Genomic DNA, 104,912 nt, shown 5'->3' with positions numbered 1-104,912 from the left:
GCCCACCACGGTCGCGTCGCCATTGGTTGTGCCGGTCGCGCCGAAGACGGCGGCCCAGACATTGTAGCTCGGCTCGATCCGCAGCGTCGGCGCGGGGACCGGGCCCCTGCGGCTGGGCAGATCGGCGGTGAAGTCGCTCGCGCCGCCGCCCAGCATGCGGCCATCGCGGCCGATCGCGTAGGGGTCGAGCATCACGCGCAGGAACTGGTCAGAGGCGCGATAGCCGATCGCGCTCGTGGCGGTGTGGATCTCGCCCGAGAGGGTGTTGACTGCTGCCGCCAGCGCCGCGCGGGTCGGCTGGTTGTAGACGGCAAAGAGCGAGGACACATTGGCGCCGCCCGCGACCGCGCGATCGAGGCCATAGGCGACTGCGGTGATGTTGCGCGTCTGCGTCAACCCGAAGACGGGAGCGGTTGCCGTGACAACGGGTGTGACCGGTGCTGCGGGCGTGGCCGGGGTCGGCGTGGGCGCAACCACCAGCGGGGCCGCCGTCAGCGTCACCTGGACGTTGTTGGCGCCATAGGCGACGGCCGAGGTGACGCCGACGCCGAAGCTGCCGGTGGTGTTGACCGTGGCGAAGGTCCCGGTGCGTGCGCCTGTCGCGGTCAGGATCGTGTAGGGCGTGGCGAAGCTGTAGGTTCCACCTGCCGCGACGAGTTGCAGCGTGCCGTTGAGCGCCGCCGTGCCGGTGACGTTGATGCGGTCCGAGGTCGCGCCCTCGATCTCGATCACGGTGGTCGAGGATGCGCCGAGGATCAGGCCGCCATTGATGTTGAGCGTGCCGACCGAATTGCCCGGCGAGATCGTGCCGTTGACGGTCAGCGTCGGCGTCGCGCCGTTGCCGCCGATCGTCGCCCCGGCCGCGATGGTGAGGCTGCTCGACGAGGCGATGGTGGCGCCGGTCGTGCCGTCCGCGCCGACGACGAGCTTGCCGGCATTGACGACGGTCGCGCCGGTATAGGTGTTGGCGCCGTTGAGCACGAGCGTGCCCGTGCCGGTCTTGGTCAGGCCGTAGGGCGTCTGTTCGATGCCGACGGCTGCTCCCGAGATCACGCCGTTGAGCGTCAGCGTATTGGCGCCGGTGTCGAAGACGGCGTTGGCGGTGCCGAAGCCCGCGCTGGCATTGAACCGGATCGCGTTGGCGAGCGTCACATTGCCCAGCGCCTGCAGCGTCGTCGCCGTTGCGACGTTGATCTGCCCCGTCCCGACCGCCGTGTTGCTGCCGACGCCGAGCGTGCCGGCATTCAGCCCAAACCCGCCGGCGAAGCTGTTGGCGCCGCTGAGGTTCAGCGTGCCGCCATTGTTCTTGTCGAGCCGGCCGACGCCCGAGATCGCCCCGGTCAGCGACAGCGTGTTGTTGTTGGTGACGACGCTGACGCTGCCGTCGAGGATGACCGCGTTGGCAACCGAGACATTGCTGGGCGAGGCGATCAGCGAGGTGTTGCCGGCCATCCTGAGCGTGCCGGTGCCGAGCGCCGACGCGTTGCCGATCTGCAGCCCACCAGCGAGAACCGACAGCCCGCCCGCGCCCGTGCCGGCCCCGTTCAGAACCAGCGTGCCTGCCCCAGACTTGCTCAGCAGACCGGTGAAGGTCACGCCGGTCGTCAACGTCAACGACGCGACGTTGGCGATCTCGCCGCCCGAGGCAGTGACGCTGACCGGACGGGCGAAGGTCTCGGCCGCCACGCTGGTGACGTTCAGCCTGCCGCCATCGAGAACCACGCCGTTCGTCGCGGAATCGTCGCCGAGATTCTGCGACGCCGTGACGCCCATCCCCCCGCCGACCGACAATGTGCCCGCGCTGATCGTCGTCAGGCCCGAATAGCTGCTCCCGCCGAGCAGCGCCACAGTGCCTATACCAAGCTTCGTCAACGAGCCGGTGCCCGAAATAGCGTTGGAAACGTTCAGCGTGGCGCCTGCGCCGCGGTTGAATGCGAGCACACCGTTGTCGACGACGTTGCCCGTGCCGAGCGTCCCGGTCGTCCCGCCATTGCCGATTTGCAGCGTGCCGGCGGAAATCGTCGTCGTATCTGAATAGGTGTTGGCGCCGAGCAGCGCCACGGTGCCGGCGCCGAGCTTCGTCAGCGAGCCGGTCCCGGAAATGACGTTGAGAACGTTCAGCGTGGCGCCTGCGCCGCGGTTGAATGCGAGCACGCCGTTGTTGACGACGTTGCCCGTGCCGAGCGTCCCGGTGATCCCGCCATTGTCGATCTGCAGCGTACCGGCGGAAATCGTCGTCGTGCCCGTGTAGGCGTTGGCGCCCGTTAGGGTCAGCGTTCCCGCGCCGACTTTCTCGATCGAGATCGATCCGGCTGCCTGGGAGAAGGTGCCGCCAAAAGTCGTGCTGGTGCCGAGCGTGCCGATGATGAGCGTCGCCGGGGCGCCGTTGTTATTCGACACCGCGCCTGTGGTGCTTGACAACGAGCCGATCGTGACCGTCGATGCCGCACCAACCAGCGCCAGGAGTCCTCCGGCGCCGAGTTCATAGGCCGAATCGCCGCCGATGGAGCCACTTCTGAGCTGGATGGTGCCGCCAGCGGTAAGATCGTAGGTGACCAGGGCGCCGGTCGGCCCGTTCAGGAAGATGGTCTGGCCGCCTGCTCCCGTCCTGATGGTCTGGTTCGCGCCGGACGAGTTGACGACGCCTGCGGCATTGTTGACCGTCAGATCATCCCCCAGCGTGATGGTGAAACCGGCCGCTCCGGCGAGAAAGTCGATCTCGCCGATCTGCGTGTTTGCGCTCGTCGACACGCTGATCACCGCGCCATTTGGGAGAAACTGCGCCACGTCGCCGCCAGCGGGAACGCCTGCGGGATTCCAGTTCCCAGCCGTATTCCAGTCGGGCGTCGCTCCTGTCCATGTGCTCTGCGCCGAAGCCGGCGCGGCTCCCGTCAATAGCATCGCCGCCAGCACGCCCCCGACGAGAGCGGTTTTCTGCAACAGCGCCGAGCGGCTATTGCGGGCGGTGAAACGAAACGCGGTGGACATAGGCCATTCCCCAGCTTCGAGCCGATCGTCGCACCGCGCGGGATAGCGGCGTGGTCTGATCGGCTCGTCCGATTCCGGAGCTGGAGCGCGCATTGCGCGGACTGCCGCCGTATCGTCGGTTCCAAGTTTTTCTTGGCTGGTTCCGACGCGCGTCAGAATCCCCCCAGCTCACGCTAGGGAAACAGCATGTGCGCGATTTTGAAAGTAACTTTGCGTTGTTTGTTTACAGCTGGTTAACGATGCCCAACATTGTTGCATAATGGCTACATTTTGATCGGCTCGCACGCCACGAGGCCCTGCATCGGGTGCAAAGCATCGCATTGGCTGCCGCCACGGCTGGGCGGAGCGAAATCCCGTCGGCTCATTGACATCACCCCTACCCAGTTCTTAGCTCCGATAGATGGCCGATCACTGGCCATGGCTAACAAGGGGAAGCACTCCATGAGCTTGCGAATCTCCGGCAAGAACATCGATGTCGGCGAGGCCCTGCGCGGGCAGGCCGAGGCCCGCGTCGCCGCCGCGCTCAGCAAATATTACGAGGGCGGCTATCAGGGGCACGTCACCGTCGGAAAGGACGGCACCGCCTTCAAGACCGACGGCGTGCTGCATCTCTCCTCGGGCATCACGCTCGAGGCTTCGGGCACGGCGCACGACGCCTATGCCAGCCTCGACAAGATGGCCGAGCGCATCGAGAAGCGGCTTCGCCGCTACAAGCGCCGGCTCAAGGATCGCTCGGCCTCGAGCAATGGTCGCGACGGCGGCATCGAAATCCCCAGCTATGTGATTGCGGCCCCGGACGACGAAATCGAGGATATCGAAGCCGGTTCCGAGGGCGACAATCCGGTGATCGTCGCCGAATCGACCAAATCCCTGCATGTTCTGACCGTCGTCGATGCCGTCGCCGAACTCGACATGACCGGCGCGCCGGTCGTGATCTTCCGCCATGCTGGCAATGGCCGCATGAACGTCGTATACCGCCGCCGCGACGGCAATATCGGGTGGATCGATCCACCGGCGTCGCTTTCGTAAAGGCCGGCGCGAGACAGCCCCGGCTGTCAAGACTGACCTGTGCAGGAGGGCCATGAGCCCGGCATGGGACATGCATGGACTGGCTTATGACGCTGATCGATCTCCTGACCCCCGCTGCGGTGATTTCGCCGCTGCGGGCCAACGGCAAGAAGCAGGCGCTGCAGGAGTTGGCCCAGCACGCGGCCCGCATCACCAACCTGCCGGAGCGCGAACTGTTCGAGGCGCTGCTGCAGCGCGAGCGGCTCGGCTCGACCGGCATCGGCGACGGTATCGCCATACCGCATGGCCGAATGCCCGGCATCGACCGGCTCGTCGGTCTCTTCGCCCGCGCCGAGAAGCCGATCGATTTCGACGCGCTCGACGGCCAGCCGGTCGACATCATCTTCGTCCTGATCGCGCCCGAGGGCGCCGGCGCGGACCATCTGAAAGCGCTGGCCCGCGTCGCCCGCGTGCTGCGCAACCACGCCGTGCTCGAACAGGTCCGCATGGCCCGCGACCCCGCCGCGATCTACGCGATCCTGGCAGAATCGGCCGCGAAGGCGGCGTAGCCCTCGGCTAGAAGCCTGGAAGCGTTCAAGGCTGGGCTTGGACTGCGTTCGCCGAGCCGCTATGACGCCGGGCAGATTTTGTGTCGCGCGGAACGAATTCTCAAGCGACGCGCCAAACGCCCGGAGCGCCGCCCATGGCCTATACCCACGTCGATCTCTTTCCGCTCGGTGAGGATGCAACGCCCTACCGCAAGCTCGGCACGGAGGGCGTCAGCGTCGAGAAACTCGGCGACCGCGAGGTTCTGACCGTTTCGCGCGAGGCGATCAGGCGGCTCAGCGAACAGGCCTTCATCGACATCAACCATCTGCTGCGGCCGGGCCATCTCGCCCAGCTTTCAAAAATCCTCGACGACCCTGAGGCGACCTCGAACGACAAGTTCGTCGCCTACGACCTGCTCAAGAATGCCAATATCTCCGCCGGCGGCGTGCTGCCGATGTGCCAGGACACCGGCACGGCGATCATCATGGGCAAGAAGGGCCGCAAGGTCTGGACCGATGGCGATGACGAGGCGGCGCTGGGTGAGGGCGTCGCCGACGCCTATTTCAAGCGCAACCTGCGCTACTCGCAGGTCGCCCCGCTTTCGATGTTCGAGGAGAAGAATACCGCGACCAACCTGCCGGCCCAGATCGACATCTATGCCGAAGGCGAGGACGCCTACAAATTCCTCTTCGTCGCCAAGGGCGGCGGCTCGGCCAACAAGACCTTCCTGTTCCAGGCGACGCCCTCCCTCCTGACCAAGGACCGCATGATCGCCTTCCTGAAGGAGAAGATCCTGACGCTCGGCACCGCCGCCTGCCCGCCTTATCACCTCGCCATCGTCATCGGCGGCACCTCCGCAGAGCTGAACCTCAAGACCGTGAAGCTGGCCTCGACCAAATATCTCGACGCGCTGCCGACCAAGGGCTCGCCCTCCGGCCATGCCTTCCGCGATATCGAGATGGAGGAGGAGATCCACAAACTGACGCAGTCGCTGGGCGTCGGTGCGCAGTTCGGCGGCAAGTATTTCTGCCATGACGTGCGCGTCATCCGCCTGCCGCGCCATGGCGCCTCCCTGCCGATCGGGCTCGGCGTCTCCTGCTCGGCCGACCGTCAGGCCAGGGGCAAGATCACCAAGGACGGCATCTGGCTGGAGGCGCTTGAGACCGACCCGTCGAAATACCTGCCGGAGGTCGAGGACGCCTCGCTTGGCGGCGACGTCGTCGAGGTCGACCTGAACCAGCCGATGAGCGGGATCCTCGCGAAGCTGTCGCAATATCCGGTCAAGACGCGGTTGTCGCTGACCGGCACCATCATCGTCGCGCGCGATTCCGCCCATGCCAAGATCCGCGAGCGGCTCGAGACCGGGCAGGGCATGCCCGATTATTTCAAGAACCACCCGGTCTACTACGCCGGCCCGGCCAAGACGCCTGAGGGCATGGCCTCGGGCTCGTTTGGACCCACGACCGCTGGCCGCATGGACTCATTCGTCGACCAGTTCCAGTCCTTTGGCGGCTCGATGGTGATGCTCGCCAAGGGCAACCGCTCGGCGGCGGTGCGCGAGGCCTGCAAGACGCATGGCGGCTTCTATCTCGGCTCGATCGGCGGTCCGGCCGCGCGGCTGGCGCAGGACTGCATCACCAGGGTCGAGGTCCTCGAATATCCCGAACTCGGCATGGAAGCAGTCTGGCGCATCGAGGTCGTGGATTTCCCCGCCTTCATCGTCATCGACGACAAGGGCAACGACTTCTTCAAGGAGCTGAATCTCGGATGAGGGTCGCGCTTGCCGTGATCGGTGTCGCATGCCTGGCTGCGATGCCCGTCTTCGCCCAGGTGAGGCCCGCGACATGCTCGCGCGACCTGTTCCAGAACGAGGCCGGCCTGCGCCAGCAGCAGACGCGGCTGACGGCCGTAGCCACAGCCGACCAGCCGACTCAATGTCGCGCGTTTCGCGAGCACGTCGCCTTTCTGCAGAAATCCCGCGCCGTTTTCGCGACCTGCCAGAGCGGGCGCGAACGCGAGGAGAACGTCGGCCTGATGGACGCTTCGCTTGCCGACTACCGCGTGCTGCTGGCCGATCGTTGCGGCAAGCGCTGATTTTCGAGACGAGCCCCGAAAGGCGAGAAACGATGACCGACCAGCCTGAATCGCCCCTTGGCATCGCCGTCGTGCCGGTGACGCCATTCCAGCAGAACTGCTCGATCGTCTGGTGCACCAGGACGATGCAGGCCGCGATCGTCGATCCCGGCGGCGATGTTCCCCAGATCCAGCGGGCGCTGGCCGAGCTCTCGGTCGAGCCGGTCGCGATCTGGCTGACCCATGGCCATATCGACCATGCCGGCGGCGCGGCCGACCTCGCCGATGCTCTGTCCGTGCCCGTCATCGGCCCCCATGAGGCCGACAAATTCCTGCTCGATGAACTGCCGACCTCTGGCCTGCGCTTCGATATGCGCGGCATCCGGGCCGTGACCCCGACGCGCTGGCTCGTCGAGGGCGACGAGGTCAGGATCGGCGATGTCGCCTTCTCGGTGCTGCACGTTCCCGGTCATACGCCGGGCCACGTCACCTTCTTTCAGGACGGGGTCCGTTTCCTGCTGGCGGGCGACACGGTCTTCGCCGGCTCGGTCGGCCGGACAGACTTCCCCTATGGCGACCACGCCACGCTGATCTTAGGCATCAAGAGCAAGCTTCTGCCACTCGGCGACGATGTCCAGTTCCTGCCCGGCCATGRCCCGGCGAGCACGCTCGGCGCGGAACGGGCGAGCAATGAGTTCCTGCAGGACTGAACGCAAAAACGAAAAGACCCGCAGCGGAGATCCGCTACGGGCCCTGGAAGAACCAACGGCCATGTACCTGAACGGGCGCGCGTACATCCGGCGTCACACGTTCGGCTCATGGCCGTCTTCAGCGGCGCTGGAGGACAGTGGAACGCCCTCGACATCGCCGTGATCCCGATATGGGGGATCATTGCGGCGTTTTCAAGGGCGCTTTGTCTCAGGCGTCAAGAACGCCGAGCAGGAAGTCGCTCTTGCCGACCTGGATGCCGTTCTCGCGCAGGATCGCATAGGCGGTCGTGGCGTGGAAATAGAAGTTCGGCACGGCAAACTGCGTGAGATACTTCTCGCCCTTCATCGTGACGGTGGCCGAGGGGCCGCGCGGGAAGGTCACATCCTTGCCCAGGCCGGTATCGAGCGCCGCTTCATCGACGCTTGCGACGAAGGCCAGCGTCTTGGCGATGCGCGCCTTCAGTTCGTCGAAGCTTTTCTCTTCGTCGGGCATCTTCGGGTTCTCGGCCCCGCTGACGCGCGCAGCTGCGTTCTTGGCGAAATCGCAGGTCAGCTGGACCTGTCGCGTGAAGGGCAGCATGTCCGGCGCGAGCCGCGAGCCTAGCAGCACCTCGGGAGCGATCTTGCGCTCCGTGGCCTGGGTCACGGTCTTGTCGATGATGGCGTCGAGCGCCTTGAGCGTCTGGTTGAAGCCGGCGAAAGCGGCGGACTGGACTGAAAGCGGCATGGGCGAAATCCTCGGAAACGAAAACGGGCCCGGCTGGGCCCGTCGCGTCGTCGATATAGTTGCTGCGCGGCGTTTTACAGCAGCGCGCAGCAAGCAATCGTCGCGGTTTCGTCAGTCCTTGGCACGCTCCACATAGGCGCCGGTCTCGGTCATCACGACGATACGCACGCCCGGCCCGATATGCGGCGGCACCGAGGTGCGCACGCCGTTGACCAGGATCGCGGGCTTGTAGGACGACGAGGCGGTCTGGCCCTTGGTCACCGGCTCGGTCTCGGCGACCTCGACGACGACACGCTGCGGCAGTTCGATCGAAACGGCCCTCTCCTCGAACACCGACAGCGTCACCTTCATGCCCTCCTGGAGATAGGGCGCCATGTCGCCGACGACGTCGCCATCGACATTGATCTGGTCGAAGGTCTCGGGGTTCATGAAAACGTACTGCTCGCCGTCCTGATAGAGATAGGTGTAGTCGCGGTCCTCGACATAGGCGCGCTCGACCTGCTCGGTCGTCTTGTAGCGCTGCGTCATCTTGGTGCCGTCATGGATACGGCGCATGTCGATCTGCGTCGTCGGCGTGCCCTTGCCGGGAAAGAAGCTCTCGGCCGAGAGGACCGAGCAGAGATGCCCGTCGAGATCGAGCACGTTGCCCTTGCGGACGGAGGAGGCGATGACCTTGACCACGTGGTGCTTCCTTGACCTGAACGCGGCAGTGCCGCGCGAATTCGTTGCCGCGCAACTACCGCATCGGGGTCGAAAACGGAAGCGGTCTCGGCAAGGCATCCTTTGCAGCGCTTGACATTGGGGGTTTGTAGATACAATTAAAACGTGAAGCTCAGTTTTGATCCGGCAAAGAACGAGCGCAATATCCGCGAGCGCGGGCTGCCTTTCACGCTTGTCGACGATTTTGCCTGGGAAACGGCGCAGACGAACGAGGACAAGCGCTTCGCTTATCCGGAACGCCGCTTCATCTCGTCAGGGTTGATCGGAGGCCGCATGTTCGTGGTCTGCTTCACGCCCACGCAAGATGGCATCCGCGTCATCAGCTTTCGCAAGGCCAATGCAAGGGAGATTGCGAAATATGAGCAAGCATCAGGCTAAGGCTGAGATCGACCTTCCGCCGCTCACGGATGCCGAGGGCGAGGTTCGCGAGCTCACGAAGGCGGATTTTGCCCTGATGCGTCCTGCTTACGAGGTGCTGCCGCCGGAACTCGTCGCGATGATGCGCGAGCATCGTCGCCGCCGCGGCGAACGCGGACCACAGCATGCGCCGACCAAGAAGCTCGTCAGCCTGCGGCTCGACCAAGATGTGCTGGAGCGGGCAAAAGCTGGCGGGCCGGGCTGGCAGACGCGGATCAACGATATTTTGCGCGATGCGCTGTTGAAGCAGGCAGGCTGAAGACGCCATTCATGGCAAATTATGCCCCGCCCTTCTGGCGGCCCGACATCCATGCTGATCGCCGGCCGGCGCTGCTGGCACGCGGGCGGATCAAGGCGGCGCTGCGCCGCTGGCTGGAGGAGCGCGACTTCGTCGAGGTCGAGGCGGCGATCCTGCAGGTGTCGCCCGGCAACGAGACCCATCTGCACGGCTTTGCGACCACGCTGATCGATGATGCCGGGGCGCGCCACCCCTACTACCTGCATACATCGCCGGAATTCGCCGCCAAGAAGCTGCTGGCGGCGGGCGAACCGCGCATCTTCGATTTCGCCCGCGTCTTCCGCAACAGGGAGCGCACGGCGCTGCACCACCCCGAATTCACGATGCTGGAGTGGTATCGCGCCGGCGAGGACTACGAGACGCTGATGAGCGACTGCGCTGCGCTGCTGGCCGAGGCGGCTCAGGCCGCTGGCGCCAAGATGCTGCGTTGGCGCGAGGTCGAGGCCGATCCTTTCGCGGAGCCCGAGCGCCTGACGCTGCAGGAGGCCTTCGCGCGCCATGCCGGCATCGACCTGTTGCGGACGGTGACGGCGGACCACGACGTCGACAGGGACGGTCTCGCCGCCGATGCGACGGAAGCCGGCATCCGCGTCGCCGCCGACGACACATGGTCCGATATCTTCAGCCGCATCCTGTCGGAGAAGGTCGAGCCCCGTCTCGGCATCGGCCGCGCCACAATCCTATGCGAATATCCGATATCCGAAGCGGCGCTGGCGCGGCCCAAGCCCGGCGACCCGCGCGTCGCCGAGCGTTTCGAGCTTTATGCCTGCGGCGTCGAACTCGCCAACGCCTTTGGCGAACTGACCGACCCGGCCGAGCAGCGCCGGCGCTTCGAGGCCGATATGGAAGAGAAACAGCGGATCTATGGCGAGCGCTATCCGGTCGATGAGGATTTCCTCGCCGCTCTCGCACAGATGCCGGCAGCTTCTGGCATAGCGCTCGGCTTCGACCGGCTGGTGATGCTCTGCACCCATGCGCGCGCGATCGAGGACGTGCTCTGGACGCCGGTCGCGCAACCGGGCAGGGGAGGGGCATGACGATCCACCAGCCTCTGCGCAGCATTGACGCGCTGCTCGAACGCGGCCTCGTCGCGCCGGAGCGGCGTGCCGAACTCGACGCCGTGGTCGCGCGCTACGCTGTCTCGGTGACGCCGGCGATGGCGGCGCTGATCGACGCAGGCGATCCCGCCGACCCGATCGCCAGGCAATTCATCCCCGGCCCCGACGAACTCGTCACGCTGCCGCAGGAACTTGCCGACCCGATCGGCGACGAGGCGCATTCGCCGGTCGAGGGTCTGGTGCATCGCTATCCAGACCGGGCGCTGCTCAAGCTCGTCCATGCCTGCCCGGTCTATTGCCGTTTCTGCTTTCGCCGCGAGATGGTAGGCCCCGGAGGCGATGCGCTGATCGGCGAAAAGCTCGACGCCGCGCTGGCCTATCTCGCCTCCCGTCCCGAGATCTGGGAGGTGATCATGACCGGCGGCGATCCGTTGATCCTCTCGGCCCGTCGGATCGGCGAGATCGCCAGGCGTCTGGCCGCGATCACCCATATCAAGGTTTCGCGCTGGCATACGCGCGTGCCGATGGTCCAGCCCGAGCGCATCACCGCGGACTATGCCCGCGCGCTGCGAGTGCCCGGCAAGGCGAGCTATATCGCGATCCACGCCAACCATCCGCGCGAATTCACGCCCGCCGCCTGCACCGCGCTGGCCCGTCTCGCCGACGCCGGCCATGTCCTGATCAGCCAGAGCGTATTGCTCAGGGGTGTGAACGCCGATGTCGAGACGCTCTCGGGCTTGATGCGCGCTTTCGTGGAGAACCGGGTCAAGCCCTACTACCTGCATCACCCGGACCTTGCGCCAGGCACCTCGCATTTCCGGCTCTCGCTGGAGGAGGGGCAGGCCCTCGTCAAACGCCTGCGTGGCCATCTTTCAGGCCTCTGCCAGCCGACCTATATCCTCGACATCCCCGGCGGTGCGGGCAAGATTCCGGTCGGCCCCGCCTTCCTGTCGGGTTGCGAGACACCTGTCGCGGAGGCGCAAGCCGAGGATCGCCATGGCGGTTTGCATCGCTATCCGCCGACCTGACGCACCATCGCCGCTCACAGCTCTTGAAGGACAAAGATCATGCAAGAGAAGATGCCCATCGCGATCGTCTCCGACGTCGTCTGCCCTTGGTGCTTCGTCGGCAAGGCCAGGCTGGAGAAGGCGCTTGCCGCCCACGGCCTGACCGATCGCGTCGCCATCACCTGGCTGCCCTATGAGCTGAACCCGGACATGCCGGACGCCGGCATGGACCGCACCGCCTATCTCGACCAAAAATTCGGTCCGGGAAAGCGCAAGGAAATCGAGCTCAGGCTGTCTGAAGCCGCGCTTGAGAGCGGCATCACCTTCAACTGGGCCAAGGTCAAGAAAAGCGTCAACACGCGCATGGCGCATATGCTGGTCGCCGCCGCCTCGACCGTGCAGCAGGGCAGCGAGATGAAGGCCGCGCTGTTCAGGGCCTATTTCCAGGAAGGCCGTGACATCGGCGACATCGAGACGCTGGTCGAGATCGCGGTTGAGCAGGGTTTCGAGGCTCAGGCAGCGCGGGACGAACTGTCCAATAATGAGTTGCGCGAGACTGTGATCGGCCTGGAAGATCATGCCCGCAAGGTCGGCGTCACCGGCGTGCCGTTCTTCATCATCGACGGCAAGCTCGCGGTTTCCGGAGCGCAGACCGGTGATGTCTGGGCCGAGGTCTTTCGGAAGGTGATGAGCGAGGCGGCCTGAGCGCCCGGCCATGGCGACCATCCGCTATCTCAGCCACCCGCAGGTTGCGATCGATGCCGCCGTGCCGGTGCCCGATTGGGGGCTTTCGGAACTCGGCAGGGAACGGACAGAGGCTTTTGCCAGCGCGTCGCTGCTTTTGGCCACCCGTCGCATCGTGTCATCGGCCGAGCGCAAGGCGATCGAGACCGCGCAGATCATCGCCGCCGCACTGGGCGTTTCCGTCTGCATGCGCGAGACCATGCACGAGAACGACCGCTCGGCCACGGGCTATCTGCCGCCGCCCGAATTCGAGGCGATGGCAGACGCCTTCTTCGCCTCGCCGCAGCAGAGCATTCGCGGCTGGGAGCGCGCGGCCGATGCGCAGGGGCGGATCATCAGCGAGGTCGAGGCCGTGCTGGCCGAACCGGCCGAGGGCGACGTGCTTCTCGTCGGCCATGGCGGCGTCGGCACGTTGCTGCTCTGCCATCTCCTGCACGAGCCCATAGCCCGCAGGAGCGACCAGCCGGGCGGCGGCGGCAATCTCTTCGCATTCGACGCCGCGACCCGAATCGTGCACCACGGCTGGCGCTCGATGGAGGAGGTCGCCGGCCGATGACGCAAAAGAAGATCAATGACCTGCGCGACCGCATGATCGTCGCTCTCGACGTGCCCACGATCTGGGACGCTTATCGCATCGTCTCGCAACTCGGCGACGAGGCGACGTTCTACAAGATCGGCTATGCGCTCGCCTTCGCCGGCGGCCTGCAACTGACCCAGCAGCTGGTCGCGGAGGGCAAGAAGGTCTTCCTCGATCTCAAGCTCCACGACATCGGCAACACCGTGACCGAGGGCGTTTCCTCACTCAGCAATCTCGGCGTCGATCTCCTGACCGTGCACGCCTATCCGCAGACCATGCGCGGCGCGGTCGAAGGCAAGGGCGATGCGTCGCTAAAGCTGCTCGCCGTCACCGCACTGACCTCCTATGATGACGGCGACCTGCGCGACGCCGGCTACGGCCTGGCCGTGCGTGACCTCGTGCGCCTGCGCGCCGAGCAGGCCCGCACCACCGGCATCGACGGCATCGTCTGCTCGGCCGCTGAGACAGAGATCGTCCGCGACGTGGTCGGCAGCAACATGCTGATCGTGACCCCGGGCATCCGGCCTGCCGGCAGCGCCGTGGGCGACCAGAAGCGTACGCTGACGCCCGGCGAGGCCATTCGCGCCGGTGTTGACCATCTCGTGATCGGGCGCCCCATCATCCGCGCAGCCGATCCGCGTGGAGCGGCGGCTGCGATCATGGACGAGATCGCGGCGGCGACGTAGTCTCCCGGTCCAATCCTTAATCCAGCAAACGGATCGAAGACCATGCCCAAGGGATATGTGATCGCCCGCGCCAAGGTGACAAACGCGACGCAATGGGCGGCTTATGCCGCCGCGACCGCCGAGGCGATGAAGATCCATGGCGGCACGCCGATCGTGCGCGGCGGCCAGATGACAGTGGCCGAGGGCGAGGGCCGCGCCCGCAACATCGTCATCGAATTCGCTGATTTCGCCTCGGCCAAGGCCTATGCGGCCTCTCCCGAATACGCTGCCGCGCGCAAGCTGCGAGAGGGCGCCGGCGAGATCGACATCGTCGTGGTCGAGGGGGTCTGACGCCATGGCCAAGGGATACTGGATCGCCCGCGTCGATGTGGAAAATCAGGGCGAGTACGACACTTATCGCTCGCTGAACGCCGTCGCTTTCGCCAAATATGGCGGCAGGTTCATCGTTCGAGGCGGGGAGTACAAGCTGGCGCGCGGGGACGGGCGCAAGCACAACGTCGTCGTCGAATTCAAGGACGAGGCGACGGCGAGGGCCTGCTACGAGTCGCCGGAATACCAGGCGGCTGTGAAGCATCTCGCCAATGTCGGCCCGGTCGATCTCGTCATCATCGGCGGTTACGATGGCGCACAGCCCGGCGACTGATCTGGCGCAGGGGCCGCTGACCGCCATCGGCGTCATCAGCGGCACCTCGATGGATGGCATCGACGTGTCGATCGTCACCAGCGACGGGCGCGACACGCCGCGCTTCGGCGCAGGCGCGTCCTATCCCTATCGCGCCGGAACGCGTCGTGACCTGCAGGCGCTGGTGGCGCAGGCCGAGCGGGCGCTGACGGAGCCGTTGCTCGAACTGGAAGCGGCTGTCACCGCCGACCATCTTGCGGCTATCGAGCGCTTCATCGCCGACCATGCCATCGATAGGGCTGCAATCGACCTCGTCGGCCTGCATGGCCAGACGGTCTACCACCGCCCGGAACGGCGCTTTACCCGCCAGCTGATCGACGGGCCGGCGGTGGCGGAGGCGCTCGGCATTCCGACCGTCGACCGCTTCCGCTATGCCGATGTCGCGGCCGGCGGTGAGGGCGCGCCCTTCGCGCCGCTCTATCATCGTGCGCTCGCGCAGGCGCTGCCGCAGCCGGTGATGGTGCTCAACCTCGGCGGCGTCGGCAATGTCACCTTCATCGACGGCGACACCGTGATCGCCTTCGACACCGGGCCGGCCAGCGCGATCCTCGACGATTTCGTGCTGAAGCGGCAGGGCCGGACCTATGACGCCGATGGCGCGCTCGCCGCCAGCGGCCATGTTCGCGACGATCTGGTTGCGGCGTTCATGGACAACCCGTTCTTCGACCGCGCGGCGCCGAAATCGCTCGACCGCAATGATTTTCACCGGCGGGCCCAGGTCGTCGAACCGCTCTCGGATGCGGACGGGGCGGCGACGCTCGCGGCCTTCACCGTCGAGAGTGTCGTGGCGAGCCTGCGCCATGTCCCGCGCGCGCCCGCACGCTGGCTCGTCGGTGGCGGCGGGCGGCTCAACCGGCATTTCATGGAGCGGCTCGGTAAGCGCCTCGGCGTGCCCGTCGAACCGGTCGAGGCGGCGGGCTGGGACGGCGATGCGCTGGAGGCGCAGACCTTCGCCTATCTGGCGATCCGCTCGGTGAGGGGCCTGCCGCTGAGTGAGCCGGGCACGACCGGCGTGCCGCAGCCGCTGACCGGCGGCCGGCTGAACCGGCCGGCGCGGTAGCGCCGCCCCAACTTTGCGTCACACCTATCGCTTGCCGCTTTTTGATGGACCTGCGCCGTCATTCCGGACAAGCGGCGCAGCCGCGCTGATCCGGAATCCATCGTAGGGCGCGGTGCTCCATGATGGATTCCGGGTCTGCGCTTCGCTTCGCCCGGAATGACGGCAGAGTGTCCGAGTAAAATCAGAAAGGCTTCAGAACGCGACCTTGTCCGCGCCTTTGAGCTCCAGCACCTCGCGAGCATAGGCTGGGGTCGCGACCTCGAGGCCGAGCCCCTCGATGATCATCCGCGCCGCCTTGACCTGATCGGCATTGGACTTCGCCATCTGGCCCGGTCCGAGCCAGAGCGAATCCTCCAGCCCGACGCGCAGATTGCCGCCCATCGACACGGCCATCGCCGCGATCGGCAGCTGGTGCCGGCCCGCGCCCAGCACCGACCACTGGTATGCGTCGCCGAAGAGCCGGTCCGCCGTGCGCTTCATGTGGATGACGTCCTCGGGATGAGGACCGATGCCTCCGAGAATCCCGAAGACCGACTGGACGAAGAAGGGTGGCTTCACCAGCCCTTTGTCGACGAAATGGGCGAGCGTATAGAGGTGGCCGATATCGTAGCATTCGATCTCGAAGCGCGTGCCGTTCTCCGCGCAGGTCGTCAGGATGTTCTCGATGTCCTGGAAGGTGTTCTTGAAAATCCGGTCCTTCGAACCCGCCAGATAGGGCTCTTCCCAGTCGTGCTTGAAGTCCTTGAAGCGGGTCAGCATCGGGTAGAGCCCGAAATTCATAGAGCCCATGTTGAGCGAGGCGACCTCGGGCTTGAAATGCGTGCAGGGCTGCAGCCGTTCCTCGATGCCCATGGTCGGCGCGCCGCCGGTGGTGATGTTGATGACGGCGTCGCAGCGCTGCTTGATCACCTTCAGAAAGGGCTCGAAGGCGGCCGGCGATTGATCGGGCTTGCCGGTGACCGGATCGCGCGCATGGACATGGACCAGCGCCGCGCCGGCTTCGGCCGCGCCGACCGCCGCATCGATGATCTCCTGCGCCGTCACCGGCAGATAGGGCGACATCGAGGGCGTGTGGATCGCGCCGGTGACGGCGCAGGTGATGATGACTTTGCGGTTCTTCGCCATGGTCCTCGTCCTCGTCGTGTCCGGAATGGTCGGACCATTCCTCTGTTCTAGCCGATCGAGCGCCTGAAGGCGTCCCGGTATTTCCGCACAGGCGTCAGGCGGGCTTGCGCCCGGCGGCGCGCTTGTGCGCCTGTAGTGCCGCCAGTCGCGTGTCGCGCCAGTCACTGAGGCGCTTCACCCGTTCGGCCGATTGCGTGCCCGGCCATTCGCTCATCACGGTCGCGACCGTCTTCTCGCCGAACGGGTCGCCGCCGACGCCCTCCGACGCCATGCGATCGAGCGAGGGGCCATAGCGGGCGCAGTAATCGGGAATGCCGCCGGGCGCATTGAGCTCGATTGTCTCGAACGGCCCCATGAAGGACCAGCGCAGGCCAAGCCCGTCGCGAATGGTCTTGTCGACGTCCTCGGCGCTGGCGACGCCTTCGCCGACGAGCCGGAACGCCTCGGCCAGCAACACGGCCTGAAGCCGGTTGAGCACGAAGCCGGCTTTCTCCTTGCGCAGCGTGATCGGCACCTGGCCGGCCTGCTCGTAGATCGCCTTGGCGCGTTCGACGACAGCCGGATCGGTCCACGGCGCAGGCGCAAGCTCGACGATCGGCACGAGATGGGGCGGATTGACCGGATGGGCGACGAGGCAGCGAGCGCGTCCCTTCAGGGTCTCGCTGAAGACCGACGCCATGATGAAGGATGTCGAGGACGCGAGGATCGTGGCTGGCGCGGCGAGTTCGTCCATCTGCGCGAACAGTTTCTGCTTAGCCTCGACGGTTTCCGGCCCATTCTCCTGAACGAGGTCGGCGCCTTTCAGCGCGTCGGCAAGGCCGGCGGCGACGCGGATGCGGGCGAGCGAACCCTTGGGATCGTCGACGAGGCTATGCCCGGCCAGTTCTTCGAGATTGGTCCCGATATGGACCCGTGCCGCTTCCGCCGCGCCGGGCGCAACGTCATGCAGCGCAACGTCGCAGCCATGGCTCGCGAAGACGGTGGCCCAGGCGCGGCCGATCAGGCCCGAGCCGACGATGGCGATTGTGGTCACGGATGCTCCTCGTTCGTTCTTGTCTTCAAAGCCACAGCACCTGCCGCCTCAGCGCCAGATCCCGGCTCAGAGCGCGCGAGGGGCCGGTATGGACGACAGCGCCGCGCTCCAGCACGACGGTGCGGTCCGACAGCGCCAGCGCGAGATCGAGATGGTGGTCGACGATCACGATCGCGATCTCCTGCCTAAGCTTGTCGAAGGCCTCGAACAGCTCCTCCACCACCGCCGGAGCCAGCCCCTCGAAGGGCTCGTCGAGCAGCAGCACGCGAGTGTCGCCCGAGAGCGCGCGCGCCACCGCCACCATCTGCTGTTCGCCGCCGGAAAGGTAGTCGGCCGGCGAATGCCAGCGTTGCCTGATGCGCGGGAAGAACGAGAAGATCTTTTCATCCTCCCAGCGCGTGCCGTTCCCGGTCATGCGCTTGAGCCGACCGAGCTCCATATTGTCTTTGACGCTCATGCCGGCGAAGAGCCCGCGTCCCTGCGGCACATAGGCGATGCCGGCGCGCGCGATCGCGGCGGGCGGCTGCTTTGCGATATCGGACCCTGCCAGCGTGATCGTGCCGGTGGCTGGCGGCGCGATGCCGGTGATGGTCTTGAGCAGGGTCGATTTGCCGGCCCCGTTGCGGCCGAGCAGTGCGACGATCTCGTTCTCGTGCACGTCGAGCGCGACCTGCCTGAGAATGTGGCTCTTGCCGTAGAACGTATCGACGCCGGAAAGCCCGAGCAGAACCTTATCCCCGGCGGCGCTTTCTCGCTGCTTTTCCGCCAGCGCATGCGCGCCAGAGCCGATATAGACCTCCTGCACGCGCGGCGACGAACGCGCGTCCTCGACCGTGCCGTCGACCAGCACCGCGCCCTCGTTCATCACCGTGACATGGTCGGCGATGGCGAAGACGCGGTCGATGTCGTGCTCCACCAGCAGCACCGGCAGATCGGTCGAGATCGATTTGATCAGGTTGCCGACGCGCTCGCGCTCAGCCGCTGCCAGTCCCGCCAGGGGCTCGTCGAGCAGCAACACGCGCGGCTTCGTCGCGAGCGCGAGGCTCATGTCGAGCAGGCGCTGTCCGCCATAGCTCAACGAGCCGGCCTCGGCGCTCTCGATGCCGCGCAGGCCCATCGTGTCGATCACGGCACTCGTCTGCGCATTGACCTCGGCAAGCGAGCCGGACGCGCGCCAGAGGTTGAAGCGCTCGGGCGCGCGCGCCTGCACGGCCAGGCGGACATTTTCCTCGACCGAGAGCGTCGGGAACAGGTTGGTGATCTGGAACGCGCGCCCGATGCCGGCCTGCGTGATCGCCTCCGGGGACAGGCCGCCGATCTGCCGATCGCGCAGGTGGACGGTGCCGCGATCGGGCGGGAACAGGCCGGAGATCAAATTGAAGGCCGTGGTCTTGCCGGCGCCGTTGGGCCCGATCAGCGCATGCAGGCGGCGGTCGCGCATCTGCAAGTCGACGCCCTCGACCGCCCTGATCCCGCCAAAACTCTTGGCGAGCCCGGTCGCGGTCAGGATGACGCCGTCGCCAGCGTCGGCGGGCTTCATGAAGTCCGGCAGCGTCACCGCGCCTGCCTTGCGTTCCGACATGGCGGCGGCGCCCGCGACTTGCTTGCGGAAGGGCCGCAGCAATCGCTCGGCCACGCCGACGAGCCCCGTCGGCGAGAACACGATGAAGCCGACGAAGAGCAGGCCGAACCAGAACAGCCAGTTCGGCGTCAGGCTTGAGAGGTAGTCGCGGAAAATCACGAAGAAGAGCGCGCCGAGCGCCGGCCCCAGAAAAGAGCGCATGCCGCCGATCACCACCATCGCTAGCAAGTCGCCGGAAAAGGCGACCGAGATCGGGTCGGCCGACGTCATGCGGTTGTTGAACAGCAGGAGCGAGCCGGCGAGCCCGGTCAGCCCCGCCGACAGCGTGAAGGCGACGAGCTTGTAGCGGTCAGTCGCATAGCCGAGGAAGCGGGCGCGCTGCTCGTTCTCGCGTATCGCGACCAATACGGTGCCGACCGGCGAGCGATGGAAGCGCCAGAGGCCGTACACCACGGCCATGCCGATCGTGGCGACCAGGACGTAGAAGGGCAATGCGACCTCGAAATCGATGCCGAGGAACAGCGGCCGCTTGATGCCGCCCAGCCCGTCCTCGCCGCCGGTCACGGCCGTCCAGCGGAAAGCCACGGAATAGGTCATCGCCGCCAGCGCCAGCGTCAGCAGCGAGAAATAAACGCCCTTGCGGCGCAGGATCAACGCTCCGAAAACAAAGGCGATCAGCGCGACGAAGGCGATCGACAGCAGGATCGGCAGCGCGAATTGGCCCGGCAGCCAGTTGCGCTGGATCAGCCCGGCCGCATAGGCCGCGAGCCCGAACCAGGCGCCATGGCCGAAGGAGACCAGCCCGGTCGTGCCGACCAGAATGTTCAGCGCCATGCAGGCGATGGCGAAGACGACGATCTCGGTCGCCGAGGTCGTGCCGAGCCCGATGACGTGCATCAGGAAGGGCAGGGCGACGAGGCCGGCGGCAGCGATGAGGAGTGGCGCGTGGTCGCGCAGGCTGGGGTTCATCGCGATCACTCGAACCGCTGGATGCGTTCGCCGAACAGCCCGCGCGGACGGAACAGCAGCACGAGCAGCATCATCAGGTAGATCACCGCCGTCGACCACTGCGTATAGCCGAGCCCGATCGTGATGCCCTTGACCACGCCGACCATGAGCGCGGCGACGACGACGCCCCAGAACGAGCCGAGCCCGCCGATGACGACGACCACGAAGGCCGGCGTGATGATCTCCTGCCCCATGGCGGGATGGATCGAATAGATCGGCGCAAGCAGCACGCCGGCGAGGCCCGCGAGCCCGATGCCGATGCCGGCGACCGCGACCATATAGGGCTGCAGGGAGATGCCGAGCGCGCCGACCATGTCGGGGTTCTGTACGCCGGCGCGCACGACGCGGCCGAAGGCGGTGCGCTGGAGCAGGAACCAGAGGCCGAGCACGCACAGGGCCGCGATGCCGAGCAGCATAGCGCGATAACGCGAATAGATGAAATCGCCGATGAAGATCTGGCCGCGCAGTTCGGGCGGAATCGAGAAGGAGAGCGGTGGCGCGCCAAAGATCATGCGCAGGGACTGCTCGGCCACCATGGCGAGCCCGAAGGTCAGCAGCAGCGAGAGGATCGGGTCGGAGCGGTAGAAGCGCTGGAACAGGCCGCGCTCGACGACGATGCCGATCAGCGCGACCAGCACCGGCGAGGCGATGATCGTGCCGCCAAAGCCGATATGGGGCGCGAGCACGATCGTGAGATAGGCCCCGATCGCGTAGAAGGCTCCGTGCGCCAGGTTGACGATGCCGCCGAGCGAGAAGATCAGCGACAGGCCGAGCGCGATCAGGAGGTAATAAACCCCGTCGAGCAGCCCGTTCAGAACCTGCTGGATGAAGAGAGTGAGCAAGGGTGGGCTTTCGACTGGTCAATCTGGTGGGGAACGCGCCGTCATCCCGGACGCAGCGAAGCGGAGATCCGGGATCCATCCTAGAGCGCGGCGATGCCTTACGATGGATCCCGGATCGGCGCGGCTGCGCCGCTTGTCCGGGATGACGGCGCGGGTTTGATCAGCAAATAAATCGTCAGCTCATCTTGCAGACGGCCTCGTCGCCCTGCGTGGCGATGACCTCGAGATCCTCGCTCGGGCCCGGCACCGGGGGCGACGAGGTGAAGAGGTCCCACTGGTTCTTGACCTGCGCCGCCGGCAGGGCGGTGATGGTGTACATCTCGCTGATCATCTGGTGGTCGGAGGCGCGGAAATAGCCCGGACGCGGTTTCATCACATCGAACTTCGCGCCCTTCTCCCAATATTCGATGATCTTGGCGGTATCGGTCGATTTAAGCTCGTTCATCGACTGGGCCATGATCTTCATCGCGACATAGTCGCCCCAGGCCTGGTTCTCCGGAGGCTTGCCGTATTTCTTGGTGAAGGCGGCGACGAAGGTCTTGGTCGCGGGCGTGTCGATCAGGTGGTGCCAGACGCAGGGCCAGATGCCGCCGAAATTATCCTTGCCGGCGGCCCAGGCCAGCGCCGTGTCGAAGCCGAAGCCCGCGACCGGGAAGGTCAGGCCGAACTCGGAATATTGCTTGAGGAAGTTGGTGATCTGGTTGCCGGCGAGGTTCGAGATCACGAGGTCGGGCTTGGCGGCGCGGATTTCCAGCAGCAGCGCGGAGAAGTCGGTCGCGTCGGTCGGCACCAGCTTGTCGGCCGCGAACTGCCCGCCATTGGCCTCCATGAAGCGCTTGGCGACCTTGCTGAGATCGTGGCCGAAGGCGTAGTCGGCCGTCAGCGAGAACCATTTCTTGCCCTTGACCAGCCCCTGCGCCATCAGCGAGCGGCCTGCGCTCTTCACATACATCGAGTTCTGGTGCTCGACATGGAACATGTAGCGGTTGCAGCTCTCGCCACGCAGCGCGTCGGAATTGCCGCCGGTGTTGACGAACAGCATCTTGTTGCGCGCCGCGACCTGCGAGATCGTCAGGCAGGAGGCCGACGAGATCTCGCCGATGATGCAGGCGACCTTGTCGCGCTCGAACATGCGCTCGGCCTTGGTCGAGGCGGTCTGCGGATTGACCGAGTCCTCCTTCAACGCCTCGAGCTTGCGGCCCATGACGCCGCCTGCGGCATTGATTTCCTCGACTGCGAGATCGACCGCCATCACGGCGTATTCGCCGAGCGGACCGAGGAAGCCGGTGCGTGGCGTCAGATGCCCGTAGCGCAGCGTGTCGGAGGTCTGGGCCAGGATGACCGAAGGGCTGGCGATCAGCCCCGTGGCGGCCCCTGCGCCGATGCCCGCCAGCGCCTGACGGCGAGAGACGCGGAATTTCGATGGCTGCTCAGTCATGACGTTCCTCCCAGAACGGTTCCGCGCCTTGCGCTGGATGATGATTGTGTTTCTTGATTTCGCGGTCTTGGGGCCGCTTGTCGTGATCTGTGATCACAGTTAGGTTGGCAGACATGATCGGCCGTGTCCAGCCCTTGCCCAAACCTGTGTCCAAGCCCTTGTCGGTGATCGCCGCCCGGCCTCTCGTCGCATTGCCGGAGACCGACGTTTCGGCGCTGGACGAGATCGGCGCACTCCAGCGCGAGACCCTGGGAGATCGCGTCACCGGGGAATTGCGGGCGCTTCTGGTCGCGGGCCGGCTGGCGCCGGGCGAAAAGCTGTCGCTGCGCCGTGTCGCCGAGGCGCTCGGCGTCTCGATGATGCCGGTGCGCGAGGCGATCAGCCGGCTCGCAGCTGATCGGGCGCTCGAGGTGCTGCCCGGCCGGGCGGTGCGCGTGCCGGTGCTGACGCTCGACCAGTTCCGCGAACTGACGCGGCTGCGGCTCGTCGTCGAGGGCTTCGCGGCCGAGGAGGCGACGCGCAAGGCGACGCCGGAGCAGATCGCGGCTGTTGCGGCCCATGAGGCGGCCTTTCGCCGCGCGGCAAGCGCCGATCCGCCGGACACGGCGGGCGCCGTCGCGGCCAATCGCGATCTGCATTTTTCGCTTTATGAGGCGGCGGGCATGCCGAGCCTCGTCGAAATGATCGAGCGACTCTGGCTCAAGGCCGGGCCGGTGCTCAATCTCGACATGCGCCATGAGCCGCGCCGGCTTAAGGGCGGCAGCGCCATGCAGGAGCACGAGAAGCTGCTGGCGGCGTTGCAAATATCCGATGCAGGCGCGGCGCGTGCGGCGCTGGAGGCGGATATCGCGGCTGCCGCGGCGCATATCGAGCAGACCGGACAGTTGCAGCGAGGAAACGAGCCGTCATCTTCGGGATGAGGGCTGAACGGATTGGAGTGAGCTCATGGATTTGCAGATCAAGGGCCTGCGCGTGCTGGTCACCGCCGGAGCGAACGGCATCGGGCGGGCAACGGCGCGCGCCTTCGCGGCGGAGGGGGCCAGCGTCCATATCTGCGATGTCGACAGGGCGGCTTTGGCCGAGATGGCGCAGAGCGATCCTGCGATCACGCAATCGGTCTGCGACGTCTCCGACCGCGCCGCTGTCGCCGAGTTGATCGGGGATACCGTCGCGGTGCTGGGCGGGCTCGATTGCCTCGTCAACAATGCCGGCATCGCCGGTCCCACCGGCCGCGTCGACGAGATAGACCCTGCCGATTGGGACACGTGCGTCGCCATCGACCTGACCGGCCAGTTCAACTGCACGCGGCTCGCCGTCCAGCACCTCAAGCAGTCGGCCAACGCCTCGATCGTCAATCTGTCGAGCCAGGCCGGAAAGCACGGCTTTCCGCTGCGCTCGCCCTATGCGGCGGCAAAATGGGGCGTGATCGGCTTCACCAAGGCGCTTTCGGCGGAACTCGGCGAATTCGGCATTCGCGCCAACGCGATCTGCCCCGGACTGGTCGAGGGGCCGCGCATCCAGAGCGTCATCGCCAACAAGGCGCGCAGCATGAACGTCTCGCATGAGGACATGACCGCGCGATTGTTCTCGGGCGTCTCGATCAAACAGTTTGTCGATCCAGCCGACATCGCCCGCCAGATCGTCTTCCTCGCCTCGCCATTCGGCAAGACGATTTCGGGTCAGGAAATCTCGGTTTGCGGCGATACGCGCATGCTGAGCTAACCCCGGGCGGCGCGCGCCTCCCTGATCGCGCGCCAGACCCGCTGCGGCGTCGCGGGCATGTCGAGATGGGTGACGCCGAGCGGGCGCAGTGCGTCGAGGATCGCGTTCATCACCGTCTGCGGCGCACCGATGCAGCCGGCCTGGCCTGAACCTTTCGCGCCGAGCGGATTGGCCCTGGTCGGGACCTCGACCATGGTCAGCTCGAAAAACGGAATGTCGTCGGCGCGCGGCATTGCGTAATCCATGAAGGTCGCGCTCAGGAGCTGCCCGGAATCGGGATCGTAGACCGCCTCCTCCAGAAGCGCCTGCCCGATGCCTTGCGCCAGCCCGCCATGGACCTGGCTTTCGGTGAGCAGCGGGTTCACCAGCCGCCCGTAGTCGTCGATCGCGATATAGCGTTCGAGCGAGACAGCGCCCGTCTCCGGATCGATCTCGACCTCGGCGACCTGCGCGCCATTGGGAAAGGTGATGGCGTCGCAGACATTGTCGCCATGGCCGCCGAGCGGCGCGCCCGTGCTCTCCTGAACATGCCGTGCGACGGCCATCAGCGCGACCTCCCGCACCAGCCCGTCTGAGCTGGCGGCGGCGCGAAAACAGCCATCGCCGAAATGCAGTTCCTCAGCCGAGACCTGCAGCAGTTGCGCTGCCACCGGCTTGGCCCGCGCGATCAGGTCGTCGCAGGCCATCACCAGCGCCGCACCACCCAGATGCAGCGAGCGCGCCCCGCCATGGCCGCCGCCGCGCGGCACGCGTTCGGTGTCGCCCTGAACGAGCGTAAAGGTCTCGACCGGCAGGCCAAGCTGCTTTGCCGCGACCTGCGCGAAGCTCGTCTCATGCCCTTGGCCATTGGACTGCGTGCCCACCGCCATGTCGATCGTCCCGTCCGGGCGCACCGAGAGCCAGGCTTCCTCATTGGGCTGTCCGCGCGAGGTTTCGAGGAAACAGCCGATGCCGAAGCCGCGCAGCTTGCCTGCCTTCTTCGACGCTCTCTTGCGCGCCGCGAAGCCGGCGCGATCGGCGGCGAGCAGCACCTGGTCGAGATTCTCTGTGAACTCACCGCAATCGATCACGGTGCCGAAGGCGCTGCGATGGGGGAAGTTCCTGATGAAGTTGCGCCGGCGCAGTTCGGCAGGATCGAGCCTGAGCTGATGCGCAGCCTTCTCGATCAGCCGTTCCAGCAGATAGTTCGCCTCGGGCTTGCCGGCCCCGCGATAGGCGTCGATCGGGGCGGTGTTGGTGAAGACGCCGCGCACGTTCATGGTCATGGCGGGGATGTCGTAGAGACCGCCCATCGCGGCCGAGGGCGCGTTGGTCGAGCTGCCCGGTCCCAGCGATGAGACATAGGCGCCGAGATTGCCGATCGTCTCGACCGCCAGCGCCAGGAAGCGCCCGCGCCTGTCGAGCGCCAGCCGCGCCGTCGTGAAATTGTCGCGGCCATGCACGCCGCTGGTGAATTCGTCGATGCGTTCGGCGACCCAGCGCACCGGCGCGCCGAGCTTGCGCGCCGCCCACAGCACCAGAGCCTGTTCGGGATAGGTCACGTTCTTCATGCCAAAGCCGCCGCCGACATCGGGGCAGGAGACCTGGATGCGGTCGGGGGCTAAGCCGAAGACGCCCTCCGCCAGTTCGCGCCGGATGGCGTGGACCGAGGCGCCGCTGATCGCCAGCCGATAGACGCCAGTCTTGCGGTCGAAACCGCCGAGCGCCATGCGCGGCTCCAGCGCTGCGGCGACGATGCGGTTGTTGACGAGGTCGCAGGTCACGACATGAGCGGCCTTGGCAAAGGCTTTCGCCACGGCCTCCGTATCGCCGCGCTGGAACCGGTAGGCGAGGTTGCCCGGCGCTTCCGGCCAGATTTGCGGCGCGTCGGGTTCCGGCGCACTGCGCAGGTCAGTCACGGCCGGCAGGATGTCGTAATCGACGGCAATCTGCTCGCAGGCGTCGCGGGCGACTTCGCGGCTGTCGGCGACGACCAGCGCCACGGCATCGCCGACATGGCGGACAAACCCGCGCGCCAGAGGAAAACGCGGCGGCACGATTAGCGGTTCGACGGTCTTGACCGCGATGTAGCAGGGCAGAGGCCCGAGTCCGTCGAGATCGTCGGCCGTGTAGATGCCGCGCACCCCCTTGATGCCGGCGGCTGAGGAACTGTCGATCGACAGGATGGCGGCATGGGCATGGGGCGAGCGCAGCACGGCGGCGAAGAGTTCGCCGGCGACAGGCGTATCGTCGAGATAGTCGCCGGCTCCCGTCAGGAAACGCTGGTCTTCCCGTCGCCGCAGCGAGCGTGGGTCGTCGGGAGCGGCGACCGGGGTTGAGGTCTCCGAGGCGGTCATGCCTTCGTCCATGGCTGGTCGTTCTCGCCTCGTCGCCAGTCGTCAGCGGTCGCGCGTGCAACTGCTTTGCCGCTCCCTGATAGCGCCGAAAGGCGCGCATGACTCACGCAAACATGACTCACGCAAACATGACTCATGCAATCATGGCTCATGCAATCGGCTGGCGCCTTACGCTTGCCGGCGAACGTTCCAGAACACCGGCGTCGGCCAGCCGACGAAGTCGGTGAGGTTGGAGCGCACCGCCGTGGCGAGGAAATACTGGCCGAAAGGAATGAACGGCACGGTCTCGAAGGCGCGGGCCTGGATCTTTCGGGCGATCTGCTTTTGCGCGGCGAGATCGGGCGTATCGAGCCAGGAATCGCGCAGCTTTTCCATCTCCGGGTCGGTCGGCCAGCCGAACCAGCCCTGCTTGCCGGTGCCGCGCAGCGGCAGGTGCACGGCCGGATCCATGACCGACAGGCCCGTATAGGAGGTGCAGAACATCGACCAGCCGCCCTTCTCGACCGGCTCCTGGCTCGAGCGGCGCTGGATCACCGTGCCCCAGTCGGTGGTGACCAGATCGACATTGATACCGATCTTTTGCATCAGCGAGGCCATCACCGGCGGAAACGCGCCGAGCACCGCCTGGTCGCTCGGCGACATCAGCACGACGCGCTCGCCCTTGTAGCCGCTTTCGGAGACCAGCTTCTTCGCCAGCGCGACATCGCCCTTGAACACATCCATGCCTTCGTCATTGGCCATCGGCAGTCCGGCGGTGAAGACGCCGACGCCGGTCTTGTAGAGGTCGGGCTCCGAGCTGAAGGCGGCTTGCATGAACTCCTTCTGGTCGATGCCGGCGAGCAGCGCGCGCAGCAGCCTGGGATTGTCGAAGGGCGGATGCAGATGGTTGATCGCCGCCATGCCGATCGCGCCGATCTTGTCGTTGAGCTGAACCCGCGTCGCGGCGTTCTTGCGGAAGATCGGCAGCAGGTCGGGCAGCGGGTTCTCGACCCAATCGACCTCGCCCGCCTGCAGCGCGGTTCCGGCGGTCGAACCATCGGGCATGACAATCCATTCGACCCGGTCGAAATGGGCGACCTTGCCGCCCGCGAGCAGGCTGGAGGGTTCGTTGCGCGGAACATAGCGCTCGTTGCGGGCATAGGCTGCGCGTGCGCCAGGCTGCCATTCGTCGCGCAGGAAGCGGAACGGGCCGGAGCCGACATATTCCGAGATCTGCTTGAAAGCGTCGGTCTTCGCGATCCGCTCGGGCATGATGAAGCAGTAGTCGGCCAGCGCCGTCAGCATCAGCGCGAAGGGCTTCTTCAACCTGATCTGGAAGGTCTTGTCGTCGATCGTGCTGAGTTCGGCGCCGTTCGTCATCATGATCTGGCCGAGCGGGCGGCGCTTGGCCCAGCGCGTGATCGAGGTCACGAAATCGATCGAACGGACCGGCTCGCCGTCATGCCAGAGCAGGCCCTCGCGCTGGGTGAAGCGCCAGGTCAGCCTGTCGTCCGACAGAGTATGGCCGGCGATCATCTGTGGCTTGGGCTGATAGCCGCTATCGAGCGCGTATGGCGTATCCCAGACCAGGAAGCCGTGATTGTAGGCGACGGTGGCCGTGGTCCAGACCGGGTCGGGATTGGCGAGATCGGCCTGCGGCACGAATTTCAGCGTCCTTTCGCGGCTTTGCGAGAAGGCTGGGCGGGCGATGGTCGCGGCGGCGGCGGCGGCAAGGAAGTCACGGCGTCTCATGGTCAGGCCTCCCTGGAACGAAGTGGTTGGGGGTGAAGCGGATAAAGGGTCGGCGGAGCCAGGCGGAACGGGAAGCTTGCAATGTCGAGGGCGGCGGGGCCGGGCGCGTCGATGTCGATCATCACCGGGCAGATCGCGCTGAAGGCGGCGCGGAAATGGTTCTTCGCCTTGATGCAGAGGATATCGACCTTCGTCATGTCGACCCCGTGCAGCGTCAGGAAGGCCGGATCATTTGTGGAGCCGCAGGCAGTGGTGACGATGATACTGATCGTTCCCACGCCGATGACCGCGGTTCGCCCCAGCGACATCGGCAGGCCGCGCATCATCGGGCCGACATTGACGTACTGGCCGTCGGTGAGTTTGAGTACCGTTCCCTTGAAGGGTACGGGCGAGCCAAAGTCGCCGCTGATCCGGCCGCCGAGCGTGCCGTCGATCGCAACTCCTTCGCCGACCGCCCAGCAGCGCTCGACAAGCTCGGGATCGCTGAAAAAGGAGAACACCACCGGCACGGAGGGCTTGGCGGCAAACAGCGCCCGCAGCATCTCCGGCGTGTCGGCGATGCCGCCGGAAGCCGGATTGTCGCCGGAATCGATCACAGCGACGGGGCGGGCCGAACTCTTGAGCGCGATCGCGATACCCTCGGTCGCGCTGGGCAGGTCGATGAAGAAGCGGTCGAGCCGCTGCCGTGTCTCCTCGACGAGGCGTTCGGCGGCCGCGCGGGCCAGCTCCGGATCATTGTCCGTGAAGACCAGCGCGCCGGCGCCGGCGACCACCGTGTCGCCATAGGAGAAGCCGCCGAAGGGCGAGGCGTCGAGAATGCGCGGATCGAATTCGAGCCCGCGCGCGAAGGCCTCGAGTTCCGCCATCGGCCCCTCCGCCGTGCGCATGTTGATGCTGGGCAGGATCGCGTCGAGCTTGGCGATGTGGCCGACGGGGCGGACCTGCCCCTTCACGGTGCGGTCGAGCACGTCGAGCACGCGTTCGGCGGTCTCCTTCATGTCGGTGTGCGGGTGCTCCTTGAAGCCTGCGGCGAAAGTCACGAGATCGGCCATGCGCGGATCGAGATTGGCGTGCAGATCGAGACTGATGCCGAAGGGCATATCGGGGCCGATGGCCTCGCGCACGCGCCGGACGATCTCGTAATCGGCAAGGTCGAGCCCATCGACCAGCATCGCGCCATGCAGCGAGATGAAGACGGCGTCCCATTCGCCGCCGGCAAGGTCCGTGACGATCTCATTGACGATCGCCTCATAGGCGTCGCGCGTCACCGGGCCGGCAGGCGTTGCGCCAGCCATGCGCAGGAAGGTGCCGCGCCAGTGCGGATTGGCGTCGAGGAAGGCGACCGCGCCGCCGCCCTCGGTCGCCGTACCGCGATAGACGGCTTCCGCCTCCTGGCCCTGATACCATTCGCGTTTGAAGTCTTTCAGCCCGGTCGGCACCGGCGAGAACGAATTGCCTTCATGCGAGAAGCGGGCGATGGCGAGGCGGGGCATGGTTCCGTGTCCCCTCAATGCGCGAGCGCGGCATCGACCGCATCGCCCAGAATCTCGACGATCCTGTCGATCTGCTCGCTGGTGACGATGTAGGGGGGCGCCAGCAAAACATGGTCGCCGCTGACGCCGTCGATCGTGCCGCCCGACGGATAACAGGCAAGGCCGATCTCGAAGGCGGCGCGCATCACCCGCTGGTTCAGTTTGAGCGCCGGGTCGAAGGGCTCTTTCGTCGAGCGGTCGGCGACCAGTTCGATGGCATGGAACAGGCCGCGCCCCCTGATATCGCCGACATGGGGATGGTTGCCGAACCGGGCGCGCAGGCGCTCGTCGAGGCGCACGCCCATCGTCTGGACGGACCGGAGCAGGCCTTCAGCCGCAATCGTCTGCTGCACCGCAAGCGCCGCCGCGCAGGCGACAGGGTGGTTCATATAGGTGTGGCCATGCAGCAGCGAGCGACTGCCCGCCGCAATGGCCTCGACGATCTTGCCGCCGATCAGCACGCCCGCGATCGGCTGGTAGCCGCCGCCGAGGCCTTTTGCGACGATCTCGATGTCGGGGCTCGCGCCCTCCGTCTCCCAGGCATGGGTCACGCCGGTGCGGCCCATACCGCACATCACCTCGTCGAGGATCAGCAGCGCGCCGTGCCGGTCGCAGATCTCGCGCACCAGGCGCAGATAACCCTCGGGCGGAGGCGCCGCGCCAGCCGTCGCGCCGATCACCGTCTCGGCGATGAAGCCCGCCACCGTGCCGGGACCGAGACGCCTGAACTCGCTTTCCAGCTCGTCCCCGAGATGCGTGACAAAATCGGCTTCGCTCATTCCTGTCGGGCGTCGATAGCTGATCGGCGCCGAGACATGGCTGAATGCGTCGGCCAGGAGCGGAGCATAGGGTGCGCGTCGTGCCATGTTGCCGCCCGCCGCCAGCGCGCCCAGCGTGTTGCCGTGATAGCTCTGGCGTCTCGCGATGAACCGCGTGCGCCGGGGCTGCCCGATCTCGATGAAATACTGCCGCGCCAGTTTCAGCGCGGCCTCGCAGGCTTCCGAGCCGCTTGACAGGAAGTAGGCATGCGTCAGCCCGCCCGGGGCATGGCCGACGAGGCAGGTCGCGAGATCCTCGGCCGGGCGAGAACTGAACGCGCCGCAATGGGCATAGGCGAGATCGGCGACCTGTTTCTGGATCGCCTTGACGACACCCGGATGGCCATGGCCGAGGCAGGAGACGGCCGCGCCGCCGGCTGCGTCGATGATCTCGCGGCCATCCTCCGTGCGGATCAGGATGCCCGCGCCGACGACGGCGAGCGGCGGGATGTTATCGAGCGAGCGGTGCAGCAGATGCGTCATCGCTGGCTCCGTGCGGGGCTGAGATAGGCGGTATGCGCCTCGATCCGGGCCTCCGTCCGCCGCAACTGCTCCTTGCCGTCGCTGCCTGCACGCAGATAAAGCGTCGCGGCCAAGGCCTGCACCACGCCGGTACAGGCCGACAGGGACGGGAAGAAGCCGGGCGAGTCGCTGCCGAAGGTCAGCACGACGGCTGCGCCTTCTGCGATGGGCGCTGCCGGCGTATCGACGACCGCGACCACCTTCGCGCCGATATCGGCGGCGGCATGCGCGCAGAGCAGCCCGTCGCGCGAATAGGGGTCGAAGCCGAAGAGCAGCAGCGCGTCGTCGCCGCGCAATCCGCCGAGTTCGACATCGAGCACGCCGCCCATGCCGCCGATTAGCGCAACCTCGGTCCGGAACAGGCGGTAGAGATAGTGAAACAGCATTGCCGGCGCGTGGCAGCTGCGGAAGCCCGCGACCAGCACGCGCGGCGCGCCTTCGAGGACGGCGGCGGCCCGGGCGATGCCGGCGGGGTCGATCTCGCCGAGAGCGCGCTGATCGGCCTCGATCATGCCAGCAACGAGGCGGTTCTCGCCACCTTCGGGCATGGCGCGCGCCGAGAACGGGCCGCGATGGGAGGCTGTAAGCCCCTCGCGCGTTTCCTCGACCAGCAGCGCCTTGAGTTCGTCCCAGCCGGACATGCCCAGCGATTGCGCCAGCCGCGTGAAGGTCACGGGTGCGAGGCCCGAACTGCGTGCGAGTCCGCGCATCGGCGTCGTCGCGGCGTCGAAAGCCCGGCCGATCACGAAACGCGCCGCATCGGCCTGCTGCGGCGGCAGGTGGCGCAGGGCTTCGTTCAGGCGCGTCAGCGTGGCGGAGCTCAAGTTACGATCGTTCCGTTGCGGTCCATGGGTGGAACATCCGTTTCGCGCGGGGCAATGTCAAGGCGGTCCGCTCCGTGCTGGCTGCCGCCGAAATCGACGGAGACGATGGCCGCCGTCGGGCACATCGCCTTGACGCTTCACGACGGCAAACGATATCGAGATTTATGGGCGATCATCCAAAAGGCCACGACATCCACACCCATCATGTCGATATCGCCAATCGGCTTAAGCGGGCGGAAGGTCATCTKAAGAGCGTCATCCAGATGATCGAGGATGGTCGCGGCTGCGTCGACATCGCTCAGCAGCTCGCCGCGGTCGAAAAGGCCATCACCCAGGCCAAGCGCACCCTGATCCAGGATCATATCGATCATTGCATCGAGGATGCGCTCGGCGCGTTGACGCGCGAACAGCGTCAGCCGATCGACGAATTCAAGCTGATCACCAAATATCTCTGAGCCGACGCTGCACGCACGGTCTCCGGAACATTTGGTTCCGCGTAAAATCAGCGGGCGCTTGGGGTATAGCCGGCAAGCGTGATGAGTTCGCTTGCCCGGGCAAGGCCGACGCCCTCGACCGAAACGAGATGGGTCGCCGGATCGGCCTGGACCTTCGCACTGGGAACCGCGCTCTCGATGGCGTTCCTGATCGTGCTCGCGCAATGGCCGCAGCTCATGTCCTCGACACGCAGTGTAACGCCGGCGCTGGCGGAGGCTTTGGTTTTCTCGGACTGGGGCATCGCGAATTTTCCTCGAGCGACTGGATATGCCCCCACCCTGCGGCCTTGCCACATGGCAAGGTCAAGCCCGATCTTCGCGGCTTGCGACGGGGGAGGCGGATGACCAGATACGGCGCTTGACATTCCCACGATGGGAAGCCTTACAGACGAGACCGTTCGTCCAACCGAGGTGGCCCCGATGACGGTACTCACGCAATCCCGGCAGATCCCTACTCCGCCGCCCGTCGCGCCGGGCCGGACGCTGGTGCTGGCGGTCGACGGCATGAGCTGCGCCTCCTGTGTCGGGCGCGTCGAGAAGGCGATCCGCGCGGTGCCGGGCATCGCCGATGTGGCGGTGAATCTCGCGACCGGGCGCGCCACTATCGATCTCGGCAGTGGTACTGCCGGCGAGGTGCTGAGCGCCGTCGAGAAGGCCGGCTACCCCGCGCAGGATTCCGAGGCTGATCTGTCGATCGAAGGCATGAGCTGCGCCTCCTGCGTCGGCCGCGTCGAGCGCGCATTGAAGGCCGTTCCGGGCGTGCTCGATGCGAGCGTCAACCTCGCCACCAGCCGCGCCCATCTGCGCTATGCCGGCGGCGAGGAGGTGCTGGGCGCCGCCGCTGCCGCCGCAACCAAGGCCGGCTACGAGACCCGGCCGATCGTCGACGAAGCCGGCCAGGTCGATCGCGAAGCCGCCGCCCGCGAGGCGGAAATCCGCCATCTCGGCCGCGCGCTGACCGTCGCGGCCATTGCGACGCTGCCGATCGTGGTCATGGAGATGGGCATCCATCTCTCCGAAAATCTGCACCATGTCCTTGCCGGCAGGATCGGCGAGGACATGATGCGGCTGATCTCCTTCGTCCTCGCGACGATCGTGCAATTCGGCCCCGGGCTGCAATTCTACCGCAAGGGCGGACCTGCGTTGCTGCGCGGCGCGCCCGACATGAACTCGCTCGTCATGCTCGGCACCTCGACGGCCTGGCTCTATTCTCTGGTCTCGATCGCCCTGCCAGAGCTGCTGCCCGATGGCATGGACTACACCTATTTCGAGGCGGGAGCGGTCATCGTCACGCTGATCCTGGCCGGGCGCTGGTTCGAGGCCAGGGCCAGGGGCCGCACCGGCCAGGCGATCCGTAAGCTGATGACGCTTCAGGCCAGGACAGCCCGCATCATCCGTGACGGAGCCGAGCGCGACGTCGCGATCGGGGAGGTCCGCCTCGGCGACATCGTCATCGTCAGGCCGGGTGAACGCTTGCCCTTGGACGGCACGGTCATCTTCGGCTCGTCCTTCGTCGATGAATCGATGATCACCGGCGAGCCCGCCCCCGCGCGGAAGGGCGAGGGCGACGAGGTCGTCGGCGGCACGGTCAACACGACCGGCTCCTTCCAGTTCCGCGCTACCCGTATAGGCGCCGACACGCTGCTGGCGCGGATCGTGCGCACCGTCGAGGCGGCTCAAGGGTCGAAGCTGCCGATCCAGGCGCTGGTCGACAAGGTGACGATGTGGTTCGTCCCGGCGGTGATGGCGGCCGCGCTTGCGACCTTCGCGATCTGGATGCTGCTGGGGCCGCAGCCGGCTTTGAGCTTCGCCGTCGTCAACGCGGTCGCGGTGCTGATCATCGCCTGCCCCTGCGCCATGGGCCTGGCCACCCCGACCTCGATCATGGTCGGCACCGGCAAGGCGGCCGAGATGGGCGTGCTTTTTCGCCGCGGCGATGCGCTGCAGGCACTGCGGGACACGCAGGTCGTCGCACTCGACAAGACGGGAACGCTGACCAAGGGCCATCCCGAACTCACCGACATCGTCATGGCCGAGGGCTTCGACGAGGCCGAGCTGCTGCGTCTCGCGGCCATCGTCGAGATGCGTTCCGAGCACCCGATCGCGCAGGCGATCGTGGCCGCAGCGAAGCGGCGCGGCCTGACGCTGACGGAGCCGTCGGACTTCACGGCCGAGGCCGGTTTCGGCGTTCTCGCCACGGTAGAAGGTCGCCGCGTCCTCGTCGGCGCGGATCGGCTGGCGGCGCGCGAGGGCATCGACGTCTCGCCCTTCGCCAAGACGGCGGAGGATCTGGCCGATCGCGGCAAGTCGCCGCTTTACGTCATGCTCGACGGCCGGCTCGGGGCGGTGCTTGCCGTCGCCGATCCCGTCAAGGAGACCACTCCGGCCGCGCTCGCGGCGCTGAAGGAACTCGGCCTGAAGATCGTGATGATCACCGGCGACAACCGCCGCACGGCAGAGGCGATCGCGCGCCAGCTCGGCATCGATGAGGTCGTTGCCGAGGTGTTGCCGACCGGAAAGGCCGATGTCGTCAAGCGGCTCCAGGCGCTGCTCGGCAAGGTCGCCTTCGTCGGCGACGGCATCAACGACGCGCCGGCGCTGGCGCAGGCCGATGTCGGGCTCGCCATCGGCACCGGCACCGATATCGCCATCGAGAGCGCCGATGTCGTGCTGATGTCGGGCGACCTGCGCAACGTGCCCAACGCAATCGCGCTGTCGCGCGCCACGATCCGCAACATCGCGCAGAATCTCGGCTGGGCTTTTGGCTACAACGTCCTGCTGATTCCGGTCGCGGCCGGCGCGCTGTATCCGGCCTTCGGTATTCTGATGTCGCCGATCTTCGCCGGCTTCGCCATGGCGCTGTCCAGCGTCAGCGTGCTCGCCAACGCGCTGCGTCTGCGTGGTTTCAAGCCGCCGCTCGCGACTGACACGGCGAAGTCCGCGCTGACGCCGGCGATCCAGCTTGGAGGCTGAGACGATGAACATCGGCGAAGCGGCGGCGGCATCGGGCGTCTCGGCCAAGATGCTGCGCTACTATGAAAGCATCGGGCTGATCAGGCCGGCGCAGCGCAGCGAAGGCGGCTATCGCGTCTATGGCGAGGAGGATGTGCATACGCTGCGCTTCGTCCGGCGTGCCCGGGGCTTGGGCTTCTCGATCGAGGAGACCTCGGAGCTGCTGGCGCTGTGGCGCGACAAGGCGCGCGCCAGCGCCGATGTGAAGCGTTTCGCGCTGAAGCATGTCCGCGATCTCGAAGCCAAGATCGCCGAGCTGGAGGGCATGCGCCAGACGCTCCAGCATCTCGCCGGCTGTTGCCATGGTGACGACCGGCCGGATTGCCCGATCCTTGAGGACATGGCCGCTTCGACGATCGGTAAAGGGGGCGCGCAAGCCCCGCCGGCCTCGACCTTCTCGTCACGGCCAATCGCACGCAAGCATCGCCTTCGGTCGAACCGGTAAGAGCGCAGAGGTTCAGAGCGTGCGCGCCTGCGCCGCCGTGTGTGGGTGGGAATGCCCGAGCTCCCGAAGGCCGCTCCAGCCGTGATAGGCGGTGTAGAGGCCGACGAGGATGATCAGCGCGCTCGAGAAATAGGGCGCGCGTGCTGCTGCCGTCGAGAGCCAGCCGACCCGCTTGGTCGCCTGCCTGACGCTGATCGCCGCGACCGCGCCGACCGTGACCAGCGTGATGGCGAGCCCGATCGAGAAGCACAGCACCAGCGCCGCGCCAAGCGTGATCTCCTTGAGCTGGATGCACAGCAGCAGCACGGTGATCGCGGCGGGGCAGGGGATCAGCCCGCCGGTCAGACCAAACAGGATGATCTGCCAGGTCGTCACCTGCCGGTCGGTGAAGCGCTTGCGGATGTCGTTGGCGTGCGAGAGCTCGTGAGCGTCCATGTAGCCATCGCCGCTGACGTCCAGCCCCGGCTCGTGCTGGTTTGGCGGCTTGGCGCCTTCGCCGCCATTCAGGAAGGAGACGTCGTAGTCGTGCTCATGGTCGCCATGGTCGAGGCTGAGCCGGGCCGTGAAGTCGATCGGCTCGGCCACGACCTCGGCCGATTCCATGTAGCCGTCGCGGTCGAGGAAGGAGAACGCCTGCGTGCCGCCATCGGGGCGTTCGACGGTGAGGGTGACGTATTCGCCGGCCCAGTTGTCGCCGCTGACGACGCGGAGCCGGAACCGGGCCGGGCGCTCCGGGGTGATCTCCAGAGACATGAAGCCGTGGCCGGTATCGACCATGCGGGAAAGGGGCGAGGCGTCGCGGCTTGTCTCGAACGCGGCGACCTCGCGCTCGTGCTGCCGGGCGAGCTTCTGTTCCTGCCAGGTCCGCCAGAACATCCAGCCCGCGATGCCGATGATGATGACGGCCGAGGCGAGCTGAAAATAGGGCTCGGTGGTTTCGGCGTCGATGCCCTTGAACAGGTACATGCCGGTCAGTGCGACCGCCCAGACCACCAGCGTGTGCGAGAGCGTCGCCGCCAGCCCCAGCAGCACGGCCTGCGTCACGGTTCCCCGGATCGCGACGATGAAGGCCGCCATCATCGTCTTGGAATGGCCGGGCTCCAGACCGTGCAGGGCTCCAAGCAGCACCGCGCTGGGAATGAAGAACCAGGCGCTGTGAGCGCCCTGCGCGAGCAATTCGCTGAACGATGTCACGGCGATCTCCCTTGCGATTGGTGATCGGGAGAAGGCTCGAGCCTGTCGTCTCGCCAGACGAGCGGCTTGTCGAAATGGATGCTGTCCATCGATTCGCTGAACGGGGCGTAGCTCCGGCTCTTCCAGAACGCGATCGTGGCGGCGGCATGAGACGAGGCGTGGAGATACATCGTGTCGTAGCCGAGTAGCCGGGCCTGGTCTTCGCAGAGCCCGTTCAGCCAGCGGCCCAGCCCGTCCCCGCGCTGGTCGCTGCGGACATAGACGCGGCCGAGCATGCCGATGCGTTCGGGCGTTGCGTAGCGCTCTGCGAAGGCCGCGGCCAAGGCCGGCTTCCAGCCGAGATGGCTTACGGCCGCGGTCGCGACGAGCGCCCCGTCCGGCGCGGCCAACGTCCAGAATCCGCCGCGATTGTGCGTGCTGAACTGGTTGGCTTCGGCATCGAGCAGCAGCGAATCGAGATCGGCGTGCCAGTCGGTCCGGTAGTCGAAACCGTAATACTCCTTGATCACGTCGAGGCAGAACCGGCGGGCGGCGGCATGCTCCGGTCCGCTGCTGTCCGACAGGCGGGCAAGCGTCAGCCCGGCCGGCGGGGCTGTCCGCGCTTCTTTCAAGACCCGCGTATCGCTCATGCCGGTCTCCTCTCCACTGACAGGTGGCGCTCAAACGAGGCCGCCACGCGCCATCCCAAAGCGCTCCGGTCATTCAGGCCATGCTTGTTGTAACCTATCGGGGGGGATAGGATCAATCTTGCCCTTGCGGTGTTCGGGTTCGCATCGGCGCGTGATCGGAAATACGTCGGAGGTCAATATCATGTCTCGGCAAGCATCGCTCCATATGGGTCATGGCCAGATGGTCGAGATCGTCGGCCGCGATGCAGGCAACTGGGATCTCGTCTTCAGCGAGGCCGGGATCGAGAACTACAAGGCTCCACCAGTCGCCGAGGTCGAGGTCGACGCGATCGACCGCGAGGGCACGATTGTCCCCCTCGCCATCTCCTCCGGGGGACATTCGATCATCCGCGCCAGCGGCGAGGTCGCCGGCGCCTGTCGGGCACGCGTTCGCGTCGTCCACGGCACGCATTTCCACACCCGAGAGGCGCTCCTGCCGGGCGTCGAGCCGGCGGCCGCCAGGACAGGCCCGCATGGCGGCAGCCTCGTCGGGCTGACGGCGGGCCATGCAGTCGAGATCAAATGGCTCGACGAAACCCGCTGGGAACTGTTCTTCAGCGTGAACGGCGCGCCGACTCCCGCTCCACCCGCCGGCAATGTCGTCGTCCAGGCCATCGGCCCGCGCGCCGAGGACTACCAGATCCGCAATCTGGTAACGGAAACGGGCGGCGGCCCGACGAGCCTGATAGCAAGCGGCAAGATCAAGGATGCCAGTGACGGCCGGATCAGCGTGAGGAGCGCGTCAGGCGAAACCATCCGCGGTTTCGTCATCGCGCCGCGCGGCTGAATTCATCGCAGCAGAAAGCGCTTCCACTGCGGAGCGTCGAAATCCAGACCGCTATTGCCGTCATCCTGGCCGCTACGCGGCTTGTCCAGGATGACGGCGTTGGGGCTCGAACAGAATAGGTGGTTTGGTTTCAGCCGGCAGGCGCAATCCGCGTCGCGGCCGACTGTGCCGGCCGCGAGCCGTCTGCGGCCTCCTCATCCCCATCCCTGAAGAAGCCGAGCAGCCGCAGCGCGTTGAGCGTCACCAGAACGGTCGCGCCGGTATCGGCGAAGATCGCCAGCCACAGCCCGGTCGTGCCGGTGATCGTCGTGACCAGGAACACCGCCTTCAGGCCCAGCGCGATGGCGATGTTCTGGCGGATATTCGCCATCGTGCCGCGCGCTAGACGGATCAGCCGGACGACGTCTCCGACGCGGCTCTTGAGCAGCGCCGCATCGGCCGCTTCCAGCGCGACATCGGTGCCCGAGCCCATGGCGATGCCGGCATGGGCGGCAGCCAGCGCCGGTGCATCGTTGATGCCGTCGCCGACCATCGCGACATGGCCGCTGGCGGCAAGCGCACGCACCGCCTCGACCTTGGCCTCGGGCATCATCTCGGCCTGGACCTCGACGCCGAGATCGCGGCCGATCGCCTCTGCCGTGCGGCGGTTGTCGCCGGTCAGCATCACCGGCGCGATTCCCATCGCCTTGAGCTCGGCGAGCGCGGCCTTCGCATCGGGGCGCGGCTCGTCGCGGAGCGCGATCAGGCCGGCGGCCTCGCCGCCCCTGAGCACGACGACGACCGTCTTGCCCTGTTCCTCGAGCGCTGCGATCCGGTTCGTCATGTCCGGCGCGAACCGCACCTGCTCGCCGGCGAAGCGCGGTGCGCCGACGAAGACGGCGACACCGCCGACCATGCCCTCCATGCCCTTGCCGGGCACGGCGCGGACGGCGGTGGCGGCCTGCGACGGCGCACGGTCGTCGACCGCCCGTTCCGCGATGGCCTGCGCCAGCGGGTGATTCGATTCACGCTCGACTGCAGCCGCAAGGCCAAGCAGTGCGCGCGCATCCCCGTTCAGCGGAACGACGTCGGTAACGATCGGCCGGCCCCAGGTCAGCGTACCCGTCTTGTCGAAGGCGACGGTGGTGATACGAGCCAGCGTCTCCACGACCGCGCCGCCCTTGACCAGCAGGCCGCGCCGCGCCGCCATGGACAGGCTCGATGCGATCGCGGCCGGCACCGAAATGACGAGCGCGCAGGGGCAGCCGATCAGCAGCAGCGTCAGACCGCGATAGATCCATATCGCCCAGTCGCCGCCAGCGACGAGCGGCGGCAGCACCGCGACCAGCACCGACAATCCGACGATGCAGGGCATGTAGACCCTCGAAAACCGGTCGATGAAGCGCTCGGTCGGGGCTTTTGCGTCCTGCGCCTCCTCGACCAGCGTGACGATGCGCGCGATCGTGTTGTCCTGCGCCGCCTTTTCGACGCGAACCCGCAGCACCGCTTCCTGGTTGATCGAGCCGGCGAAGATCGCCGCGCCCGGCTCCTTGCTCCTGGGCACGGATTCGCCGGTGATCGGCGATTCATCGACGCTGGATAGCCCCTCGATCACCGTGCCGTCGGCCGGCACCCGGTCGCCGGGCCGCACCAGCACCGTCTGGCCGATGCGCAGGGTCTGGGCCGCGACCTCGCGCAAGACGCCGCCCTCGTCGAGCACCGCGGTCTTGGGCACCAGCGCCGCGAGCGCCCGAATGCCCGAGCGGGCCTTACTGGCGGCAACGCCCTCCAGAACCTCGCCGACCGCAAACAGGAACACGACGACCGCCGCCTCCTCGATCGCGCCGATGAACAACGCGCCGGTCACAGCGATCGTCATTAGCATTTCGATGGTGAAGGGCGCGCCGGCAAGCGCCGCCATCACCGCGCGACGGGCGATCGGGGCGACGGCAAGCACGGTCGCGGCCATGAAGATCCAGAACGAGGCCGCAGGGAACAGTTCGCCTGCGACGAAGGCCACGGCCAGCAACGCGCCGGCTGTGATCGCGACGCGGCCCTTGGCGCTCTGCCACCAGCGTCGTGGCTTGTCCTCGTGACTTGCGGCAGGCGCCGGCGCATCGGCTGTAGCCGGCTTGAGCGGAACCGGCTGGTAGCCCAGCCTTTCGATCTGCGCGGTCACGGCGTCGGGCGTCGTCGAGCCACCTGCCAGCCGCAGCGACAGCGTCTCGTTTGTCACGGATATCGTCAGGTCGCTCACGCCCGGAAGCCGCTCCAGCGCGGTGCGGATCGTGCCGGCGCAACTCGCGCAATCCATGCCGCCGACCGTCCAGCTCAGCGCCCCGAGCGCGGGTTTCGGTTCGCCATAGCGGTGCCGGCCGTCATGAATGGCATGGTCATGCCCGCAGCCGCAGGCGTCGTGATCTGTAGCGAGGGACTTGGACGACACGGACATTGCAGGCTCCACGCTTGAGTGGAGAGACCATAATTCCTCTAGCGGCTAGAGGATCAAGCGCTTCCTGCGGCTGTTCAGGCGGAAAAATCCGGCCCGTTTCGGCGCGTGGCCTGGCGAGGATCGAACCGAAAGCATGGTTCGGGCGTTGATGAGACAATCGCCGGCAATCCATTCCTTCAGCGCACCACCGTTTTCTCGCCGGGCGAGGAGCTTTTCATGAGCAAAGCCGTTCATCTTGCGGCGCTTATTCGCAAACTCGAGACCATCACCGACCTTCCGCAGAGCGAGCACGACATGCTGCTCGACCTGCCCGTCGCCATGAAGCGCTTCGACGCGCATCAGGACATCGTCCGCGAGGGCGAGCGCACGCGGCAGTGCTGCCTCGTGATCGAGGGGCTGGCCTGCCGCTACAAGACCGTCGGCAATGGCGAGCGCCAGATTCTCTCGCTCCATATCCCAGGCGATATCCCCGATCTTCATTCGCTGCATATCGAGCTGATGGACCACAGCCTGGGGACGCTGACGCCGGCTCTCGTCGGGTTCATCCCGCATGATGCGGTGCGCCGGATCACGCGGGCTTCATACCGCGTCTCCGAAGCGTTCTGGCGCGAGGCTCTGATCGACGCGGCGATCTTCCGCGAGTGGATGGTCGGCATCGGCCGGCGCTCGGCGCCGAGCAGGCTGGCCCATTTCCTCTGCGAGTTCGTCACCAAGATGGAGGCGGTCGGCCTGTCGGACGGTGTCACCTGCGAGCTGCCGATGACCCAGACCGAGATCGGCGACGCGCTGGGCCTCTCGACCGTGCACACAAACAAGAAGCTGCAGGAGCTGCGTCGCGCGGGGCTTGTCGAGATGCGCGGGCGGCGCCTGAAGGTTCTCGACTGGAACGGGCTGTGTAAACTCGGCGAATTCGACCCGACTTATCTTCACCTTCAAAAGAAATGACAGGTTTGCCTGCGAAAATCGGTTCGTTGGCGGAACAGACCATCGTCCAACGCATTCTTCGTCAATGACACGGTTCTTTTTCGATACGCTCGACGACGACAAGCTCGATCGCGACACCGACGGCGTCGATTTGCCAAATGTCGAGGCCGCACGCTCCGAGGCGAAGGCGGCGCTCACCGACATGGCGCGGGAAAAGCTGCCGAACGGGAACCATATGGGCTTCCGCGTCATCGTGCGCGACGAGCAGGGCCGGCAGATCTACACAGCCAGCCTGACGCTCGACGTCGATCTGCCGTGAGCGATTTCTTGTGCAGTAAAAATTCGGGAGACGCCGATCCATCCAGACATTTCAAGGGAAATGCTGGTGCTGCGAGAGAGGATTGAACTCTCGACCTCACCATTACCAATGGTGTGCTCTACCACTGAGCTACCGCAGCAGGATCGATGAGCCCAAACGCCTCTGGCTGTCGCGAAGCGCGACCCCCGGCGCAAGGCCATCGTTCCGAATTGGCGTCCTGATGCCACAAGCCCCGTGCCGACGCAACCCGGAACGGGCGATCGTCCTCAATCGGCCAGCAGCAGGCGCTGGTCGATGCGGAAGAGCCTGCCGTCGCCGAGCATGTGGGCGCTCACGCCCTCGCGAAACAGCGGTGCGAAGGCGCGGTCGCGCAGGTTGAGCCCGCCCGCATAGACCCCCATCGCCGGCATGACGCAGCGCCGCGGCGACAGCGCAAAGCAGCGCCGGCGCAGCGCCCGCCCGCGCATCCTGACCTTCGCGACCGGGTGGAGATGGCCGGCGATCTCGAAGCCGGCCTCGGTGGCGTCGGGCTCGTGGCGCAGCGCCACACCGGCAAGGCCGATCATGGCGGCGGTCTCGCCACCCATCGCGGCGCTGATCTGGCAGTCATGATTGCCGGTGATCCAGAGCCAGTCGCGGCCGCGCTGGAGTGCTTTCAGGGCGTCGAGCGCGCAGGGCGAAAGCCTGCTTTCCGCGTGGCTGTCGTGAAAGCTGTCGCCCAGCGCGATGATGCGGGTGGGCGCATGGCGCAGGACGGCGGCCGTCAGCGCCGCCAGCGTCGCGGCCGAATCATAGGGCGGCAGGAAAACGCCGCGCGCCGCATAGGCCGAGCCCTTCTCCAGATGCAGATCGGCGACGACGAGCGTGCGCTCGTCGGGCAGGAAGAGCGCGCCCGAGAGGTCGGGCGCGAGCGCCAGCCTGCCCAGCATGAAGGCGGCATCCGCGCGCCTCGTCTGCACGGCCAAAACCGTCACGCCATTGCCTCCTCGATCAGCACCGCTTCCGCCTCCGCCAGGATTTCGTCCGCCGCCTCGCCATAAACCGCCTCGCGGCCGATCTCCAGCATCACCGAGACGCCCAGCGGCGAAACGTGATCCAGCGGCTGATGCACGATTTTGCCGCTGATTCGTGTCAGCATCTGACCCAGACGCTGGATGTCGAGCAAGCCTGTGGCGGCGTCCTGCCGTGCGGCCTTGAGCAGCACATGGTCGGGCTCGTGCCGGCGCAGCACGTCGTAGACGAGATCGCTCGACATCGTGACCTGCCGGCCGTTCTTCTCCTGCCCGGGAAAGCGCCGCTCGATCAGCCCGGCGATCACCGCGCATTGCCGGAAGGTGCGCTTCATCAGCGCCGATTCATCGAGCCATTCCTCAAGGTCGTCGCCGAGCATGTCCTGCGCGAAGAGATCGTCGAGGCTCAGCGCGCCCCGCGAAATGGCTGCCGACATGTCGCCCAGCGTCCAGCAGGCGATGCCGTAATCGTTGCAGACGAAGCCGAGCGGCCTCATGCGCGCCCGTTCCAGCCGCCGCGTCAGCAGCATGCCGAGCGTCTGATGGGCGAGCCGGCCCTCGAAGGGATAGGCGACGAGATAGAACCGCCCGCCGCGCGGAAAGGTCTCGACCAACAATTCGCCGGGCTGCGGCAACCGCGATTTTAATCGCTGCGCATGCAGCCAGGATGAAACCTCCTCGGGGAGACCAGCCCACTCCTTCGGACTCGCCAGCATGGCGCGGACCCTTGCGGCGAGGAACGTCGAGAGCGGGAACTTGCCGCCGGCATAGGAGGGGATTTTCGGGTCGGTGCCAGCAGCGGCGCGCGAGCAGATCGCCTCGTTTCCGCTGATGCCCTCAAGGCGCAAGACCTCTCCGGCGAAGATGAAGGTGTCGCCGGGCGTCATCGTCTCGGCGAAATACTCCTCGATCTCGCCGAGCACGCGCCCGCCGCCCATGATCCGTGACGGCTGGCCGGGCTTGGCCGAGCGCGCGCGGCCGAGCCGGACCTTCAGCATGGTCGATTCGACGATGGTGCCGACATTCATGCGGTATTGCTGGATCACGCGGGCATGGCTCGCGCGCCAATGCCCGGCCTTGTCCTGCCTGAGCTTGGCGAAACGCTCATAGGAGCGCAGCGCATAGCCGCCGGTCGCGACGAAATTGACCACCGAGTCGAAATCGAACCGGCTCAAGCCCGCATAGGGCGACGCCGTGCAGACCTCGTCATAGAGCGCGTCCGCGCCGAACCCGTCCGAGCAGGCGACGCCGAGCACATGCTGGGCGAGCACGTCGAGTGCGCCGAGCCTGGGCTCGGGCGTGTCCTGCGCGGCTTGCGCGACGGCGTCCAGCGCGGCCCGGCATTCCAGCAGCTCGAAGCGGTTCGACGGCACCAGCAGCGCCTGCGAGGGCTCGTCCATGCGGTGGTTCGAGCGTCCGATGCGCTGCATCAGGCGGCTGGCGCCCTTTGGCGCGCCGATATTGACGACGAGATCGACATCGCCCCAGTCGATGCCGAGGTCGAGCGTGGCCGTGCAGACGACCGCTTTCAGTTTGCCCGCCGCCATCGCCGCCTCGACCTTGCGGCGCTGGCCGGCGTCGAGCGAGCCGTGATGCAGCGCGATCGGCAGATTGTCGTCGTTGATGCTCCACAGCGCCTGGAAGGCGAACTCCGCCTGCATGCGGGTGTTGACGAAGACGAGCGTCAGCCTGTGAGCGGCGATCGCCTTGTAGATCTCGCCCATCGCATGGCCGGTGGTATGCCCGGCCAGCGGCAGGCGGCTTTGCGTCTGCAGGATGCCGATGCGGGCCTGCGCTCCGCCGGTGACGGTGACGAGCCCGGCGGGTGTCTGTGCCCCGCCGAGGAAGCGCTGCAGGTCGGCGGGCTCGCGCACCGTCGCCGACAGCCCGACCGCGCTGACCTGCGGCGCGAGTGTGCGCAGCCGCGCGAGATCGAGCGAGAGCAGGTCGCCGCGCTTGGAGGTAACCAGCGCATGCAACTCGTCGAGCACGATCCGGCGCAGATTCGCAAAAAAAGGCTTTGCATCGCGATGCGAGACCAGCAGCGCCAGTTGCTCCGGCGTCGTCAGCAGGATGTCGGGCGGACGGGCGATCTGGCGCGTGCGCTTGGCCGCCGAGGTGTCGCCGGTGCGGGTCTCGACCTTGATCGGCAGCCCCATCTCGGCGATCGGCATCTCCAGATTGCGGGCGATATCGACCGCGAGCGCCTTCAGCGGCGAGATGTAGAGCGTGTGCAGCCCGTCGCGTTCGCGCCCCGGCTCGGTCAGCTCGACCAGCGAGGGCAGGAACCCGGCGAGCGTCTTGCCCGCGCCGGTCGGCGCGACCAGCAGGGTCGAGCGCCCGGCGCGCGCCTCCTCGAGCAAAGCGAGCTGATGCGGCCGGGCCTGCCAGCCGCGGCCGGCAAACCAGTTCGAGAAGGCGGGAGGGAGCGGGGAGGGCGCGACCATGCGCTCCAGAGATAGGGCGATCGTTTAGAGAACGAAAGGGGAATAGCGCAGGCGCGGCGATGCGCGCGCTTGCCAGCCGAGCCACGTGCCGGCTATTTCAGCTTAGCAAGACGTTCAGCACTTTCATGTCTCAGTGCTCTCTCGTCGCGTAGCAGGATACGGGAAAGTCCAAAGCCATGATCATGGACGATAGCAATGTCGATGCCCGCAAGGCGCATGAAATCGCTCTGCTTGGCCGTCGGGCGGGGCTCCTCAACCGTCGGTCATTTCTGGCCGCCTCGGCTGCCGGGCTCGGTGCTCTCGGGCTGGGCGGCTGCGCGAGCTCCGATTACATGAGCCTGGCAGAGGCGCAGAAGCTCTACGGGCCGGTGCCCGAGGAGAAATTCCCGATCCCGGCGGCCGATATCAGCAAGGTCGATCCGCAATATTACCGCCGGACGGTTCGCTACGAGACCAAGGAAGCGCCCGGTACGATTATCGTCGATCCCGGCAATTACTACGTCTACCGCGTCGAGGGCGACGGATCCGCCACACGCTACGGCGCCAATGTCGGGCGCGACGGCTTCCGCTGGAACGGCGACGCCTATGTCGGTCGCAAATCCGAATGGGCGACCTGGACCCCGCCCAGGGAGATGATCAAGCGCCAGCCGGAGGTGGCCGTTTGGGCGCGCGGCATGCCCGGCGGCCTCGAAAACCCGCTCGGCGCCCGCACGCTTCACCTCTATCAGAACGGCGCCTACACGCTCTACACGATCTATGCCTCCAGCGATCCTGAATCGATCGGCTCTGGCGTCACGAGCGGCTGCGTCGGCCTGCTCAGCCAGGACATGATTCACCTGTACTCGCAGACCCCGGTCAAGACGAAGGTGGTCGTCCTGCCGGCATAGCAGCGGTCAGTCGGCGACAGGCTCAGTGACGGCTGTTGCCGACACTGAGCAGCATTGTTGTCAGCGCCGCTCGGCCATCACGATCAGGCCCGGAACGGCCGCGCCGCGATCCTGTCGCGTGCTCGCCGGTTCGACGAGAACGGGGCTCAGCCCTGCTGCCGTCAGCCTGTCTCGCAGCCAGCCTTCGGCATGGGCGAAACGCCGATCCGCCCCGACCACCACGCCCGCGCCGGCATGGCTCTGAACGGTAAAAGCCAGCAATCCGCCCCGCGTCAGCACCCGCGCACTCTGCGCGAAGGCGGCCTGAAGCTCGCCGAGATAGACGAAGACATCCGCCGCGATCACGAGATCGGCGCAGGCGTCGGGCCGGCTCGTGAGAAAGCTGGTCAGCCCCGCGACGGCGAGCTTGTCGTAGAGCGGCTCGCCGCTTTCGCGGAGCTTGCCCCGCGCCCGCTCGATCATGCGCGGTGAAAGATCGCAGCCGGCCAGAAAGCCTGTCTGCTCCCGGATCGCCTCGCCCATCAGCCCGGTGCCGCAGCCGAGATCGAAGACGGTCTCGAAGCGCAAGGCCCGGCCACTCTCCTGACAGAACCCGGCGAGCGCCTGCTTCAGAAGGGCCGGAGCGGTGTAGCGCAGGGTCTCGACCAGATGGCTGTCGAAACGCTCGGCATAACCGTCGAACAGCACCCCGGAGAAGTTTTCCGAGGTCGCGTCCTCGGCAGCCATCGCGCCGATGCGGGCAAGGTCGAGCCGCGCGCCGAAATGGTCGTTGGGATCGAGCGTCAGGCATTGCCGCCAGGCGGTTGCGGCCTCCTCGGCGTGGCCGAGCGCCTCCTGCGCCAGACCGTAGAGGTGCCAGGCGGCGGTGAAGGAATAGGCCTGCGCCAGCGTCTGGTCGAGGATGTCGACGCAAGTCCGCGCGTCGCCATCCTTCAGCGCGGCCTCCGCCCAGGCGTAGCGGCGGTCCAGCGTCGGATCGCCCGAACTGGCGGAATGCGTGGCAAAGCCCTTTTCGATCATGCGGGCCGGTCTATCTGAGGAGAATGACACTGGCCAGACAAAGCGCCCCGCCGACGATCCGGCCATCGGAATTGCTGATCCCGACGCCGGCCGGGCTCTATTGCCCGCCCGCCGACATCCATATCGATCCGGTCCGGCCGGTGGCGCGGGCGCTGATCACCCATGGCCATTCCGATCATGCGCGCGCCGGCCACGGCGCCGTGCTGGCGACACGCGAGACGCTGGCTATCATGGCGCTGCGCTATGGCGAGGGTTTTACGGTCGAGCGCCAGGAGGCGGTTCCCGGCGAGACGACGCGGATCGGCGAGGTCGATTTCCGGTTCGTGCCGGCCGGCCATGTGCTGGGCTCGGCGCAGATCGTGGTCGAGCACAGGGGCCTGCGCATCGTCGTCTCCGGCGACTACAAGCGCGAGCGCGACCCGACCTGCGCTGGCTTCGAGCCGGTGCCCTGCGACATCTTCATCACCGAGGCGACTTTCGGGCTGCCGGTGTTCCGCCATCCGCCGGCCCATGCCGAGGTCGCGAAACTGCTCGAATCGGTCAGGCTTTTTCCGGACCGGACCCATATCGTCGGAGCCTATTCGCTCGGCAAGGCGCAGCGCGTCATGGCGCTGATCCGCGAGGCCGGCTACGCCAAGCCGATCCATGTCCATGGCGCGATGGAGAAACTGACGGAGTTCTACATCTCGGAAGGTGCGAAACTTGGCGAGATCCGCAAGGTTGCCGCGGCTGAACGGAAAAGCCTAGGCGGCGAGATCGTGATCTGCCCGCCCAGCGCGACCCAGGATCTCTGGGCCCGCAAATTCCCCGACCCCGTCACCGCTTTCGCCTCGGGCTGGATGCGGGTCAGGGCGCGAGCCCGGCAAAAGGGCGTCGAGCTACCGCTGATCATCTCCGACCATGCCGACTGGGACGATCTCCAGGCGACGATCCGCGAGGTCGAGGCCGGCGAGATCTGGGTCACCCATGGCGAGGCAGAGGCGCTGGTCCACTGGTGCGGCACGGTCGGCCTGAAAGCCAGGCCGCTGCACCTCGTCGGCTATGGCGACGAAGGCGAGGCCGAGCCGGCAGATGAAGCCAAACCGGAAGGAGAGGGTGTCGATGCGATCGCCGGCTGAACGCGTCTCAGCGCGTCTGCGCGACCAGCGCACGCTGGGGCTGCGCCATGCCGACGAGCGAGGCGGCCATGTCGCGCGCCAGGCAGTCATAGCCGGCGTCGCTCATATGGAAGCCGTCGGACGACAGGGCCGCGTTGAAGGCCTCGGCGTCGCCGCRATACCATTCGCGCATCGTGTCGTAGCGCGTGAACACCGGCACGCTCGCGCGCTTGCCCGCATCTGCGATCACTTCGACGTAAGAGCGATAGCGCTCGGGCTCGCGGATGCCCGGGAAGAATTGCGGATCGAGGATGGCGAGGTTCGGGCCGGCCGCCTTCACCATGGCGATGCCATCGGCCACCATGCCGCGGAAGGCGTCGATATCTCCGCCGGTGACGGCGTCGTTGGTGCCGACCTGCCAGATCACGAGGTCGTAGCGACGCTCGCTCAGGGCCTGCTTCAGGCGCACCAGCGTCTGCGGCGCAACCTCGCCGCCGATGCCGGCATTGACGATCTCGATCTTCGATTTCGCCCAGGATTTGCCGAGCAGGGCCTGCAGGCGGGCCGGATAGGTCTTGTCCCTGGTGCTGGCGCCGATGCCTTCGGTCGAGGAGGAGCCGATGGCGAGGATCGTCAGTGGACGCCCCTGCGCGACGGGGGCTGCGAGGCCGGCCAGCGTGGCGTTGGACTGAACGATCGGCGTTTCGCGGCAGGAGAACGACGCAGCGTGTGCGATTCCCGAAAATGCCAGTGCTGCTACGAGATTCAGGGCCGTGAACCGCAAGGCAGCGCGCATCGAGATCATCCTCCTGGATACCCCTTGCCGATTAAGGTTTTCTTCATGAACGGCAACTGAACGATGCAGTGCAGCATAGCGAGAAAATCTGACCAACCCGTGCAGCGAGGCGATGACGCGCCATGAATCGTTTCGCATGGTTGCTCGATCGTCTGGCCTATGAGCCGCGCCGCAACGCAAAGCTCGCGCTGATCGCCGATTATCTGCGCACCACGCCCGATCCCGATCGAGGTCTGGCGTTGGCGGCGATGACCGGCGGGCTGGTGTTTCCCAATGCCAAGGCCGGGCTGATCCGCGCGCTGATCGCCGAGCGTACCGACCCCGTGCTGTTTGCGCTGTCCTACGACTATGTCGGCGATCTCTCGGAGACGGTCGCCCTGATGTGGCCGGTAAAGCACGGCGCCAATGCCGTGCCGCATCTGCCCGATGTCGTCGCCGGCCTGCGCAATGCCGGCAAGACCGAGTTGCCGCGCATTGTCTCGGGCTGGCTCGACGCGCTCGACGAGACCGGGCGCTGGGCGCTGCTCAAGCTGATCACGGGCAGTTTGCGCATCGGCGTCTCGGCCCGCCTCGCCAAGACGGCGGCGGCGAGCCTCGGTGGCGTGCCGGCCGACGAGATCGAGCAGGTCTGGCATGGGCTCGAGCCGCCCTATGAGAGCCTGTTCGCGTGGCTGGAGGGGCGCGGTGCCCGCCCCGAAGCGACGGACCCCGCGCCGTTTCGGCCGGTCATGCTGTCGCACCCGGTCGAGGATGGCGATTTCGACAAGCTCGACCCGGCGCAATTTCAGGCCGAATGGAAATGGGACGGCATCCGCGTTCAGGCCGTCAGCGGCACGCGAGCAAACGGCGAGCGCGTCACAAGGCTGTTCTCGCGCACCGGCGAGGACATCGCCGCCTCGTTCCCCGACATCGTCGAGGCGCTGACGCAGGATGGCGCGCTCGACGGCGAATTGCTGGTCCGCCGCGACGATGCGGTCCAGAGTTTCAACACCTTGCAGCAGCGCCTCAACCGCAAGAGCGTCACGGCGAAGATGCTGGTCGAATATCCAGCCCATATCCGCGCCTATGATCTCCTGGTCGATGGCGAGGAGGACATTCGAGACCTGCCGTTGGGCGAGCGTCGCAAGCGGCTGGAGGCTTTCGTCGGAAAGCTGGCGAGCCCTATCGTCGATCTCTCGCCGCCGATTCCGTTTTCGAGCTGGGAAGACCTCGCCGCCGCGCGCGCCGATCCGGAAGGAGCCGGGGCCGGCGCGGATGCCGAGGCGGTCGAGGGCTGCATGATCAAGCGCCTCGCCTCGCCCTATCTGCCGGGCCGGCTCAAGGGGCACTGGTGGAAATGGAAGCGCGAGGCGAGGCTGATCGACTGCGTGCTGATGTATGCCCAGCGCGGCCACGGCAAGCGCTCGTCGTTCTATTCCGACTACACCTTCGGCGTCTGGCGGCAGGGCGAGAGCGGCGACGAACTCGTGCCGGTCGGAAAGGCCTATTTCGGCTTCACCGACGAGGAACTGATCGAGATCGACCGTTATGTCCGCAAGAACACGCTCAACCGCTTCGGCCCGGTGCGCGAGGTGACGCATACGGTCGAGAGTGGGCTCGTCTTCGAGGTCGCCTTCGAGGGCTTGCAGCGCTCGACCCGGCACAAATCCGGCCTCGCCATGCGTTTCCCCCGGATCAACCGTATCCGCTGGGACAAGCCGCCCGCCGAGGCCGACCGCATCGAGGCTTTGGAACAGCTCCTGCCTGCGGCGGGTTGATGGCAGCGTATTGCTGTTGGATTCGGAAACACGCCGTGATCCTGGACAAGCCGCGAAGCGGCGCAGCTCCGGGATCCATCATAAGGCGCTGTCGTGCCCGATGATGGATCCCGGGACGAAGCATCGCTTCGCCCAGGATGACGGCGTGTTTCCGAGCACGATCACCCAATGAGGACAGCCCATCATGACCCCGCTCCGCCTCGTCTTCCTTGCCGCCGCGCTCGTGCTCGGCGCGGCGATCATCTGGGCTTCGGCCACGGCGTCGCTCGGCGCGAGCTTCGCCAAGATCGGCAACGATCCCTGGGGCGTGGTGACGCTGATCGACCTCTACAGCGCCTTTCTCGTCTCCGGCTTCCTGATCTGGCGCTTCGAATCGTCCCGGCGTCTGGCGCTGCTGCTGATCGTGCTGACGCTGGGTCTCGGCAGCCTCGTGCCGCTGCTCTGGCTCGTCTTCCGGGCTGGACCCGCGCTGATCGCTCCGCGCCGGTGATCTCCATCCGACATGATGATCGGACCACTGTCGGGGTCGGTCGACTCTTGTTGCATTGCAACATCGGGAAATCTGGTCCAGAGCCTGCGTTGCAACGGCCTTGCGCGAGCGTCAGGGCGGGAGTGCTTGAGATCGTGGCCACGCCTGGGGCAGTATGGCCAGGCGGGCAGACGAATGGGGATATGCGGTGATGACACGGCAGCCTTCGACGCGGATCGTGATCGCGGATGACCACCCTTTGTTTCGCGGTGCGCTGCGGCAGGCGGTGTCGCATGCGCTGGCTGGCGCCGATGTCAGCGAGGTCGGCTCGCTCGAGGCGTTGACCGAGGCGCTGGCGCAGGGCGCCGACGCCGATCTCGTGCTGCTCGACCTGACCATGCCGGGCGTCCAGGGCTTTTCCGGCCTGCTCTTCCTGCGCGCCGACCATCCCGAGGTTCCAGTCATCGTCGTCTCGGCCAATGACGATCCGGCGGTGATTCGCCGCTGCATCGAGTTCGGTGCGCTCGGCTTCCTGCCCAAGACCGCCGAGGTCGCGCAGATGGGCGAGGCGATCCGCGCCGTGCTCGAAGGGGCTGTCTGGACCCCGCCGGGCGTCGATCTGACCTCGCCGGTCGACGAGGAGGTCGCCGACATGGTGCGCCGCCTGTCATCGCTGACGCCGCAGCAGGTGCGCGTGCTGATGATGCTGTCGGAGGGATTGCTCAACAAGCAGATCGCCTACGAACTGGGCGTCTCCGAGGCGACGGTGAAGGCCCATGTCTCGGCCATCCTGACCAAACTCAATGTCGACAGCCGGACGCAGGCGGTGATCGCGTCCTCCAAAATCGCCGGCACGGCCTGGGCGACGACGGGCGCGTCCGCGACGGTCTGAATTCTGGCTGTTCAGTCCCCGTTCAAGCGCCGCGTGGCCTGATCGGGTGCAATTCGGGGGTTATCCAACATGGCCAATGGCGCGATCGAACGATTTCTCGGCGGCAACCTGCTCGGCGTTCTGGTCCGGCTGATCTTCATCTCGCTGCTCGTCGGCGCGGCGATGGCGTTTCTGGGCCTGTCGCCATGGGCGCTTTACGACGCGGCGGTGCGCTTCGTCCGTTCGCTCGGCGATCTCGGCTTCGGCGCGGTCCGCGAGGTCGGCCAGTGGGTCATCGCAGGGGCGCTGATCGTGGTGCCGCTCTGGCTGCTCTCGCGGTTGCTGGCGTCGCGGCGCTAGTCAGAGAGCGTCGCCGCGTGCAATCGCGATGGCGTCGCGGCCGACGAGCGCGCTCAGCCTGGCGACGCCGGCCTTGCGCGCTTCCTGCACGAGCCCTGCCTTGATCGTCTTCGCCAGTTCCGGCCCGTGGAAGACCATGGCGGAGTAGAACTGCACGAGACCGGCGCCGGCCCGGATCTTGGCGAAGGCCGTCGCCGCCGAATCGACGCCGCCGACGCCGATCAGCGGGAATTGCCGCTCGACGCGCAGATAGGTCTCGGCCAACAGGCGTGTCGAGGGCGCAAATAGCGGCCGCCCGGAAAGCCCGCCGGTCTCGATCTTTGCCGCGTTCTTCAACGTGGCCAGCCGAGCGATCGTGGTGTTGGAGACGATCATGCCGTCGATGCCGCGCTTGCGGGCGACCGAGACCATGCCGTCGAGTTCGGGCAGCGTCAGGTCGGGCGCGATCTTGAGCAGCATCGGGGTGCGCCGGCCGCTTTCGGCCGCAGCCTCGTCGCGCGCCGCCAGCGCCCGCGCCACCAGATCGTCGAGCGCCGATTCGGCCTGGAGGTCGCGCAGGCCCGGCGTATTGGGCGAGGATACGTTGATCGTCAGGAAGTCGGAGACCGAGGCGAGCCGTCGCGTCAGCACGGCGTAGTCGTCAGCGCGATCGGCCGATTCCTTGTTGGCGCCGAGATTGACGCCGACGAGCCCGCCGCGTTGGCGCCGCACTGCAAGCCTCTGCGCAACCGCCTCCATGCCGTCGCTGTTGAGGCCGTAGCGGTTGATCACCGCCTCGTCCTCGACCAGCCGGAACACGCGCGGACGCGGATTGCCCGGCTGCGGCAGCGGCGTCACGCCGCCGACCTCGACGAAACCGAAGCCCAGCCCCAGCGCCCCATCGACCGCCTCGGCATGTTTGTCGAAGCCGGCGGCAAGCCCGACCGGATTGGCAAACGAGAGTCCGAACGCCTCGGTGGCGAGAACCGGATCGTCGGCGGCAGGCCTTGGAATTGGCGCCGCGGCGAGCGCGACGACCGCCATGCGATGGGCGGCCTCGGCGTCGAGCCGGTGGATCAGCGGGCGGGCGAGGCTGAACAGGGCGCCGATCACGCGACATCCTCCGGAATGACATGCTTGCCTGCGGGACCGAGCGCCAGCGGCGCGATCCAGCGCGCGGCCTTCGGATCGAGCGTGGCGTAAAGATGGGGAAACAGCGCGCCGCCGCGCGAGGGCTCATGACGCAGGGCGCGGCCGAGCTTTGCATCGTCGATGGCGATCAGCAGCAGGCCATGCTGGCCGGCAAAGTGTCGCGCCGCCGTCTCGCGCACCTGCCCGCCCGTCGAGAAATGGATATAGCCATCGGCGAGGTCGACCGGGGCCCCCTCGAAGCGTCCGAGCGTTTCGGCCTCGCGCCAGAGCGTCTCCGGGCAGATCTTGTAGATGAGCGGCATGACAGGTCTCGGCGGATCGACGCAGGCCACGACATAGAGCATGGCGCGAAAAAGTGGGAACCGGTTTTTCGCTTCAGCCATGCTCTACATTTGACCCGCATGGCGCGAAAAAGTGGGAACGGGTTTTCGCTTCAGCCATGCATCGCCTGCGATCTGGCCGATGGCAGGAGGTGTGGGCAAATTTTGTCCGCATTTCGTCAAGAAACAGATTGAAGTCTCATATGATAGGGGATATTTCCTATTTTATCCCCGGCCTAACGGCAACATCAGGAACGAGGCCTCCGCGGTGCTCTCCCATGACCAGATCTGGAACGCGATAGACGCGCTTGCCCAACGTTACGGCTTCACGGCCTCGGGGCTCGCCCGCAAGGCCGGGCTCGACGCGACCACCTTCAATCGCTCCAAGCGCATCGCTCCCGATGGCCGGGAACGCTGGCCCTCGACCGAATCGATCGCCAAGATTCTGCAGGCGACGGGAGCCTCGCTCGACGAATTCATGGCCGTGGTGATGCGGCGCGGACCTGCGCCCTCGCGCACGATTCCGCTGATCGGCTTCGCGCAGGCAGGCTCTGGCGGTTTTTTCGACGATGGCGGTTTCCCGGTCGGAACCGGCTGGGAGGAAGTGGCCTTTCCCGGCGTCGGCGACGAGAAGGCCTATGCGCTGGAGATCGCCGGCGATTCGATGTTGCCGCTCTATCGCGATGGCGACACCATCATCGTCTCGCCGACGGCCACCGTCCGGCGCGGCGATCGTGTCGTGGTCAAGACGGTCGAGGGCGAGGTGCTGGCCAAGCAGCTCAAGCGCCAGACCGCAAGGACCATCGAACTCGCCTCGCTCAACCCCGAGCATCCCGAGCGCGTGCTGAACCTCGGCGAGATCGCCTTCATGGCAAGGGTGATCTGGGCGAGCCAGTAGGGTCGTTCAGTTCGCCGCCTGCTTGCGGGTCGGCAGGGTCACCTTGAACACCGCGCCCATGGTCGAGGCTTCGAGCTCGATCATCCCGCCATGCAGGCGCACCAGTTCGGCGGCGATGGCAAGGCCCAGCCCGGTTCCGCCGGGAGTGACCGAGCCGCGAAAGGCCTGGAACAGGTTCGCCCGCGCCTGCGCGGGCACGCCGGGGCCGTTGTCGCTCACGCGCAGCGCGATTTCGCCGTCGAAACGCTGCGCCTTGACGACCAGCATCGGCATGCCGCCGCCTTCCGCGCCAGCTTGCGTCAGCGCCTGGACGGAGTTGCGCATCAGGTTGAGCAGGACGCGCGCCATCTGGTCGGGGTCGCAGGAAGCGAGCAGGTCGGCTGGAACCTCGTTGCTGAAGCCCACGATCTTGTTGTCGGGCAGGCCCAGCATTTCGGCCTGTTCCGCCACGAGCTGGCGTAAGCCTACCTCGCGTAGCAGCGGCGTCGCCTCGGCCGCGCGGCCATAGGCCAGCGTCGCCTGGCAGAAATCGATGGCGCGGCCGAGCGTCGCGATCAGGCGCGGCGCGAAGCGCTTGATCTTGGCGTCGCGCGTGTCGACCAGCCTGTCGGACATCAGCTGCGCCGCTGCCAGCATGTTGCGCAGATCGTGGTTGATCTTGCTGACCGCGAGCCCGAGTTCGGCGAGGTGCTTCTTGGTCCGCAGCTCGTCTGCGAGCGTCCCCTGCATGCGCGCCAAAGCGCGCTCGGCCTCGCCGATCTCGTCGGCGCGTTGCGAGGGTTCGATGATCCGGCGCGGATTCTCCGGATCGATCTCGAACTCCATGACATTCGCGGCGAGCTGGCGGATCGGCCCGACGATCATCCAGTTCAGCGCCAGATAGACCAGAACCGCCGTCAATCCCGAGATCAGCAGCGAGAGCAGGAGGATATTGACCGAGAAGGTCAGCATCGCCCGGCGCAGCGGCGCCTCGTCGATCACGAGCTCGACGAAATCGGCGACGCCCATGGCCTGACCGATGACGCGGATCGGCATGTCGTGGGGCGGGTTCACCAGCACCACGACCGCATCCACGATCGCGCTCATCCAGTTCGAGTCGCGCATATCGACCGTTCGGGCGACTTCGAGCGGCATCGAATCGAGGCTGAGCAGGCGTCGCGCTCCGCCGACGCGGGCGGCGATCGCGCGTGCGCCGACGCCCATCAGCAGGCGGTTTTCGCTGCCCTCGGGCAGACCTTCCTCGGGCGCGCCCTCCAACACCAGCACGGCGACCTGCGCCGCCGCGAGCCTGTCGTTCAGCCAGTTGCGCCGAAAATTCGCGACTGACGGAAAATAGATCAGGATTTCCGCCAGCATCACGAACAGCACGGTCAGCAGTAGCAGCTTGGCCGAGAGGCCAAGCCGGGTCAGGCCGCGCGGAACGCTGACGGAAAGTTTTCGGATATCGGGGTCTTGCTGGAGCATCGGATCGTCAGTCTAGCCGAAGCGCCGCAAAAAGCCGATCAGCCGCCGGATGCCAGGCTTGGCCGCCAGCGGCGCGTAGAACGACACTGCCGCGCGCTTGGAAACCTCCGAGAAGGTCGGATAGGGGAAGACGAGCCCAGCCATGTCCTTCACCGCCATGCGCTTCTGCACGGCCATGCACCAGGGCACGATCAGATCGCCAGCCTGCGCGCCGACGATGGTGACGCCGAGGATGCGCCCCTTCCTGTCGGTGACGAGTTTTACGAAACCATCGGTCTCGTGCTCCGCCTGGGCGCGGTCGTTCTCGGCATAGGGCCAGCGCAGGATGGTGACCTTGACGTTGTCGGCCCGCGCCTGAGCCTCGCTCAGCCCGACGCTGGCGAGTTCCGGCTGGCAATAGGTCACGCGCGGAATGGCGGACATGTCCGACCGGACCGGCAGCCGGAACAGCGCGCTGCGCAGCACCAGGCCGGCGTGGTAGTTCGCGACATGGGTGAATTGCAGGCCGCCGGCCTTGCCGCTGGCGCAGTCGCCGATCGCGAAGATGCGCCGGTTGGTGGTGCGCAGGCCCTTGTCGACGATCACGCCTTTAGCGTCGCTGGTGACGCCGGCGAGTTCGAGGTCGAGCGCCTTGATATTGGGCGCGCGGCCTGCCGCGACCAGAAGGTGCGTGCCTTCCAGCACGGTCTCCGCGCCGCCTTCCGGCCCCGCCAGCACCAGCCTGATACCGCCCCGGATCGGGTCGGCGCGCAGCACTCTCGCCTGCTCTTGCAACGTCGCCCCGTCGCGCAGCAGCGCCCGGCGCACGATCGTTACGGCCTCGGGATCGTCGCGTGACAGCAGCGTCTGCGCCTCGACGAGCGTGACCGCGCTGCCCAGTCGGGCCATTGCCTGCGCCAGTTCGACGCCGATCGGACCGCCGCCGAGCACCAGCAGGCGATCGGGCCGTTTCGTCAGCGAGAACACGCTCTCATTGGTGAGGTACGACATCGCGTCGAGCCCGGGGATCGGCGGGGCCGCGGGCCGCGATCCCGTGGCGATGACGAAACGGCGCGCCTTGATCGCCTGCTCGCCGACCATGACCGTGCTGCGGCTGACGAAGCGCGCCTCGCCCTTGATCACGTTGACGCCGAGCGCCCCGAACCGTTCGGCCGAATCATTGGGTGCGATCGCGGCGATGACGCGCTGCACATGGTCGTGGACTTCAGCGTAGTTCACCTGCGGCTCGCCGGCCGAAATGCCGAAGCGTCCGGCTTCGCGCACAGCCTTTGCACGCGCACCCGCCGCGATCAGCGCCTTCGACGGGACGCAGCCGACATTGAGGCAATCGCCGCCCATCCTGTCGCGTTCGATCAGAACCACGGCCACGCCGAACATCGCGGCCGCCGCCGCAACCGAAAGTCCGGCCGAGCCCGCCCCGATCACGCAGATATCCGGCGTCAGCGGCGCGGGTCTGGCGGTCGCCGCACTGGTTTCGCTCACGCCTTGCCTCCCTGACCTGCTCGCCTGCGCTTGCTGATGGCGCGCCAGATCACCGGAATCAAGGCCACGCAGCCCAGAAGCGCGAAAGCCGCCAGAAGTTCCGGCGTCACGAGCGCCTTCAGATCAAGCCCCTTGTCGCATCCGGCGCTCCCGGCCGCCTGGCAGGCGGAGCGCGCCGCTTGATGCGCGGCAATGACCGAATCGAGCCCGGCGCCGGCGACCGAAAAGGCGAAGGTGCCGGGGATGATGCCGACCAGCGTCGTCCAGGCGAAGACCGGCAGTTTCACATCGCCGAGCGCCGCCGCCAGATTGACCAGCCAGAACGGAAACGCCGGCACCAGCCGCAGGAACAGGAGATAGGAGGCGGCGTCGTTCTTGAAGCCGTCGAGAATCTTGCCGAGCGCCGGCCCGGCCTTGCGCTGGAGCGCCTCGCCAAAGGCCGAGCGTGCGACGAGGAACACCGCGATGGCGCCGACCGTGGCGGCGACGATGGTGACGGTCCCGCCGAGAATGCCGCCGAAGAGAAACCCGCCCAGCAGCGTCAGGAGCGCTGCTCCGGGAAAGGACAGCGCCACGCTGGCGGCGTAGACGGCGGCAAAGCCCAGCAGCGCCAGGACAAGGTTGCCCTCGACCATTTGCTTCAGGCTCTCGCGCTGCTGCAGGATTGCGTCGAGCCGGAGATAGCGATGCAGGCCCGCGCTGTAAGCCGCGATCATCGCGAGCGCGAGCAGCGCGAGCGGCAGATAGCGCTTCCAGGCAGGCGTGGCCGGCTGGGCGGATATCGTGGGCTTCGTCATAGCTCGCGCCCATCCTCCGCTCATGGCAGTCGGCTGCTCTTAGGCGAAGATGCGCGCGATGGCATCGCCACGTCACCATCTCGTGACGTGGCGTGCTCCGGCAAGCGCGCTTAGGCGACGTTGCGATCCTTGCCAGCGCAGAATTGCGCCATCGGCTCGGGCCGGCCGAAGAGATAGCCCTGGGCCCGCTGCGCGCCCAGCAGCTGCACGGCGACGCGCTGCTGTTCGGTCTCGATGCCTTCGACCACCACTGTCATGGAAAGCCGGCGCGCCAACTGGCAGACCGCCTCGATGATGGCCTTGGAGGCCTCGTTGGTGTGGACGCTACGGCTGAAGCTCTGGTCGATCTTCACCTGCGCGAAGGGATAGGTCGAGAGATAGGCCAGCGAGGAATAGCCGGTGCCGAAATCGTCGAGCGCGAACTTGACGCCGAGGCCCCTGAGCTCGTTGATGACGGACAAGGTGACCTTGTTGTCCTCGATCAGCAGCGACTCCGTCACCTCCAGCGTCAGCCGGTGCGAGCCCAGATGCGAGGCGATCAGGGCGTCCTTTACAGTTTCGACGATGCGGCGCGGTTCGCGGAACTGCAGCGGGGAGATGTTGACGGAGACGCCGGTCTCGTCGTCCCAGAGCACGCAGTCCCTGCAGGCCTGCCGGATCGCCCAGTCGCCCATCGCCGCGATCAGGCCCGACTGCTCGGCGATCGGGATGAAGACGCCGGGCGGGATCATACCGCGTGTCGGGTGCCGCCAGCGCATCAGCGCCTCGCGCGTCACGATGCCTTGCGTCTTCAGGTCGATGATCGGCTGGTAATAGAGTTCCAGAGAACCGTTATCGCAGGCCGCGCGCAGGTCGACCTCGATCTCGTGCCGGTCGAGCATCTCCTCGGCCATGGCCGGATTGAAGAAGGTCAGCGTGTTGCGCCCGGCGGCCTTGGCCTTGTAGAGCGCGGTATCGGCATGCCGCAGCAGGTCCGACGGGGTCGCGCCGTCTTCGGGCGCCATCGCGATGCCGATGCTGGCCGTGACATAGATGCTCTTGGCGTCGATCTGGAACGGCTTGCCCATCGCGTCGATCATGCGCTGGGCGATGCCGGTCACGACGCTGTGGTCGGCCGAGGGCAGGATCAGTAGGAACTCGTCGCCGCCGAAACGCGCCAGCAGGTCGCCGCCGCGGATCGCGCCGCGCAGCCGGTTGGCCGTCTCGGTCAGCACGCGGTCGCCGACATCATGGCCGAGATTGTCGTTGACCTGCTTGAAGCCGTCGAGATCGACATAGAGCAGGGCGAAGGTTTCGCCGGTGCGTTCCAGACGGCCGAAGGCCTGAGCGAGATGGGTGTTAAGCTCGAAGCGGTTGGCAAGCCCGGTCAGTTCGTCGAAGCGGGCCATCTGTTCGATGCGCGCCTCGGTCGCCTTTCGGTCGGTGGCGTCCTCGGTCAGCATCAGCACGCCGCCCTCGGCCGCAGGCGCGATGGTGATGACGAGCACGCGGCCGGCCCGTGTCTGGATTTCGCGGGTCAGCGCGGCCTGGCTGTCCTGAACCGTGACAAGCGCGGCGCGGACGTCGCGCACCTGTTCGGCGCCGATCACCTGCCGTTCGATCAGGAAGCGCGCGATCGCAGTCAGCGGCGTGCCCGGCAAGGCGAGCGTCTCGGGGATTCCGTAAAGCGCGCGATAGGGCGCGTTGCTGACCGCGAGCTTGAGGTCGCTGTCGAACATCGCCAGACCGTGGATCATGGTGTTGAGCGCGGCGTCCAGCGTCAGGTTCTGCGAGTGCAGCGCCGAGGCCAGTTCCTTGGACTGCCTGGTCGCATCGCCCAGCGCCAGCAGGTTGCGATGCAGCGAATTGGTGATCGCGATGTTGGCGGCGACGTAGAGGAAGGCAAAATAGCCGATGTAGTCGTAGTAGACATTATTCGCCTGGATCAGGCCAAGCGCCATCGGGATGCAGAAGGCGAGCAACTGGACGGCGACGAATTTCGGCCGTCCCGCATTGCGCGAGACATAGCCCGACGCCAGTGCGATCGTTGACGCGACCGAGGTAACATGGGCTGCCGCGTCGTCGGTCTGGACCAGCGCGGCATAGCAACTGTAGCCGAGCACCACGCTGAACACGGTCGCGCCCAGAAAATACTCCCGGTCCCAGCGCCGCGTCGTCTCGAAGCTGTCTTCGGAGTGCTCGCGCCGGCGATAGGTGACGACGGTCATCAGCCGCAGCGCCACGATCAGCGTCACCACGCCCGTCAACTGCATGAACAGCGGCAGTCCGGTCGAGACCCAGCAGAGATAGGGCGTCAGGATCCCGGCGATGCCGCCGGGCACGATCGAGGCCGGCGAGGAGAACAGCGAGCTGACCAGCAGGCGATAACCGGGGAGGTCGAAGCCCTCGCCCGGATCAGCCTTGCCGTCTGTCAGGGATCGCCCGAGGGGCCTTGCCATCCACTCCCGCCTCTTCACGGCCACAGGCGGAGCAGATGTTGTCTGACGCTACGCTTCTCGCCGTCTGAATGGTTTAAGGCGCACAGGTAAACGTTTGGTGTGGGCAATTCGGGATTTCAGCCGGCGCGGGACGCCACGAAATCCGCTTTCACTGACCCACGGCAAGCGCCGGGGGAACGATCGTGGGGCGCTGATAAACCCGGGCCAGCATCCTGTCCTGCGTCTGTGCGATGCGTTGCAGCTTCGAGATCGCACTCGGATTGAGCCTGAGCATGCAGTTCGTCCAGATCTCGCCGAGATGCTCGAGCTCTTCCCTCAGGTCGCCGGCGAGGCGGTTGAAAGCCGAAAACAGCGCCGTCTTGGCTGCGTGGACCGGAAGGGAGTCGGCTGCGTATCTGCGGATCCAGTCCTCGCCGGTCCCCTTGGGAACGACGGCTTCGAGCCCGCCAGCCGCCATGAAGGCCTTTGCATCGAGTTCCTCGCCCGAGAGCAGCATCTGCTCGGCGGCGCGTGGCCCCATCCGGCGCGACAGGATCGCCACAGCCGTGATCGGGAAGTGGTTGAACTTGATCTCCGGGTAGACGAAGGAAGCCTGCTCCTCGGCGATCATGATGTTGCAGGATCGCGGCGCATCGATCCCGCCGCCGATCGCCTTGGCGTGGATCGTCGAGAGCGTCACCACGAGGCCGTTCAGCCCGCTCGCATTGGCGACCGCACCCTCGATCGAGAGCCTTGCATATTCCGCCAGGGCGGCGCGGTCGTTCTTGGCGAGACAGTCGAGATAGAAGTCGAGGTCGCCGCCCAGCGTGAAAAACGGGCCGGTGCCGCGAAACGCCAGGAAACGCACCGGCGCGCGGTGATACTGCTCGGGTGCGCCCCATAGCGCCATGATCGCGCGCTGGATCTTGCCGAGGCTGTCGAGGAGCTGGATCGTGAAGACCGGCTTCAGTTCGGGCCTGATCGTCACCCAGAGCGTCCTGATCTCGGGCTCGTAGGCCAGCTTCACCTCCGGCAGGAAGCCAGCCTCGTGCCGGATCGCGTCGACCACCTCGCAGCGTTCCTGCACCGTCTCGACCGGAAATTCAGTGACCGAAGCGAGAGACTGGAACATGCCGCTGATCCCCGTTTGCCTTGCATCAAGAACGCTGGATCAGGGTAGGTGAAGTTAAGGAACTGTAAACGAAATCCCATGGAAATGGTTAATTTCATTAAGCTTTATCACGTAACGTCAACGTCGGATCGGATTCCCGCAACGGGCGGGCGCGTTGGCGAGGCGGTCAGGCAAATCATGTGCTCGCAAGGGGAGGCGGTCGTCGAAAATGTCGAAAACGCGGTTCCGCTCCTTCGGCGCGCGAAAAAATTCTCCGCAGGCCGCCACCGGCAGCCCATTTCCTTCGCGTTGGCCGTGGCGCGCTCGCGACAGTGTTCGTCGCGAGACTCCGGGCTGTCCCGGCGCGGGACAATTCCGTCCGGTCGCTTGTCCAAAGGAGCGGCGGCGGCTAACCATTCGCCGCGAATTCGCCGTGTTCCCAGCGTTGAACCGTTCAAGCCGAGTTGATGCCGTGAATCGCCGACCATCCGCTGATGACGAGAAGAGGGCCCGCCTCGCGGCCGCCCTTCGCGAAAACCTGAAACGCCGCAAGGCGCAGGCCCGCGCTCGCCGGACGGACGAGGCGCCAGCGCAGGAACCGGCTCCACCCATCCAGGCCGACGCCTCCCGGACCTGATCCGTTTTCGATCCCGCCGCCCGGCTCGCCTGCCGCCCGCGGCCCTGCAGGACATTACGATGGACAAGATCCGCATCACCGGCGGCCAGCGCCTGAATGGCACGATTCCGATCTCGGGCGCCAAGAACGCGGCCCTGCCGCTGATGATCGCGAGCCTGCTGACCGACGAGACGCTGACGCTGGTCAATGTGCCGCGTCTCTCCGACGTGACGGCGCTGTCGCGCATCCTCTCCAATCAGGGTGTCGACCGCACGGTGGCCGGCAAGCGCATCGGCCAGTCGGCCGAGCACGGCCAGACCATCGCGCTGACCGCGCGCCAGATCGTCGACACCTGCGCGCCTTACGAACTGGTCTCGACGATGCGGGCGAGCTTCTGGGTCATCGCGCCGATCCTGGCGCGCATGGGCGAGGCCAAGGTCTCGCTGCCGGGCGGCTGCGCCATCGGCACCCGGCCGGTCGATCTCCTGCTGATGGCGCTGGAGAAGCTCGGCGCGCAGATCACCATCGAGAACGGCTATGCGATTGCGCGTGCGCCCAAGGGTCTGAAGGGGGCGGAGATCGTCTTCCCGAAGGTCACTGTCGGCGGCACCCACACCGCGCTGATGGCGGCCGTGCTCGCGCAGGGCACGACTGTGATCGAGAACGCCGCGCGCGAGCCCGAAGTCACCGATCTCGCCGCCTGCCTGATCAAGATGGGGGCGAAGATCGAGGGCGCGGGCACCTCGCGCATCGTCGTCACCGGCGTCGCCCGCCTTGGCGGCGCGCATCATGCCGTGCTTCCTGACAGGATCGAGGCCGGGACCTACGCCATGGCCGTCGCGATGACCGGCGGCGACGTGCTGCTGGAGGGTGCGCGTCCCGATCTGCTGCAATCGGCGCTCGATGTGCTGGTCAGGGCCGGCGTCGACATCACCACCACCAATGAGGGCATTCGCGTGCGCCGCAATGGCCATGGGCTCGACGCTGTCGATATCGACACCGATCCCTTCCCCGGCTTCCCGACCGATCTGCAGGCGCAGTTCATGGCGCTGATGACGCGGGCGAAGGGCACCTCGCGCATTCGCGAGACCATCTTCGAGAACCGCTTCATGCATGTGCAGGAACTGGCCCGCCTTGGCGCGAAGATCAGGCTCGACGGCGATGTCGCCCATGTCGACGGCGTCGCCAAGCTCACCGGCGCGCCGGTGATGGCGACCGATCTGCGGGCCTCGGTTTCGCTCGTCATCGGCGGTCTGGCGGCCGAAGGCGATACCACGATCAACCGCGTCTACCATCTCGACCGGGGCTTCGAGGCGCTGGAAGCCAAGCTGACGCGCTGCGGCGCGGCGGTGGAGCGCATCAGCAGTTGACGTTGGCGGCGGGCCTCGCCAGAACTCGGCCATGTCCCAAGACGCCAGCATGTCCAACCCCGCCAGCAAGTCCAACGACGCCGCCGACCCGCTGAAGCTGATCGCGCTCGACGCGGACGATCTCGCGATCCTGTCCGCCCATCTGCAGGACGCCGTCCTCAAGGTCGGCGACATCGCCTGGCTGCCTGCCGAGAAGCGCTTTGCGCTTGCCGCCCGCCGCTTCGACTGGCAGGGCGCGCAAACAGGCGAGCGCCGCCGCCGGCTGGCGGCGCTGCATTTCGAGCGCGTCATCTCCGCCAAGAGCACGAAAGTCGATGCAAGCCTCCCCGGCGCGATCCTGAACCTGCTGGCGATCACCTTCGAGGAGCGTGACGGCCCCGCCGGCGATGTCATCCTGCATTTCTCGGATGGCGCCGCGATCCGGCTGGACGTCGAATGCATCGAGGCCCAGATGAAAGATCTCGGCCCGGTCTGGGAAGCGATCGCGACGCCCGATCACCCCGACAGCGCCTGATTTCCGCAACGTTCCTTCCAGCATGTCTACGATCGGAAACACCACGTCATTCCGGACAAGCGGCAAAGCCGCGCCGATCCAGAATCCATCATCGAGCACGACGGCTCCCTATGATGGATTCCGGGTCTCCGCTGCGCTACGCCCGGAATGACGACGCGTTTCGACACGACGTTTCCAGTTCCGGTTCTTGAGGTCATTTGCGATGCCGATCAGGCTCGACGACAGGGATGCACGCTTCGAGCAGGATTTTCGTGATCTGCTCGGGGCCAAGCGCGAGGTTTCCGAAGAGGTCGATCGCGTCGCCGCCGACATCATCGCCGATGTCCGCGAGCGCGGCGACGCGGCCGTCATCGCGTGCACCAGCCGCTTCGACGGGCTTGACCTGACGCCGGACACGTTGCGCGTCGGCGAGGCCGAGATCGATGCCGCCATTGCCGCCTGTTCGGCGGAATTGCTCGCAGCGCTGGAGACGGCGCGCGCCCGCATCGAGGCCTATCATCGCCGCCAGAAGCCGCAGGATGCCTGGTTCTCCGACGCGCTCGGCGTCGAGAGCGGCTGGCGCTGGAGCGCGATCGAGGCCGTCGGGCTCTATGTTCCCGGCGGCACGGCGAGCTATCCGTCCTCCGTGCTGATGAACGCCGTGCCGGCCAAGGTCGCGGGCGTGCCACGCGTGGTCATGGTCGCGCCGACGCCGCGTGGCGAAACCAATCCGCTGGTGCTGGCGGCGGCCCGCCTCGCCGGTGTCGACGAGGTCTATCGCATCGGCGGGGCGCAAGCCGTTGCGGCGCTGGCCTACGGCACGACGACGATCGCCCCCGTCGCCAAGATCGTCGGCCCCGGCAATGCCTGGGTTGCAGCCGCCAAGCGCCGCGTCTTCGGCCAGGTCGGCATCGACATGATCGCCGGTCCCTCCGAGGTGCTGGTCATCGCCGACCGTACGGCAAATCCGGACTGGATCGCCGCCGACCTGCTGGCGCAGGCCGAGCATGACGTCTCCGCCCAGTCGATCCTGATGACGGACGATGCCGGCCTCGCGGAAGAGGTTGAAAAGGCGGTTCTGGCGCAGCTGAAGACGCTGCCGCGGGCGGAGATCGCCGGCAGGAGCTGGGCCGATTTCGGTGCGATCCTGCTGGTGGGAGATCTCGACGCCGCGATTCCGCTGGTCGACCGGCTGGCGCCCGAGCATCTCGAGATCATGACCTCCGACCCCGAGCGCCTTTCCGCGAAAATCCGCAATGCCGGCGCGATCTTCCTGGGCGGTCACACCCCCGAAGCGATCGGCGACTATGTCGGCGGGCCCAACCATGTCCTGCCGACAGCGCGCTCGGCCCGGTTCTCATCGGGGCTGGGCGTCGTCGACTTCATGAAACGGACCTCACTGCTGAAATGCGGGCCGGATTCCTTGCGCGCGCTTGCGCCGGCCGCGACGCGCCTTGCCGAAGCCGAGGGCTTGCAGGCGCATGGCCGTTCCGTGACGATCAGGCTGAATCTTTAGAGCCTTGCGCGAAAAGGTGGGAACCGGTTTTTCGCATGAGCAATGCTCTAAACTTTAGCGTGATCTAAGCATTGCGACTCAAGCGACGAAACCGGAGGTGGCATGTCCGACAGCGCGAGAGCCGAAAGCAAGTGCCTGATTGGCGTGACGCTCGACGAAGCCTCCCTCGGTCGGGGCTCTCCGGACCAGGAGCATGAGCGCGCCGTCGCCATCTACGACCTGATCGAGCGCAACCAGTTCGCTGTGCAGGACCATGCGGGAGGTCCCTATCTCGCCCATCTCGCGCTGGTCGAACGCCGGCTCGTCTTCGAGATCAGGCAGGCCGACGGCGCAGCCGTCATCACCCATGTCCTGTCGCTGACGCCGTTCAAGCGCATCATCAAGGACTACGAGATGGTCTGCGAGAGCTACTATGCCGCCATCCGCACCGCCACGCCCTCGCAGATCGAGGCGATCGACATGGGCCGGCGCGGCCTGCATGACGAAGCCGCCGGCATTCTGGTCGAGCGGCTGGCGACCAAGGTCGAGGTCGACCACGACACGGCGCGCCGTCTCTTTACCCTGATCTACGCCCTGCACTGGAAGGGCTGAGCGCCTTGGAGGGTTTCGCTCCCTCGCGCAAGGTCCAGAGCGTGCTCTTCATGTGCGCGCAGAACGCGGTGCGTTCGCCGATGGCCGAGGCGATGGCCAAGCACTTCTTCGGCAAGTCGATCTATGTCCAGTCGGCCGGGGCGAGGAAGGGCGAGGCCGATGGTTTCGTGCTCACGGTGCTCGACGAGATCGGCATCGACGCCCACAAGCACAAGCCGAAATCGGTCGACGAACTGGAGGAGTGGGAGGGGTTGAATTTCGACCTGATCATCTCGCTGTCGCCGGAAGCCCATCACCGGGCGCTCGACCTGACCCGCACGGTCGCCGCCGATGTGGAATACTGGCCGACAGTCGATCCCACGGTCGTGCAGGGCTCGCGCGAGCAGATGCTGGACGCCTATCGCGAGGTCCGCGACGGGCTTATGCGGCGCATCAAGGACAGGTTGAAGAGCTGAGAACCGGATGCCGGGGCGTGGTGCTGACGCCCCGGCATCCGGTTCACTGGTGCTCAGCGCACCAGCACGGCCCCGCCGCAGCGGACGCCGCTGACCCATGAATCGGCCTGGCCGAGACCGATGCCGAGCGTGCCCAGCACGGCGTTGAGGATCTGGTCGATCGGCGTCGCCGCACCTGCGATGACGCCGCTGACCGCGCCGCCGAGACCGGGCAAGGCGAGCCCGAGCCCGAGCGCCTCGACCCGCAGATCGAGATCGCCGACGAGGCGCGAGAGCAGCGTGGCCGTGAAGTTCTGCGTCGAGGTCGTGCGCTTGTCGCCGCGAAGGATCTCCGGATAGGTGAAGGAGACCGAGGCTTCCGACAGGTTGGTCATCGTTGCATGCGCCCGGCCGCTGACCTTGGCGAGGCCTGCCACGTTCAGCAGCGTCGCCGCGGGCGGGTTCGGGGCGCTGCGGAAATTATTGAATTCGGATAGCGAGACCTGCCCGATCCAGGCGTCGATCAGGGCGGGCGTCACACCGAGCGTCACCCGCGAGGTCGAGACGTCGCCGGGGTTGCACTGGATGGCCGAAAGCCGCGCGGTCGCGGCAGCGAGTTCCAGATAGAGCGGCAGGCTGACCAGCGAGGCCTGACCGGAACCGACGAGATCAAGCGTCAGCAGCAGGCGCGTCTGCGCCGTATGGACGCTCGCGCCCATTCGTCCGACGCTGACGAGGCTGGTTCCGACCGGCCTTTCGCCGATGCCGAGCCTGAGCGAAGCCGCCGCGAGGCCGGGAATGTTGATGGCAAGTCCGACATCGATCTGGCGCGCACCGTTCGAGATCTGGGCCACGGCGGAGACAAGGTCGAGAGCGGTCAGCGAGGCTGCGATCGGCGCGGGCTCGGCCAAGGATTTCTGGCCGTATGCGCCAAACGACACGAGCCCCTTGAGGTCGACCGCCTGCGTGGCGTTGCCAGGCGCCGCCGCGATCCGCGACAGGGCGTCATTGGCTGCGACGCTGCTCGTCGCATTGTCGCGCGCCGCCTCATGCGCCGCCTTCAGCACGTCGCCGAGCCGGACATTGCTCCTGAGCACATCGTCATAGGTTGCGGCCGTCAGGTTCGCCCTTGTCGCGAGACGCCGGGAGAAAGTGAACAGGTCGATGCGCGCCTTGACCAGCGCCTCATAGTCCATGACGGAGAGTGACAGGCTGCTACCGAGGAGGCCGCCGAGCACGCCGTTCAGCACCCCGCCCTCGAGCTTGGCCAGTCGTGATCCGACCGCGAAGGAGGCCTGCGCGTCCTGCACCGCAATCGCGCTGCTGCCGATCGGAACCTCGCCGCTCGACAGGCTCGCCCGTGTTGCGGCAGCCGCTGCCTTTGCCGGCTGTGTGTCCGTCGATGACCCGGCGAGCGCCCTGCCGAGCAGCATCTGGACGGTCGCCTTCATCTCGACCTTGACGGCGTTGGCGGTCGCGGCAGGGCCGGGCATGAACCGGCTCTCCACGGGCAGGGCGGCGTCGGCCTTATAGATGCCGAGCTCGACCGTCTCGACATTGCCGGGGGCAAAGCCGTTGGCGCTGGCGCTGGCCTGCGCGGCGGCCCTGGCGCGCGGCAGGTCGCTGGCGGCGGCGAGCGCGGCGAGGTCGTTGGCGGTCTGCTGCCGACGCTTCTCGTAGAAGAAGCTACCGACATCGACCGCCATCGCGCCGAAGCCGAAGATCACGAAAATGCCGGCGGCAAACAGCAGCGTGACGCCACCGCCTTCATCGCGCGCCATGCTCCTGAGAGTACCGGTCATGATGGCCTCCTTAACGAAGGGAGAGATGCGGATTTTGGTCAGTAGCCGCCGCGCTGGATGACGGCGCGTCGCTCAACCACAGGTGGTGGCAGTGCGACCAGCGCGGCGACGCTCTGGAACACCGTGTCGGACATGTCGTAGGAGACGGCGACCTCGAAGGTCTGCTGCGGCGGGCCGCTCTGGGCGGTCGTCACTTTCAGTTTCGCCGGGTCGATGAAAGCGTAGGACGCCGCGTTGGCCGTGACGAAACCGCGCGCGATCGCCTCTCGCTCGGCGTCGTTGAGCCCGGACACAGATGCTCTGGCCGCCTCAGAGGCGATTTGCTGAAGACCGTGATAGATTCCGAAGATGTAGCCGTAGGCGATGATGCCGAAGATCATCAGCAGCAGGACGGGCGCGACCAGCGCGAACTCGACGGCGCTGGTGGCTGATGTGTCCTTGTAGAAGCGACCGGCTCCGAGACGCATGACGCACACCCTCAGGTAGAAATTACTACCTTGGGTTGTAACAACCAATTGCTTACAAGTGGTAAATGCCGCCGCTCGGCTACCAGGGCCGCCCGGGTCCGATGCCMCCGAGGCCGAGCCAGTCCGCGATCGTCGCGGCGATATCGGCGAAGCTTTCGCGCCGGCCGATCGGCTCGGCCGGACCGCCCGGGCCGAAGGCCAGGATCGGCACGTGCTCGCGGGTGTGGTCGGTGCCCGGCCAGGTCGGGTCGTTGCCATGGTCGGCGGTGATCACCGCGAGATCGCCGGGTCTCAGCGCCTTCTCCAGCCGGGGCAGCATCGCGTCGAATGCCTCGAGCGCGGCGGCATATCCCGGCACGTCGCGGCGATGGCCGAATTCGGTGTCGAAATCGACGAGGTTCACGAAGCAGAAGCCGCCATCGGGCAGGCGTTCCCACACCTCCAGCGCCGCATCGAACATCGCGGCGTTGCCGAAGCGCTTGATCTCCTCGCCCGTCGCGCGGTGGGCGAAGATGTCGCCGATCTTGCCGACCGTGATGATGGAGCGGCCTTCGCCGACCAGCCTGTCGAGCAAGGTCTCCTGCGGCGGCGGGATCGCGAAATCCTTGCGGTTGCCGGTGCGGCTGAAGCCTGTCTCGGGCGCGCCGATGAAGGGCCGGGCGATCACCCTGCCGATCCGCAACGGATCGACCAGCAAGCGGACCTTGCGGCAGAGCGCGTAGAGCTGCTCCAGCCCGAAATGCTCTTCATGCGCGGCGATCTGCAGCACGGAATCGACGGAGGTGTAGCAGATCGGCTTTCCCGTCCGGATATGCTCCTCCCCGAATTCGTCGATGATCGCGGTCCCCGGCGCGTGCTTGTTGCCGAGAATACCGGGCAGGGCGCCGTCGCGGATGATCGCCGCGATCAACTCCGGCGGAAACGAGTTCTCCAGCGCGGTGAAATAGCCCCATTGGAACGGCACAGGGCAGCCCGCGATCTCCCAATGGCCGGACGGCGTGTCCTTGCCCTGGCTGACCTCGACGCCGTAGCCGTAACGGCCTTGCGGAGCGGCCGGCTTGGCGATGCCTGCGAGCGGCGTTCCGGTCGAGGCTTCGCAGGCATGGGCGAGCCCGAGCCTGACGAGGTTGGGCAGTTTCAGCGATCCTTTGCGCAGCCCGTCACGGTCGGCGCGACCTTCGTTGCAGGCAAGTGCGATGTGACCGAGCGTGTCGGCGCCCTCGTCACCATAAGCGACTGCGTCGGCAGCCCCGCCGCAGCCGACGGAATCGAGCACGATCAGGACGGCGCGCGCCATCGTCAGGCGCTCACGCCAGCATGGCCGACAGGTTCGAGATTGAGCGCAGCGGCGAGCAGCGCCTGCGTATAGGCTTGCCGGGGCCGCGCGAAAATCTCCTCCGCCGGCCCTTCCTCCACCACCTTGCCGTTCTGCATGACGACGACCCGGTGCGACAGCGCACGCACCACCTTGAGGTCGTGGCTGATGAAGAGATAGCCGAGCTTGCGCTTCGCCTGCAGGTCGCGCAGCAATTCGACGATCTGGGCCTGCACGGACATGTCTAGCGCCGAGGTCGGTTCGTCCAGCACGACGAAGCGCGGGTTCAGCGCCATGGCGCGCGCGATCGCGATGCGCTGGCGCTGGCCGCCCGAGAACTCGTGCGGATAGCGGTCCATCGCGGCGGGGTCGAGCCCGACATCGGTGAGCGCCTGCGCTACGATCTCGCGACGCTGTGCATAGCTCAGCCCGCTCTGCTGCACGGTCAGGCCCTCCGCGACGATCTCGGCGACCGACATCCGTGGCGACAGCGAGCCATAGGGGTCCTGGAAGACGACCTGAAGGTCCTTGCGCTTCGGCCTAACCTCGGAACTCGACAATCCGTCGATCCGGTCGCCGAGGAAAACGATCGGGCCCTCCGAGGAAATCAGCCTGAGGATCGCGAGCCCAAGCGTAGTCTTGCCCGAACCGGATTCGCCGACGACACCGAGCGTTTCGCCCTCGCGCACCGAAATCGAGATGCCGTCGACGGCCTTCACATGGCCGGTGGTCTTGCGCAGAAACCCCGACTTGATCGGGAACCAGATCTTCATCGGGCCGGCTTCGAGCAGCGTCGCCGCGCCCTCGGCGACCGCGGCGGGCCGGCCCTTCGGCTCGGCTGCGAGCAGGCGCCTGGTATAGTCGTGCTGCGGATTGCCGAAAATCTCGGCGACCGGACCCTGCTCGACGATCTTGCCTTTCAGCATGACGCAGACCCGGTCGGCGATGCGCCTGACGATGCCGAGATCATGGGTGATGAACAGCATCGCCATGCCCAGCCTGCCCTGAAGCTCCTTCAGCAGCGCCAGAATTTGCGCCTGCACGGTGACGTCGAGCGCCGTCGTCGGTTCGTCCGCGATCAGCAATTCCGGTTCGTTGGCGAGCGCCATCGCGATCATCACGCGCTGGCGCTGTCCGCCCGAAAGCTGGTGCGGATAGGCGTCGAGCCGGCTTTCCGCGTCGCGGATGCCGACCAGCGCCAGCAATTCCAGCGTACGGGCGCGCGCCTTCTCGCCGCGCAGACCCTTGTGCAATTCGAGGATCTCGCCGATCTGCCGCGTGATCGTGTGCAGCGGATTGAGCGAGGTCATCGGCTCCTGGAACACCATGGTGATGTCGTTGCCGCGCACTTTGCGCATCGCATCCTCGTCGGCGCCGATCAGGTCCTGACCGTTGAAGATCACCGTGCCTGAGGGGTGATAAGCGGATGGATAGTTGAGCAGCTTGAGGATCGAGAGCGCCGTCACCGATTTGCCGGAGCCGGATTCACCGACGATCGCCAGCGTCTCGCCCTTGGCGATGGAGAAGGAGATGCGATCGACGGCCAGCGTCTCGCGCCCACCCTGGCGGAAGGCGACGGAAAGGTCTTGGACGGAGAGGAGGGGCAAGGCGGTCATTGGTGGGCGACAGACTTCTCAGCGGTTTTCACGAGTTTGCCGCCGGCGAACCGGAAATGCGTTTCGATGATGGTGTCTCCCGGAACGATCCCATCCAGATTTTCCAGAGTGACGGTCACGAGAGCATGGTCTGGAAAATTCGCGGAGATGTCCGTCTCGAATTTGTGTGCGGGATAGCCTTCAACAATCCGTCGTCGAAAAGGCTCTCGCATCGGGCGGCTCCAACAATGCAGCATAAACCGGCCGCGACTCTCATTGAGGCGGGGGAGGGGGTCAAGCAAACGTCTTCCGCGGATCAAAGGCATCGCGCACCGCCTCGCCGATGAAGATCAGCAGCGACAGCATCAGCGCGATCACGACGAAGCCCGAGAGCCCGAGCCACGGCGCCTGCAGGTTCGATTTCCCCTGCGCCAGCAGCTCGCCCAACGAGGGCGAGCCCGGCGGCAGGCCGAAACCCAGAAAGTCGAGCGAGGTCAGGGTGGTGATCGAGCCGTTCAGGATGAACGGCAGGAAGGTCAGTGTCGCCACCATCGCATTGGGCAGCAGGTGCTTGACCATGATGGCGCGGTTGGAGAGCCCGAGCGCACGCGCGGCGCGGACATACTCGAAGTTGCGCGCTCGCAAAAACTCCGCCCTGACCACGCCGACAAGCGCGACCCACGAAAACAGCAGCAGGATGCCGAGCAGCACGAAGAAGCTCGGCGTGATGATCGCCGCCACAATGATGAGCAGATAGAGCGCTGGAATCGAGGTCCAGATCTCGATGACGCGCTGGAAGATCAGGTCGGTCCAGCCGCCGAAATAGCCCTGGATCGCACCGGCGGCAATGCCGATCACCGAGGAGATGCCACACAGGATCAGCCCGAACAGAATCGAGATGCGGAAGCCGTAGATCAGCCTTGCGACCACGTCGCGGCCCTGGTCGTCGGTGCCGAGCCAGTTCCATTCGAGGTCGCGGCAGCCCGTCCCGCCGCTGCGCTCCGCGATCACCTTGCATTGCTCGTCCTTGAGCCGCCAGGTCGGCGGCGCGGGCGCGGGCACCGGCAGATCGAGATTATGCGTCTGATAGGAATAGCGGATCGGCGGCCAGACCAGGTAGCCATGGGCCGCGATCTCCTTGGCGATGACCGGGTCGCGATAATCGGTGGTCGCGAGAAAGCCGCCGAACTTCTCTTCCGGATAGTTCACCGCAATCGGGAACAGGAACTCGCCCTTGTAGCGCACGATCAGAGGCCGGTCGTTGGCGATGAACTCGGCGAAGAGCGAGAGCACGAAGAGCGTCAGGAATATCCAGAGCGACCACCAGCCGCGCCTGTTGGCCTTGAAGTTGTTCAGCCTGCGACGGTTGATCGGCGAGAGCTTGAGCCAGCCCTGCGCCGCCTCGACCGGAGCCTGCGCGGGAGCGCCGCTGCGCAAGGCAGGCGGCTGGGCGTCGAGAAGCGCGTCGCTCATGCCTCTCAGGCCTCCCGCGTGTCGAAATCGATGCGAGGGTCGACCCAGGTGTAGGTCAGGTCGGTGATGAGGTGCACGAACAGGCCGATCAGCGAGAAGATGTAGAGATTGGCGAACACCACGGGATAGTCGCGGTTGACGATCGCCTCGAAAGACAAAAGCCCGAGGCCATCCAGCGAGAAGATCGTCTCGATCAGCAGCGAGCCGGCAAAGAGCGCATGCACGAAGGCGCCGGGAAAGCCGGCGATGACGATCAGCATGGCGTTGCGGAAGACATGGCCATAGAGCACGCCGCGCTCCGACAGACCCTTCATCCGCGCGGTCAGGACGTATTGCTTGCGGATCTCGTCGAGGAAGGAGTTCTTGGTCAGCAGCGTCGATGTCGCGAACGCCCCCAACGCCATCGCCGTCACCGGCAGGGCGATGTGCCAGAGATAATCTGCGATCTTCCCGAAAAAGCTCAGCTGCGCGAAATTCTCCGAATACAGCCCCCGCAGCGGGAAGATCTGCCAGAACGAGCCGCCGGCGAAGAGCACGATCAGCAGGATCGCGAACAGGAAGCCGGGGATGGCGTAGCCGACGATCACGACCGCGCTGGTCCAGGTGTCGAAGCGCGAGCCGTCCTTCACCGCCTTGCGGATGCCGAGCGGGATCGAGATCGCGTAGGAGAGCAGCGTCATCCACAAGCCGAGCGAGATCGAGACCGGCAGCTTTTCCTTGATCAGCTGCAGCACCGGCGCATCGCGAAAATAGCTGCGTCCGAAATCGAAACGGATGTAGTCGCCGAGCATCTTGGTGAAGCGCTCATGGGCCGGCTTGTCGAAACCGAACTGCTTTTCGAGCTCCTTGATGAAGGCCGGATCGAGTCCCTGCGCCCCGCGATAGGCGGAACTCGCGTCGCCGCCCGCCTGCAGGCCGTCGCCGCCCTGGCCGCCGCCGACGCGGTCGGTCGCGCCGCTATTGGGGTTCTGCAATTGTGAGATCACGCGTTCGACCGGGCCGCCCGGCGCGAACTGCACGATGACGAAGGAAATCAGCAGGATGCCGAACAAAGTCGGCACCATCAGCGCGATGCGCCGGGCGATGTAACTCAGCATCCCGGCTCAAGCCTTTCCGATGCGCTTGGCTTTTTCGGGATCATACCACCAGATCGAAGGCGCGCCGGAGGAGTATTTCGGCTTGGTCTGCGGTCTGTCGAACATGTCCCAATAGGCCAGCCATTCATGGGCGTTCCACCACATCGGGATCCAGTAGCGGCCGGCCCGCAGCAGCCGGTCGAGGCATTTGGCGGCGACGACGACCTCGGCATAGCTGTCGGCCTGGCCGATCTTTTCGATCATCGCGTCGATGGCAGGGCTCGCGATGCCGCCTGAATTGCGCGAGCCGCGTGTCTTTGCCGCTTCCGAGCCATAGACGATGCGCAGGGAGTCGCTCGGGATCGAGCTGCCGCCGAGCGCTCGGCTGATGATGTCGAAATCGAACTCGTCGAGCCGACGCTGGTACTGCGCGGCGTCGACGATGCGCGATGTAGCATTGATGCCGAGCCGCTTCAGATTGGCCTGGAAGGGCTGGGTATGGGGTTGCAGCGCGGCTTGTGAATCGAGGAACTCGATCTCGAAGGGCTGGCCGCTTGGCAGCTTCAGCACATTACCGTCGCGCTTGCAGCCGGCGGCGCGGAACATCTCGTCGGCGCGGCGCAGCAGGTTGCGGTCGCTGCCCGAGCCGTCCGAGACCGGCGGTAGAAAAGGTTCGCCGAAGACCTCGTCGGGCACCTGCCCACGGAACGGCTCCAGCAGTTTGAGCTCCTCAGGCGAGGGCTTGCCGACGGCCTTGGAATCCGAGTTCTCGAAATAGGAGGTCATCCGGCTGAAGGACGAGAACATGATGTTCTTGTTGGTCCAGTCGAAATCGAAGCACAGGCCGAGCGCCTCGCGGATGCGCGGGTCGGCGAACTTGTCGCGGCGCAGGTTGAAGATCCAGCCCTGCGAGCCGATCGGCTCGGTCTTGGGCAGGCTCTCCTTTTTGACCTTGCCTTCATTGATCGAGGGAAAATCGTAGCCCGTCGCCCAGATGCGCGAGGTGAATTCTTCCTGGAAGGTGATGATGCCGCTCTTGAAGGCCTCGAACGCGACCTGCCGGTCGCGGAAATACTCCCAGCGCACCCGGTCGAAATTATTGGTGCCGATATTCACGGGCAAATCCCTGCCCCAATAATCCGGCACGCGCTCGAACTCGATGAAGCGCCCTTGCTCGAAGCGTCCGACCTTGTAGGCGCCCGAGCCGAGCGGAGCCTCCAGCGTCGAGGCGCTGAAATCGCGCGTGGACCAGTATTTTTCGGAGAACACCGGCAGTCCAGCGACGACGAGATGCAGGTCGCGGCTGCGCTTGGGCGAGAGCTGCACGACGACGATGTCGTCGCCCTGCGCCTGCGAAGACACCATCTCGTTCAGGATCAGGCGGAAGGAGGGATGCCCCTTCGCCTTGAGCAGGTTCATCGAGAAGGCGACGTCTGCTGCCGTGACGCGCGATCCGTCATGGAACTTGGCCTCCGGCCGCATCCGGAACCGATAGGTCAGCTTGTCCGCCGAGATTGCGACGCTTTTCGCCAGAAGCCCGTAAAGCGAGCCCGGCTCGTCACCCGAGCCCGCCATCAGGCTGTCGAAGCATGCGTCCATGCCGGCTGCGCCGTCGCCCTGCAGCACGAAGGTGTTGAGCGTGTTGAAGGTGTCGAAGCTCTGGTTGCCGCCAGCGCGCTTGATCTGGATCGTCAGCGTGCCGCCCTTGGGGGCTTTGGGGTTCACATAGGCGAAATGCGGAAAATCGGCCGGCAGAGCGAGTTCGCCGAAGGTCGACAGGCCATGGATTTCGCTCTCCTGCGAAAGAGCCGGGCTCCTGAATGCCGTCAGGCTCGCGCTGGCTGCGGCCGCTCCGCCGGCCTCGATCAGTCTGCGGCGGGTGATGCGCATCGCCATGGCTCCTGATCTCCCTCGGTGATTCGCTGGCCGATTATGCCGCGCGCGGTCGCTGCCGCCATGCTGACCGCAACACTGCGGCGTTCACAAGACCTTGCGCCTTCGGACGGCCTGCCCGCCGACAAGCAAAAGCCGGGCGCGGCGGCCCGGCTCGAAAGATCTGCGCGCGCCGGATCGACGCAAGCTTTATTTCGGCAGCGGCTTGGGCGCGTCCGAGAGCGTGTTGAGATAGGCGACGACGTCGGCGCGCGAATCCGGCTTGCCGATGCCGGCGAAAGCCATGGCGGTGCCCGGCATGTAGGCTTTGGGGTTCTTTAGGAAGCCATCGAGCTGCTCGGCCTCCCATTTCTCGCCGGACTTGGCCTTGATCGCCGCCGAATAGCCGAAGCCCTCGACCGAGCCCTTGGCGCGGCCGTAGACGTCGTAGAGATGCGGGCCGACCTTGTTGGCGCCGCCCTTCTCGAAGGTATGGCAGGCCTTGCACGCGCCGACGGCCTTTTCGCCCTTGGCGGGGTCGGCCTTGGCGAGACGCACGGTGATCGGCTCATCGGCTGCGGCGGTCGCGCCGCCGGTCGCGGCTGCTGGCTCCTCGCTCGGAAGATCGAAGCCGGGAACCGCCGGCTTGTGCGGTGTGAAGACGATGCCGGCGATCATGTTGAGACCGAGCGCCACGAGCAGGGTGGAGAGAACCGCTCCGGCGATCTTGTTGGTTTCGATATCCATCGTATCCGGACCCTCGGCCCCGCCGGCGCAAGACGCGGGAGGCAAGACAGCGCTCTGGCGGGACCTTGAAACAGCTCCAGCCTTGACGCCGTGCTTAACCGCTTTGCGCGCTGCAATGCAACTCGTATAAGCACGCTCCGCTTTGAGACCTTTTGACGCTTCCCGCGGCGCCGGTCCGCATCTTTCGCTCCCTAGCCTTTCGCCCCGATGCGAGCCTTTCGCCCCGATGTCTGACCCGCTGATCCTGATCCCCGCCCGCATGACGGCGACGCGCCTGCCCGGAAAGCCGCTGGCGGACATCCATGGCGAGGCCATGATCGTGCATGTCTGGCGGCGCGCCATCGAATCCGGCATCGGCCCTGTCGCGGTCGCGACCGATGAGGCTGCCATCGTCGATGCCGTCGAGAAGGCCGGCGGCCGCGCGGTCCTGACCCGAAACGACCATCCGTCCGGCTCCGACCGCATCAAGGAAGCCGCGGACATCCTCGATCCCGAAGGCCGTCACGACGTCATCGTCAACGTGCAGGGTGACCTGCCGACCATCGATCCACGCGTGATTGCAGCCTCGGTCGGGCCGCTATCGGAGAATGCGGTCGATATCGTCACGCTTGCCGCCATCATCACGCGCGAGGAGGAAAAGACGGAATCCAGCGTGGTCAAGGCGATTGCCAGCGAGATTTCGCCGGGCCGGATGCGCGCGCTCTATTTCACCCGCGCCACGGCGCCTTCGGGCGAGGGGCCGCTCTACCACCATATCGGCCTCTACGCCTATCGCCGCCGGGCGCTCGATCGCTTTGTCTCGTTGCCGCCGTCGCCTCTCGAAAAGCGCGAGCGGCTCGAGCAGTTGCGCGCCGTCGAGGACGGCATGCGCATCGACATCATCGTCGTCGACGACGTGCCGCTCGGCGTCGATACGCCCCATGACCTAGAACGCGCCCGCGCCATGCTGGCCAAGCGCGCCGGAGCCTGAGTATCCCCATGTCTGTCATCGTGTCGTATCAGGGCGAACCCGGCGCCTTCTCGTCGCAGGCCGCCCTGCAGGTCTTCCCCGATTGCGAATTGCTGCCCTGCGCTACCTTCGAGGACGCGCTCGCCGCCGTCAGCGACGGCACGGCCCGCTATGGCGCGATCCCGATCGACAATTCGATCGCGGGACGTGTCGCCGACATCCACCACCTCCTGCCGCGCTCGGGCCTGCACATCATCGGCGAGCATTTCCTGCCGATCCGCTTTCATCTGATGGCGGGCGAGGGCGCGACGCTGGCGACGCTCAAGACGGTGCAGAGCCACATCCATGCGCTCGGGCAATGCCGCAAGATCATCCGCAAGCTCGGCCTCAAGGCCGAGGTCGCGGCCGACACCGCCGGTTCCGCCCGGCAGGTGGCCGAGGCGGGCGATCCGACCCGCGCCGCGATCGCGCCGCGCATCGCAGCCGACGTCTACGGGCTGAACATCCTGATGGAGGATATCGAGGACGAGAAGCACAACACCACGCGCTTCGTCATCCTGTCGAAATATCCGGAATACGCCCGCCAGAGTGCGGCCAAGACCGTGACCACCCTGATCTTCCAGGTCAGGAATCTGCCGGCGGCGCTTTACAAGGCCATGGGCGGCTTCGCCACCAACGGCGTCAACATGACCAAGCTCGAAAGCTACATGGTCGACGGCCATTTCTCGGCGACGATGTTCTATGCCGATGTCGAGGGCCATCCCGACGATCCGGCGCTCAGGCGCGCGCTTGACGAACTGGCCTTCTTTTCCAAGGAAACCAAGATCCTCGGCGTCTACCCGGCGCATGAGTTCCGCGACAGCTTCCCGGAGCCGGGCGAGTAGGGTTCGTCCGCTAAGCCTCTTCGCCGTCGACAGCCCAGGCTTTCAGGATCGTATTGGCGATCGCCATGTGCGGCGGGCAGAACAGGTTGTCTGGGTGTTCGCCAGCCAGCATCTGGAGCGCTTCGCTGCGGGAGAACCAGCGCCCGGCTTCCAGCTCCGTGCCATCGAGCACGATGTCGTCGTTCAGCGCCTGCGCGATGCAGCCGATCATGAGCGAGCCCGGAAACGGCCAGGGCTGCGAGGCGATGTAGCGCACCGTGCCGGTCCTGAGGCCCGCTTCCTCCCAGGTCTCGCGCCGCACGGCGTCCTCGAACGTCTCGCCCGGCTCGATGAAGCCCGCGATGCATGAGTACATTCCCGGCGCGAAGCGCGACTGCCGGGCCAGCAGGCAATTGTCGCCGCGCGTCGCCAGCATGATCACGACCGGGTCGGTGCGCGGGAAATGCTGCGCACCGCAGGCGGTGCATTGACGCTTCCAGCCGGCCGAGCCGAGTTCGGTGGGCCCGCCGCATTGCGCGCAGAAGCGGTGGCGAGCGTGCCAGTCGAGCAGAGCCTTAGCCTCGCCGAGCGGGCCGAGTTCGGTCTTCGGCACGAGCTTTTTCAGCGCGACCGAACGCAGATCGGTCAGCAAGAGCTCCGGTCTTTCGCGCAAGGTCTCCGCCATTGCCTTGTCGACGAGGCGCGCGAACCGGGGCGCGCCATCGGCGTCCAGTCCCAGAAAAGCCTCTTCCAGTCCCGGGCCGAGCAAATTCGTCTCGGCATGGCTGAACCAGACGGTCAGCGCCTCGCCGTCGAGGCGTTTCAGCACCGGCGTTTCGCCGGCGACGACCGTCAGCCGCGTATCCGAGCGATGGCGTAGCGCCGCCAGCGCGTCGGGCTTGTCGCGCAAATCGGCCCGGCGATCGATGCTGCTGGTGGCGAAGCCGGTCTGGGCGGAGCGTTCGCGGCGGGAGGAAGCGTCGTTCATGGCTTCCGTCCTACCTGCTCGCCACGGGGGCTTGCAAGCATCGCCGCTGGGCGCGACCGCCGATCACGCAGGATTGCGCCCCCGCAGCAGGTGGATGATCGCGGAAAAATCGGCTCCGCCTTCGCCCCAGGCATTGTGGATGCCGTAAAGCTGGGCCGCCGCCGCGCCGAGCGGCGTCGCCGCGCCAGCCGCCTGCGCGGCTTCCTGCGAGAGCTTGAGGTCCTTCAGCATCAGCGCCGAGGCGAAGCCTGCCTTGTAGTCGTTGTTGGCGGGTGAGGTCGGCACCGGGCCGGGCACCGGGCAATAGGTCGTCAGCGACCAGCACTGGCCCGAGGAGGTCGAGGCGACGTCGAACAGCGCCTGATGCGACAGGCCGAGCTTCTCGGCCAGCACGAAAGCCTCGGACACGCCGATCATCGAGATGCCCAAAATCATGTTGTTGCAGATCTTGGCGGCCTGCCCGTTGCCGGCCGAACCGCAATGGACGATCCGCCGGCCCATCTTCGCCAGCACGGGCTCGCCCAGCGAAAACGCGTCGTCGGCGCCGCCGACCATGAAGGTCAGCGTCGCGCCCTTGGCTCCGCCGACGCCGCCCGAAACAGGCGCGTCGAGCGAGAGGCAGCCGCGTTCGGCCGCCAGCGCATGCGCCTTGCGGGCGCTCTCGACGTCGATTGTCGAGGAATCGATCAGCAGCGCGCCGGGCTTCACATAAGGCAGGATGTCGCCCCAGACGGATAGCACATGCTTGCCCGCCGGCAGCATCGTGACGATGACCTCGGCCCCCGCGACAGCCTCGACGGCGGAGCCGGCAATGCCGACGCCGAGTTCGGCGGCGGCGTCCTTGGACGCCTGCGACAGGTCGAAGGCGTGGACTTCATGCCCGGCCTTGACGAGGTTGCCGGCCATGGGGCCGCCCATATTGCCGAGTCCGATGAAGGCGATGGTGGTCATGAAGTCCTCCAGTCATTCCGTTTGACAGAATACTCGTTACGGCATATTTTTTGGGTGTGATCAGATCGTTTGCAGACAGGGATTCCGAACGCCTGTTTCATGACGGCTCTGTCCGGCGCTTCGCTGCAATCGAACGCGTCATTCGGCGCAAATTGTTGCTGCTGAATGCCGCGCGCAAACTCGACGATCTGCGCACGCCGCCCGGCAACCGGCTGGAAGCGCTGAAGCGGGATCGGATCGGTCAGCATTCGATCCGTGTCAACGACCAGTGGCGCATTTGTTTCCGCTGGATCGACGGCGAGCCGCATGACGTCGAGATCGTCGATTATCATTGACGGCGGCGCGGGCCGCCGGGAGGAACGAGCAGGGTGAAAAGCGATGGCGACTTTGCAGGATGATGTTGATGCGGCAGGCCCGCTGCTGGCCCCGATCCCGCCCGGCGAGATACTGCTGGAAGAGTTCATGAAGCCGTCGGGCATCAGCCAGAACCGGCTCGCACGAGATATCGACGCGCCAGTGAGCCGGATCGCCGGCATCATCAAGGGAGAGCGCGCGATCACGGCCGATACGGCGTTGCGGCTGGCTCGCTTCTTCGGGACGAGCGCCGAGATGTGGCTGAGCCTGCAGGCCGACTACGATCTGCGCGTCGCGCGGCGCGCAAAGGGCGGCGAGATCGAAAAGCGGGTGCGGCAACTGGCGGCATGACCGGTTGCGCTTCGCCGAAGCACCATGACGAGGAGGCCGAAGGCATCGACTAGCCTTTCCTTTCGGCATCTATTTTCTCGTTAGCTGGCATGGTCGCCCGGATGCTGTTGTCCATCGCCGCCCGTTGACTGGCCATGCGGGTCAGGCCCGCCTCGCCGGGTCGCTCGACGCCTTTCGGTTGACTGAACCAAGCATGATACGCCCAGCACGCTCCCCAGCCCAAACCGGCACCGATTGTAGCTGTGAACAGAACCGAATTTTGCACGCCAATGGCTTTGGCACCGTAGGCTGCAATGGCTCCCACAACCGAGAGCCGGGCCACATGGGCTATGCTATCCCGATAATCGACGGCGAACTTTGCCATATCAATTCCCCTTGGCCCGGCCAACCAGCCCGCGCGCGACGATCATCCGCATCACCTCATTGGTGCCTTCCAATATCTGGTGGACCCTGAGATCGCGCACGATCTTCTCGATGCCGTAATCGGCGAGATATCCGTAGCCGCCATGGATCTGGAGCGCCTGGTTGGCGACCTCGAAGCCGGTGTCCGTCGCGATGCGCTTGGCCATGGCGCAGAGCCTTGTCGCGTCGGGCGTCTTGGCGTCGAGCGCGGCGGCTGCGCGCCACAGGAAGGTCCGCGCGCATTCCAGTTCGGTCGCCATGTCGGCGAGCTTGAACTGCAGCGCCTGAAAATCGGCGATGCGGGAGCCGAACGCCTTGCGCTCCTGCGCATAGGCCAGCGCCTTGTCGAGCGCCCCTTGAGCCCCGCCAATCGAGCAGGCGCCGATGTTGAGCCTGCCGCCATCGAGGCCGGCCATGGCGATCTTGAAGCCGATCCCCTCCGGCCCGATCCGGTTGGCGACGGGCACGCGGCAGTTCTCGAAGATCACGGCCCGCGTCGGCTGCGCGTTCCAGCCCATCTTCTTTTCGTTCGCCCCGAAGGAGAGGCCGGGCGTGCCCTTCTCGACGACGATGGTTGAGATACCCGACGCTCCCGCTTCGCCCGTGCGCACCATCACGACATAGATGTCGGCGACGCCGGCGCCGGAAATGAACTGCTTCTGCCCGTCGAGGACGTAGTGGTCGCCGTCGAGCACGGCCTTCGTCTTCAAAGCGGCGGCGTCCGACCCTGCCCCGGGCTCGGTCAGGCAATAGCTCGCCAGATGCGCCATGCTGCAGAGCTTCGGCAGGAACGCCTTGCGCTGCGCCTCGTCGCCATAGCGGTCGATCATCCAGGCGCACATATTGTGGATCGAGATATAGGCTGCGATCGTCGGGCAGCCAGCCGACAGCGCCTCGAAGATCAGCGCTGCATCGAGCCGCGACAGTCCCGAGCCGCCGACATCCTCGGCGATGTAGATGCCGCCCATGCCGAGTGCGGCGGCGGCCCGCATTTCCTCGACCGGAAAATGCTTCTCCTCGTCCCAGCGCGTTGCGTGGGGCGCGAGCGTGTCGGCCGCGAAGCCCTGCGCCATGTCGCGGATGGCGATCTGGTCTTCGGTGAGGGAGAACGGGTTCAAGACTGGCGGTCCTTCAAGGCTGGCTCTCCTTGCGTCCGGTCTTCTTCTGCGGCGCTTCGGCCGGCAGAACAGGTCTGCGTCCGGGAAGCGCGCCATCGAACTGGGTTGCGCGGGCTCGGTGCGGCGAGAGCGGGGAATCCACCGGAACGAAGCTTTCGGGTCCGACGGGGCTCTCCGGCCGCCCGATGAACACCCTGGGTCCGCGATCGGTCACGACGACGTCGCCATATTGCAGCTGTCCCTCCGCAATGAAGCTCTCCACCGTCACCGGAGGCGTCGGTAGCGTCACGGCACTGGCCCGGCGCTGCCGGTTGTCCTCGATCACCTGCCGGACATGGGCCTGGCTGCGCTGCCGCATCTCGTCGATCCGCTTCTGCCAGACGCGCCGGCAATGAGCCTTCTCGATCTCGCCGAGCAGGCGAACCTCGTCGCCGCCGGCGTCGCAGATCGCATCGCCTGGAATCGCAGGCTGAGCGGGCTCGGCGACAGGCTGCGCCAGCGCCGCCCCGGTCGCACAGAGGAGGCCAAACGACGATGCCAGCAGGAGCAGCAACCGTCCCATGCCTTCTCCGCCCGTCGGCGTCCCGGTTCAGCTCATCGTCGGAATGACGAAGCTCGCGCCGTCCTTGATACCGCTCGGCCAGCGCGCCGTCACCGTCTTGGTCTTGGTGTAGAAGCGGATCGAGTCCGGCCCGTGCTGGTTCAGATCTCCGAAGGACGAGCGCTTCCAGCCACCGAAGGTGTAGTAGGCCAGCGGCACCGGGATCGGCACGTTGATGCCGACCATGCCGACCTGGACCTTGGAAGCAAAGTCGCGCGCCGCGTCGCCGTCGCGGGTGAAGATCGCGGTGCCGTTGCCGTATTCGTGGTCGTTGGTCAGCTTCAGCGCCTCGTCATAGGTTTCGGCGCGCAGCACCGAGAGAACCGGCCCGAAAATCTCCTCCTTGTAGATGCGCATGTCCTTGGTGACGTTGTCGAACAGGCAGCCGCCCACATAGAAGCCGTTCTCATAGCCCTGCATCTTGAAGTCGCGGCCGTCGACGACGAGCGATGCGCCCTCGCCGATGCCGATATCGATGTAGGACCGGATCTTTTCTTCGGCCGCCTTGGTGACGACCGGGCCATAATCGGCGGCCATGTCGGTCGAGGGGCCGATCTTGAGGGCCTCGACGCGGGGGATGAGCCGCTTCACCAATTCGTCGGCGGTGGCCTTGCCAACCGGCACCGCGACCGAAATCGCCATGCAGCGTTCGCCAGCCGAGCCGTAGCCGGCGCCGATCAGCGCATCGACCGCCTGGTCCATGTCGGCGTCGGGCATGATCACCATATGGTTCTTGGCGCCGCCGAAGCACTGCACGCGCTTTCCCGCCGCGCAACCGCGCGAGTAGATGTACTCCGCGATCGGGGTCGAGCCGACGAAGCCGACCGCCTTGATGTCGGGGTCGTCGAGGATGGCGTCGACGGCCTCCTTGTCGCCGTTGACGACGTTGAGGATGCCGGGAGGCCCGCCCGCCTCGATGAACAACTCGGCCAGCCGCATCGGCACGCCGGGGTCGCGCTCGGAGGGCTTCAGGATGAAGGCGTTGCCGCAGGCGATCGCGGGGCCGAGCTTCCAGAGCGGGATCATGGCCGGGAAGTTGAACGGCGTGATGCCGGCGCAGACGCCGAGCGCCTGGCGCAGCGAATAGATGTCGATTCCGGGGCCGGCGCCGTCGGTGAACTCGCCTTTCATCAGATTGGGCACGCCGAGCGAGAACTCCACGACCTCGACGCCGCGCTGGATGTCGCCCTTGGCGTCGGGAATGGTCTTGCCGTGCTCGCGGGCGAGCAATTCGGCGAGTTCGTCGTTGTTCTGCGCGATCAGGTCGAGGAACTTCATCAGCACGCGGGCGCGACGCTGCGGGTTGACGGCGGCCCAGGCGGGCTGCGCGGCGGCGGCGTTCTCGACGGCCTGACGCATCTCGGCGGCCGAGGCCAGCGCGACCTTGCCGATGATGCTGCCATCCATCGGCTGGTAGATGTCGGCCGTGCGGCCCGAGGTGCCCGCGACATGCTTGCCGCCGATGAAATGCCCGACCTGACGCATCGCGCCCTCCCTACGAATGGTGTGGTGTCCCGATTGCGGCAACCCCTACCATTCTCGTTTGCGCACGGCTATAGGCAACCCGGATTGGATGTCGTGCGCAAAAGCGAATATCGGGGAGAGCGCCTTTGGAGCGGTTCGACTGGGACGATCTGCGCTTCTTCCTCGCGGTCGCGCGCTCAGGCCGGCTGACGGCGGCGGCCCGCCGTCTCGGCGCCGACCACGCCACGGTCTCGCGTCGCATTACCTCGCTGGAGGAATCGCTCAAGGCCAAGCTCTTCGAGCGAAGGCCGCAGGGCTACACGCTGACCGCCCATGGCGAGCGCCTGCTGGCCAAGGCCGAGAGCATGGAGACCGAGGCGCTGGCGATCCAGAGCGATATCGGCGGGGCCGACATGGCGCTGTCGGGCACGGTCAGGATCGGCGCGCCAGACGGCTTCGGCACGATTTTTCTGGCGCCGCGCCTGGCCAAGCTGGCGCAGGCCTATCCCGGGCTCGAACTGCAGCTGATCGCGATGCCGCGCCTGCTCTCGCTGTCGAAGCGCGAGGCCGATGTCGCGATCACGCTCGCCCCGCCCAAGGAAGGCAAGGTCGTGGCGCGCAAGCTCTCCGACTACCGGCTGGGCCTGTATGCGACGCAGGGCTATCTCGACGCGATGCCGAAGGTCGAGAAGCCCGAGGATCTCTTCGCCCACCGCATCGTCGGCTATATCGACGACCTGATCTTCACGCCCGAGCTCGATTATCTCGATGAGGTCGCCAAGGGTCTGCGCGCGCAGGTCCAGAGTTCGAGCGTGCTGGCGCAGATGAATGCGGTCGTCGCGGGCGCCGGTATCGGCGTGATCCACCATTTCATGGCTGCGAGCGAACCGCGCCTCGTGCCGGTTCTTCCCGAGACGGTCTCGATCACGCGCTCCTTCTGGCTGCTGGTCCACGCCGATCTGAAGGACGTCGCGCGCGTCCGCGCCATCGTCGACTTCGTCGTGCGCGAGGCGAAGTCCAGCCGGCCGTTGCTGATGGGGGAGAGGCTTGAGACGGCAGGAGCGGCTCGTCCCACTTCGCCTCAGGCGGCGTCGAGGCTGACCTGATTGCGGCCGTTGCGTTTGGCGGCATAGAGCGCGCGATCGGCCGCGATCAGCGCGTCGTCGAAGCTGCCATGCTCGCCGATCTCCGCGACGCCGATCGAGACGGTGAGGGCATCGCGATGCGCGCCGAGTTCCAATGTCTCGTGCGAGACGTCGAGCCGGATATGGTCGCTCTGTCGCATGGCGGCCTTCGCATCGAGTCCCGGAAACAGGATGGCGAATTCCTCGCCGCCGATACGGGCGAGCAGATGCCCGCCGGCCTCGGCCGATTGCCCGAGGCAACGTGCGACGCTCTTCAGCGCCTGGTCGCCGAAATCATGGCCATGCGTGTCGTTGAGGCGCTTGAAGTCGTCGATGTCGACGATCGCGACGGCGCTGCTGCGCTTTTTCGAGCGTGCTTTGTCGATCAACGCCGCGGCCTGATCGAAAAAATGACGGCGGTTGTGGAGCCCGGTGAGTGCGTCGCGCGACGCCAGATTGTGCAACTGCTCGATCTGCGCCAGCGTTTCGACGTTGTTGGCGATCCGGCACTGCAGTTCTTCGGGGATGAACGGCATCGAGATGAAGTCGTTCGCGCCAGCCTTCAGGAAGCCGACCGAGACCATGCGATCATTCGAGGACGAAACGCCGATCACGCGCAGCCTGCTGGAGGGGAACTGCCGCCGAATGCGGCGTGTCAGCTCGTAGCCGTCCATCTTCGGCATGTTGTAGTCGCTGACGACGAGCCGGATGTCCTTGTCGTTTTCCAGCAACGACAACGCCTCGGCGCCGGAGCCGGCCTCGATGACGTCGTATTGCTGGATCTTCAACATCCGGGCGAGCAGCTTGCGGGTGGCCGTGACGTCGTCGACGACGAGAATGCGAATACGGCGATTGGCAAGCGCCCGCTCGACGGTCCCCATCAGGATATCGAGAGCGAATTCGCTGTCCTTGGGCACATAGTCGATGACATCGCGCGCCATGATGCGGTTGCGCGTCTCGAGATCGAAGCTGCCGGTGTGGACGATTGTCGGAATGCCGCGCTGAACGGCGAAATCGACCGCCTCGCCATGTGGAGCATCGGGAAGATTCAGGTCGACGACAGCCAGCGTGAAGGCCGACCGGTCGTCGGTGACCGCCTCGTGCAGTTCGTTGAGCGAGCGGCAGGCGACGAGCGGCAGGCCGATCGTGTCTTTCAGGCGGCGGCACAGGGCGACTGAATAGGTCTTCGAATCCTCGACCACGAGAATGGTCATGTCGCCAGACGCCGGCTCGTGGCGAAGATGGGTTGCGTTATGGCCCATTGGACGGATCGATCCTCGATCGGCACCGGCCGATCTCGCTGCAACATTCAGGCGCGCCTTTGCGACCGAAAGACATGCTCGTTGGGGCCGACCATCCGATTGCTGTGTTAATTTCGGCTTAACTATGTAGCTGGCCTGCGACGCAGGTGCCGGAATTTCGCCGGCTCCGGGCCGTCACACCCGCCAGGGCAGGACATTGTCGGGCAGCCTGCGGCCGAGCCTGTCCAGCGCCAGCATCACGATCAAAATCACGGCCGAGGCGCTGATCGCGACCGCCGCCGCTTCTCCCGCAAGTCCCGCTTCCTTGAGCGAGAACAGCACGACGCCGAGCGTCTCCGTGCCTGACGACCAGAGCAGCGCCGAAACGGTCAACTCGTTGAAGGCGACGAGGAATACCATCAGCGCGGAGACCGTCGCGGCCGGAGCAAGAATCGGCGCCACGATGAAGCGCAGCATCTGCCAGAGGCTGGCGCCGTCGAGCTTCGCCGCCTCTTCGTGATGCGCCTCGATCTGCGCCATGGCCGCGACGGGAGCCTTGAGCGCCAGCGGCAGGAAGCGCGCGAGATAGGCGAACAGGATGATGGCGGGAGTGGCGTAGAGGCTGAACCCCAGCAGCGGCAGCGGCTTCAGGAAAAGCAGGATGCAGGCGATGGCGAGTACGACACCCGGCAGCGCATAGGGCAATTCGGTGACGATCTCGACGATCCAGCGGAATTTACCCATGCGTCGCTCCAACCCATAGGCAAAAGCGATCGAGACCAGGGCCAGGATCAGCGCGGCCGAGCCTGAAAACAGGAATGAATTGCGGAAGGCGCGCACCGTCACGTCCTGCCGCAGCAGCACCTCGGCGAATTTGTCGAGCGTCAGGCTCTGCCATGTCAAGGGAACGCCGAGCGCCGGCGTCAGCGCCTCGCTCGCCAGCGCCAGCAGGGGCAGGCCGAGCTTCAGCGCCAGCAACGCCCACAGAACGGCGGCGACGTAGGGCAGCGCGCGGCCAAGCCGCCAGAACGGCTGCAGCGGCTGTTCGAGTTCGACCTTGCCGCGGTCGCGCCGGGTCGCGAGCAGGCCGGCGAGGATCCCCAATCCGGCCACCAGTGCAACCAGCACCGAGAGCGCGGCTGCTTCCGGCAGCTCGGCCGGCCCGAAGCTCGACAGCCGCCGATAGATCAGCGTCGGCAGGGTCAGGTAGTTGACCGGCAGGCCGAGCAAAGCGGGAATACCGAAATTGCCGATGCCCGCGACGAAGGCCAGCAGCGCGGCGGCGATAAGCTGCGGCCGCAGCACCGGCAGCAGGATGCGCAATACGATGCTGCCGGGACCAGCGCCCTCCAGTTGCGCCGCCTCGACCAGCGAATGCGGCACCCGGCGAAGGCCGCTCCACAGCGTGATCGCGACCAGCGGCGCATGATGCAGCGCCATGACGAGGATGATTCCACCGCGCCCGAGCAGCGGGTTTGGCGTGCCGGGAGCCGGCGAGAGGCCAAATGCTCCAAGCACCGCAGAATTCGGCGAAAACAGGCTCAGGAACGCCAGCGCCGCGACTTGAGGCGCGATCATCATCGAGAACACGAAGGCGAATGCGAGTGGGCGCTTGCCCGGGACATTCGTCACGCCGAGCGCCAGCGCCACGCCGCCGCCGACCAGCAGCGCGCCCAGCGCCGAAAACCCGGCCGTCTCCAGCGAATGCAGCATCGCGCTCAGCGCCGCGCGGCTGCCGATTTCGGCCAGCGCCGCGCCTGGCGCGAAACGCCAGCCCGGCGCGAGCGCCGCCGCGAGCAGCCGCATGACCGGCAAACCGCCGAGCACAAGCGCGCACAGACCCAGCAGCACGGGAAGTCCAAGGCCATCAGGCCAGCGCGGCTTTGGCCATGGCAGAGCGGGGGCAGGCCGGCCGCTGGCGGGCGCGGCGATGCTCATCGGGCCGTCGTGCCAGCCAGTGTCATTCGAAGATCGCGCTGAAGCGCTTGCGCGCCGCGGTCTCGCCGGCGAGCGCAGCCGCGGCGTCGAATGGCAGCAGCCTGATCGTCGTGCGGGCCGGATAGCCGGCTGGAAGCGCGACATCGGGATGGGCGGCGATATAGCCCTGTTTCAGCGCCAGCGCCTGTCCGTCTTTCGAGATCAGGAAATCGACGAAGGCCTTGGCGGCATCGGGATTCCTGGTGGTCTTCAGAATCGCGACCGGCTCGCTTACGGCCGAAACGCCCTCGCTCGGGAATACGAACTCCACCGGCGCACCCTTCGCCTTTTCGCGGATCGGCATGAAGTCGACGATCATGCCGTAGAGCTTTTCGCCCGTGGCGACCTGCCGAAGGATATCGCCGTTGCCGCCGGCGGCAAGCGCGCCATTGGCCTGCAGCTTCTCATAGTAGCTCCAGCCGCCGGGCAGATTGCCGGTCAGAGTCATCGTGTGGATCAAGGCCGCTCCTGAATTCAGCGGGCTCGGCATGGCGACGAGGTTCTTCGCTTCCGGCTTTGCGAGATCGGCCCAACTTGCGGGCTTCAGTGGGGCTTTGGTGTTGTAGATGATGCCGGTGGTGATCAGCTTGGTGGCGAACCAGCTCTTCTGCGGGTCGTGGATGCCGGCCGGGTAGGCGGCGAGATCGGCCTTGTCGTAGGCGAGCAGCCGGCCCTCGGCCTTCAACCCCTCCATCGTCACTGAGTCGGCGATCAGGAGCACGTCGGCCTGCGGCGCGCCGGCCTCGAATTCCGCCCTGAGCTTGGCCATCACGCGCGGTGTGCCGTCGCGGACGAAGCTGATCTCGACCTTGGGATGCAGCGCCCGGAAAGCATCGATCGTCTGCTGCGCGTCGGTATTGGGCTGGCTGGTGTAGAGTACGAGCTTGCCCTCGGCGGCTTTCGTCGGCGTTGTCGAGAGGCTGCTCGCAAGCGCGAGCGCGATGATCGTCGTGGTCCGCATCGTCATCCCCCGCGTGTTCGTTTCGCGCCTTCCGGGGCGGTAGGCCAGCCATATGACAGATCGGTGAAGGCGTGCCAGTTCCCACCCGCGACGTCCATCATGACCGCGCTTGCGGCAGGCTTGTTGTCGCGATGCTTGCCGCCGCAGGGCCAAATTGCTTTGCTGCCCTCGCAATGACGCCGAACAGGCGACACATTCGGCGTGCTACCTTGCGAGACAAAGACGCCCAAGGACATGATATGACCGCTTCAAAACTCGACCAGCTCCGCGAGATGACCACCGTCGTCGCCGACACCGGCGACATCGAAGCCGTGCGGCGGCTCAAACCCGTCGACTGCACGACGAACCCGACGCTGATTCTCAAGGCGGTCGAGACGCCGGCCTATGCCCATCTCGTCGACGAGGCGATCTCCTGGGGCAAGAAGGCGGGGGGCGGCGACAAGGCCGTGCACGCGGTCTGCGACCGGCTCGCGGTGACCTTCGGCGCGGAGCTGACGAGGATCGTGCCCGGCCGGGTCTCGACCGAGGTCGACGCCGACCTCTCCTTCGACACCAATGCGACGATCGACAAGGCCCGCGCCATCATCGCGGCCTACAAGGAACGCGGCATCGGCAAGGACCGCATCCTGATCAAGATCGCCTCGACCTGGGAGGGCATCCAGGCCGCCAGGGTGCTGCAGGCCGAAGGCGTGGACTGCAACCTGACCCTGCTCTTCGCGCTGCCGCAGGCCGTGGCCTGCGCCGACGCTAAAGCCTTCCTGATCTCGCCCTTCGTCGGCCGCATCCTTGACTGGCACGTCAAGGCCGGCGGTGGACCCTACACCTCCGAGACCGATCCCGGCGTCGTCTCGGTGCGCGCCATCTACGCTTATTACAAGACCTACGGCATCGACACGGTGGTTATGGGGGCGTCCTTCCGCAACACCGGGGAAATCGAGGCGCTGGCGGGTTGCGACCGGCTGACGATCGGGCCAGGCCTGCTGGACGAACTGGCGGCTGCGACGGGCGACCTGCCGCGCAAGCTCAAGCCCGACGCTCCGGGAACCGCGCCGGACAAGCTCGTCCTCGATGAAAAGGCCTTCCGCTTCGCCATGAATGAGGACGCGATGGGCACCGAAAAGCTTGCCGAGGGCATTCGTGGTTTCGTCAAGGATCTGCGCGGCCTGCGCAAGCTGGTGGCGGGCAAGCTCGGCTGATGTCGCCTGCCGGCAGCGGGCGGCCATCACCTTCGCGTGTGATCTTGCCGTCATGGCTTGCGTCGCCGCAATCCGGAGGGAACCTGCCGGCATGAAAGCCATGCCGCTAAAAGCTCTTGTCGCCGCCGCCGTTCTGCTCTGTCTGTCCGGCTCGGTTCAGGCCCAGTCGGTCTGGCGGATCGATCCTGCCAAGACCGAGATCGGCTTCATCACGCGCAAGTTCGGCGCGGTCGTCGCGAAGGGGCGCTTTGCCCGTTATGATGGCGCGCTTGCGCTCGATTTCGACCGGCCCGAACGCAGCCGGATCAGGCTGACGATCGAGACGGCTTCGGTCAGCACGGGATCGGCCACGATCGATGCGTTCCTGAAGGGGCCGAGCATGCTCGATGCCGCGAAGTTTCCAGCTGCGGCCTTCGCCTCGACGCGCGTCTCCGCAGGACGCGACCACACAGTCGAGATCGGCGGCCAGTTGACGATCCGGGCGATCAGCCAACCCATCACCGTCGTCGTCACGCTCGACGGGGATGCGCAGACCGCGCGCCGTGGCGAGCGCTTCGCCTTCCATGGTTCGGGAACCTTCCTGCGCCCGCAATTCGATCTCGGTCGCGACGTCAACATTGTCGACGACGCCGTCGAGATCACCATCCAGGGCGAGGTCACGGCGCGCTGAGAGGGTAGAGCATGCAGGCGTGCGAGACAGACAGCGACCCAACCGGATCACGGGAAAGATGGTCGCCAGCGCTGGTTATGGTGCATTGGACGATGGCTGCGCTGGTGCTCGCGCAGTTCGTTCTGGCGCAGCGGATGGGTGACGAAACCGGCGATCTGATCGCGCGGCTCGATCTCTATCAATGGCACAAATCCAATGGGTTGTGCCTGGCAGCGCTGCTGGTGCTGCGTGTTATCCTGCGGGCTAGGAGAGATGCGCCACCGCTGCCTTCGGGCGCGCCGGCTTGGCAGAAATGGGCGGCGCGCAGCGTCCACGCAGCGCTCTATCTGAGCCTTGCCGCCCTGCCGGTTTCAGGCTTCCTCATGGTCTCGGCCGCGCCGATCCAAATCCCGACGCTGTTCTTCGGCCTGTTCGAGGTGCCCCATCCGACCGGGCCGGACAAGGCGATCTACGAACTGATGCAGCGTGCCCACGCGCTTGCGGGCGACGCCCTTCTCTGGCTGGCGATCATTCATGTCGCCGGCGCGAGCTTTCATCAGTTCGCCTGGGGCGACAATGTCCTGCGCCGGATGTGGTTCGGTCGCCGCGCTCGATCCTGATCAGCTCTTGGCGGCGAATGCCTCCGCCCGGATCGTGCTCAGCGATTTCGCCGGAGTGATCGCCTCGGGATCGAGCAGGCAGTGCAGGATAGCCGGCTTTCCGCTGGCCACCGCGCGCTCGAAGGCCGGGCCGAACTCGGCCGTGGTCTCAACACGCTCGCCATGGCCGCCGAACGCTCTCGCATAGGCCGCGAAATCAGGGTTCTTCAGCTCGGTCGCCGAGACGCGACCGGGATATTCGCGCTCCTGATGCATGCGGATGGTGCCGTACATGCCGTTGTCGATGACGACGACGACGACGGCCAAGTCGTATTGCACGGCGGTGGCAAAATCCTGCCCGTTCATCAGGAAGCAGCCATCGCCGGCAAATGCCACGACAGTCCGTTCGGGGAAGAGCCGCTTGGCGCCGATTGCGGCGGGTACGCCATAGCCCATAGAGCCTGAAGTCGGGGCAAGCTGCGTCGCGAATTTGGTGAAGCGGTGGAAACGATGCACCCAGGTCGCGTAATTGCCCGCGCCATTGCACAGGATCGCATCGTCGGGGAGGTGGCGCCTGAGCCAGGTCACGGCCTCGCCGGGGTGGAACGTGCCCGCAACCGGCGCCGGCTGCTCGCTCCAGCCGAGATAGGCCTCATGCGCCTCTGACGCTGCACCGGCCCACGCAATGGTTTGCGGCGGATGCACCGTCTCCAGCGCGGCGCAAAACGCCGTCGGCGAGGCGTTGATCGCCAGCGCGGGCCGGTAGACGCGGCCGAGCTCTTCTGCGTCGGGATGGACATGCACCAGCGGTCGTCCCGGCTCGGGAATGCCGAACAGCGTGTAGGACTGGCTCGGCATCTCCGACAGCCGCCCGCCGACGAGGATGACGAGGTCGCTCTCCTTGATGCGGGCGAGCAGCTTGGGATTGGGGCCGATGCCGAGGTCGCCGGCGAAGTTGGGATGGTCGGCCGGAAACAGCATCTGCCGCCGGAACGACACTGCGACAGGCAGATCGAAACGCTCGGCGAAGCGAGTGAAGCGCGCGATCGCCTGCGGATCCCAGCGCGAGCCGCCGAGGATCGCGACCGGCGATTTCGCCGCCCAGAGCCGCTTCTGCAGGTCGATGGTCTGGAGCAGCGAAGGATGCGTCTCCGTCACCTGATAGGGCTGCGCGTCCGCGACATCGGCGAGATCGGTCAGGACGTTCTCGGGCAAAGCGATGACCACAGGGCCGGGACGGCCGGCGGTGGCGACATGGAAGGCGCGGCTGATGATCTCGGGGATGCGCGCGGCATCGTCGATCTCGGTCGCCCATTTCGTCATCGTGCCGAAGACGGCGCGGTAGTCGAGTTCCTGGAAGGCCTCGCGCTCGCGCATGGACTGGTCGATCTGGCCGACGAAGAGAATCAGCGGCGTCGAATCCTGATCGGCGATATGAACGCCCGGCGAGGCGTTGGTGGCGCCAGGCCCGCGCGTCACGAAGCAGATGCCGGGCTTGCCGGTGAGCTTGCCGGCGGCCTCGGCCATCATGCAGGCGCCGCCCTCGGCCCGGCAGATCGTGACCTTGAGCGAGGCGTCGTGCAGCGCGTCGAGCACCGCGAGATAGCTTTCGCCGGGCACGCAGAAGGCGTCTGTCGCGCCGTGGATCAGGAGTTGGTCGACGAGGATCTGCCCGCCTGTGCGTGGTGTCGTCATTGACCCGATCCCTGATACTTAGCTAAGTTGGTCATGTTGAGCGAGGAGGCCGTGATGACGCGCGTCACCATCCATGAGGCCAAGACCCATCTCTCGCGCCTGCTCGAAGAGGTCGAGAAAGGCGGCGAGGTCGTGATCTCGCGCCGCGACAAGCCGATCGCGCGGCTGGTGTCGATCGAGAAGGTGCGGCCCGAGCGCAAGCCGGGGCGCTTCGCCGGGCAGTTCGAACTCGGCCCGGAGTTCTTCGAGCCCTTGCCTGAAGAAGAACTGCGCTTGTGGGAAGGTCGTGACGGTTGAGGCTGCTGCTCGACACCTCGGCGCTGCTCTGGTTCTGGCTCGGAGGCAGGACGCTCAAGGACCATGTCCTGGCCGCGATCAGAGACAATGACAACGAGGTCTATGTCAGTCCGATCTCGGTCATGGAGATCGCGAACAAACATCGCATCGGCAAGCTTCCAGGCGTCGAGAACGTACTGGCGACTTTCGATAGTGCTCTTCAGGACGACGGATTTATCTCGCTTCCCTTGTCGAACGCTCACGCCCTTCTCGCGGGCTCCATCCCTGCGGAGCCACGCGACCCTTTCGACCGAATGCTTGCGGCTCAGGCGATCATCGAAGACCTCTTGATCGTTTCTCCCGACCTCGCCTTCGACGCGCTTGGCGCACGCCGCCTCTGGTAAACGGCCCATTCAGCCGCCTCCCCAGGCCGGATCGTTCAAAATCTCGTCCGCGTGTTCGCCGAGCCCGGGGCTTGGGCGGCTCGCGACCTGCCGGACGCCGTCGATCACGATCGGCGATGCGACGGTCGGGATCGAGCCGCCCTTCGCCGCTGCGTTTGCAAGATCGACGCGAATGCCGCGCGCCTGTACCTGCGGATCGGCGAAAACCTCGTCGATGGCGTTGATCGGTCCAGCCGGCACGCCGACCTTTTCCAGCGCCGCCAGCAGATCGGCCTTGCTGTAGCGCTGGGTCAGGACATGGAGCTTTGCGGTCAGCGCCAGCCGGTTGGCGATGCGGGCGCGATTCTCGGCATAGTCGGGATCGGCGATCAGGCTTTCGTCGCCCAGGACCTCGCAGAGCTTGCGGTACTGCCCGTCATTGCCTGTGGCGATGATGATGTGGCCGTCCGCGACCGGGAACACGTCATAGGGCACGATATTGGGGTGGGCGTTGCCGAGCCTTGGGGCCGGATTGCCGGAGACCAGATAGTTCATCGCCTGATTGCCCAGCACCGCGATCTGGGCGTCGAGGAGCGCCAGATCGAGCGTCGCGCCCTCTCCGGTCGCATCGCGCTGGCGCAGCGCCGAGAGGATGCCGACCGAGGCGTACAAGCCCGTATAGATGTCGGCGACGGCATAGCCGGCCTTCATTGGCGCGCCCGCGGGCTCGCCGGTGACGGACATCGGCCCGCCCATGCCCTGCACCAGGAAATCGTAGCCGGCGCGGGGCGCATAAGGCCCGGTCTGGCCAAAGCCGGTGACCGAGCAATAGATCAGCCGCGGATAGGCTTTTCGCAGAGAGGCGGCGTCGAGCCCGTATTTCTCCAGTCCCCCGACCTTGAAATTCTCGACCACGACATCGGCATGGGCGGCGAGCTTGCGCACCAGCGCCTGGCCCTCTGGCGTGCGGAAATCGGCCGTGATCGAGCGCTTGCCACGATTGGCGGAGTGGAAATAGGCAGCCGACAGATTGTCGCCCTCGACGCCCTCGACGAAGGGCGGGCCCCATTTGCGGGTGTCGTCGCCCTCCGGCGCCTCGACCTTGACGACATCGGCCCCGAGATCGGCCAGCAACTGGCCGATCCAGGGCCCGGCGAGGATGCGCGCGAGTTCGAGGACGCGCAGGCCGGCGAGGGGAGGGGTGGTCATGCGGTCATTCCGGCTTGGGCGCGGTCGTCATGGTCGGGCTTGACCCGACCATCTCCGGGGAAGTTCGCTCGTCGCGAGATGGCTGGATCAAGCCCGGCCATCTCGTGACGCGCTGCTCAAAAGAACGCCTGCAGCCCGGTGATCGCCCGCCCGAGGATCAGCGCATGCACATCATGCGTGCCCTCATAGGTGTTCACCGTCTCGAGGTTCGCGGCGTGGCGCATGACTTGGTACTCGATCGAGATGCCGTTGCCGCCGTGCATGTCGCGGGCCTGGCGGGCGATGTCGAGCGCCTTGCCGCAATTGTTGCGCTTGACGAGCGAGATCATCTCCGGGGCCATCTTGCCCTCGTCCATCAGCCGGCCGACGCGAAGCGAGCCCTGCAGGCCGAGCGAAATCTCCGTCAGCATGTCCGCGAGCTTCTTCTGGAAAAGCTGCGTCTGGGCGAGCGGCTTGTTGAACTGCTTGCGGTCGAGCCCGTACTGGCGCGCGCGGTGGAAGCAATCCTCGGCCGCGCCCATCACGCCCCAGGAGATGCCGTAGCGCGCCCGGTTGAGGCAGCCGAACGGGCCCTTCAGCCCGGAGACGTTGGGCAGCAGGTTCTCTTCGGGAACGATCACGCCGTCCATGACCACCTCGCCGGTGATCGAGGCGCGCAGAGATAGCTTGCCGCCGATCTTGGGAGCCGACAGACCCTTCATGCCCTTTTCGAGGATGAAGCCGCGGATGGCGTTGTCATGCGCGGCCGATTTCGCCCAGACGACGAAAACGTCGGCGATCGGCGAATTCGAAATCCACATCTTCGAGCCGGTCAGCCTGTAGCCGTCCGAAACCTTCTCGGCGCGGGTCTTCATGCCACCGGGGTCGGAGCCTGCATCGGGCTCGGTCAGGCCAAAGCATCCGACCCATTCGCCCGAGCCGAGCTTGGGCAGGTACTTCTTTCGCTGTGTTTCGTCGCCATAGGCGTAGATCGGGTACATCACCAGCGAGGACTGGACCGACATCATCGAGCGGTAGCCGGAATCGACGCGCTCGACCTCGCGCGCCACCAGCCCGTAGGAGACGTAGTTCGCGCCGGCGCAGCCATATTCCTCGGGAACGGTGACGCCGAGCAGTCCGAGTTCACCCATCTCGTTGAAGATTGAGCGTTCGGTCGTCTCGTTGAGATAGGCCTCGGAAACGCGCGGCTGCAGCTTCTCCTGCGCGAAGTCGCGCGCGGTGTCGCGGATCAGGCGCTCGTCCTCGCTCAACTGATCGTCGAGCAGAAAGGCGTCGTCCCAGGTGAATTCGGCCAGCTTGTGGCTATGGGCGGTCTTGCGGGCGGGCTCGGACATCGTTCGTTCCTTCCTTCACTGTTCCCAACCGCGCGTCATTCCGGACAAGCTGCGAAGCGGCGCGGATCCGGAATCCATCATAGAGCATTGTGGCGCTTTAGGATGGATTCCGGGTCTGCGCTTCGCTCCGCCCGGAATGACGGCGGCGATTTGTGACATCTCGACTACGCATCCACATCGAAGCTGACGCTCTGCGCCAGAGGCAATGTGGTGCCGTAATTGAGCGTATTCGTGGCCCGGCGCATATAGGCTTTCCAGGCGTCGGAGCCGGCCTCGCGGCCGCCGCCGGTCTCCTTCTCGCCCCCAAAAGCCCCGCCGATCTCGGCCCCGGACGGGCCGATATTGACGTTGGCGATGCCGCAATCGGAACCCTCGGCCGAGATGAACGCTTCGGCCTCGCGCATGTCGAGCGTGAAGATCGACGACGACAGCCCGGCGCCGACCGCGTTCTGGATCGCGACGGCCTGCTCGAACGACTTGTACTTCATGACGTAGAGGATCGGCGCGAAGGTCTCGCGCTCCACCGGGCCGCATTGCGAAGGCATCTCGACCAGCGCCGGGCGGACATAGAAGCCGCCGCTGCCGACAGTGACCTGCTCGCCGCCATGGATGGCGCCGCCGGCGGATTTGGCCTCGGCGAGCGCGGCCTGCATGCCCTTGAAGGCAGCTTCATCGACCAGAGGGCCGACCAGCACGCCAGCCTTGCGCGGATCACCGATCGTCACCGATCCGTAGACCTTGATCAGCTTGGGGATCAGCGCGTCGTAGACGCTCTCATGCACGATCAACCGGCGCAAAGTGGTGCAGCGCTGTCCGGCCGTGCCCATCGCCGCAAACGCGATGCCGCGCAGGGCGAGGTCGAGATCGGCTGAGGGCGCGACGATCGCGGCATTGTTGCCGCCGAGTTCGAGGATGGCGCGGGCAAAGCGCGAAGCCAGCTTCTGGCCGACTTCCTTGCCCATCCGGGTTGAGCCCGTGGCCGAGACGACGGGAACGCGGTGGTCCTGCACCAGGATGTCACCGACCTCGCGGCCGCCGATCAGCACTTCCGACAGCCCGGCGGGAGCCTCGGGGCCGAAACGCTTCATCGTCTTCTCGACGATGGCCTGCACGGCGACGCCGGTCAGCGGTGTCTTCTCGGAGGGCTTCCAGACGACGCTGTCGCCGCAGACGAAGGCGAGCGCGGCGTTCCACGACCAGACCGCGACGGGGAAATTGAAGGCCGAGATCACGCCGCAGACGCCGAGCGAATGCCAGGTCTCCATCATGCGGTGGTTGGGCCGCTCCGTCGCGATCGTCAGACCGTAGAGCTGGCGCGACAGGCCGACGGCGAAATCGCAGATGTCGATCATCTCCTGGACCTCGCCGAGGCCCTCCGAGGTGACCTTGCCGGCCTCCAGCGTCACCAGCAGGCCGAGATCGTCCTTGGCGGCGCGCAGTTCCTCGCCGAGAAGACGCACGAACTCGCCCCGGCGCGGCGCCGGCACCTTGCGCCAGGCAAGGAACGCCGATTGCGCCCGACCAATCGCGGCTTCCGCCTCGGCGGCACTCGTCTCGCGCAACGTCGCGACGGTCTCGCCCGTGATCGGCGAACGGGCGACAAGGCCCTTGGTGGCGAAGGCGGCGTCGGAAACGCCGAGACGCTTCAATAGCGCGAGGGCTTCCTGGGGTAGGGGGGACGTCATGATCTGGACCGGGCCTCGCGCCGAACATGCACAGCCCCCACCCCGCGGAGCACTCCTTGGGATGAGGGCTGTGGGGGCGAAAGCCGCCCACAGCAGCGAGCACAATGCCCTCTTCCACGCCTCTCCAGCAACCGATATGTTCTCACCACTTGATGAGAATTGATCATGATTGGTGAATGGGCTCCCGGCCGCCTGTCCGTACCGTCGCTGTCGGCGCTCGCCGCCTTCGAGGCGGCGGCGCGCCATGGCAGTTTCACGCGCGCCGCCGAGGAACTCAACCTGACGCAAGGCGCGGTCAGCCGGCAGGTCGCGCAACTCGAGGCGATGCTTGGCGTCGCCCTGTTCCAGCGTTCGAAACAGCGCGTCAGCCTGACGCCGGCCGGCGGCGCCTATGCAGTCGAAATCCGTGACGGCCTTTCCCGGCTGGCCGCCGCCACCGTCTCGGCCATGGCCTTCAGGGGCGCCGCCGGCGTGCTGCATCTCGCCATCCTGCCGACCTTCGGCACGCGCTGGCTGATCCCGCGTTTGCCGCGCTTCACCGAGGCGCATCCCGGCATCACCATCAATTTCACCACCAAATTGGTGCCCTTCGATTTCGCGCGTGAACCGCTCGATGCGGCGATCCATTTTGGCGACCCGGTCTGGCCGGGCGCAAGGCTGCACCGGTTGATGGGCGAGGAGATCGTGCCCGTCGCAGCCCCCTCGCTCGTCGCGCGGCTCGGCCTGGCTGCCCCGGCCGACATGCTGCGCGCGCCTTTGCTGCAGCAATCGACCCGGCCGCGCGCCTGGGCGAACTGGCTGGAGCAGCAGGGCATCCTGCCGCAACGGGCGCTGATGGGGCCGCGTTTCGAGCAGTTCGCCATGGTTTCGCAGGCTGCCGTCGCGGGGCTCGGCGCGGCAATCGTGCCGCGCTTCCTGGTCGAGGAGGAGCTGCGCTCGGGCTCGCTGGTGATCCCTTTCGACCGGCCGGTGACCGGCACGGAGGGGTATTATCTGGTCTATCCCGAAACCCGGGCCGACCTGCCGGCAGTGATCGCGTTTCGCGATTGGCTGCTGGGCGAATGCGCCGCGACGGGCTGACTGGACAAGTCGCCTGAGGCACGGCATTCATGCGTTGAAATCACCAACCTTGGCCGCATGACCCCACGGCCTCGCAAGCGAGCCCGCCATGTTCGTCCCATTCGAAAGCGCCGATGTGGTCATCTGCGGCGGCGCGGCGATCGGCTCCTCCGTCGCTTACCACCTCGCCGCCGACCCCGGCTTCACCGGCAAGGTCATCGTGGTCGAGAAGGACCCGACCTATCGCTACGCCGCCTCGGCCTTGTCGGCGGCCTCCATCCGCCAGCAATATTCGACAGCGGTGAACATCCGCATCTCGCTTTATGGCATCGGCTTCCTGCGCGAGATCGGACGCCATCTCGCGGTCGCTGGCGAGACGCCGGTGATCGATCTGCACGAGGGTGGATATCTCTATCTCGGCGCTGAAAATGCGGCCCCGATTCTCACTGCGAACCAGAACCTGCAGCAGGCTGAAGGCGCCGATATTGCGCTTTATGCTGCAGAATTGCTGCGCAGCAAATTTAGCTGGCTGAATGTCGACGATGTCGTTTGCGGTACTTATGGCGTCAGTGGCGAGGGCTGGTTCGATGGCTGGGCCTTGTTGCAGGCGTTTCGCAAGAAGGCGCGGTCCCTGGGTGTCGAATACCGGCAGGGCGAGGTCGCCCGCTATCTTGTCGAGAGCGGCCGCGTCACCGGCGTCGAACTCGCGGACGGCAGCAGGATCGCCTGTGGAGCAGCGGTCAACGCTTCCGGCACCCACGGCGCGCGTCTCGCCGCGACGGCGGGCGTCGTCATCCCCGTCGAGTCGCGCAAGCGCCATGTCTTCAGCTTCACCTGCAAGGGCGCGGTCGACAACTGTCCGCTGCTGATCGACACGAGCGGCGTCTGGTGCCGGCCCGAGGGCAAGCGCGGCAGCGACGGGCAGATGTTCATCTGCGGCATCTCGCCCCCGGAGGAGCAGGACGAGGTCTGGCGCGAGACCGATGCGAACGTCGAGGATGTCGACTGGTCGATCTTCGAGGAGACCGTCTGGCCCGCGCTCGCCCATCGGATTCCGGATTTCGAGCAGATCAGGCCGGGCCGCGGCTGGGCCGGCCCCTATGACATGAACCTGCTCGACCACAACGCCATCATCGGCCCTGCGGTCGGGCTGCCTAATCTCCATCTCGCCAATGGTTTCTCCGGCCACGGCCTGCAGCAATCGCCGGCGGTCGGACGCGGCATCGCCGAGCAGATCGTGCATGGCGGTTATCGCACGCTCGATCTTGCCGATCTCGGCCATGAGCGCATCGTCGAGGGCACGCCGCTGCTGGAAACCAACATCATCTGAACCGACGACCGGAAAGGACGCCTCGCCATGATCGACCCCGCCTTCGTCCGGACCATGGCGCAATATAACGCCTGGCAGAACGGGAGCCTGTACGCCGCTGCCGCGAGCTTGAGCGACGAAGCGCGGCGGCAGGATCGCGGCGCCTTCTTCGGTTCGATCCACGCCACGTTCTGCCATCTGCTCTGGGCCGACCGGATGTGGCTCTCGCGCTTTTCAGGCACGCCTAAGCCCTCGGTCCCGGGCAGCGAATCGGCCCGCATGATCGAAGACTGGCCGGAGCTTCTCGCCGAGCGCCGGATCACCGATGCCTTCATCGGCGAATGGGCTGCGACACTCACGACGGACTGGCTGTCTGGTGACCTGACCTGGGTTTCGGGCCTCTCGCGCCACGAGCTGACCAAGCCAAAAGCGCTGCTCGTCGCGCATATGTTCAATCACCAGACGCATCATCGCGGCCAGGTCCATGCCATGCTGACAGCCGCCGGCGCTCGGCCGGACGACACCGATCTGATGCTGGTCGAACCCCGGTAGCGTTGCGGCGCTCCCGTTCCGGTCACGCAGAATCGCCGGTCACGCACAATCGCCGGTCACGCAGAATTGACGTGTCATTGATGGCGGCATCGCCGATGGCCCGTGCAACCGCGTGCTAGCTTCCGGCACGCTGGCGATGTGATTGCGAGCCCATGCCTGACACCGAGACGACCACTGGCGCTGATCTGATCGCGCGACGCCTGGCGCAGGCCGGAATCCGCCACGCCTTCGGTATTCCCGGCGGCGAGGTGCTGGCTTTGGTCGAGGCCTTCGATGCTGCGGGGATCGAGCCGGTGCTGGTCAAGCATGAGAACGCGGCCGGCTTCATGGCCGAGGGCGCCTGGCATGCGACGGCTGCGCCGGGCCTCCTCTACGCCACGCTCGGCCCTGGCGTCGCCAACGCGGTCAACGTCATCGCCAATGCGCAGCAGGACCGCGTTCCGCTGATCTTCGTGACCGGCTGCGTCGATGCGGCCGAGGCCGAGAGCTACACCCATCAGGTCTTCGACCACCAGGCGCTGCTGCGGCCGATCGTCAAGGCGACCTTCCGCGCCACGTCGGAAACCTGCGAGGCGGTGATCGACAAGGCTCTCGCTGTAGCGCTCTCGGGCCGGCCCGGCCCTGTTCATGTCGACGTGCCGATCAGCGTCGCCGAAGGGGCGGCCAGTGCCAGGCTCAAGGCGGCCTCGCCAATGCCGCTGCCGGCGCGGCCGGCGGAAAGTCCGGCGCTCGAAAAGGCGCGCTCCGCTCTTGCGCGAGCTAAACGCCCGCTCATCATCGCCGGGCTCGATGTCGTCAATCAGGGTGCATCGGCCGCGCTCGCCTCTTTCGCTCGCGGCTGGGGTGCGCCGGTCATCGCCAGCTACAAGGCCAAGGGGGTGCTGCCCGAAAGCGATCCGCTTGCGATCAGCGCCGCCGGCCTCTCGCCCAAGGCCGACAGGCATTTGCTGCCGCTGGTGCAGGCTGCCGATGTCGTGGTGCTGGCGGGCTACGATCCCATCGAAATGCGGATCAACTGGCGCGAGCCCTTTTCGCCCGAGACCGTCGTGATCGACCTTGTCGCGGAGGCCATGACGCACGGCATGCACCGCAGCGACCACGTCATGGTCGGCGACGTCTCCGCCTGCCTCGCCGCGCTCGGGCTGCCGGCGGCCGATCATACGGTCTGGCCGGGCGGAGAGCCGGCGAGAACGCGCGCTGCCTTGCGTGAGGCTTTTGCCCCGGGAGCGGCCTGGGGACCCGATGTCGTCTTCGAGACCGTGCGCGCCGCCACCCCGGCCGAGACCGTCATCACGATCGACTCCGGCGCGCATCGCATCCTGCTCTCGCAGATCTGGCGCACGGACATTCCGCGCGCGATCCTGCAATCGACCGGCCTTTGCACCATGGGTTGCGCCGTGCCGCTGGCGCTCGGCTACAAGCTCGCAGCTCCTGCGACGCCGGTCGTCGCCTTCGTCGGCGACGCCGGCCTCGAAATGGGGCTGGGCGAACTCGCGACCGCGCGCGAACTTGGGCTTCCCGTCGTCATCGTCGTTCTGGTCGACGAGTGTCTGGCGCTGATCGAGATGAAGCAGCGCTCGAGCCAGCGCCCCAATGCGGCGGTCGATTTTTCCGGCAGCGATTTCCCCGCCGTCGCGCAGGCGCTCGGTGGCGTCGGGCGCTGGATCGATGATGCGCGGACGCTTGCCGCCGAGACGAAGGCCGCGCTCGGCCGCAACCAGTTCACCGTGCTGGCCTGCCGGATCGCGCGGCGCGCCTACGACGGGAAGATCTGAGTCATGAGCGCCGCAGCCACGCCCAAACGCGAACGCGACGTCCGGCTCGATTTCT

The 104,912-nt window shown here is 66.3% G+C and carries 101 protein-coding genes and 1 tRNA gene (1 of these 102 running past the window's edge); 50 read left to right on the top strand and 52 right to left on the bottom strand.

The genetic code is table 11. The features are described 5' to 3' along the window. On the bottom strand, positions 1-2,988 hold a 2,988-nt coding region (locus AC1DZY_RS07495; protein ID WP_476819456.1), incomplete at its 3' end, for a beta strand repeat-containing protein. A gap of 441 nt (positions 2,989-3,429) precedes the next feature. Here AC1DZY_RS07495 and hpf point away from each other — a divergent pair. The 5 genes from hpf to AC1DZY_RS07470 all read left to right on the top strand — a co-directional run bounded on the left by hpf (position 3,430) and on the right by AC1DZY_RS07470 (position 7,328). Next, complete coding sequence (gene hpf, locus AC1DZY_RS07490) at positions 3,430-4,017, top strand: ribosome hibernation-promoting factor, HPF/YfiA family (protein ID WP_476819455.1); 588 nt, start codon at positions 3,430-3,432, stop codon at positions 4,015-4,017. Positions 4,018-4,103: 86 nt separating this feature from the next. Next, positions 4,104-4,565, top strand: coding sequence for a PTS IIA-like nitrogen regulatory protein PtsN (gene ptsN, locus AC1DZY_RS07485; RefSeq protein ID WP_476819471.1), 462 nt, complete (start codon positions 4,104-4,106; stop codon positions 4,563-4,565). A gap of 134 nt (positions 4,566-4,699) precedes the next feature. Further along, positions 4,700-6,316, top strand: coding sequence for a fumarate hydratase (locus AC1DZY_RS07480; protein WP_476819454.1), 1,617 nt, complete (start codon positions 4,700-4,702; stop codon positions 6,314-6,316). Then, complete coding sequence (locus AC1DZY_RS07475; protein WP_476819453.1) at positions 6,313-6,639, top strand: hypothetical protein; 327 nt, start codon at positions 6,313-6,315, stop codon at positions 6,637-6,639. Before AC1DZY_RS07480 ends, AC1DZY_RS07475 begins: the two co-directional genes overlap by 4 nt. A 32-nt stretch (positions 6,640-6,671) precedes the next feature. Beyond that, on the top strand, positions 6,672-7,328 hold the full coding sequence (locus AC1DZY_RS07470; protein WP_476819452.1) for an MBL fold metallo-hydrolase: 657 nt from the start codon (positions 6,672-6,674) through the stop codon (positions 7,326-7,328). Between the two features lie 208 nt (positions 7,329-7,536). On the opposite strand, the gene AC1DZY_RS07465 is transcribed toward AC1DZY_RS07470, so the two are convergent. Beyond that, complete coding sequence (locus AC1DZY_RS07465) at positions 7,537-8,055, bottom strand: DUF1993 domain-containing protein (protein WP_476819451.1); 519 nt, start codon at positions 8,053-8,055, stop codon at positions 7,537-7,539. Positions 8,056-8,166: 111 nt separating this feature from the next. Continuing rightward, entirely contained in the window at positions 8,167-8,736 is a 570-nt protein-coding gene (gene efp, locus AC1DZY_RS07460; RefSeq protein WP_476819450.1) for an elongation factor P, read from the bottom strand. Positions 8,737-8,880: 144 nt separating this feature from the next. Between efp and AC1DZY_RS07455 the strand changes: the two genes are divergently transcribed. The 10 genes from AC1DZY_RS07455 to AC1DZY_RS07410 are packed head-to-tail and all read left to right on the top strand — an operon-like array spanning position 8,881 to position 15,304. Continuing rightward, positions 8,881-9,153, top strand: a complete 273-nt coding sequence (locus AC1DZY_RS07455; protein ID WP_476819449.1) for a BrnT family toxin — start codon at positions 8,881-8,883, stop codon at positions 9,151-9,153. Then, positions 9,134-9,451 carry a BrnA antitoxin family protein gene (locus tag AC1DZY_RS07450; protein ID WP_476819448.1) on the top strand — a complete coding sequence of 106 codons (318 nt, stop codon included), beginning with the start codon at positions 9,134-9,136 and terminating at the stop codon, positions 9,449-9,451. The genes AC1DZY_RS07455 and AC1DZY_RS07450 overlap by 20 nt, the downstream gene beginning before the upstream one ends. Before the next feature lie 11 nt (positions 9,452-9,462). Then, entirely contained in the window at positions 9,463-10,527 is a 1,065-nt protein-coding gene (epmA, locus tag AC1DZY_RS07445; protein WP_476819447.1) for an EF-P lysine aminoacylase EpmA, read from the top strand. Continuing rightward, positions 10,524-11,576, top strand: a complete 1,053-nt coding sequence (locus tag AC1DZY_RS07440; RefSeq protein ID WP_476819446.1) for a lysine-2,3-aminomutase-like protein — start codon at positions 10,524-10,526, stop codon at positions 11,574-11,576. Before epmA ends, AC1DZY_RS07440 begins: the two co-directional genes overlap by 4 nt. Before the next feature lie 39 nt (positions 11,577-11,615). Then, the gene (locus AC1DZY_RS07435; RefSeq protein WP_476819445.1) at positions 11,616-12,260 is read left to right on the top strand and encodes a DsbA family oxidoreductase; all 645 of its coding nucleotides are present in this window, start codon (positions 11,616-11,618) and stop codon (positions 12,258-12,260) included. 10 nt (positions 12,261-12,270) lie between these two features. Next, the gene (locus AC1DZY_RS07430; RefSeq protein WP_476819444.1) at positions 12,271-12,855 is read left to right on the top strand and encodes a histidine phosphatase family protein; all 585 of its coding nucleotides are present in this window, start codon (positions 12,271-12,273) and stop codon (positions 12,853-12,855) included. Further along, on the top strand, positions 12,852-13,562 hold the full coding sequence (pyrF, locus tag AC1DZY_RS07425) for an orotidine-5'-phosphate decarboxylase (RefSeq protein ID WP_476819443.1): 711 nt from the start codon (positions 12,852-12,854) through the stop codon (positions 13,560-13,562). The genes AC1DZY_RS07430 and pyrF overlap by 4 nt, the downstream gene beginning before the upstream one ends. 42 nt (positions 13,563-13,604) lie before the next feature. Next, a complete protein-coding gene (locus AC1DZY_RS07420; RefSeq protein ID WP_476819442.1) occupies positions 13,605-13,892 on the top strand; it encodes a DUF1330 domain-containing protein in 288 nt (95 codons plus the stop codon). Positions 13,893-13,896: 4 nt separating this feature from the next. Next, on the top strand, positions 13,897-14,205 hold the full coding sequence (locus AC1DZY_RS07415) for a DUF1330 domain-containing protein (protein WP_476819441.1): 309 nt from the start codon (positions 13,897-13,899) through the stop codon (positions 14,203-14,205). Next, positions 14,183-15,304: an anhydro-N-acetylmuramic acid kinase gene (locus AC1DZY_RS07410; protein ID WP_476819440.1), complete on the top strand. Its 1,122-nt coding sequence runs from the start codon at positions 14,183-14,185 to the stop codon at positions 15,302-15,304. The genes AC1DZY_RS07415 and AC1DZY_RS07410 overlap by 23 nt, the downstream gene beginning before the upstream one ends. Positions 15,305-15,496: 192 nt before the next feature. Here AC1DZY_RS07410 and kce read toward each other — a convergent pair whose 3' ends face one another. The 5 genes from kce to AC1DZY_RS07385 all read right to left on the bottom strand — a co-directional run bounded on the left by kce (position 15,497) and on the right by AC1DZY_RS07385 (position 22,332). After that, entirely contained in the window at positions 15,497-16,429 is a 933-nt protein-coding gene (gene kce / locus AC1DZY_RS07405; RefSeq protein ID WP_476819439.1) for a 3,5-dioxohexanoate:acetyl-CoA acetone transferase, read from the bottom strand. 94 nt (positions 16,430-16,523) lie between these two features. Continuing rightward, positions 16,524-17,462, bottom strand: a complete 939-nt coding sequence (locus AC1DZY_RS07400) for a 3-hydroxyacyl-CoA dehydrogenase (RefSeq protein ID WP_476819438.1) — start codon at positions 17,460-17,462, stop codon at positions 16,524-16,526. A gap of 25 nt (positions 17,463-17,487) precedes the next feature. Beyond that, positions 17,488-20,013 carry a branched-chain amino acid ABC transporter ATP-binding protein/permease gene (locus tag AC1DZY_RS07395; RefSeq protein WP_476819437.1) on the bottom strand — a complete coding sequence of 842 codons (2,526 nt, stop codon included), beginning with the start codon at positions 20,011-20,013 and terminating at the stop codon, positions 17,488-17,490. 5 nt (positions 20,014-20,018) lie between these two features. After that, complete coding sequence (locus tag AC1DZY_RS07390) at positions 20,019-20,894, bottom strand: branched-chain amino acid ABC transporter permease (protein ID WP_476819436.1); 876 nt, start codon at positions 20,892-20,894, stop codon at positions 20,019-20,021. 175 nt (positions 20,895-21,069) lie between these two features. Next, positions 21,070-22,332, bottom strand: coding sequence for an ABC transporter substrate-binding protein (locus AC1DZY_RS07385; RefSeq protein WP_476819435.1), 1,263 nt, complete (start codon positions 22,330-22,332; stop codon positions 21,070-21,072). A 113-nt stretch (positions 22,333-22,445) separates the two neighbouring features. Between AC1DZY_RS07385 and AC1DZY_RS07380 the strand changes: the two genes are divergently transcribed. Both AC1DZY_RS07380 and AC1DZY_RS07375 read left to right on the top strand, forming a co-directional pair. Continuing rightward, complete coding sequence (locus AC1DZY_RS07380; RefSeq protein ID WP_476819434.1) at positions 22,446-23,252, top strand: GntR family transcriptional regulator; 807 nt, start codon at positions 22,446-22,448, stop codon at positions 23,250-23,252. Between the two features lie 25 nt (positions 23,253-23,277). After that, complete coding sequence (locus tag AC1DZY_RS07375; protein ID WP_476819433.1) at positions 23,278-24,054, top strand: SDR family oxidoreductase; 777 nt, start codon at positions 23,278-23,280, stop codon at positions 24,052-24,054. On the opposite strand, the gene AC1DZY_RS07370 is transcribed toward AC1DZY_RS07375, so the two are convergent. From AC1DZY_RS07370 to AC1DZY_RS07350, 5 genes are all read right to left on the bottom strand, one after another. Then, complete coding sequence (locus tag AC1DZY_RS07370) at positions 24,051-26,390, bottom strand: xanthine dehydrogenase family protein molybdopterin-binding subunit (protein WP_476819432.1); 2,340 nt, start codon at positions 26,388-26,390, stop codon at positions 24,051-24,053. The genes AC1DZY_RS07375 and AC1DZY_RS07370 overlap by 4 nt on opposite strands. Positions 26,391-26,558: 168 nt before the next feature. After that, positions 26,559-28,121, bottom strand: coding sequence for an ABC transporter substrate-binding protein (locus tag AC1DZY_RS07365; protein WP_476819431.1), 1,563 nt, complete (start codon positions 28,119-28,121; stop codon positions 26,559-26,561). Positions 28,122-28,123: 2 nt separating this feature from the next. Further along, positions 28,124-29,614, bottom strand: a complete 1,491-nt coding sequence (locus AC1DZY_RS07360; protein WP_476819430.1) for a M81 family metallopeptidase — start codon at positions 29,612-29,614, stop codon at positions 28,124-28,126. A 14-nt stretch (positions 29,615-29,628) separates the two neighbouring features. Then, a complete protein-coding gene (locus AC1DZY_RS07355) occupies positions 29,629-30,954 on the bottom strand; it encodes an aspartate aminotransferase family protein (RefSeq protein WP_476819429.1) in 1,326 nt (441 codons plus the stop codon). Further along, positions 30,951-31,817 carry a MurR/RpiR family transcriptional regulator gene (locus AC1DZY_RS07350; protein ID WP_476819428.1) on the bottom strand — a complete coding sequence of 289 codons (867 nt, stop codon included), beginning with the start codon at positions 31,815-31,817 and terminating at the stop codon, positions 30,951-30,953. Before AC1DZY_RS07350 ends, AC1DZY_RS07355 begins: the two co-directional genes overlap by 4 nt. A gap of 164 nt (positions 31,818-31,981) precedes the next feature. On the opposite strand from AC1DZY_RS07350, the gene AC1DZY_RS07345 reads away from it, so the two are divergent. Next, positions 31,982-32,272, top strand: a complete 291-nt coding sequence (locus AC1DZY_RS07345) for a metal-sensing transcriptional repressor (protein WP_476819470.1) — start codon at positions 31,982-31,984, stop codon at positions 32,270-32,272. Positions 32,273-32,319: 47 nt separating this feature from the next. Here AC1DZY_RS07345 and AC1DZY_RS07340 read toward each other — a convergent pair whose 3' ends face one another. Next, complete coding sequence (locus AC1DZY_RS07340) at positions 32,320-32,553, bottom strand: heavy-metal-associated domain-containing protein (protein WP_476819427.1); 234 nt, start codon at positions 32,551-32,553, stop codon at positions 32,320-32,322. 262 nt (positions 32,554-32,815) lie between these two features. Here AC1DZY_RS07340 and AC1DZY_RS07335 point away from each other — a divergent pair, with 262 nt between their 5' ends. After that, positions 32,816-35,284 carry a heavy metal translocating P-type ATPase gene (locus AC1DZY_RS07335; RefSeq protein ID WP_476819469.1) on the top strand — a complete coding sequence of 823 codons (2,469 nt, stop codon included), beginning with the start codon at positions 32,816-32,818 and terminating at the stop codon, positions 35,282-35,284. A 4-nt stretch (positions 35,285-35,288) separates the two neighbouring features. Beyond that, positions 35,289-35,768 (top strand): Cu(I)-responsive transcriptional regulator, encoded by a 480-nt coding sequence (gene cueR / locus AC1DZY_RS07330; RefSeq protein ID WP_476819426.1) that lies wholly within the window; start codon positions 35,289-35,291, stop codon positions 35,766-35,768. Positions 35,769-35,780: 12 nt separating this feature from the next. Here cueR and AC1DZY_RS07325 read toward each other — a convergent pair whose 3' ends face one another. Further along, the gene (locus tag AC1DZY_RS07325; RefSeq protein ID WP_476819425.1) at positions 35,781-36,962 is read right to left on the bottom strand and encodes a nickel/cobalt efflux transporter; all 1,182 of its coding nucleotides are present in this window, start codon (positions 36,960-36,962) and stop codon (positions 35,781-35,783) included. Next, positions 36,959-37,591: a GNAT family N-acetyltransferase gene (locus AC1DZY_RS07320; protein WP_476819424.1), complete on the bottom strand. Its 633-nt coding sequence runs from the start codon at positions 37,589-37,591 to the stop codon at positions 36,959-36,961. Before AC1DZY_RS07320 ends, AC1DZY_RS07325 begins: the two co-directional genes overlap by 4 nt. A gap of 181 nt (positions 37,592-37,772) precedes the next feature. Between AC1DZY_RS07320 and AC1DZY_RS07315 the strand changes: the two genes are divergently transcribed. Further along, positions 37,773-38,417: a hypothetical protein gene (locus AC1DZY_RS07315; protein ID WP_476819423.1), complete on the top strand. Its 645-nt coding sequence runs from the start codon at positions 37,773-37,775 to the stop codon at positions 38,415-38,417. Between the two features lie 130 nt (positions 38,418-38,547). On the opposite strand, the gene AC1DZY_RS07310 is transcribed toward AC1DZY_RS07315, so the two are convergent. Next, a complete protein-coding gene (locus tag AC1DZY_RS07310) occupies positions 38,548-40,710 on the bottom strand; it encodes a heavy metal translocating P-type ATPase (RefSeq protein ID WP_476819468.1) in 2,163 nt (720 codons plus the stop codon). Between the two features lie 183 nt (positions 40,711-40,893). Next, positions 40,894-41,082 (bottom strand): hypothetical protein, encoded by a 189-nt coding sequence (locus AC1DZY_RS07305; RefSeq protein ID WP_476819422.1) that lies wholly within the window; start codon positions 41,080-41,082, stop codon positions 40,894-40,896. Between AC1DZY_RS07305 and AC1DZY_RS07300 the strand changes: the two genes are divergently transcribed. After that, positions 41,065-41,793, top strand: a complete 729-nt coding sequence (locus tag AC1DZY_RS07300) for a Crp/Fnr family transcriptional regulator (RefSeq protein WP_476819421.1) — start codon at positions 41,065-41,067, stop codon at positions 41,791-41,793. The two genes, AC1DZY_RS07305 and AC1DZY_RS07300, sit on opposite strands and share 18 nt — an antisense overlap. Positions 41,794-41,857: 64 nt before the next feature. Continuing rightward, positions 41,858-42,091 carry a DUF6894 family protein gene (locus tag AC1DZY_RS07295; protein WP_476819420.1) on the top strand — a complete coding sequence of 78 codons (234 nt, stop codon included), beginning with the start codon at positions 41,858-41,860 and terminating at the stop codon, positions 42,089-42,091. Between the two features lie 64 nt (positions 42,092-42,155). Here the strand turns inward: AC1DZY_RS07295 and AC1DZY_RS07290 are convergent. The 3 genes from AC1DZY_RS07290 to AC1DZY_RS07280 all read right to left on the bottom strand — a co-directional run bounded on the left by AC1DZY_RS07290 (position 42,156) and on the right by AC1DZY_RS07280 (position 45,548). Beyond that, positions 42,156-42,230: transfer RNA gene (locus AC1DZY_RS07290), tRNA-Thr, on the bottom strand. A gap of 127 nt (positions 42,231-42,357) precedes the next feature. Then, complete coding sequence (gene pdeM, locus AC1DZY_RS07285; protein WP_476819419.1) at positions 42,358-43,065, bottom strand: ligase-associated DNA damage response endonuclease PdeM; 708 nt, start codon at positions 43,063-43,065, stop codon at positions 42,358-42,360. Further along, positions 43,062-45,548: a ligase-associated DNA damage response DEXH box helicase gene (locus tag AC1DZY_RS07280; RefSeq protein ID WP_476819418.1), complete on the bottom strand. Its 2,487-nt coding sequence runs from the start codon at positions 45,546-45,548 to the stop codon at positions 43,062-43,064. Before AC1DZY_RS07280 ends, pdeM begins: the two co-directional genes overlap by 4 nt. Before the next feature lie 176 nt (positions 45,549-45,724). On the opposite strand from AC1DZY_RS07280, the gene AC1DZY_RS07275 reads away from it, so the two are divergent. Continuing rightward, positions 45,725-46,435, top strand: a complete 711-nt coding sequence (locus AC1DZY_RS07275; protein WP_476819417.1) for a L,D-transpeptidase — start codon at positions 45,725-45,727, stop codon at positions 46,433-46,435. A 60-nt stretch (positions 46,436-46,495) separates the two neighbouring features. On the opposite strand, the gene AC1DZY_RS07270 is transcribed toward AC1DZY_RS07275, so the two are convergent. Continuing rightward, positions 46,496-47,455: a class I SAM-dependent DNA methyltransferase gene (locus AC1DZY_RS07270; RefSeq protein WP_476819416.1), complete on the bottom strand. Its 960-nt coding sequence runs from the start codon at positions 47,453-47,455 to the stop codon at positions 46,496-46,498. Positions 47,456-47,478: 23 nt separating this feature from the next. Between AC1DZY_RS07270 and AC1DZY_RS07265 the strand changes: the two genes are divergently transcribed. Continuing rightward, entirely contained in the window at positions 47,479-48,573 is a 1,095-nt protein-coding gene (locus tag AC1DZY_RS07265) for a ligase-associated DNA damage response exonuclease (protein WP_476819415.1), read from the top strand. Positions 48,574-48,580: 7 nt separating this feature from the next. On the opposite strand, the gene AC1DZY_RS07260 is transcribed toward AC1DZY_RS07265, so the two are convergent. Continuing rightward, complete coding sequence (locus tag AC1DZY_RS07260) at positions 48,581-49,348, bottom strand: SGNH/GDSL hydrolase family protein (protein ID WP_476819414.1); 768 nt, start codon at positions 49,346-49,348, stop codon at positions 48,581-48,583. A gap of 122 nt (positions 49,349-49,470) precedes the next feature. Between AC1DZY_RS07260 and AC1DZY_RS07255 the strand changes: the two genes are divergently transcribed. From AC1DZY_RS07255 to AC1DZY_RS07240, 4 genes are all read left to right on the top strand, one after another. After that, positions 49,471-51,105 carry a cisplatin damage response ATP-dependent DNA ligase gene (locus AC1DZY_RS07255; RefSeq protein ID WP_476819413.1) on the top strand — a complete coding sequence of 545 codons (1,635 nt, stop codon included), beginning with the start codon at positions 49,471-49,473 and terminating at the stop codon, positions 51,103-51,105. A gap of 184 nt (positions 51,106-51,289) precedes the next feature. After that, on the top strand, positions 51,290-51,595 hold the full coding sequence (locus AC1DZY_RS07250; protein ID WP_476819412.1) for a hypothetical protein: 306 nt from the start codon (positions 51,290-51,292) through the stop codon (positions 51,593-51,595). Positions 51,596-51,785: 190 nt separating this feature from the next. Beyond that, positions 51,786-52,466, top strand: coding sequence for a response regulator (locus AC1DZY_RS07245; RefSeq protein WP_476819411.1), 681 nt, complete (start codon positions 51,786-51,788; stop codon positions 52,464-52,466). Between the two features lie 69 nt (positions 52,467-52,535). Then, a complete protein-coding gene (locus tag AC1DZY_RS07240; RefSeq protein ID WP_476819410.1) occupies positions 52,536-52,805 on the top strand; it encodes a DUF6460 domain-containing protein in 270 nt (89 codons plus the stop codon). Here the strand turns inward: AC1DZY_RS07240 and AC1DZY_RS07235 are convergent, their stop codons facing one another. Both AC1DZY_RS07235 and AC1DZY_RS07230 read right to left on the bottom strand, forming a co-directional pair. Then, positions 52,806-53,897, bottom strand: coding sequence for a quinone-dependent dihydroorotate dehydrogenase (locus tag AC1DZY_RS07235; RefSeq protein WP_476819409.1), 1,092 nt, complete (start codon positions 53,895-53,897; stop codon positions 52,806-52,808). It lies immediately after the preceding gene. Then, positions 53,894-54,238 (bottom strand): DUF952 domain-containing protein, encoded by a 345-nt coding sequence (locus tag AC1DZY_RS07230; protein WP_476819408.1) that lies wholly within the window; start codon positions 54,236-54,238, stop codon positions 53,894-53,896. The genes AC1DZY_RS07235 and AC1DZY_RS07230 overlap by 4 nt, the downstream gene beginning before the upstream one ends. A gap of 286 nt (positions 54,239-54,524) precedes the next feature. Between AC1DZY_RS07230 and AC1DZY_RS07225 the strand changes: the two genes are divergently transcribed. Beyond that, positions 54,525-55,154: a S24 family peptidase gene (locus tag AC1DZY_RS07225; RefSeq protein ID WP_476819407.1), complete on the top strand. Its 630-nt coding sequence runs from the start codon at positions 54,525-54,527 to the stop codon at positions 55,152-55,154. A 6-nt stretch (positions 55,155-55,160) separates the two neighbouring features. Here the strand turns inward: AC1DZY_RS07225 and AC1DZY_RS07220 are convergent, their stop codons facing one another. The 5 genes from AC1DZY_RS07220 to AC1DZY_RS07200 all read right to left on the bottom strand — a co-directional run bounded on the left by AC1DZY_RS07220 (position 55,161) and on the right by AC1DZY_RS07200 (position 62,446). Beyond that, complete coding sequence (locus tag AC1DZY_RS07220) at positions 55,161-56,618, bottom strand: sensor histidine kinase (protein ID WP_476819406.1); 1,458 nt, start codon at positions 56,616-56,618, stop codon at positions 55,161-55,163. A gap of 12 nt (positions 56,619-56,630) precedes the next feature. Further along, positions 56,631-58,100, bottom strand: a complete 1,470-nt coding sequence (locus AC1DZY_RS07215) for a dihydrolipoyl dehydrogenase family protein (RefSeq protein ID WP_476819405.1) — start codon at positions 58,098-58,100, stop codon at positions 56,631-56,633. Then, entirely contained in the window at positions 58,097-58,897 is an 801-nt protein-coding gene (locus tag AC1DZY_RS07210) for a TVP38/TMEM64 family protein (protein WP_476819404.1), read from the bottom strand. The genes AC1DZY_RS07215 and AC1DZY_RS07210 overlap by 4 nt, the downstream gene beginning before the upstream one ends. A gap of 110 nt (positions 58,898-59,007) precedes the next feature. Continuing rightward, positions 59,008-61,335 (bottom strand): putative bifunctional diguanylate cyclase/phosphodiesterase, encoded by a 2,328-nt coding sequence (locus AC1DZY_RS07205; protein WP_476819403.1) that lies wholly within the window; start codon positions 61,333-61,335, stop codon positions 59,008-59,010. Between the two features lie 148 nt (positions 61,336-61,483). Then, on the bottom strand, positions 61,484-62,446 hold the full coding sequence (locus tag AC1DZY_RS07200; RefSeq protein ID WP_476819402.1) for an enoyl-CoA hydratase-related protein: 963 nt from the start codon (positions 62,444-62,446) through the stop codon (positions 61,484-61,486). A 675-nt stretch (positions 62,447-63,121) separates the two neighbouring features. Between AC1DZY_RS07200 and murA the strand changes: the two genes are divergently transcribed. The 5 genes from murA to AC1DZY_RS07175 all read left to right on the top strand — a co-directional run bounded on the left by murA (position 63,122) and on the right by AC1DZY_RS07175 (position 67,466). Beyond that, the gene (gene murA / locus AC1DZY_RS07195; protein ID WP_476819401.1) at positions 63,122-64,411 is read left to right on the top strand and encodes a UDP-N-acetylglucosamine 1-carboxyvinyltransferase; all 1,290 of its coding nucleotides are present in this window, start codon (positions 63,122-63,124) and stop codon (positions 64,409-64,411) included. Positions 64,412-64,460: 49 nt separating this feature from the next. Continuing rightward, complete coding sequence (locus AC1DZY_RS07190; protein WP_476819400.1) at positions 64,461-64,925, top strand: DUF2948 family protein; 465 nt, start codon at positions 64,461-64,463, stop codon at positions 64,923-64,925. A 202-nt stretch (positions 64,926-65,127) separates the two neighbouring features. Beyond that, positions 65,128-66,420, top strand: a complete 1,293-nt coding sequence (gene hisD / locus AC1DZY_RS07185; RefSeq protein ID WP_476819399.1) for a histidinol dehydrogenase — start codon at positions 65,128-65,130, stop codon at positions 66,418-66,420. A 102-nt stretch (positions 66,421-66,522) separates the two neighbouring features. Then, positions 66,523-67,011, top strand: a complete 489-nt coding sequence (locus tag AC1DZY_RS07180) for a UPF0262 family protein (protein ID WP_476819398.1) — start codon at positions 66,523-66,525, stop codon at positions 67,009-67,011. A gap of 50 nt (positions 67,012-67,061) precedes the next feature. Next, positions 67,062-67,466 carry an arsenate-mycothiol transferase ArsC gene (locus tag AC1DZY_RS07175; RefSeq protein WP_476819467.1) on the top strand — a complete coding sequence of 135 codons (405 nt, stop codon included), beginning with the start codon at positions 67,062-67,064 and terminating at the stop codon, positions 67,464-67,466. A 53-nt stretch (positions 67,467-67,519) separates the two neighbouring features. Here the strand turns inward: AC1DZY_RS07175 and AC1DZY_RS07170 are convergent, their stop codons facing one another. From AC1DZY_RS07170 to AC1DZY_RS07130, 9 genes are all read right to left on the bottom strand, one after another. Continuing rightward, positions 67,520-69,247: a pilus assembly protein TadG-related protein gene (locus tag AC1DZY_RS07170; RefSeq protein WP_476819397.1), complete on the bottom strand. Its 1,728-nt coding sequence runs from the start codon at positions 69,245-69,247 to the stop codon at positions 67,520-67,522. A 38-nt stretch (positions 69,248-69,285) separates the two neighbouring features. Beyond that, positions 69,286-69,714, bottom strand: coding sequence for a TadE/TadG family type IV pilus assembly protein (locus tag AC1DZY_RS07165; protein WP_476819396.1), 429 nt, complete (start codon positions 69,712-69,714; stop codon positions 69,286-69,288). 79 nt (positions 69,715-69,793) lie between these two features. After that, positions 69,794-71,011 (bottom strand): phosphopentomutase, encoded by a 1,218-nt coding sequence (locus tag AC1DZY_RS07160; protein ID WP_476819395.1) that lies wholly within the window; start codon positions 71,009-71,011, stop codon positions 69,794-69,796. A 2-nt stretch (positions 71,012-71,013) separates the two neighbouring features. Next, complete coding sequence (locus tag AC1DZY_RS07155) at positions 71,014-72,645, bottom strand: ABC transporter ATP-binding protein (RefSeq protein ID WP_476819394.1); 1,632 nt, start codon at positions 72,643-72,645, stop codon at positions 71,014-71,016. Further along, positions 72,642-72,857, bottom strand: a complete 216-nt coding sequence (locus AC1DZY_RS07150; protein ID WP_476819393.1) for a hypothetical protein — start codon at positions 72,855-72,857, stop codon at positions 72,642-72,644. The genes AC1DZY_RS07155 and AC1DZY_RS07150 overlap by 4 nt, the downstream gene beginning before the upstream one ends. A 61-nt stretch (positions 72,858-72,918) precedes the next feature. Beyond that, positions 72,919-74,097 (bottom strand): ABC transporter permease, encoded by a 1,179-nt coding sequence (locus AC1DZY_RS07145; protein WP_476819392.1) that lies wholly within the window; start codon positions 74,095-74,097, stop codon positions 72,919-72,921. Between the two features lie 5 nt (positions 74,098-74,102). Further along, complete coding sequence (locus AC1DZY_RS07140) at positions 74,103-75,194, bottom strand: microcin C ABC transporter permease YejB (protein WP_476819391.1); 1,092 nt, start codon at positions 75,192-75,194, stop codon at positions 74,103-74,105. A 6-nt stretch (positions 75,195-75,200) separates the two neighbouring features. Beyond that, a complete protein-coding gene (locus tag AC1DZY_RS07135) occupies positions 75,201-77,063 on the bottom strand; it encodes an extracellular solute-binding protein (RefSeq protein ID WP_476819466.1) in 1,863 nt (620 codons plus the stop codon). 192 nt (positions 77,064-77,255) lie between these two features. Continuing rightward, positions 77,256-77,792: a c-type cytochrome gene (locus AC1DZY_RS07130; protein WP_476819390.1), complete on the bottom strand. Its 537-nt coding sequence runs from the start codon at positions 77,790-77,792 to the stop codon at positions 77,256-77,258. 226 nt (positions 77,793-78,018) lie between these two features. Here AC1DZY_RS07130 and AC1DZY_RS07125 point away from each other — a divergent pair, with 226 nt between their 5' ends. Then, positions 78,019-78,762: a 3-deoxy-manno-octulosonate cytidylyltransferase gene (locus AC1DZY_RS07125; protein WP_476819389.1), complete on the top strand. Its 744-nt coding sequence runs from the start codon at positions 78,019-78,021 to the stop codon at positions 78,760-78,762. Between the two features lie 8 nt (positions 78,763-78,770). Next, on the top strand, positions 78,771-79,625 hold the full coding sequence (locus AC1DZY_RS07120) for a prephenate dehydratase (RefSeq protein WP_476819388.1): 855 nt from the start codon (positions 78,771-78,773) through the stop codon (positions 79,623-79,625). A 10-nt stretch (positions 79,626-79,635) separates the two neighbouring features. On the opposite strand, the gene nudC is transcribed toward AC1DZY_RS07120, so the two are convergent. Both nudC and mmsB read right to left on the bottom strand, forming a co-directional pair. After that, positions 79,636-80,592, bottom strand: coding sequence for an NAD(+) diphosphatase (nudC, locus tag AC1DZY_RS07115; RefSeq protein WP_476819387.1), 957 nt, complete (start codon positions 80,590-80,592; stop codon positions 79,636-79,638). Between the two features lie 63 nt (positions 80,593-80,655). After that, positions 80,656-81,543, bottom strand: a complete 888-nt coding sequence (gene mmsB, locus AC1DZY_RS07110; RefSeq protein ID WP_476819386.1) for a 3-hydroxyisobutyrate dehydrogenase — start codon at positions 81,541-81,543, stop codon at positions 80,656-80,658. A gap of 56 nt (positions 81,544-81,599) precedes the next feature. On the opposite strand from mmsB, the gene AC1DZY_RS07105 reads away from it, so the two are divergent. Further along, entirely contained in the window at positions 81,600-81,878 is a 279-nt protein-coding gene (locus AC1DZY_RS07105; protein ID WP_476819465.1) for a type II toxin-antitoxin system RelE/ParE family toxin, read from the top strand. Positions 81,879-81,921: 43 nt separating this feature from the next. Continuing rightward, complete coding sequence (locus tag AC1DZY_RS07100) at positions 81,922-82,248, top strand: HigA family addiction module antitoxin (RefSeq protein ID WP_476819385.1); 327 nt, start codon at positions 81,922-81,924, stop codon at positions 82,246-82,248. A gap of 49 nt (positions 82,249-82,297) precedes the next feature. Here AC1DZY_RS07100 and AC1DZY_RS07095 read toward each other — a convergent pair whose 3' ends face one another. Genes AC1DZY_RS07095 through AC1DZY_RS07080 form a run of 4 tightly spaced genes read right to left on the bottom strand, consistent with a single transcriptional unit; the run spans position 82,298 to position 85,854 of the window. Next, positions 82,298-82,612, bottom strand: a complete 315-nt coding sequence (locus tag AC1DZY_RS07095) for a hypothetical protein (RefSeq protein WP_476819384.1) — start codon at positions 82,610-82,612, stop codon at positions 82,298-82,300. Between the two features lies 1 nt (position 82,613). Continuing rightward, a complete protein-coding gene (locus AC1DZY_RS07090) occupies positions 82,614-83,768 on the bottom strand; it encodes an isobutyryl-CoA dehydrogenase (protein ID WP_476819383.1) in 1,155 nt (384 codons plus the stop codon). Between the two features lie 13 nt (positions 83,769-83,781). Next, complete coding sequence (locus AC1DZY_RS07085) at positions 83,782-84,330, bottom strand: hypothetical protein (protein ID WP_476819382.1); 549 nt, start codon at positions 84,328-84,330, stop codon at positions 83,782-83,784. A gap of 27 nt (positions 84,331-84,357) precedes the next feature. Next, the gene (locus tag AC1DZY_RS07080) at positions 84,358-85,854 is read right to left on the bottom strand and encodes a CoA-acylating methylmalonate-semialdehyde dehydrogenase (protein WP_476819381.1); all 1,497 of its coding nucleotides are present in this window, start codon (positions 85,852-85,854) and stop codon (positions 84,358-84,360) included. Positions 85,855-85,979: 125 nt separating this feature from the next. Between AC1DZY_RS07080 and AC1DZY_RS07075 the strand changes: the two genes are divergently transcribed. Continuing rightward, entirely contained in the window at positions 85,980-86,939 is a 960-nt protein-coding gene (locus AC1DZY_RS07075; protein ID WP_476819380.1) for a LysR family transcriptional regulator, read from the top strand. Here AC1DZY_RS07075 and AC1DZY_RS07070 read toward each other — a convergent pair. From AC1DZY_RS07070 to AC1DZY_RS07060, 3 genes are all read right to left on the bottom strand, one after another. Continuing rightward, entirely contained in the window at positions 86,915-88,219 is a 1,305-nt protein-coding gene (locus AC1DZY_RS07070) for a GGDEF domain-containing response regulator (RefSeq protein ID WP_476819379.1), read from the bottom strand. The two genes, AC1DZY_RS07075 and AC1DZY_RS07070, sit on opposite strands and share 25 nt — an antisense overlap. Before the next feature lie 174 nt (positions 88,220-88,393). Further along, positions 88,394-90,136, bottom strand: a complete 1,743-nt coding sequence (locus AC1DZY_RS07065) for an ABC transporter permease (protein WP_476819378.1) — start codon at positions 90,134-90,136, stop codon at positions 88,394-88,396. Between the two features lie 22 nt (positions 90,137-90,158). Then, positions 90,159-91,136 carry an ABC transporter substrate-binding protein gene (locus AC1DZY_RS07060; protein WP_476819464.1) on the bottom strand — a complete coding sequence of 326 codons (978 nt, stop codon included), beginning with the start codon at positions 91,134-91,136 and terminating at the stop codon, positions 90,159-90,161. Positions 91,137-91,375: 239 nt separating this feature from the next. Here AC1DZY_RS07060 and tal point away from each other — a divergent pair, with 239 nt between their 5' ends. From tal to AC1DZY_RS07045, 3 genes are all read left to right on the top strand, one after another. Further along, on the top strand, positions 91,376-92,332 hold the full coding sequence (gene tal / locus AC1DZY_RS07055; RefSeq protein ID WP_476819377.1) for a transaldolase: 957 nt from the start codon (positions 91,376-91,378) through the stop codon (positions 92,330-92,332). Between the two features lie 91 nt (positions 92,333-92,423). After that, positions 92,424-93,002 carry a YceI family protein gene (locus AC1DZY_RS07050; protein ID WP_476819376.1) on the top strand — a complete coding sequence of 193 codons (579 nt, stop codon included), beginning with the start codon at positions 92,424-92,426 and terminating at the stop codon, positions 93,000-93,002. Between the two features lie 11 nt (positions 93,003-93,013). Next, positions 93,014-93,601: a cytochrome b gene (locus AC1DZY_RS07045; protein WP_476819375.1), complete on the top strand. Its 588-nt coding sequence runs from the start codon at positions 93,014-93,016 to the stop codon at positions 93,599-93,601. On the opposite strand, the gene AC1DZY_RS07040 is transcribed toward AC1DZY_RS07045, so the two are convergent. Continuing rightward, the gene (locus AC1DZY_RS07040; protein ID WP_476819374.1) at positions 93,602-95,275 is read right to left on the bottom strand and encodes a thiamine pyrophosphate-binding protein; all 1,674 of its coding nucleotides are present in this window, start codon (positions 95,273-95,275) and stop codon (positions 93,602-93,604) included. It abuts the gene before it with no gap. Positions 95,276-95,329: 54 nt separating this feature from the next. Between AC1DZY_RS07040 and AC1DZY_RS07035 the strand changes: the two genes are divergently transcribed. Together AC1DZY_RS07035 and AC1DZY_RS07030 are read left to right on the top strand one after the other, a co-directional pair. Next, positions 95,330-95,572, top strand: a complete 243-nt coding sequence (locus tag AC1DZY_RS07035; protein ID WP_476819373.1) for a type II toxin-antitoxin system Phd/YefM family antitoxin — start codon at positions 95,330-95,332, stop codon at positions 95,570-95,572. Beyond that, positions 95,569-95,955, top strand: coding sequence for a type II toxin-antitoxin system VapC family toxin (locus AC1DZY_RS07030; RefSeq protein WP_476819372.1), 387 nt, complete (start codon positions 95,569-95,571; stop codon positions 95,953-95,955). Before AC1DZY_RS07035 ends, AC1DZY_RS07030 begins: the two co-directional genes overlap by 4 nt. A 9-nt stretch (positions 95,956-95,964) precedes the next feature. Here the strand turns inward: AC1DZY_RS07030 and AC1DZY_RS07025 are convergent, their stop codons facing one another. The 3 genes from AC1DZY_RS07025 to amaB form a co-directional block, all read right to left on the bottom strand. Further along, on the bottom strand, positions 95,965-97,143 hold the full coding sequence (locus AC1DZY_RS07025; RefSeq protein WP_476819371.1) for a CaiB/BaiF CoA transferase family protein: 1,179 nt from the start codon (positions 97,141-97,143) through the stop codon (positions 95,965-95,967). A 116-nt stretch (positions 97,144-97,259) separates the two neighbouring features. Next, on the bottom strand, positions 97,260-98,477 hold the full coding sequence (locus AC1DZY_RS07020) for an acyl-CoA dehydrogenase (RefSeq protein WP_476819370.1): 1,218 nt from the start codon (positions 98,475-98,477) through the stop codon (positions 97,260-97,262). A 164-nt stretch (positions 98,478-98,641) separates the two neighbouring features. Then, on the bottom strand, positions 98,642-100,162 hold the full coding sequence (gene amaB / locus AC1DZY_RS07015) for an L-piperidine-6-carboxylate dehydrogenase (protein WP_476819369.1): 1,521 nt from the start codon (positions 100,160-100,162) through the stop codon (positions 98,642-98,644). Between the two features lie 165 nt (positions 100,163-100,327). Here amaB and AC1DZY_RS07010 point away from each other — a divergent pair, with 165 nt between their 5' ends. The 5 genes from AC1DZY_RS07010 to AC1DZY_RS06990 form a co-directional block, all read left to right on the top strand. Continuing rightward, positions 100,328-101,242, top strand: coding sequence for a LysR family transcriptional regulator (locus AC1DZY_RS07010; protein ID WP_476819368.1), 915 nt, complete (start codon positions 100,328-100,330; stop codon positions 101,240-101,242). An 88-nt stretch (positions 101,243-101,330) separates the two neighbouring features. Beyond that, positions 101,331-102,551 (top strand): NAD(P)/FAD-dependent oxidoreductase, encoded by a 1,221-nt coding sequence (locus AC1DZY_RS07005; RefSeq protein ID WP_476819367.1) that lies wholly within the window; start codon positions 101,331-101,333, stop codon positions 102,549-102,551. Positions 102,552-102,578: 27 nt separating this feature from the next. Continuing rightward, positions 102,579-103,082, top strand: a complete 504-nt coding sequence (locus tag AC1DZY_RS07000) for a DinB family protein (RefSeq protein ID WP_476819366.1) — start codon at positions 102,579-102,581, stop codon at positions 103,080-103,082. Between the two features lie 152 nt (positions 103,083-103,234). Beyond that, positions 103,235-104,857 (top strand): thiamine pyrophosphate-binding protein, encoded by a 1,623-nt coding sequence (locus AC1DZY_RS06995; protein ID WP_476819365.1) that lies wholly within the window; start codon positions 103,235-103,237, stop codon positions 104,855-104,857. Between the two features lie 3 nt (positions 104,858-104,860). Next, on the top strand, positions 104,861-104,912 hold the start of the coding sequence (locus AC1DZY_RS06990) for an OpgC family protein (protein WP_476819364.1). The gene runs 1,181 nt beyond the window's last position; only the first 52 of its 1,233 coding nucleotides appear in the window; its start codon is at positions 104,861-104,863; its stop codon lies off the right edge, out of view.

Source organism: Allobosea sp. P2_A10, assembly GCF_056405115.1.
This window is presented reverse-complemented; position numbering and strand designations above follow the sequence as displayed.

Coding starts and splice junctions, on each gene's coding strand:
- AC1DZY_RS07040 (WP_476819374.1), bottom strand. CDS start 95,275: ATGACGACACCACGCACAGGCGGGCAGATCCTCGTCGACCAACTCCTG.
- AC1DZY_RS07340 (WP_476819427.1), bottom strand. CDS start 32,553: ATGCCCCAGTCCGAGAAAACCAAAGCCTCCGCCAGCGCCGGCGTTACA.
- AC1DZY_RS07415 (WP_476819441.1), top strand. CDS start 13,897: ATGGCCAAGGGATACTGGATCGCCCGCGTCGATGTGGAAAATCAGGGC.
- AC1DZY_RS07200 (WP_476819402.1), bottom strand. CDS start 62,446: ATGTTCCAGTCTCTCGCTTCGGTCACTGAATTTCCGGTCGAGACGGTG.
- AC1DZY_RS07125 (WP_476819389.1), top strand. CDS start 78,019: ATGTCTGACCCGCTGATCCTGATCCCCGCCCGCATGACGGCGACGCGC.
- kce (WP_476819439.1), bottom strand. CDS start 16,429: ATGGCGAAGAACCGCAAAGTCATCATCACCTGCGCCGTCACCGGCGCG.
- AC1DZY_RS07300 (WP_476819421.1), top strand. CDS start 41,065: ATGAGCAAAGCCGTTCATCTTGCGGCGCTTATTCGCAAACTCGAGACC.
- AC1DZY_RS07065 (WP_476819378.1), bottom strand. CDS start 90,136: ATGAGCATCGCCGCGCCCGCCAGCGGCCGGCCTGCCCCCGCTCTGCCA.
- AC1DZY_RS07365 (WP_476819431.1), bottom strand. CDS start 28,121: ATGAGACGCCGTGACTTCCTTGCCGCCGCCGCCGCCGCGACCATCGCC.
- AC1DZY_RS07085 (WP_476819382.1), bottom strand. CDS start 84,330: ATGGGACGGTTGCTGCTCCTGCTGGCATCGTCGTTTGGCCTCCTCTGT.
- AC1DZY_RS07020 (WP_476819370.1), bottom strand. CDS start 98,477: ATGTCCGAGCCCGCCCGCAAGACCGCCCATAGCCACAAGCTGGCCGAA.
- AC1DZY_RS07135 (WP_476819466.1), bottom strand. CDS start 77,063: ATGCGCATCACCCGCCGCAGACTGATCGAGGCCGGCGGAGCGGCCGCA.
- AC1DZY_RS07005 (WP_476819367.1), top strand. CDS start 101,331: ATGTTCGTCCCATTCGAAAGCGCCGATGTGGTCATCTGCGGCGGCGCG.
- AC1DZY_RS07175 (WP_476819467.1), top strand. CDS start 67,062: ATGTGCGCGCAGAACGCGGTGCGTTCGCCGATGGCCGAGGCGATGGCC.
- AC1DZY_RS07310 (WP_476819468.1), bottom strand. CDS start 40,710: ATGGATTGCGCGAGTTGCGCCGGCACGATCCGCACCGCGCTGGAGCGG.
- AC1DZY_RS07440 (WP_476819446.1), top strand. CDS start 10,524: ATGACGATCCACCAGCCTCTGCGCAGCATTGACGCGCTGCTCGAACGC.
- amaB (WP_476819369.1), bottom strand. CDS start 100,162: ATGACGTCCCCCCTACCCCAGGAAGCCCTCGCGCTATTGAAGCGTCTC.
- AC1DZY_RS07140 (WP_476819391.1), bottom strand. CDS start 75,194: ATGCTGAGTTACATCGCCCGGCGCATCGCGCTGATGGTGCCGACTTTG.
- AC1DZY_RS07240 (WP_476819410.1), top strand. CDS start 52,536: ATGGCCAATGGCGCGATCGAACGATTTCTCGGCGGCAACCTGCTCGGC.
- AC1DZY_RS07170 (WP_476819397.1), bottom strand. CDS start 69,247: ATGACCGGTACTCTCAGGAGCATGGCGCGCGATGAAGGCGGTGGCGTC.
- pyrF (WP_476819443.1), top strand. CDS start 12,852: ATGACGCAAAAGAAGATCAATGACCTGCGCGACCGCATGATCGTCGCT.
- AC1DZY_RS07430 (WP_476819444.1), top strand. CDS start 12,271: ATGGCGACCATCCGCTATCTCAGCCACCCGCAGGTTGCGATCGATGCC.
- tal (WP_476819377.1), top strand. CDS start 91,376: ATGACCGCTTCAAAACTCGACCAGCTCCGCGAGATGACCACCGTCGTC.
- hpf (WP_476819455.1), top strand. CDS start 3,430: ATGAGCTTGCGAATCTCCGGCAAGAACATCGATGTCGGCGAGGCCCTG.
- hisD (WP_476819399.1), top strand. CDS start 65,128: ATGCCGATCAGGCTCGACGACAGGGATGCACGCTTCGAGCAGGATTTT.
- AC1DZY_RS07420 (WP_476819442.1), top strand. CDS start 13,605: ATGCCCAAGGGATATGTGATCGCCCGCGCCAAGGTGACAAACGCGACG.
- AC1DZY_RS07210 (WP_476819404.1), bottom strand. CDS start 58,897: ATGACGAAGCCCACGATATCCGCCCAGCCGGCCACGCCTGCCTGGAAG.
- AC1DZY_RS07120 (WP_476819388.1), top strand. CDS start 78,771: ATGTCTGTCATCGTGTCGTATCAGGGCGAACCCGGCGCCTTCTCGTCG.
- AC1DZY_RS07205 (WP_476819403.1), bottom strand. CDS start 61,335: ATGGCAAGGCCCCTCGGGCGATCCCTGACAGACGGCAAGGCTGATCCG.
- AC1DZY_RS07370 (WP_476819432.1), bottom strand. CDS start 26,390: ATGACCGCCTCGGAGACCTCAACCCCGGTCGCCGCTCCCGACGACCCA.
- cueR (WP_476819426.1), top strand. CDS start 35,289: ATGAACATCGGCGAAGCGGCGGCGGCATCGGGCGTCTCGGCCAAGATG.
- AC1DZY_RS07050 (WP_476819376.1), top strand. CDS start 92,424: ATGAAAGCCATGCCGCTAAAAGCTCTTGTCGCCGCCGCCGTTCTGCTC.
- AC1DZY_RS07150 (WP_476819393.1), bottom strand. CDS start 72,857: ATGCGAGAGCCTTTTCGACGACGGATTGTTGAAGGCTATCCCGCACAC.
- AC1DZY_RS07255 (WP_476819413.1), top strand. CDS start 49,471: ATGAATCGTTTCGCATGGTTGCTCGATCGTCTGGCCTATGAGCCGCGC.
- epmA (WP_476819447.1), top strand. CDS start 9,463: ATGGCAAATTATGCCCCGCCCTTCTGGCGGCCCGACATCCATGCTGAT.
- AC1DZY_RS07335 (WP_476819469.1), top strand. CDS start 32,816: ATGAGCTGCGCCTCCTGTGTCGGGCGCGTCGAGAAGGCGATCCGCGCG.
- AC1DZY_RS07025 (WP_476819371.1), bottom strand. CDS start 97,143: ATGACCACCCCTCCCCTCGCCGGCCTGCGCGTCCTCGAACTCGCGCGC.
- AC1DZY_RS07265 (WP_476819415.1), top strand. CDS start 47,479: ATGACACTGGCCAGACAAAGCGCCCCGCCGACGATCCGGCCATCGGAA.
- AC1DZY_RS07220 (WP_476819406.1), bottom strand. CDS start 56,618: ATGCTCCAGCAAGACCCCGATATCCGAAAACTTTCCGTCAGCGTTCCG.
- AC1DZY_RS07070 (WP_476819379.1), bottom strand. CDS start 88,219: ATGGGCCATAACGCAACCCATCTTCGCCACGAGCCGGCGTCTGGCGAC.
- AC1DZY_RS07375 (WP_476819433.1), top strand. CDS start 23,278: ATGGATTTGCAGATCAAGGGCCTGCGCGTGCTGGTCACCGCCGGAGCG.
- AC1DZY_RS07380 (WP_476819434.1), top strand. CDS start 22,446: ATGATCGGCCGTGTCCAGCCCTTGCCCAAACCTGTGTCCAAGCCCTTG.
- AC1DZY_RS07435 (WP_476819445.1), top strand. CDS start 11,616: ATGCAAGAGAAGATGCCCATCGCGATCGTCTCCGACGTCGTCTGCCCT.
- AC1DZY_RS07410 (WP_476819440.1), top strand. CDS start 14,183: ATGGCGCACAGCCCGGCGACTGATCTGGCGCAGGGGCCGCTGACCGCC.
- AC1DZY_RS07045 (WP_476819375.1), top strand. CDS start 93,014: ATGCAGGCGTGCGAGACAGACAGCGACCCAACCGGATCACGGGAAAGA.
- AC1DZY_RS07465 (WP_476819451.1), bottom strand. CDS start 8,055: ATGCCGCTTTCAGTCCAGTCCGCCGCTTTCGCCGGCTTCAACCAGACG.
- AC1DZY_RS07130 (WP_476819390.1), bottom strand. CDS start 77,792: ATGGATATCGAAACCAACAAGATCGCCGGAGCGGTTCTCTCCACCCTG.
- AC1DZY_RS07270 (WP_476819416.1), bottom strand. CDS start 47,455: ATGATCGAAAAGGGCTTTGCCACGCATTCCGCCAGTTCGGGCGATCCG.
- AC1DZY_RS07000 (WP_476819366.1), top strand. CDS start 102,579: ATGATCGACCCCGCCTTCGTCCGGACCATGGCGCAATATAACGCCTGG.
- AC1DZY_RS07155 (WP_476819394.1), bottom strand. CDS start 72,645: ATGACCGCCTTGCCCCTCCTCTCCGTCCAAGACCTTTCCGTCGCCTTC.
- AC1DZY_RS07480 (WP_476819454.1), top strand. CDS start 4,700: ATGGCCTATACCCACGTCGATCTCTTTCCGCTCGGTGAGGATGCAACG.
- AC1DZY_RS06995 (WP_476819365.1), top strand. CDS start 103,235: ATGCCTGACACCGAGACGACCACTGGCGCTGATCTGATCGCGCGACGC.
- AC1DZY_RS07320 (WP_476819424.1), bottom strand. CDS start 37,591: ATGAGCGATACGCGGGTCTTGAAAGAAGCGCGGACAGCCCCGCCGGCC.
- AC1DZY_RS07475 (WP_476819453.1), top strand. CDS start 6,313: ATGAGGGTCGCGCTTGCCGTGATCGGTGTCGCATGCCTGGCTGCGATG.
- AC1DZY_RS07250 (WP_476819412.1), top strand. CDS start 51,290: ATGACCCCGCTCCGCCTCGTCTTCCTTGCCGCCGCGCTCGTGCTCGGC.
- AC1DZY_RS07360 (WP_476819430.1), bottom strand. CDS start 29,614: ATGCCCCGCCTCGCCATCGCCCGCTTCTCGCATGAAGGCAATTCGTTC.
- ptsN (WP_476819471.1), top strand. CDS start 4,104: ATGACGCTGATCGATCTCCTGACCCCCGCTGCGGTGATTTCGCCGCTG.
- AC1DZY_RS07095 (WP_476819384.1), bottom strand. CDS start 82,612: ATGGCAAAGTTCGCCGTCGATTATCGGGATAGCATAGCCCATGTGGCC.
- murA (WP_476819401.1), top strand. CDS start 63,122: ATGGACAAGATCCGCATCACCGGCGGCCAGCGCCTGAATGGCACGATT.
- AC1DZY_RS07080 (WP_476819381.1), bottom strand. CDS start 85,854: ATGCGTCAGGTCGGGCATTTCATCGGCGGCAAGCATGTCGCGGGCACC.
- AC1DZY_RS07355 (WP_476819429.1), bottom strand. CDS start 30,954: ATGACGCATCTGCTGCACCGCTCGCTCGATAACATCCCGCCGCTCGCC.
- AC1DZY_RS07280 (WP_476819418.1), bottom strand. CDS start 45,548: ATGGTCGCGCCCTCCCCGCTCCCTCCCGCCTTCTCGAACTGGTTTGCC.
- AC1DZY_RS07060 (WP_476819464.1), bottom strand. CDS start 91,136: ATGCGGACCACGACGATCATCGCGCTCGCGCTTGCGAGCAGCCTCTCG.
- AC1DZY_RS07010 (WP_476819368.1), top strand. CDS start 100,328: ATGATTGGTGAATGGGCTCCCGGCCGCCTGTCCGTACCGTCGCTGTCG.
- AC1DZY_RS07180 (WP_476819398.1), top strand. CDS start 66,523: ATGTCCGACAGCGCGAGAGCCGAAAGCAAGTGCCTGATTGGCGTGACG.
- AC1DZY_RS07395 (WP_476819437.1), bottom strand. CDS start 20,013: ATGAACCCCAGCCTGCGCGACCACGCGCCACTCCTCATCGCTGCCGCC.
- AC1DZY_RS07315 (WP_476819423.1), top strand. CDS start 37,773: ATGTCTCGGCAAGCATCGCTCCATATGGGTCATGGCCAGATGGTCGAG.
- AC1DZY_RS07385 (WP_476819435.1), bottom strand. CDS start 22,332: ATGACTGAGCAGCCATCGAAATTCCGCGTCTCTCGCCGTCAGGCGCTG.
- AC1DZY_RS07245 (WP_476819411.1), top strand. CDS start 51,786: ATGACACGGCAGCCTTCGACGCGGATCGTGATCGCGGATGACCACCCT.
- AC1DZY_RS07165 (WP_476819396.1), bottom strand. CDS start 69,714: ATGCGTCTCGGAGCCGGTCGCTTCTACAAGGACACATCAGCCACCAGC.
- AC1DZY_RS07145 (WP_476819392.1), bottom strand. CDS start 74,097: ATGAGCGACGCGCTTCTCGACGCCCAGCCGCCTGCCTTGCGCAGCGGC.
- AC1DZY_RS07035 (WP_476819373.1), top strand. CDS start 95,330: ATGACGCGCGTCACCATCCATGAGGCCAAGACCCATCTCTCGCGCCTG.
- AC1DZY_RS07230 (WP_476819408.1), bottom strand. CDS start 54,238: ATGCCGCTCATCTACAAGATCTGCCCGGAGACGCTCTGGCGCGAGGCC.
- AC1DZY_RS07450 (WP_476819448.1), top strand. CDS start 9,134: ATGAGCAAGCATCAGGCTAAGGCTGAGATCGACCTTCCGCCGCTCACG.
- AC1DZY_RS07305 (WP_476819422.1), bottom strand. CDS start 41,082: ATGAACGGCTTTGCTCATGAAAAGCTCCTCGCCCGGCGAGAAAACGGT.
- AC1DZY_RS07295 (WP_476819420.1), top strand. CDS start 41,858: ATGACACGGTTCTTTTTCGATACGCTCGACGACGACAAGCTCGATCGC.
- mmsB (WP_476819386.1), bottom strand. CDS start 81,543: ATGACCACCATCGCCTTCATCGGACTCGGCAATATGGGCGGCCCCATG.
- AC1DZY_RS07190 (WP_476819400.1), top strand. CDS start 64,461: ATGTCCAACCCCGCCAGCAAGTCCAACGACGCCGCCGACCCGCTGAAG.
- nudC (WP_476819387.1), bottom strand. CDS start 80,592: ATGAACGACGCTTCCTCCCGCCGCGAACGCTCCGCCCAGACCGGCTTC.
- AC1DZY_RS07100 (WP_476819385.1), top strand. CDS start 81,922: ATGGCGACTTTGCAGGATGATGTTGATGCGGCAGGCCCGCTGCTGGCC.
- AC1DZY_RS07275 (WP_476819417.1), top strand. CDS start 45,725: ATGATCATGGACGATAGCAATGTCGATGCCCGCAAGGCGCATGAAATC.